The sequence below is a fragment of the Nisaea sp. genome, from assembly GCF_040217065.1.
In the GTDB taxonomy this organism is placed as follows: Bacteria; Pseudomonadota; Alphaproteobacteria; order Thalassobaculales; family Thalassobaculaceae; genus Nisaea.
Genome location: NZ_JAVJNX010000005.1, coordinates 1 through 115,343, shown reverse-complemented (window position 1 = coordinate 115,343; position 115,343 = coordinate 1). Strand labels below are relative to the sequence as shown.

Here is a 115,343-nt window from a genome sequence, read left to right as displayed (position 1 = left end):
TCTTAAGCTTCGAAAAAAACGGCTCCCCCACGCTCGGCGTGCGGCTCGGCTCTGAGGTGGTCGATCTCAGTGTCGCCGCGCCGCAATTGCCACGCGACCTGCTGTCCCTGATCAAGGCCGGTCCCGAGGCGTTCGACGCGGCCAGAAAGGCGGCAGATACGGCGACGGAACGCCTCCCGCTCGAAGGATTGACGCTCTGCGTGCCGATCGCCGATCCCCCCAAAATTCTCTGCGTCGGACGGAACTATGCCGCGCACGCCAAGGAAGGCGGGGCTGAGCCGCCGACCTATCCGGACATCTTCATGCGCAGCCGCCTTTCGCTCGTCGCCCACGATGCGCCGATCATTCGCCCGGCGCTCTCGGGCAATCTCGATTACGAGTGTGAATTGCTGGTCGTGATCGGCCGCCACGCCTCGAAACTGAGCGAAACGGAAGCGCTCGGCGTGATCGCCGGCTACTCGATCTTCAACGACGCGACGTTGCGGGACTACCAGCGCCGCACCACGCAATGGACCATCGGCAAGAATTTCGACGGTACCGGGCCGTTCGGTCCGGAAATGGTGACGCCGGACGAATTGCCCGACGGCTGTGTCGGCCTGCAGATCCAGACCCGCCTCAATGGCGAGGTGATGCAGAGCGCAACAACGGCGGACATGATCTTCCCGGTCGCCACGACGATTTCCCTCCTGAGCCAGACCATGACCCTGGAACCCGGCGACCTGATCGCGACCGGAACGCCGGAAGGCGTCGGCTATGCCCGGAAGCCGCCGGTCTGGATGAAGGATGGCGACATCGTCGAGATCGAGGTCGAGGGCATCGGGGCCCTGCGCAATCCGGTCAGAAACGAAACCTAAACCGGCTGACCGGTTGCCAGCCATCTCTTGGTTGAGTCGCCCTGGATGTCGTGGGAGATCCCTAGAGGCCGATTGCCTCACCCTCGCGAACAACCGCCGGGTCATAGGCTTTACGGGCGAAAACCTGTCGCACCATCGGCTCGAAATGGTCCAGCGGCTGCGACGGGTAATCCGGATCGAACGAGGCCTGGTCCCAGCGCTCACAGAATGCGGAGCAGGTCTCGAAACAGGGATGGTCCCGGAAGCGCTCGCGCGCGTTCCGGTCCCAATTGTAGTGATGGGCGTAATAGAGCATCTGGAAAATGCCGTGATGCTCCACCGTCCAGGAGACTTCCCAACGCACGAAGGGCCGGATCACCTCGGCCGAGAACCTGTCATGGTTCTGCGGCGCAAGCCCGTCTCCGATGTCGTGCAGCAGCGCGCCGACGATCCAGTCGATATCGGCCCCCTCGGCCTCCGCCCGGGTGGCGGATTGCAGGCCATGCTCAAGACGGGTGATCCGATAGCCCGGAAACGTTACTTCGCCGTGCCGCCGCAGCTCATCCAGCACCCGGTCTGCGGTCATCGCGAGATAAGGCTTTTCGAGTTCATGAAGAAGCTCGTAATCGGCTTTGGTGCCATCCTTCATCTGGGTGAAGGAAACCGTTTCATCCTGCCGGTTCATGCCCCTGTCCCTGCCGCTCCGGAATTCGCGTACATCGCGACGTCGCCGGTTGCCCCGGCGGCGAGTACCGCTGATTGATCGGCGAGAACCCTATCATACAGCGCCAGATCCTCGGCGGCGAAAAGACCGCGGGGGCCGGCGACGTTGAACCAGCCCCGGGCACTGTCGCAACCACGCACAAGCATTGCGTAATCCCGGCCCGTCGCCTCATCGCGGACTTCCGGCGTCACATAGCGAATGGCAAGGCCAATGCGCCGGTCAGTCGATCGGTTCGGCCCGGAGGCGTGAAAACAGCGGCCGTGGTGCAGGGACATTTCGCCCGGCTGCAGCGGACCGTAAGCCGCCCTCTCCTCTTGCACTCCGGCGATCTGCTGGCCGCGCGAGAGCAGGTTCTCGCCCCCCCACGTATCCTCGTGGGCGACGATGGCGTTCTTATGGCTGCCCGGAATGAACCGCATGCACCCGGCCTCGACGGAAACATCGCTGAGCGCAATCCAGGCCGTGGTCTCGCCGTCGGTTTCCCCCATGCCCCAATAAGTCAGGTCCTGGTGCCAGGAGACAGTCTTTTTCGAGCCCGGCTCCTTGATGAAAAGCTCGACCGACCAGACCAGCAGGTTCGGACCCAGCACCGTCTCGACCGCATCTAGTATCTCCGGTCGTCGCGCCAGGTCCGCGAGGAACGGGATGACCAGATGGCCGTTCACCCGGAAGAACTGATTGAGGTCATGACCGCCCATACCGTCCCGGTGGTTCCGCTCAAGGTCCTCGATTTCAGAGCGTACCGAAGCGACCGTCTCGCTGTCGAAAACCGGAATACCGGCGACAAACCCGTCGCGGTGATACTGATCCACCTCTTTGGCCGTGATGCCCTGGCCCATGAAAACCTCCCTGACCGATTGGAAACAGCCTAGCAGGCGGCGGTAGAGCGGCAGAGCAATGGTTCTTGCCCCATAGAATAAGTTTTACTTAACATGCTCTGATGCCGTCTCGCCGCATTCCCTCGCTGAACTGGCTCCGCGTTTTCGATGTCGCCGCGCGGATGGAGAATTTCACGCGCGCCGCCGAGGTGCTGAACATGAGCGCTGCGGCAGTGAGTCAGCAGATCCTCGCGCTGGAAACCCATCTCGGCGAAGCGCTGTTCGAAAGACGGCCGCAACGGGTGGTTCTGACCGAAAAGGGACGGGCTTTCATGCTCGTCGTCCAGCAATCACTGGCTGCGGTCGACACGACGGCAGGTGCGCTGTTCGGCAGCCATGACCGTCAGATCGTCAACCTCCAGGCCGTTACAATTCTCGCTATGGGATGGCTTCCGGAGAAGCTGAAGGAGTTCGAGGCATCCAATCCGGGTATCCGCGTCAATCTGACAACCGGCAACACAATCCCGGACTTCCGCACGGCCTCTTCGGGAGGGCAGCCGGATCTGCAAATCGCCTTCGGCTCGGCGATCGATTTTCCCGACACGGCAATCCGGTTTCTCGACGAGACACTGTCCGTGGTCGGTCATGCCGACCTGGTATCTTCGATTTCCTCACTGGAAGACATCAGGACCATGCGCCTGATCGAAGTCGCGCCCCATCGTTCCGGCTGGCACCAGGTCCTCGCCAATATCGAGGGGATAGATATCGGGGACATGGATCTCAGTTTCGTCGACACAACCCCGCTCGCCCTGATGCTGGCCCATGCTGGGTTTGGACTGGCCCTGGCGCGGGAACCCGCATGTCAGGACATGGCCGAAGCGCTGAACTTGCAGCCGGTTCCCCTCTTGCCACCAGTGAAAGGGCAGCAATCCTATTTCATCCTCTGGCCCGACAGTCGCCCGCTTTCCCGCGCGGCGCGGCTCCTGGTCGATTGGCTGACTGCCGGCTGACCGCTCTCTGGCGACGGGAACGCAGCTTCAGAGACCGTTCAGCCGCCCCATGACATCCATCAGCTTCGGCACATGTGTCTTGCCCTCGCCCTGGGCGTTTGCGAGCGCATAGATCTGCTGCACGATCGCGCCGATCAACGCCGTGGAGCCGGTATCGGCGGCGACCCGGTTGTAGTAGCCGACATCCTTCAGCGCGTTCTCGATGGCGAACTGCAGCCCGCTCGCATCCTGCTTCAGAGGCCAGTCCATGACCTTCTGGAACAGCCCGTTATTCAGCGCACCGGCGGAGATCACCTCGTGCAACCCGGCAATGCTGACATCGGCCTTGCGCGCCGTGGTGACGGCCTCCGCGAACAGCGCGACCATGCTCATGGACATGAAATTGTTGATCAGCTTCAGGCTGTGCGCCGCGCCCAGAGGGCCGACATGAAAGATGTTCTTTCCGAAGCTTTCGATTGCCGGACGCGCGGTCTCGAGATCGCTTTCCGCACCGCCGACAAGGACGTTCAGGGTGCCGCTCTCGGCCTCTTTCGGCGTCATGGTCAGCGGTGTGTCCAGCATGGCGGCGCCTTTCTCCCGGAGCGCCGCCCCGATGCGTTTCGTCTCCCCCGGATCAGCGGTGGTGGAATCGGCAACGATCAGGCCGTCGCGGGCCGCTTCGATGATGCCATCGGCGCCGAGTACGATCCGGTCGACAATGCCGGAGTTCGGCAGGCAGAGAAAGACCAGGTCCGAGCTTTCCGCGACCGCACGCGGACTGGCAACCTCGGCGGCGCCGAGCGAGACCAGATGATCGATCGGCTGCCGGTTCCGATTGCCCATGATCGTCAGGGGAAAGCCCTTCCCGATCAGATTCTTTGCCATGCCGTGCCCCATCAGGCCGGCGCCGATGAAGCCCACTCTCAGATGTCCGGTCACCCTGTTCCCCTCCCCTTATCTTTTGCGTCAGCATAGCCCCATGCGCCCGCGGCTTTCCAGAGGCGGAGGCCCCGGGCTGAAAATGACAAAGGCCCCGGCGCGACTGCACCGGGGCCTTCATCTTTCCGTCATCCGGCCGACGTCAGCGACGCAGGCCGGATGTCATTCCGCCTCAGGCGAGATCGAACCGTCCCGCGTTCATCACCTTTGTCCAGGCGGCAACGAAGTCCTTCACGAACTTCTCCTTGCTGTCATCCTGGGCATAAACCTCGGCATAGGCGCGCAGGACCGAGTTGGAGCCGAAAACCAGATCCATCCGGGTCGCCGTCCACTTCACCGCACCGGTCTTCCGGTCCTGGATCTCGTAGGAGTTCTTGCCGGTCGGCACCCATTTGTAGGCCATGTCGCACAGGTTGACGAAGAAGTCGGTCGTCAGCGCGCCTTCCTTGTCTGTGAAGACTCCGTGCTTGGTCCCGCCATGGTTGGTGCCAAGCATCCGCATGCCGCCGACCAGGACGGTCATTTCCGGCCCCGTCAGACCCAGCAGCTGGGTGCGGTCAAGCATCAGCTCTTCCGGGCTCACCACATAGTCCTGCTTCAGCCAGTTCCGGTAACCGTCAGCCACCGGCTCCATCACATCGAAGGAGTCGGCATCCGTCATCTCGGCGGTCGCATCCCCGCGGCCCGGCGCGAACGGCACCGGTACGTTGAAACCGGCGGCCTTGATCGCCTTTTCAACACCGACATTACCGGCAAGGACGATGACATCCGCGAGGCTCGCGCCCGCGCCCTTGGCGATCGGCTCGAGCACGGAGAGCACCTTCTGCAGACGTGCCGGCTCGTTGCCTTCCCAATCCTTCTGCGGAGCCAGACGGATGCGCGCACCGTCCGTGCCGCCCCGCATGTCGGAGCCGCGATAGGTCCGTGCGCTGTCCCAGGCGGTCGAAACCATCTCGCCAATGGACAGGCCGCTCTCGGCGATCTTCGCCTTGACCGCGTCCACGTTGTAACCGGTCGCCCCCTTGGGTGCCGGATCCTGCCAGATCAGATCTTCCTGCGGGACGTCCGGGCCGAAATAACGGGCTTTCGGGCCCATATCGCGGTGGGTCAGCTTGAACCAGGCTCGGGCGAAGCAATCGGAGAAATAGTCGAAGTCCTTGTAGAACTTCTCGCAGATCTCCCGATAGGCCGGATCCATCTTCATGGCCATGTCGGCATCGGTCATGATCGGATTGTGACGCACCGACGGATCGGAAGCATCGACCGGCTTGAGCTCTTCCTTGATGTTGACCGGCTCCCACTGGCTGGCACCGGCCGGGCTCTTCTTCAGCTCCCATTCGTGGTTCAGCAGCAATTCCAGGTAGCCATTGTCCCATTTGGTCGGCTCGGTCGTCCAGGCACCTTCGAGACCGCTGGTGATGGCCATGTTGGCCTTCGCCGTTCCGGCCGGGTTGGTCCAGCCGAAGCCCTGCTCATGGACGTCAGCGGCCTCAGGTTCACGGCCCAATGTATCGGCATCGCCGTTGCCGTGCGTCTTGCCGACGGTGTGGCCGCCAACGGTCAGCGCGGCTGTTTCCTCGTCATCCATCGCCATGCGGGCGAAGGTTTCACGCACCTGGGCGGCGGTTTTCAGCGGGTCCGACTTGCCGTTCACGCCTTCCGGATTGACGTAGATCAGGCCCATCTGGACCGCGGCCAGCGGGTTTTCCATGGTCGCCGGATTATCGACGCTGCCATAGCGGCTGTCGCTCGGGGCCAGCCACTCTTTCTCGGCGCCCCAATAGACGTCTTTCTCCGGATGCCAGATATCCTCGCGGCCAAAACCGAACCCGAAGGTCTTCAGCCCCATGGATTCATAGGCAATGTTCCCGGCCAGGATATAGAGATCGGCCCAGCTGACCTTGTTGCCGTATTTCTTCTTGATCGGCCACAGCAGACGGCGTGCCTTGTCCAGGCTGGCATTGTCGGGCCAGGAATTCAGCGGCGCGAAGCGCTGGTTGCCGGTACCGCCGCCGCCACGGCCGTCCGCCAGACGGTAGGAACCCGCCGCGTGCCAGGCCATGCGGATCATCAGACCGCCATAGTGCCCCCAGTCGGCCGGCCACCAGTCCTGGCTGTCGGTCATCAGGGCGTGCATGTCCTTTTTCAGCGCCGCGACATCAAGCTTCTTCAGCTCCTCGCGATAGTCGAAGTCCTTGCCGAGCGGGTTGGTCTTGCTGTCATGCTGGTGGAGGATGTCCAGGTTCAGCGCTTCCGGCCACCATTCCGTGGCAGACATACCGGACGAGGTATTGCCGCCATGCATCACCGGACATTTGTTCATCTCATTCATCGTAGACCCTCCCAATGGTCCGAGAAACTGCTCACGACTTCAGCCCGTAAGCGCGAATTATAATCATTCTAAAATGACTCAATTCCAGCCAAGCGCAAGGGGGATATTTCAGTTTACTGGAATTATTCTAAGTGCGCATTCGACCCACACCGCGAGGAGCCCAAGTCAGCCCGCCCGGAAGACGACGCAGCATGTCGTGACGCCGCAGATCCCGCTCTCCGTGTTTGGTGTCTCTCGCACTTTGCGCTACTGATTCATACCGCTCGGCGGCACTTCAACTCACGTTCAACAGGGCGGATTGACCGGTGCGCTTCACACTCGACCAACTCCGGGCATTCCTCGCCGTAGCGCGCACCGGCAATGTGCGCAAGGCGGCGGAGGAATTACACCTGACGCAGCCAGCAGTGACGGCACGGATCAAAACACTCGAATCCGCTTTGGGCGTCGAGCTGTTCGACCGGTCCGCCGCCATGCGACCGACCAGAAGCGGTGTGGCATTGATCGGTCATGCCGAGCAGTATCTGAAGCTGAACAGCCTGATCCAGCGCGATGTGGGGCACCCGGAGCAGGTCGCATCCATGTTCCGCATCGGTGTGTCCGAAACCATCGTCCAGTCCTGGCTGCCGGAATTCATCGCGGCATTGCGGGCAGAGTTTCCGAGACTGAGCATTGAGATCGATGTCGACATTTCCCGCAATCTGCGCGACCGCCTGCTGGGCAATGCCATTGATCTTGCGCTTCTGATGGGGCCGGTATCGGATTATCGCGTGGAGAACATTCCCTTGCCAGCCTACCAGATGACCTGGTTGCGGGCACCGTCCCTCGCCGTCAGCGATCCGGCCAGGGGGGCGCCGGTCATCACCTTCGCCCGCGATACCCGGCCCTTCCGTCTTCTGAAAGAGGCGCTTCTTGAACGGTACGGGCCGAGCGCCGTGATTTTCCCCTCCTCCTCGCTCTCGGCCTGTTTCAGGCTGGTCGCGGCCGGTCTCGGCATCGGTGCCCTGCCGCTGTCGCTCGCGGCGGACTATCTGCTATCCGGCCAGGTCGAGCAGTTCGATCCGGGCTGGAGCCCCGCCCCGCTCAGTTTCACGGCGTCCTTCCTGGCGGCACCGGAGGCAGCGGTGAGCGGCCGCGCAGCCGCGATCGCCCGGCAGATCGCCGTTGAATACGATAAAAATAATTGATCAATAATTCCCAAAATTACTAATTTGCCCGTGATCAAATTCGCTGCCTAGAGTTCTTACCGAACAGGAGGCTGCGACCTTGATCACGCACCAGGAAACCAAAGTTTCGACTTTTGACGCCCTTGCCGGCCAGGATGTGACGTCGGTGCGGGCGGCCATCAGGACAGGTTCCTATCGCGGGCATACGGCAGGGCTTGCCGCCGGAAAGCTCCAGGTCAACCTGGCGATCCTGCCAGCGGAATATGCACCCGATTTCGAGGCATTCTGTCGGCAAAACCCGCAACCCTGCCCGCTGGTGGGCATGACCGAGGCCGGCAATCCCCTTTGGCCGGCGCTCGGCGGGATCGACGTGCGGACCGATGCGCCATCCTACAACATCTATCGTGACGGTGCGCTGGTCGACACCGTGCCGGACCTGAAAGCGGTCTGGCGCAATGATCTCGTGGCCTTTGCCATCGGTTGTTCCTTCACGTTCGAGGCGGCGCTCGTCGCGGCCGGCGTACCGATGGCCCATATCGATGCCGACAGGACCGTCCCGATGTACCGAACCAATATCGCGACGGCTCCTGCCGGTCCCTTCGGTGGCGGCATGGTTGTCTCGCTGCGTTACGTGGCGCCGGAACAGGTGGCGCTGGCGCGGGAGACCACCGCCCGGTTCCCTTGGGCGCATGGGGCGCCGGTTCATGTCGGGGATCCGGCCGAGATCGGCATAAATGACATTCATGCGCCCGACTGGGGCGATCCGCCTGTGGGCACCGACGGCGTGCCGATGTTCTGGGCCTGCGGCGTGACTCCCCAAAATGCCCTCGCAGAAGCCCGCCCGCCCCTCTGCATCACTCACACGCCCGGGCGGATGCTGATCACGGACATCGACGATCAGACCAATAGTTTCATCGCGTAACCATTCAAAAACAGGGAGACAAAAAATGAAAAAACTCAACGCTTTAGCTGCTACGCTCGCCATCTCGGCAGCCTTGGCCGCTTCCGGCCCGGCAGTTGCCGACAGCCCGACGGTGATCAAGGCCGTGGGAACCTGGGGCAGCCTGACAAATTATCAGAAACACGAGGGCCCGTTCTGGAACGAGCGCATCGCCAAGGCCTCCGGCGGATCGATCATCGGAGAGATCAAGCCGCAGACCGAGCTTGGCCTCAAAGGCTTCGAGATCATGCGGCTGGTCAAGAACGGCGTGTTTGATTTCGCCTTCGGGCTTCCCGGCTATGTCGCGGCGGAGAATGCCGTGTTCGAGGGGGCCGATCTTTCCTCCGTTACCCAGGACATCGAGACCGAGCGCAGCGTGGCGAAAGCCTATTTCCCGATCCTCGAGAAAGCCTTCGCCGAGATCTATAACGCCAAGCTTCTGATGCTCTACCCGTTCCCCAGCCAGACGCTCTGGTGCAACGCCGAGGTGAACGGGATCGCGGATCTCAAGGGCAAGAAGGTCCGGGTCTACGCCACCACCCTCGGCGACTTTGTCGAAGGCGTCGGCGGCACCTCCGTCACCGTGCCGTTCGCGGAAGTGATCCCGGCGCTCGAGAAGGGTGTGGTCGATTGCGGTATCACGGGGACCATGTCCGCCTACAAGGCGAAATGGCACCAGGTCGCGACCCACGCCTACACACTTCGGGTTGGCTGGGGCCTCGCCTTCGGCGCCATGAACATGAACAAGTGGAATGCCATGGGCGCCGAGAAACAGGCTCTGCTGCAGAAGGAACTGGCCATTCTGAACGACCAGATGTGGACCGAGACCGCAGCCGAAGACGAAGTCGCCATCAGCTGCATCACCGGCGGCAAGTGCGACATCGGCGAGCCGGGTGCGATGAAGCTGGTCAAGCCGTCAGCCGCGGATCTCGCCCTGCGTGACACCATCGCCACCGATGTCGTCCTGGCCCGCTGGGCAGAGCGCTGCGGTGCCGACTGTGCGGCCGACTGGAACAAGACTGTCGGCAAGATTCTCGGATTGACGGCGAAAGCCCAATAATCCGGAATTCACCGGCGCCGGGCAGCTCCCGGCGCCGGTACCCTAGTCAGAACCGATACCGATCAGCTCTCAAGGAGGTCCAGCATGCTTCGCCTGATTGACGCCGCTCACAGGCTGTCCCGCTGGCTTGTCTGGCTCGGCGGTGCGCTGATCCTGGGATCCGCTTTTCTCGTCACCTTCGAGGTGTTGGTCCGGAAATTCTTCAACATGTCGATTGCCGGAGCCGATGAGATCTCCGGCTACGCCTTCGGCGTGGCGACCTCTCTGGGCCTCGCCTTTGCGCTGTTCGAGCGGGCGCATATACGGGTGGACGCCCTCTTCCTGATCCTTCCGCGCCCGGTAAGGATGTTTCTGAATTTCTTTGGCCTCGCCCTGCTCGTCGGTTTTGCCGGGATCGTCACCTGGATGGCCTGGGGGCTGGTCGGAGACACGCTGCAGCACGGCTCCCGGTCGATCACACCGATGCGCACGCCACTCGCCATCCCGCAAATTCCCTGGCTCGCAGGCTGGGTCTTTTTCGTTGTCTGCGGCGCGTTGCTGTTTGTCGGGACGCTGTTCGCGACCCTGACCGGCGATATGGCCGAAGCGGAACGGCGGATCGGCGTCAAGACCCTGGACGAACAGATCAAAGATGAGACGGCCTGATGCTCACCAAGACGCTTCTGATCCTTCTGGGCCTGATTGCCCTCGCCGTTCCTGTCGCCGCCGCGCTGGGCTGGCTCGGCCTGACCCTGCAGTACCTCGACAGCCCGATGCCACTGCACCGCGCGCTCGGCGATATGGTCTGGCAGACGGGAACCGACTTCCTGCTGGTCGCGATCCCCATGTTCATCCTGCTCGGGGAAATTCTGCTCCGCTCCGGTATTGCTGCAAGCATGTATGCCGGTATCGTCACCTGGCTCGGCTGGCTGCCGGGCGGACTGATGCATGCCAATACGGGATCCTGCGCGCTGTTCGCCGCGACCTCCGGCTCCTCCGTCGCGACGGCGGCAACCATCGGCACGGTTGCAATCCCGCAAATCGAGAAGCGCGGCTACAATGAGCGGCTTTTCCTCGGCACCATCGCTGCCGGCGGCACGCTCGGCATTCTCATCCCGCCCTCCATCAACCTGATCCTCTTCGGTCTGCTGACGGACACCTCCGTGCCGGAACTGTATCTCGCCGGCTTTCTTCCCGGCTTCCTGCTTGCGGCGCTCTTCATGGTCACCGTCATCGTGCTCTGCATCGCGAAACCCGCCTGGGGCGGCGAGCCGGTGGTTGCCACATGGACGGAACGGATCGCCGCCCTGCCCTCGCTGCTGCCGCCGATCGGCATCTTCCTCGTCGTGGTCGGCTCGATCTATGCCGGGGTGGCAACGCCGACGGAGGCCGCCGCGCTGGGTGTTGTCGCCGCACTGGGACTCTCCGCGGCGAACGGCTCGCTCTCTGTCGACATGGTCCGCGCCGCCATCGAGGGCACCATGCGGACAACCTCGATGATCCTGCTGATCATCCTTGCCGCCGTCTTCCTGAACTTCGTCCTGTCGGTGATCGGCCTGACCCAGGCGCTTGCGGATTTCGTCACCGGCCTCGGCCTCTCGCCGATGCAGACCATGTTGATGCTGATCACGGTTCTGATCGTCGTCGGCTGCTTCATGGAGACGCTTTCCATGCTTCTCACCGTCGCGCCGCTGATCACACCGATCGTGATAACGCTCGGGTTCGACCCGGTCTGGTTCGGGATCCTTTTGATGGTTTTGCTGGAGACCGCGCTTATCACGCCGCCCATCGGCATTAATCTCTATGTCGTCCAGGGTGTTCGAGAACGGGGCGAGCTGACCGACGTGATGATCGGGTCAGCGCCTTTTGTCTTGACGATGTTCGCGATGATCGCTGTGCTGTTGCTGTTTCCCGATGTCGCTCTCTGGCTCCCCAGCCTCTTTTATTAAGCAATCACCTACCTGTCCAAACTCTTTAAAATCGTGCGCAGGAAGCGCGCCGGAGGAATTCAGTCATGTGGCAATTCTGGGTCGACCGCGGCGGCACCTTCACCGATATCGTGGCGCAGAAGCCGGACGGGACTCTCGTCACCCACAAGCTGCTGTCCGAAAACCCCGAGCGCTACAGGGACGCCGCCGTTCAGGGCATCCGGGACCTTCTGGGATTGAGCAAAGGCGTCCCCGTCCCCGCGGGCACCATCGAGTCCGTGAAGATGGGAACGACCGTTGCCACCAATGCCCTTCTCGAGCGCAAGGGCGACCGCACCCTGCTCCTCATCACCGAGGGCTTCGGCGATCTCCTCCGGATCGGGCACCAGGCGCGCCCGCGGATCTTCGACCTGCACATCACGCTGCCGGAACTGCTCTATGATCGGGCCGTCGAAGTTCATGAGCGGCTGGATGCCGATGGCGCGACCGTGACGCCGCTCGACGAAGACAGTGCCCGCGCCGCGCTCAGAACGGCGAAGGCGGACGGCATCGACAGTGTCGCCATCGCCTTCATGCACAGCTATCTCAATCCGGTGCACGAGGCCCGGATCGCCGCCATCGCGGCCGAGGAGGGCTTCGGGCAGATCAGCGCGTCGCACCAGGCCTCGCCGCTGATGAAACTCGTCCCGCGTGGCGACACGACCGTGGTTGACGCCTATCTCTCGCCGATCCTGCGCCGCTATGTGAACCAGGTTTCCGACGCGCTCGGCGGCGAGGGAAAGCTGATGTTCATGCAATCGAACGGCGGTCTGACGGACGCAAAGCTGTTCCAGGGCAAGGATGCAATCCTGTCCGGTCCGGCCGGCGGCGTCGTCGGCATGGTGAAGACCGGCGCGCTTGCCGGTTATGACCGCCTGATCGGCTTCGACATGGGCGGCACCTCGACGGATGTCTGCCACTATGCCGGAGCCTACGAAAGGTCCTTCGAGACCGAAGTCGCGGGCGTCCGCATGCGGGCCCCGATGATGAACATTCACACTGTCGCGGCAGGCGGCGGATCGATCCTGCATTTCCGCGACGGGCGCTTCCAGGTCGGCCCGGACAGCGCCGGCGCCGATCCGGGCCCGGCCTGCTACCGGCGTGGCGGACCGCTGACCGTGACCGACTGCAACGTGATGCTCGGCAAGCTGCAGCCGTCGCATTTCCCGGCCGTCTTCGGCCCCGACGCGGACCAGCCGCTGGATGCCGCCATCGTGCGTGAGAAATTCGAGGCGCTTGCCAGGGACATCGCCGCCGAGACCGACGCTGCGCTCCGGACGCCGGAGGACCTTGCCGAGGGTTTCCTTCGGATTGCCGTGGAGAACATGGCGAACGCGATCAAGAAAATCAGCGTTCAGCGCGGATACGATGTCACGAAATACACGCTGCAATGCTTTGGTGGCGCCGGCGGTCAGCATGCCTGTGCCGTTGCGGACGCCCTCGGCATGGAGACCGTCTTCGTGCATCCCTTCGCCGGCGTGCTCTCTGCCTACGGTATGGGTCTGGCGGAGATCCGGGCCCTGCGCGAGCGCCAGTTCGACGCGCCGATCGCGTCGGTCGCCGCGGCGGAGGTGGCGCTCGAGGAGGCCGCCGCTGAGGCCGTCGCAGAGGTCGAGAGACAGGGCGTTGCGCGTTCGGCGATCCGTGTCGAACGACGGGCCCATCTGCGCTATCGCGGCTCGCACCAGGCCTTGGAAGTTCCGTTCGGCGACGAGGCCGCGCTGCGTGCGGGGTTCGAGGTCGCGCACCTGGCCCGCTTCGGCTTTGCCGCGGGCGAGCGCGAGCTGGTTTTCGAGGCGCTCGCCGTGGAGGCCGTCGGCGGCGCTGCGGAGATCACCGCCGAGACATTCCCGGCCGGCGACGGCACGCCGTCCGCCATCGATCGGATCGACAGCCATTTCGGCGGCACGGCGACGCCGCTCTATGACCGCGAAAGCATGAGATCCGGTCAGACAGTCAATGGGCCGGCCATCATCAAGGAGCCGACAGGCACCAATGTGATCGAACAGGGCTGGCAGGCCGCGGTCGATGAATGGGGGCATCTCATTCTCTCGCGCACCGTTCCGATGGTCCGGTCCGAAGCTGTCGGCTCCAGCGCCGACCCGGTGATGCTCGAGGTGTTCAACAATCTCTTCATGTCCATTGCCGAGCAGATGGGCGCGACCCTGGCGAACACGGCCTATTCGGTGAATATCAAGGAAAGGCTCGATTTCTCCTGCGCCCTCTTCGGGCCGGGCGGGGATCTCGTCGCCAATGCGCCGCATGTGCCGGTGCATCTCGGATCCATGTCCGAATCCATCCGCACCGTGATCCGGCTCAATCCGGACATGAAGGAAGGCGACGTTTACGTTCTCAACGCGCCGTTCAACGGCGGCACACATCTCCCCGACGTGACCGTCGTCACACCGGTGTTCGATCATGGCACACCGATCTTCTATGTCGCCTCCCGCGGCCACCATGCGGATATCGGCGGCAAGACGCCCGGTTCGGCACCTCCCGACAGCCGTCATATCGAAGAGGAAGGCGTGCTGATCGACAATTTCAAGATGATCGACGGCGGCCGGTTCCGCGAGTCCGAAACCCGGGCCCTGCTGGCGTCCGGCCCCTATCCTTGCCGGAACATCAACGAGAACATGGCGGATCTTGCCGCCCAGGTGGCGGCGAACGAGACCGGCGCTCGGGAAGTCGCGAAGATGATCTCCCAGTTCGGCCTCGAAACGGTGCATGCCTATATGGGGCACGTGCAGGACAATGCCGAGGAATGCGTCCGCCGCGTGATCGATGCCCTGAAGGACGGGTCTTTCGACTATGAACTCGACAATGGTGAATTCATCCGTGTCGCCGTCCGGGTCGATCACGCCCGGCGCGCGGCGGAGATCGATTTCACGGGCACGGCGTCGAACGCCCTGAATTACAACGCCCCGCTCGCCGTGTGCCACGCGGTCGTGCTTTACGTCTTCCGCACCCTTGTCGGCGCCCCCATTCCGCTGAACGAAGGCTGCTTCAAGCCGCTGAAGATCATCGCTCCGGAAGGCTCGATGGTGAATGCCCAATACCCCTCGGCGGTGATTGCCGGAAACACCGAAGTCAGCCAGCTTGCCTGCAACGCGCTGATGGGCGCACTGGGCGCGATGGCCGGCTCCCAGGCGACCATGAACAACTATGTCTGGGGCAACGACCGGATCCAGAATTACGAGACGATCTGCGGCGGCACGGGCGCGGGCCCGGGCTTCGACGGTTGTTCCGCCGTGCAAACGCACATGACCAATACACGGGGGACGGACCCGGAGGTCCTGGAGCACCGCTTCCCCGTCCGCCTGGAGGAATGGTCGATCCGGCGCGGATCGGGCGGCGCCGGGCGCTGGCATGGCGGTGACGGGATTACCCGCAAGATGCGCTTCTTCGAGGACATGACGGTCACGACACTCGGCTCGCACCGCCGCGTGCCCCCCTTCGCCGGCCCCGGTGCCGCACCCGGCGAGGTCGGTCATGAATGGATTGTCAGGGCGGACGGAACCCGGGTCGAACATGCCGGCAACGATCAGAACCAGATCCATGCCGGCGACCTTTTCGTCATGCAGACCCCGTCCGGTGGAGGATGGGGGACGCCGTCCTGAGGCCGTGAGCAGCTCCGCTTTGGACATGCTCCAGGATTAACAAGAGCCTGCAGGAGCGCTTCACTGTAAATCAGCAGGTGCGGATTCCTCGTGATTCCGTGCCTGCGAGAGTTGGACGCTCAGCCGGCATTTTCACCAAGCGAAATGCCGGCAGTGGAAAGCTGTACAGGTCCCTCCCCTGCCAGGAAATACAGCCCTCCGGCGCCCTCGAGAGCAGGCCGGTCGGTGTCAGGCCACCGCCCGAACGTCCTGGTCACGGCCAAGACGGGACCGCGGAACTTGACAGATTTCTGTCAAAATACGATCAAATGAATAAAGTAATGGAAAGCACTGCTTCTCGATGACGAAGTCAATTGCCCTTCGCAGCTCCCAGACACGGCGGATGTCCCGTGAGGAAAAATCCCGCGAAACCTAGAGACTGATACTGGAATCTGCCGCACAGATCGTCGGGAACGACGGATACGCCGATGCCTCGATTTCGAAGATCACCCAGCTCGCCGGTGTAGCCCAGGGGACTTTCTACAATTATTTCAAATCACGCCAGGACGTCCTGAACAAGCTTCTGCCCTATATGGGCCGCCAGATGCTTGATCATATCGCCTCCTCCCTGCCGCGTGCCTTGGCCGGTCCGGCGCGTGAGGAAGCACGTCTGCTGGCGTTCCTGGAATATCTGAACGCCCACCCGGCCTTCTATCGCATTCTTTACGAGGCTGAAGTATTCGCCCCGGAAGCCCATGCCGAACATTTCCGCGTCCTGGTCAACGGCTACAAGGGCTCTCTCGAGCGCGCGGTCAAGCGCGGCGAGATCAAGGATTTCGACGAGGCCGAGCTGGAGGCGGTGATCTATATGCTGCTGTCGGCCCGGTCCTACATTTCGATGCACTATGCCCGGGACGACAATGGTCGCGCCAAAGCCGTCCCCGCGCATGTGATCAAGGCCTACATGAAAATCCTGACAAGAGGGCTGTTCTCACCCGCCTGAAGCACACATATCCCACACATCGAATGCTTCAGATCGCCAGATAGCGCTTCGTGATTGCCTCATTCTCCCGCAGGCCTGCGATCGTATCGCGATAGACGATATGCCCCTTGTCGATCACGGCCGCATCCTTGGATATCCCAAGGCAGAAATGCATGTTCTGCTCGGCCAGGACGATGGTCACGCCGGTATCGCGCAGCGTCCGGATCAGATTGCCGATGGCCTGAACGATGATCGGGGCCAGCCCCTCCGAAGGCTCATCCAGCAGCAGGACCTCCGGGTTGCCCATCAGGGTACGGGCGATTGTCAGCATCTGCTGCTCGCCGCCGGACATCAGTCCGGCCTTGCGGTCTTTCATCCGGGCCAGGATCGGGAACGTGTCGTACACCCGTTCCAGGGTCCAGTCCCGCTGACCGCGCAGCCCCGGCTTCGAGCCGATCTGCAGATTGTCCTCAACCGAATGCATCGTGAAGACCTGCCGGTCTTCCGGCACATAGCCGATCCCGGCGCGGGCGATGATGTCGGGGCGCGCACCCGCAAGGTTCTGCCCGGACAGGCTGATCGTCCCCTTGCGCGGCTTGGCGATCCCGGCAATCGCCTTCATGGTCGTGCTCTTGCCGGCGCCGTTCCGGCCCAGCAGGGCCAGCGTACGCCCGCGCCCGACTTCCAGATCCACGCCGAACAGGATCTTGGACGCGCCGTAGAAGACGTCGATTCCCTCGACCTTGAGAATCACGTCACCAGTCGTGTCGCCGCTCATTGCGAGGCCTCCGCCGTCGTCTCAACGCCGAGATAGGCCTCGATGACCTCCGGATTGTTGCGAATCTGATCCGCTGTCCCCTGGGCCAGGACCGCGCCGTAACTCAGCACGGTAATGCCCTGCGCGACCTCGAAGACAATGTCCATGTCATGCTCGATAAAGATCAGCGTCATACCGCCCAGCTCCCACAGGCGGCGCACGGTGCCGATCATCTGCCAGCGCTCCTCCGGCCCCATGCCGGCGGTCGGCTCATCGAGCATCAGCACCTTCGGCTCCAGCGCCAGCGCCAGGCCGATATCCAGCAGCTTCTGGTCGCCATGGGAGATATTCGCGCTCAGCAACCGGGCCACCGATCCCATGCCCAGCAGCTCGATCAGCTCTTCCGTCCGCTGCCGGACATTCCGCGGCGGGAACGCAGACAGCATCGCTTCCGATGTGCGGAAGTGGGAGGCGACAGCGCCCATCAGCGATTGCTCCACCGTCATGCTCGGGAAGATGCTGGCGATCTGGAAGGCGCGGCCGACGCCCCTGCGGACGATATCGACAGGCGCCGCGCCGGCGATATCCTCCTCTCCAAGCAGGATGCGACCGCTGTCCGGCACCAGATGGCCTGTGACCAGATTGAACAGCGTGGTCTTGCCGGCACCGTTTGGGCCGATCACGGCACTGAGCGAGCCGGCGGGGAAGTGCAGCGAGACGTCGTTGGTTGCGACCACGCCGCCGAACGACTTGACGACATTCTCCAGGCGCAGCATCAGCGGTTCCCCTGTCGGCGTACGCCGCCATAGGGGTGCCAGGAACCGGCGCTCAGGAAGCCGGCATCCACCGGAAGCGCGATGCCGGTGATGGCCGAGGCCTCGTCGGAAGCCAGGAAGGTAACCGCCTTGGCGATCTCCTCCGGCTCGACCATGCGGCCCAGCGTCGAATTATCCTCCAGCAGGGTCGTGTCCCGATGGCCGCGGTCGATCTGGTCCTGCAGGGCGGGCGTGCGGGTGTAACCCGGCTCCACGCTGTTGACCCGGATGCCCGCGCGTCCCCATTCGGCGGCGAGGTTCATGGTCATGTTCGTCACCGCCGCCTTGCTTGGCGCGTAGGCGTGCAGCGGCACCGAGCGTTCGGCCGTGATCGAGCTTATGGTGACAATGGATCCACTGCGCCGCTTCAGCATGCGCAGGCCATAGGCCCGGGCCGTCAGGTAGGTGCCGCGCGTGTTCACGGCGAGGACGTTGTCGAAAATCTCCAGAGACAGTTCCTCCGGCGGGAGCGGCGGCTGCACGATACCGGCCGACGTGACCAGAATATCGGTCGGGCCGACCTCCTTCTCGCTCTTCTCCGCCAGCGCTTCGATGGCATCGGCGTCGCGTACATCGACGTCATACCCGACCCCGCCAATCTCCGCCGCGACCTTGCGGGCGGCATCGGCATTCACATCGGCGATGACGACGCGCGCATCGCGCGCTGCCATGAGGCGGGCACAGGCTGCGCCAATGCCGCTTGCCCCGCCGGTGATGACCGCAACGCGGTCTTTCAATGATCCCACTTCACTCATCAGTTCTTACCATTCCGGTTTTCTGCCGACAGGCGCGCCTGCTGTCGTTCGACCCACCAGTCCTTCACGAAGTCCAGGATGCCGCGCCGCAGCACGAGAACGACGAACATGATCACGCCGCCGATCACGATCTCGGTGTGCGAGGTGTACATCTGGACGACGTCGTTCAGGATGCGCAGCACCACGGCACCGAGGATCGGACCGAGGAAGACGTTCAGCCCGCCGAGCATGATCATGAAGATCGCCTCGCCCGACTGCGCCCAGAAGGCCCATTCCGGATAGGCACCGGAGGTGAACAGGGCGAGGATCACCCCGCCGACCCCCGCGATCGATGACGAGACCACGAAGCAGATCAGTTTCACCCGGGTTACATTCACGCCAAGGAAGGCGGCGCGCGTGGCATTGTCGCGGATCATCCGCAGGGTGTAGCCGAACGGGCTCTCGGTCATGATCCGCATGATCATGACGCAGGAAACGAAGAGCACCGCGCAGAACACATAGCGGTGATACTGGTCGGCCAGATCGATGCCGAGAAAGGCCGGGCGCGGAATGCCGCCCATCAGTCCCTGATCGCCGCCGGTCAGGTCGACCCAGCTCAGGATGACGCTGTACAGGAACATCTGGAAGGCGAGCGTGAGGAAGGCGAAATAGATCTCCGTCAGCCGCACGCAGATCGCGCCAATGACCACCGAATAGAGCCCGGTGCCGACAACAGCCGCAATCAGGGCCACAGGCACGGAACCGGCACCCAGCGTTCCGGTGAAGCCTTCCGACTGCAGCAGCAGGCCAAAGATATACCCGCCCAGAGCGAAGAATGCGGCATGCCCGAAGGAGACAAGCCCAGTATAGCCAATCAGCATATTCAGAGACATGGCCAGCAGGCTGGCGGCGAAGATCGAGGTCAGGAAGTCGCGCGGCCACGCATGCTCGATGCCGAGGCCAAGCGCAACCAGCACGACAAGCCCGGCAAGCGCGAGCAGCAGATCGCGCCGAAACTCAACAAACAGGCTCATCGCGCGCCTCCCTGCCCGAGCAGTCCGGTCGGGCGGAAGATCAGCACTAGCGCCATGATCATGAACATCGCTCCATCAACGAAGAGCGGGAAGCCGACACTGCCGATGGACCGGGTCAGCCCCAGGATGATCGCGGCGAGGAAGGCGCCGGGGATCGACCCCATGCCGCCGATGACCGTTACGATGAAACTTTCGACGAGGATGCCAAGCCCCATGCCCGGCGTCAGCGAACGCACGGGCGCCGCCAGCGCACCGGCCGCGCCTGCAAGCGCACAGCCGAAACCGAACAGCAGCGCGAAGTAGATGTTCACCCGGATGCCGAGCGCCGAGACCATCGGTGCGTTCAGCGCCGCCGCCCGCACGATCTTGCCAAACCGGGTTTTCGTGACGAGAAACAGCGAGCCCAAGCCGATCAGGAGGGTAATCGCGACGAGGAACAGGTAGAACGGCGGTACGAAGCCGCCAGCCACACGAAATGGCGGCAGCCGGAACTCCGCCGGAATGCCCATTGCCAGATATTCCGCGCCCCAGATGATCTTCACCAGGTCATCGACGATGAGAATGAAGGCGTAGCAAACCAGAAGCTGCATCAACAGGTTCTGGCCGTAGACCCGACTGATGATGAGCCGCTCGAACAGGATGCCGCATATCCCGGCCCCAATGGCCCCGACCAGGGCCGCCAGGAAGTAGTTTCCTGTCAGGTGATAGACGGTATAGGCGAAATACGCGCCCACCATATAGAAGCTGCCATGGGCGAAATTGATGACATTGAGCACGCCGAAAATCAGCGTGACGCCGGATGCCACCAGAAAAAGCAGCATGCCGATGATCAACCCGCTCGTCATCTGGTTCACCAGGCATGCGGAGGTCGACAGACAAGCGGCAAGCGCGTCGAAATCAAACATTGGGTTCAATCCTTAGAGACCGACAGACACGGGCGCCGGCATAAGACCGGCGCCCAGTGCAGGTCCGGGCGGAGCGTTTACAGCCCCGCCCGGACAGCAGCATCAGGCGTAGCCGTTGCGCTTTTTCCAATCGGCCTCGTGCTTGTAGATCTCCGACCATCCGGTCTGTTCGAAATCCACCACATAAGGCTCGTCAACGATGGTCTTGCTGTACCCGACCATGTAATTGACCAGCGTGTGATCCTCTTCACGCAGGGTCAGGGTACCGTCGACGCCGAAGGGCGAGTTAATGGTCAGGCCCGTTGTGGCCGTCGCCATCTTCTCGGTATCGGTATCGCCGCCGGTCTTCTTCAGTGCTTCCGCAACAAAGTTGATGGCGGCCGCGTTCTGCCAGGCCCAGTTCGTCGGCAGCACGTTGGAATTAGCCATGAAACTGTCGTACCAGGCCTCATTCTCGGGCGTGTTCGGGACGTCCTTGTGGTAGCGGCTACCGGAATAGACACCGGCAGGGCGGCTCTTGATCGCCGACAGCACCGGATAGTCGCCGAGGTTCACCGCGAAGGCCGTGAACTGATCGAACAGGCCATAGAGGCTCGCCTGATCGAAGAACGACACCAGATCCCCGCCCCAGAGGCAGGAATAGACAGCTTGCGGCTGGGCGTTCAGCAGCGCCGTCACGTTCTCGGTATAATCCGGCTGAAACAGCTTCGGCCAGGTCTGCTCGATGATCTCCACGTCCGGAGAGAAGAGCTTCACATATTCCATGAACTCATCGGTATTGGCCCGGCCGTAGGCGTAGTCCGGCGAGACCGTGGCCCACCTCTTCAGGCCCTTTTCCTTGGCTACCTTGGCCGCGACGAGGCCGCCGCCGACCGCGTCATGAATACCCTGGCGGCAGCTGCGGAAGACCCACGGAACCTGGTTCTTCGGATCGGCCGTCAGCGACGAGGTCTCCGAGTTGGTGTGGATGCAGTACTGCTTCATGTCCCGCACCACCTCGTTCACGGCAAACGAGGCGCCCGAGGCTTCGGCATCGATGATGATTTCGCAGCCTTCATTGTTCACGAGATCGCGGGTCATCCGCGCCGCCTCGTCCGGCTTGGCCCGGGAATCCCGCGTGACCAGCTCCAGCATGCGGCCCTCGATACCGCCGGCCGCGTTGATCTTGCGGATTTCATTGGATGCGGCCGCCACCGAGGACTCGCCGAGAATGGCCACCCGGCCCGACAGGATGGTCGGCATACCGATCTTGATCGGTTTGCCGGCGGCCTTCAGGTAGGCCGGGAACCCGGTGATGGCGGTACCGACGGCAGCCACCGCGGCGGCACCTTTCAGTACGGTGCGCCGATCAATGCCCGGGCGCGAGCGCGGGGATGTCTTCTTCATAACGTTCCTCCATTGATTGCGGTCCTGGCCACTGTGAGCGTGAGCAAACATGCGGCAGGCCCGTCATTCTGAATTCGGCCTTATCGCGTGCAGCTTGGAGATCATGCGAGCGGGCTGTCAAGAAAAATGAACCATGACTCATTAATCACTTATTGGACATACTATCGTCGCTTTTTGGCGCCATACAGTGATGAATCATGCGAAGAATTCCGGCCCGTCCACGATGAATGCGCGCATCTGAAAATGTTCAATACCGCACGGCAAAGGCACAGCGGGACTCCCGGAAGATGGAAAAGCCTGCCCTGAAATGGATCCGGAGATCGGCCGGCATTCGGGAGCACGGCAACGTGACCGTCCAGACGAATCCACAACCATTAATTTCAGATTCGGTGTTGACGGCGGCCACGCTCCGTCGACGCCGGGTCATTGAAATACGCCGACCGAGGTCAGCCCGAGATATTCACCGCCGCGGCGATCGGCGAGCCCGCGGTCTCGCCATCCATCACGAACCCCTCATAGCCACTGGCCGCGATGCCGTCACAGATCCCGCGATAGCGGGCCATGCCACCGGCATAGGGCATGAAGACCCGTGGCTTGCCGGGCACATTTGCGCCGAGATACCAGGAATGCCCGGCCTGCGGCAGCAGGGTGGCGTTCGCGGTATCGTTGACGTGATCGACCCAGTCCGAGACGGCCTGTTCGTCCGGCTCGATCCGCTCGACACCCTTTTCCTCCATCCGCTCAATGCAGTTCGTCACCCATTCGACATGCTGCTCGATGGCGACCGGCATGTTGCACAGCACCGACGGACTGCCCGGTCCGGTAATGGTGAACATGTTTGGGAAGCCGGCGACCTGGAGCCCGAGATAGGTGCGCGGCCCTGCCTCCCAGGCCGTGCTCAAGGGAACTCCGTCACGCCCGACGATGCCGAGCTTGAGCAGCGAGCCCGTCATCGCATCGAAACCAGTGGCGAAAACGATGATGTCGAGCTCGTATTCCTTTTCGCTCGTGCGTATCCCCTTCTCGGTAATCTCGATAATCGGGGTTTTCCGAAGGTTTACCAGGCTGACATTGTCGCGATTGAAGGCCTCGAAATAGCCGGTATCGATCGGCGGGCGCTTGGTCGCGAAGGGGTGATCGATATCGGACAGGGCCTCGGCCTTCTGCGGGTCCGTCACGATCTCCCGGATCTTGCTCTTCAGGAATTCGGCCGCCGTGTCATTCGCCGCCTTGTCGAGCAACAGATCCTGGAACACAGCCCTGAACCGCAAGCCGCCGACCTGCCAGGCCTTCTCGTAGATCGCGCGCCGTTCCTCGGCGGAGACATCGAACACATTGCGCTCCGCCATCAGAAACGGATGACCGTTGGTCGAGGCGTACATTGTGCGACGGATTTCGTCGGCATTCTTCTTGGCCCAGGCCTTGAACTCGGAAGACAGCGGGCCGTTCTGCGCCGGGATACTGTAGTTGGCCGTGCGCTGGAAGACCGTCAGATGCCCGGCCTCCGCAGCGATCACCGGCACCGCCTGGATACCGGTCGATCCGGTACCGACCTGCCCGACCCTCTTGCCGCCAAGGTCCACGCCCTCATGCGGCCACTGGCCGGTATGATACCATTTGCCCTGGAAGCGATCCCGGCCGGGAATATCGGGCACGTTCGCGGACGACAGGCAGCCGACCGCGGTGATCAGATATTTGGCCGTGAACGTCTCGCCGCTTTCGGTTTCGACCCGCCATCGGTTTGCCGCTTCATCGTAACGCGCTGCGGTGACGGTCGTGTCGAGCTGGATGTCCCGCTTCAGGTCCAGCTTGTCGGCGGCGAAATTCAGATAGCGCACGATCTCCGGCTGCTGGGGATAGCGCTCGGACCATTCCCACTCCTGCAGCAAGGCGTCGGAAAAATAATAGCTGTAGGAGTGGCTTTCGGAATCGCACCGCGCACCGGGATAGCGATTCCAGTACCAGGTCCCGCCGACACCGTTGCCGCGCTCCAGGACCCGGGCCTTCAGCCCGAGCCGGTCGCGCAACAGGTGAAGCTGATACATGCCGGAAAAACCGGCGCCGACGATCACCGCATCAAGATCACGGTTATCTCGCAGCTCGGCTGCCTGCAGTCTGGCAAGTGTCGGTCCATCGCTCATGACAGTCTCATTTCTCCTTGGCGTTCAGCAAATAGTGAACCGTCATTCATTTTTTATCAAGCCACGGATCGACCGGCCCGCCTTATTGGTGTCATTTCCTGGAAGGCAGCCGTTGCGGCGGAATCCTTTTTGATCGACGCCGTCCCATGGCATAGCCTGAAAAGCGCCTTGTCAGTCCGGTTTTCCCATCACAAGCGAGGACCATCATGCCAATTTTCGAAAACGGTCCAGTGCGGATCCACTATGAGGAAGCCGGCTCCGGCATCCCGCTACTCGTCATTCCAGGGGGCGGACTGAATGCGACCATAGCCGGTCTCGCGACCCATGCCTTCAATCCACTGGAGGAATTCAGCGACAGCTACCGCGTGATCGCGCTGGACCTGCGCAATGCGAATACCGGCCAGTCCGAAGGCCCGCTCGAGATCGAACGGCCCTGGGATGGTTTCGCCGACGATCAACTCGGCCTGATGGACCATCTCGGGATCGACCGTTTCATGGTGATGGGATTCTGCATCGGCGGCCCGATGATCTGGAACATGCTCAAGCGGGCGGGCGACCGCGTCATGTCCGCCATGCTCGTGCATCCGAGCGGCTACAGCTCCACCGTGCCGGATCTCTTCTACCAGAACAACATCAAGGGCTGGGCGCCCGAATTCCGCAAGCGCAACCCCGAGATCACAATGGATATGATCTCCGCATATCTCGACAACATGTACACGAAGCGGGCGGATTTCGTCTTCACGGTCGACCGTGATTTCGTCCGGTCCTGCCCGACGCCGGTGCTGGTCCTGCCGGACGACATTCCAGCCCACCCGTACGCAACGGCGATGGAGACGGCCCTGCTGGCACCGAATGCACAGGTCAGCCTTTATCCCTGGAAAGAGAACACCCGGAAAATCGACCTCGCGCTGCGCCATATTCGAGGTTTCATGGCACTGAGTGCCGCGGCGGAAGCGCCGGCACAATAAACCGTCCTGGGCCCAGCTTCCCGCTTTCCTCCAGGCCGGCACTCTGCCGGAATGCGGCGGTTGAATGCCGCAAGTGATAGCCACTCGGTCAGAATGTATAGCGGGCCTCGAAATAGGCTCCCGACGTCTCACTGATTGACCCGAAATAGCTTGTCTCCGGGCCCCAGAACCAGTTGATCCCGCCGATGATCTTGAAATTGTCGGAGACCAGGTACGTCGCCTTTACTCTCGTGGTGCCTTCGCCGGTCGGAGTCAGAAACAATGTCGACAGCTCGGCTTTCAGGGTGTCGTTCAACGCGGACGTTGCCAGCCGGATTGCGCCGCCATTCTGGTAGCGGTCCTGCTGGAACCACAGGGCCTGCATGGCGACGGCCAGTTGGTCGAGTGGCGGCGAAAGTGACCCGGGATCCCTGAAATCGGTCACATACCGCCCCAGATAGGACAGGTTCATTGTAACACCGGAAAAAGGACGCAGCTCCGTGCCGATCTGCAGTTGAAGCTGAGAACGACGAACAAGGTTCGTCTCCGCTGCGTCCCCTACATGCGTATAGGCGATCTCCCCCCGCAACCCGACCTCGCCAAGAGTCGTCGCAGCATCCAGCCCCACCACATCGACCATGGGATAGAGAGATTCGAAGGCCTTGCCGGATTCCGGCGCGGTATCCGGGGTCAGGCTGAACGTGCGGTCCATGCCATGAAACCAGGAAACGGACCAGTCCACCTCCCTGCCATATTCATCAAGCTTGACCGCGAACTGGTCACCGCGCCATTGGCTCCCCGTTTCCGGGTCGACGACTGTCCTGAGTGTCTGCGGCAACGGATAGACATTCGGCCGACGCTCGGGGAGCCAGACGGCCTCGAACCGGTAATCCTCGATCCAGCGCACGGCACGCACCATGAAAGCCCCCTGCCGCTGGTCATTGTCGTCGGCATGCAGCGCCGTATAGTCCCATGATCCGAGATTGTCCGTGGGCGCCAGAAAATCGGATCGCCCCCAGGCCACGATCTGGCGGCCTGCCCGAACATCCCAGTCGGCGCTCCCGCCCCAGCGGATATATGCCCGCCGTATGTCCGCATCCGGCCCGTCCGCGCGCACTGGAGTATCCGACACAATGCCCTCGAAACGCGCGCTCCAGTCCTCGTCGTACCGAAAATCCCCCTTGAGCCAAAGGCCCACGGCCGGAACATGATCGTCACCGGTCAGCGCCCGGTCACTGCTCCAGTAGCCCGCCCGCGCCTCGCCGCTCAGCTCCAGGGCATCGTCGGCGCGGGCCGCATGCATGGAGACGGAGCAGGTCAGCAGGGCGCCGCTGCAGGCGAGCGCAGCGAGGTCACGAAAGATCATCGCCCACGTTCAAGTGTGCGTGGCGAAAACAGTCTCTCCGAAAGACCGGTATTGGCCTGAAAATCAGAGAATTCGAAGCGGGTAGAATGCCCCGTCAACACATTGTGGACCTCGATCAGCATCGGCTGCCAGCGGAGAGGCTGGTCCGAGACCTTCTCGATTTGCATCTGGGTGAACGTTTTCTGCAACCGGCCCGCGGTATCATACAGTTCCCCCTTGGCGGTCACGAAATTGTCCTGCCGGATCCAACTGATCCGCTTGGAATAGGCCGAGTCCGAAGCAACAGTGTCATTGACCGGCACGGATTCGACAATCCAGCAGGGTTGCTGATCGATCTCGGCGACGCCGGTGACCCGGCTGTTCCAGTCAGACGTACGGTAGCCGATCACGTCGCCGTAGGACAGGTCCGTCCCGACATAGCTGTCTTTCTTGTTGGAGGCGACCAGACGTCTGGTCTTTCCGATTGCCGGCAGATAGATCCAGAGTCCGTCGTCGCCCTTGCTGTCTTCCAGGATCAGGGTGGCCGTCCCCTTGATATCCGAGGGGGAGGTGAATCGGGACAGCCGGGACATGTCGATGCCGTTGGGCTGCAGCATCGTCCAGATAAGAACATGCCTGACACGTTCCTGACCGTTCCTGGAGATCAGGGTGAACTTGCCCGTGTAGCTGGCGTCCTGAGTTCGCGACACGGCATAGTTCGCGTCCATGATCTCTTTGGCACTTGGCGCCGCGGCCGACGGTGTGCTCAGGCCCGCCAGCGCGCCCCCCAGGACACCGGCAAGCAGGATCACATTCGCAGTCTTGTGCAGCAGTACCGGTTTGCCCTCGTCTCCGAAAATCGAACGGGGCCTGACGATGACGAGCAATGCCGGAAAAACGGTGAGAGCGGCGGCGGCGGCCACAAGCATGGACAGGGTCACGAGCAGACCCAGCCAGAAATGGATCAGAAATCCATAGGACAGCATCAGCACGCTGTATCCGCCGATAACCGCCGTCGCAACGTAGATCACAGCCTGGCCGGCGGTCTTGTATGTGGCCAATACCGCCGTCTCCAGATCACCGGAAGATCTGAGAAGCTCTTCGCGCAGCCGGTAGGTGAAGTAGATCGCATAATCCGCGCCGATCCCCACCGCCATGGCCGATATCGTTGCCGTCGCCATCTGCAAGGGGATACCGAACCATCCCATAACGCCGTAATTAATCAGGACCGTGGCTGCTAGTGGCAGAACGATCAGCAACCCGACGAGCGGCGACCTGAACAGGACCGAGGAAAACACGAACAACACGGCGGCGATCATCAGGATGTTGTTCAGCTTGCCGATGACCAGGACTTCATTGAGGGCAGACGGGCCGGTGATGGTCCCGCCGATGCTGTAGGTCACATCGGCTGGGAGCGCGGTCTTCAGTTCGGCCCCGATCTCGGCCGTCAGCCGCTCCAGGAACTTCGAACTCTCATCACGCAGGAAGACGGTCACGAGCGCCTTCCGGTAGCCGTAATCGACATAGGTATCGAAGTCGCCGGGATCCGCCGACAGACTGTAGAGGAAGAGGTATTGTGCGATCGAATCCTGGCCCGCGGGAATGCCCCCTTCGCCAGTCCCGTTCGGCTTCAGGGCGGCATCCATCGACAGGATGAAATCGGCGATCGAGAGCGTCTTGCCGACGCCGGGCAGCCCTTCGAGGCGGCGCTGCACCCCGACGATTGCCGACATCACCTCCGGCCGCTTGATCGCGTCGTCCTCGCAGCCGTCGATCAGGATGTGGAGCGTATTCGCTCCGGCCAGATGCTCGTTGATGAAGGCGTCGTCCTGGCGAACGGTCTGATCGGCCGTGAAATTGGCCCGCAGCGAACTGTTGACCGTGAGAAAATATCCTCCGGCCCCCACCACAAAGAAGACGATGGCTGCGCCTCCAAGAAGCTGTTTGCGCCGGTTGATCACGGCGTCCGTCAACCATAATGCGGCGCGCAGAAAACCAGCATTCCTGCGCCGCTTTCGCGGCTTCGGAGGCGGAAGGATCGAACGCAGGGCGGGAATCAGGGTCAGTTCCAGGAACAGGGCTCCCAGGACACCGATGGCGGTGAAGATGCCGAAATTGCGGATGCTTTCGACATCGAAAACCATCAAAGACAGGAAGCTGACGGCGGCGATACCGCCGGCGCACACCATGATCGGCCCCGTCCTGGCAACCGACGAAATCACCGCTCTGGTTCGGGCGCCCGGCGGATCATCGGGACTTTTGAAGGACTCGGCTTCATAGTCTTCGTAGAATCGTTTCAGGATCTGAACCGCGTGCCCGGCCGCCACCGCAAGGATCACGATCGGGGCCAATGAATTGAACGGGTCGAGCGACACCCCGAGGGCCGCCATGCCACCCAGCGCCCAGACGACAGCGACCAGAGCCGTGACAAGCGGCAGGACCAGCCCCTGGATCGAGCGGAACGCCTCCCAGTGGAGCAGTCCGATGATGAGGATGGCGACCGGCAGCAGGATGTTCAGCCGGTTCCCGTAGGTTTCGATTGCGCCGACGATGATGGGCTGGCCGCCCATGTGAATGCTCACGCTGTCGTCGCGGAACGGAGCAACAGCCGTCTCGACCTTGGCGGCGACGATTGCATAGCCTTTCGGCTCGGAAGCGAATTCGGCGCTGATCGACGCCGTCCTGCGGTCGCGAGAAACGAGCACGGATTCGTAGAGCGTCATCCTGTCGAGGCGCGCCCGCACCGCGTCCGGATCGACGGCACCCGCACCGGCGTCGACCATGCGCTCCACGACCAGATCCCCGTCCTTGCCGTAGATGGACTTGACCTGGGGTGAAGCAAGGCTGCGGGTCCGTCCCGGTATGGTGCCCGGGATGGCCTCGATCGCGGCCGTCATACCTGCGATCCTGTTCAGGACCGGGCGCTGGAAGATATCGCCGGTCTTGGGTGTGACGGTCACGACGACGGTATATTTCTGCCCGAACACCGCCTCGATATCATTGGCCGCGACAACATAGGGATGATCCTGCGGCAGGATATTGGCGTCATCGACAATGATGTTCAGCTGACCCAGGAAGGAAAGAAGCCAGACTGTAAGTCCCAGGATCATCGAAAGTGCGATCCAGCGGAAACGGACGACGCCGGTAACGTAGGTGATCATGTTTCAACCCCTCAATTCGTGCCGTTGCGGCGCGATAGGTATTTCTGGCGGCTCGCGGGTTTCGATCCGGACGGCACGACCGCGCCTGACCGGATATGCCAGCGTCGCAATGTGGTCGCCGCCGACAGGGATCTCCTGCCCGTGCCAGGTATGGAACCCGCGCGGGGCATCGACGCTTCCGGAAAGCCCGGTTGAAAAATCGAGATCGGAAAACCGGAGGTGCAAACCGAGACCCAGCGCTTTCGAATAGGCCTCTTTCAACGTCCAGAGACGGAGGCCTTCTTCGGGTCCTTTTCGCGAAATGCGGTCGAGCTCACCCCTGGACATGACCGCTTTCAACGCCGCATCGGCGATACGGCGCGACCGGCGCTCCGCATCGATGCCGACCGGTCCGGCCCGCGACGCCGCCACGATGGCGAGGCCGTCCGTATGGGAAAGCGAGAAGAACAGATCCGCGCCAATGTCCGGGCTGACCAGAAGAGGCTTGCCATAGGCGCCACGGGAGAACCGGATATGCTCCGAGGGATACCCGGTCAGGTCAGCGATCAGCTCCCGCCTCAATACATGTGCCAGCAGATAGAGCTTCCTGTCGGCGTCGATGGCTTTTCGCTGCCATTCCAGGCATTCGTCCCGATCGAGCAGGCGCACCAGCTTCTCTTCCGCCGCCGCGTCCAGGGTCGCCGACGATCGCCACCGCACATGGATCACGTCCGCGGTCATTCTTCCTGTCGATGCGCCGCCGACCGGTTCTTCTTGAACCGGTCTCCGTGCATCTGCTCTTTTGAAAGAAGGACCTTCTGCGGCACCTTGAACGGGGCCAGACGCTCACGGCAATGCCGCACCATGCGTTTGCGGAACTCGGCCGGAGTCTCGTCCGTTAGAAGACTGACCCTGGCAACCACCATGTTTCCGATAATGGCGTGCTGTTCTCCGTAGACGACGGCATCCTGGACCCCGTCAAGGTCATGCAGGACGCTTTCGATTTCCGCGGGGAAGACCTTCTCGCCGCCAACATTGATCATTTCGGACTTGCGCCCGAAGATCCTGAAAAGACCGTCTCGCTCTTCGACGGAATCTCCCGTCATGAACCAGCCGTCTTCCGTTATCGGGCTCGGCGCGTTGAGATAACCGAGCATCACGGATGTCGACTTGATCTCCAGCAGCCCGTCGACCACGCGGGTCTCGACTCCTGTGCCACCCAGGCGCACCCACAATGAGTCCGATGCCTCGGACTTGGAGCGCAGAATGCCGACTTCGGACAGACCGTAGGTCTGCGCCAGCTTGGCGTCGGGGAACCGGGACCGGAGCCGGAGCAGCGTGCTCTCCGGCATGACTTCGGTGCCGTAGGTAATCGTATCCAGGGAGCCGAGATCGAACTGGTCGAGCGCACCACTCATCAGCAGAAGATTCAGAAAGGTCGGCGAGGTTGGCAGAATCTGCACACCATATGCGTCGATGGTTCTGCAGACGGTTGCGGGAGACCGGTCCGGGACCGTGACCAGAACTCCGCCGTTCGACAGGACGTGCAGCAGGGTATTGATGCCGCCGATATGGTCGAACAGCAGAAATGCCAGCGTCGTTCTGGCCGGCCGGCGTTCCCTGAACTTGTCCAGGAGCAGGCCGAAATCGTGCAGCGCCGCCTTGCTCTTCCCGGTGGAGCCGGACGAGAACAGGATCAGTCCGGCACGCTGCCCCTGCCATAATTCCTGATACAGGGGGTGGTCCGGCGTTCGGGTGAAACGTGTGAAGAGACCGGTGTCATCCGGCGCCAGGGTGATGTCGATCGTGACCTGGGCGATTTCCAGAAACGTGTCCCGGTTGTGAGCAACCGAACCGGTCAAGGGAACGACAGTGCAGCCCCGCTCGACAAGCGCAAGCAGGAGCGCCGTCGCACTGGGCGAGAAATCGGCGGTGAGGCCGACAATGTCCCGCGGCGTCACGTTTTCCCGGGCAAGACGGTCCCGCCAATGATGGATCGCATCAAGCAGGCCTGCGTAGGAGCATTCCCTGTCCTGCCAGACAATCGCTGTCTTTTCCTGGCCTTCCTGTGCAAAACGGTCGGTCAGGAACTGGATGCCGCTCAACACACACCTCCCATGTAGATGGATTGCGACGTCACGAAATCGCTCTCTTTCCTGAGGAAGAAATCGACAATGTTCAGAACGTCGTCACAGGTTCCCATGCGGCCGATGGCCTGGCGCTCAAGCAGTTTTTCGATCTTGTCTTTCGGAACATTGCGGATCAGGTCGGTCTCCACCGGCGTCGGTCCGACAGCATTGACGGTGATGCCGTAATGTCCCAGTTCCCGCGCCAGGACCTGTGTCAGTGTCTGCACAGCCGACTTGGATGCCGCATAGACCGCCTCGCCTTCCAGATGCAGCGGGCTGGCGACCGAAATGAAATTGACGATGCGGCCGAAGGACTGTTTCTGCATGAGCTTCGCGGCCTCGCGGCAGAACAGGAACGTGCCCATGACATTGGTGTCGAACACGGCTTGAGCGGTCGACAGGGGCGTCAGCAGCGCATGGTTCATTGACGCGATGCCCGCATTGTTCACCAGATGGTCGAGATGCCCCGCGTCCTTGCGGATCCGCGAGAACATCCGGCGCACCGCCCTTTCATCGGAAACATCCAGGCAGAAATGCCGGTAGTTCGGCGCGTCGATGTCGGTTTCCTGACGGCTGCAGCCATAGACCCTGTGGCCTTGCGCGAGGTAATGCCCGGCAAGAAACCGCCCGATGCCCTTGCGGGTGCCGGTAATCAGCGTGACCGGTTCAGTCATCGGCGCTGAGTTCCTCCTCGACACAGGCGGTTGTGTACTCGACCAGCGCCCCGATCGTGCGGAACGGGCTTGTCTTCTGTGATGCCGCCTTGTCGTCGGCAAGGGTCACCAGCACATCGAGCTCGGCCTCTATCGCCTGCTCGACAGCGACGATGAGACTGACCAGGGCAATCGAGTCCAGCGCACCGCCGATACCGAAAAGTGCCGCCTCGTCACCGCTGCCGATATCGATCCGGGTTTCCGAAACGTCGTTATGTTCCCGGCAGGATGCGAGGACGATTTGCCGAACCTTATCTTTCACTGAGAGATCTCCAATGTTGTGTTCAATCGCGTTCGACAAGATCAAGGATCCGGGTTGTATCCAGCGGCAGGGTCAGTGCGGCGACCGAGAAGCCGACGCCGAAACCGCAAAGGACGGATTTTTCATAGCGCCCGGGATCCTGTGACCGGGCCTGATCGTTCGCCAGCATGACCGGGATCGAAGCCGGGCCCGTATTGCCGATGCCTTCACAGGCGAAAGGCGTGATCTCCGGGGGGGTTTTCATCTTGCGGGCAAGGTATTCGATCATGAATCGATTGGCCTGATGCAGGCCGTAGAACGTCACGTCCTGCTCTTGCCACTGCGCGAGAGCCAATGCCTCGCCAATGGTTTCGGGGGCATCGCGTAGCGCCATGAACAACACCGCGATGCCGTCCATGAAGAGATTCTCATCGCTCCGGAAGTTGCCGTCTTCCGCCGCACGGGCGACGCAGGTGTTCCCGTCCCTCTTCTGCCGCGCGCCGCCGGCGGGGATGATCAGGGATTTGGCCCCGGAGCCATCGGTCCTCACGGCATAGGAATGTTGATCGCCGCCGCTCAGGACCAGTGTCGCGCTGCCACCGTCGCCGAACAGCATTCTCAGGGCCCGGTCCCGGGGATTGACGAAATGCGTTGTCGTATCGCCCGCCAGCACCAGAACCGATCGGCACATGCCGGAATGAATGAGCATATCGGCCTGCAACAGCCCGTAAATGTAGCCGGAACAGCCATAGTTTATGTCGAAGGCAACGGTCTCCCGACCCAGCCCGAGACGGTGCTGCAGCACGGCACTGGTTGCCGGCATGACGTAGTCCGGCGTCTGGGACACGAAGACAATCCCGTCGATGGACTGGGGGTCGACGTCGGTTGCGGCGAACAGAGCCTCGGCGGCAGAGACACAAAGGTCGGCCGTCGTCACGTCCTCGGGAGCCTGACGGATCCGGGTTATCCCGGTATTTGCGATGATCTGGGCAACTTCGTTTTCGCCCCATACATCCTTGAACTGTGCGAGATCGACGCTTTGACGCGGCACGCAGGCAGAGATTGCCGCGACGTGAGAGCAGGAAAAATGCGCTTTCATGAGGGAATCCTGACGGATGGCAGCGTTGCGGCCAGATCGGAAAGCCCCAGCAGATTGAGCTGCTGCAGGCGGAAGGCATAGGCGGCCTCGTACATCAGAACGCGCGCAACATCGGCAACGCGTCTGTTCTCCAGACTTTCCAGATAGGTCCCCCGCGCCCAGTCGTTGAATGCCCCCATCGCCGGTCCGCACCAGACCTGGTAATCGAGCTGGCGGTCCGGCACACCCTGAACCGCCCAGATCGACGATTGACCGAGATACCATTTGAAAGTCAGCGCCATCTTGACCTTCGGGCTTTCCGCCCGGGCGATTTCCTCATGCTGCTGGCGCCCGGCGAGAAACTGGACGGTCTGCTCCCAGACATTCTCCAGCGTGTCCTTGAAGATCTGCCGTTCCAGAGCTGCCTTTTCCTGCGGCGGAATGGCGTGGATGCCGTCATACTTCTGGTAGGTCTCGAAAAGCTTCTGGGCCCGCATCGGATAAAGGCTGCCCTGCTTGAGAGCCTGGACCCTGTATCCGTGTTCGAACATGTCGCTTTCCGGCGCCATCGCCACATCGGCCACGCCGACTTTCGCCAGCAGGGTCTTCACCGCTGCAGAGGTTTGCGCTTCGACGCAGGACTGATTGACCGAGCCGGTGACCACATAGTCCGCCCCCAGCATGAATGCCGCCATGATGGCTCTGGGCGTTGATATGCCGCCCGCCGCGCCGATCCTGACGGCCGTCGGGTAGCAATGTTTCCGCTGCACGGTGTCGCGCAGTTTGAGCATGGCGGGCAGGAGAACCACCAACGGGCGGTTGTCTGTATGACCGCCTGAATCGGCTTCCACCGTTATGTCGTCAGCCATCGGAACACGTTCCGCCAGCCTGGCCTGCAACGGGCTGATACGCCTTTGCTCAAGCAGCTGATTGACGATCGAACGGTCCGGCGGCTGCATGAACAGACCCGCCACTTCGACCCGCGAGACCTTGACGATGACCCGGTTGGAAATCGCGACACTGCCATCCGCGCGCTCGGCCAGCCCGGCCAGGCGGTACCGGACAATGCTTGGCGTCAGGCTGATATAGGAAGAGGCCTCAACCGTCCTTACCCCGTGTTTCAGATACAGGTCGGCGGTGGCGTCTTCCTTCGCCAGTTTTCTCGGGCTATGGAGAAAATTGAAGGCATAGGGTCGGTCGGGGAGCGCGGCCTGTATTCTGATGATGGCATCCTCGACGCGCGGCAACGGCAATGCCCCGGCTCCGAAACAGCCCAGAAACCCCTTCTTGCCCAGCGCGATCACCAGTTCTTCGCCCGCAATCCCCTTGGCCATCGCACCGGACATGTAGGCGTATTTCAGCCCGTGGTCCCGTCGGAAACTTGCCGCCCCGAACTGCTCGGGCATCATCTTCGAAAGAACGGCCAGCAGCTGGGTGCCGGATCCGGGAGGGGTGTGGCTGAACCCGAGACCAGCCTCGTGCTTCAGCACGTAACAGTCCCGGTCGAGCGCTTTCAGCTTCCGGGCCATGGCCCGGCCATCCTCGACGACAGGGCCCGGGAAAGCCCCGGGCGGTTGCGCCTCGATCACGCGCGGCATCGCGAGCAGCGTGCTGTCATCCATGACGCGCTCCGTCGGACGCCGGGAGAACCGAAGTGCATATCAGCATTCAGCCGGCCTCCAGCATTGCACTGCCGGTGGCCATCTTCTGGTTCAGATGCCGGCTGACCGTCAGGTTCACCCCGGTCGCCTGCGCATAGACATTGCCGTCGGCATCATGCATGCGGACGAACGCCAGGACCTTGTGCGGGGACTTGGTCTGGATGTCGGCAGTGACGTAAAAGACGCCATCGCCCGGGAAAGGGGCATAGGATTCAAATGAGTCGTATCCGGCGGGAAGCGCGGCGGCCTGATCTTGCACATGGACCCAGAGACCGACCGCCTGAAACAGAATGTCCAACCCGACGAAACTGAACGCATCCGCAGGGAATTGCCCCATGACCTTGCGGTCGGGCTCCGCGTGGCGGCATTCGACCGTTATCCGGCTCCCGGTGATATCGATGACCTTCGTGATCGCCTGAAAAACGGGCCCGTGAAAGAGGATGCCGTCCGCATAGGGACGCAGGGCCGCGAAGGCGGCCTTTCCGGCGAGATCACCCGGGACGCCCGCCGGTCTGCCGGGAATGGTGCGGCTGAGAAGCACCTCGCCCCGGTAGTGGTAACGCGGCCTGTCACCGGCAGCAGAGCTGGATATCGTCACCGCCAGCGACCTCTCGTGCTCGGCGCTTTCGATCTCCTCGACTTCCAGTGCAAAGCACGGCGCCAGCCCCTCGTCGAACACAACGCCTTTCAGGACACTGAAATCGGACAGCCGGAAAAACCGGTAGCCGGGATGGAGCTGTTGGCAGGCATTGGCCATCCACAGGCTGGCACAGGCCGCAGGCAACACGGCCTTTCCGCCGATCATGTGATCGCGCAGAAACGGGTTTTTCCCCAGATCCAGCCTTCTCGTGACACGCCGCGTCGAGCCGGGCCGTGACTGGATTTCCGGCGCCGGCGGCGAAGAGGCGTTCACCAGGATCTGGACATCGTTCTTTGCGGATTCCAGCGTCTCGACGAAAATCCTGGCGCCGGCGGAGCGCGACATCACCGTCACGCCATTTTGCTCCATCAGGCTCCTGATCTGCGGCGTGACCATGCCACCATCCCAGGGCCCCCAGTTGAAGGTGAGGGTCCGGCAGCCGGGATGATCCCGCTTGAAGGCGTGGGCAAACTTGTTGAGCACCTCGTTGGCGATCGCGTAGTCGGCCTGTCCTCGGTTGCCGTAAAACCCGGAAATCGAGGAAAACAGGACCAGATGTTCCAGGCGTTCCGGATCGACGCAGGCCAGCATTGACCGCAGACCGAGAATCTTCGCGTCGTAAACCAGATCGAAATCCTGCGCCGACTTGTTCTCAATCAGTTTGTCGGACAGGGCGCCGGCGCCGTGAATGATGCCGGTGACAGTCCCGATCGATGATCTGGACAGCACCGCCCTCACGGCGTCCGTGTCGGTTATGTCGACGGCTATATACTCCGCCTCTCCGCCTGCTTCCGAAACGGACTGAAGTGTCCGCTCTATCTCGTCTCTTCCAGCGACAGCCTTGAAAAGCTGCTCGATGAGCGCGGGCGCGGGCTTCTCGCCCTGGCCGCGAAGGTGGTTTGCGATCTGTCCTTTCAGGTCCGCATCGCCGGCATAGTCGAAACGCGGAACAGCTGGATCGATGGCCGTGCGCCCGAGAAGAACGAATTTGCCCCCATGGGCGCGGGCCAATGCCGTAACGCAGCTTGCCGTTACACCACGGCCGCCCCCACTGACGAGGAAGGTATTGTCTCGAAGAGGCCTAGGCATGACTCTCCTCGACCGCCGCGATGGTAAAGCGGCCCTCAGGGTGGCGCCCAACCTCCGCCAGAGAGGAGTCGGGATCGAAGATTTCCGCGATGACAATGTCCACAGCCTCTTCAAGGTTGAAATCGGGGTGCAGGTCCAGGTTGCGGCAGAACACGGACGGCCATTCCTGGCCGAGTGTCTTGGCAAGCCCGGATATCCCGCCACCGGTCCGGCGCGCGGAGCTGCCCGACCCGGCCAGCCCGAGCTTGCCGTCGAACCGGTCCACCGTGACGTGCCAGGCACGCGGAAGATCTGGATCGGTCAGCAGGGGTTTGAGGCTTTTCGCCGCGAGAAACGTCGATTTCAGCTGTGCTTTGGAGGCATGTGACAGCATGTCCGCCGCGCCGGACTCCGGCCTGGCGGTGATTTCGACATAGGCGGAAAGCCGGCCATAGGCGCGACGGATTTCCTCCAGTGCCAAGTCGAGACTCTCGGGATCGGCCGGATCTGCATGGAAAACGTCCGTCCCCTCGACCACCGGGATCGGCGCGCTTGTCAGAAGGACGGTTTGCCAGCCTCGTGCCGCCAGCCGCCTGGCCAACTCCCCGGCGAAATCGCCCCCGTGACCGTGAACAACGCACACGCAGCCTTCAGGCCAGGAAAATTCCAGGCGATCGGGTTCTGGAAGATAACGTAGCGCAATGCGGTTCACTGAAATCACTCCGCCGGCAGGATCACCATCCGGGCCGCTCAGTTGACTGAAGTTTTTTTTTTCGATGCATCCAGGAATTCGGCGATCTGCGACACCGTCCGCAATTCGGCAAATCTCTCGAAATTCAGATTGCTCAGATTGCCGACCAGCTTTCCTTCGAGCGCGGCCATGATTTCCACACGCTTGATGGAATCGATCCCGAGGTCGGCCTCCAGATCCATGTTCGCGTCCAGCGTATCAAGCGGGTAACCGGTCTTGTCGCTGATGACTGTCAGCAGGATGATTTCCGTGCCTTCCTCATCCGGGACGGTCGCGACATCGGCCGCAGGCCGGACAGGATGCGGCTCCTGTTTCGCTGCATCGGCGCTCTCGCCGATCGGATCGGAGATCGCAAGTGTGGAGGCCGGCGGCGCGTCCCGGATCTCCACCCGCGGCGGCGCTGTCCGGGGTGCCGATGCCGCGAGCGCAATGGATGCGGGTGGCTCGGGATGCGTCTCCGGCCTTGGCTCGGATCGCGGTGCATCGGAAGCGGATGTGTAGGGCGCCTCGGTGTCGCTATCTGACGACACGGCCAGAAGATGCCGGGATTTCTGTGTTGATGATCGCTGTGTTTTTACCGCCCCGGACTCTCCGCTCAGATACAGTTCATGCACCTGTTGCGCCATGCTTTGCTGCTCATGGAACTGCATCATTCCGCGCTCGAAGACTTCGAGGGCGCGCGGGTTGAGGTTCGCGTTGTTGATCAACCCGTACAATTGCTGCATCAGGCTGAAATACTTCTCGGAATAATCCGACACGTTGTGCAGATACGTCTGGTGCGGGTCGCCCCCCAGATCCGCGTTCGTCAAAGCACGTTGCTCACTGAGGTTCATTTCTTGGCTGCGGTTCATTTTCTGTTCCAATAGAAACTCACGATTATCGTTTTCGTTCTGGTGAGCTAAGGGTGGAGCCGTGGTGTCGCGCCTGGATTGCTTGCCAGCCTTGAGCACCTCCTCGAAATCAGCCCTGGTTTTGCTGCCCACGAAGGCATTCCCGGTCAGACGGAACGTCGAACGGGGACGCTCGACATGGGCGTCCGGCGCCTTCTGGTCGGGATCGATCGACGCCAGATCCAGACCAATAACGCGGAGCTGGACATAGGCGTCACGCAGCTGTTGGTCGCTGTCTTTCGACTTGCTCGGGTTCAGCGCCACTGCCTGGTGTGGCTTTCCCTCGAGAATGCTGCCAACCAGCCTGGTCAGGATGTTGCGCGGGCCGAATTCCACGAAAATCGCCCCGCCATCCTCGTGGATGGTTTCGATTTCGCGCCGGAACTGCACCGGGTTCACGATGTGATCGGCAAGGGTCTGACGCGCCGCCTCCGGGGCTTCGGGATAGGCGCTGCCGGTATTGTTCGAATAGACGGGCACGCGCGGACGCGAGAACGCGACCCGTTCCAGCGCCTGCGCGAATGGAGCCTGTGCATGCTGTACGCGGCGCGAGTGAAACGCTGCAGAGACAGGGAGAAAAGTCGCACCGGTTCCGGCGGAAGCCAGGTCGGCCTTCAGCGCATCCAGCTCGTCCCGGGTGCCGGCGGCAACGAACTGGGAAGCGGAATTGATGTTGGCGATCGTCACGCCGGAATGGCCGGCAATGAGCGGTTGCAGCGCATCTGCATCGCCGCTGACGGCCAGCATCGTCCCGGAATCGAAGGAACGATCGGGCTTCTGCGCCATCGCCTGCCCCCGCTCGTGCAAAAGCGTCATGAAATCTGTCTCTGACAGAGCCCCGGCAGCACACAGGGCCGTCAACTCCCCAAGGCTGTGGCCTGCCGCGAAATCCGGACGGAACCCCGCCTGGCGGAACAGTCTGTAGAGCCCCAGACTGAACACACCGATGGCCGCCTGCGCATGTTCCGTTTGGCTCAGTCTTTCTTCCTGGGCCTGTCGTTCCGCTTCCTCGAAAACAGGCTGCGGAAAGACCGTGTCCGTAATGGGCAGGAAACCACGGTGGGCAAGCGCCCCGTCCATCTCGGCGAAGGTTTCGTGGATAATGGGAAAGTTGATGCTCAGGGACTTGCCCATTTCCAGATACTGCGACCCCTGGCCGGAAAAGAGAGCGACAACCTTCCCCTGAGACGGCACGCCCCGACGCCGATAGTGAATCCCATGGGGATGCGAAAACACGTCCGCTCCGGGGCTTGCACGCAGGGCCTGCAGCGCACTCTCGAGCAGGGAGACCGCCTCCCCGGGCGATTTCGCGACAAATCCCAGGCGCGCCGCGTGATCGGGAATGACAATGCTGTTTGACGCCTCGACCAGACTGCGGAACGCGGATGCCCCGTCACTCCGCCCCAGCCTGTCCGCCGCCTCCCGGCAGATGGCTGTCAGCCCCTCTTCATCCGGCGCCTGCAGCAGGATCGCATAGGGGGTCGAGTGCAGCCGCCGCGACGGGGATTTCTTTGCCGTATATTCCTCGAGCACCGCGTGGAAATTCGTGCCGCCGAACCCGAAACTGCTGACCCCTGCCCGTCTGGGGGACTGGGAAAACCAGGGACGCGTGCTGGTATTCAGATAGAAAGGCGACTTGCTGAGCTCGAGCTTCGGGTGAGGGTTTTCGACATTGATCGTCGCCGGCAGGACCTTGTGGTGCAGCGCCAGCGCAGCCTTGATCAGGCTGGCTGCCCCGGCCGCGACCTTGGTGTGGCCGATCTGCGATTTGACCGACCCGAGGGCAATGCATTGTCCGAGCTCGTTGTCTTCCCCGAAGACACGGCTCAGTGCCGAAACTTCCGTCGGATCGCCGGCTGGCGTGCCGGTTCCATGCGCCTCGACAAGACCGATCGTCGACGGCGGAAACCCCGAATTCGCCAGGGCCCTGCGGACCGAAAGTTCCTGCCCTTCCCCCCGCGGCGCGTAAATACTTTTTGATCTTCCGTCGCTTGAGGCACCCAGCCCGTGGATCACAGCATAGATACGGTCATCGTCCCGCTCGGCATCCTCAAGACGCTTCAGCACGAGCAATCCGAGACCTTCGCCAATGAGCATGCCGTCCGACTCCGCATCGAACGGCCGCATATGGTCCGTTGCGGTAAAGGCCGGCGTCTTGCTGAAGCTGACAAACGCCATGATGCTGTTGTTGGTGTCCACGCCCCCCGTAATCATCATGTCGCTGTTATGGCTTTGCAGCTCGTACATGGCCATTTGCAGGGCCGCCATGGAGGAGGCGCAGGCCGCATCGAGCGTGCAATTGATACCTGCCAGATCAAGGCGGTTGGCGATTCGTCCCGACACGATATTGGACAGATATCCCGGGAAGGAATCCTCCTGCCACGAGACATAGGCGAGCTTCATTTTCTCGATGATGCTGTCGATCTCGTCTTCCGGCACGGCGCTGGCGCGCAGGACACGTTTCCAGATCGGATATTGCAGGCGGCTGGCCAGCGGCGTGATCTGCTTCAGCGAACTGGCCCCGAGGACCACCCCCGTGGTCTCCGCGAGCGGATTGCTCTCACCGTACCCGGCATCCGCGAGGGCCTGTTTGGCGAAGACCAGGGACAGGATCTGGGAGATGTCGGTGATCTCCAAAATGTTCGGCGGCAGGCCGAACTCCATGGGATTGAAGTCGATTTCCGGAAGAAACCCGCCACGCTTGCAGTAGGTCTTGTCGGCGGCGCGCGGATCAGGGTCGAAATAATCTTCGACCGACCACTGGGACTCCGGCACATCCGTGATGCTGTCGACCTCGAGAAGGATATTCTCCCAATATTCCCCGAGATTCGCCGATTGGGCGAAGGCGCCTGAAAGCCCGATAATGGCTATGGGGCAGGATGCCGGCTTCATGCGTTCACCGCCGCCGGCACCGCGGGCAGGGCCTGATACTCGCGCTCCGGCGCGGAAATATAATCGAAATAACGCCGCAGGATCGTCCGTTCGAGCTTCGGGCACTGATAGATCGGGTCGAGATAACGCTTCACATTCTCGCTGTCGAACCGCAGGGACGAGATGTTCTCCCCGTCGCCGAAAGACTGGTTTTCCTTCAGGCTGAACAAATAAAGGACGGGAAAAAACCCCGGCTTCCGCCGGCACAGAGCTTTGAGACGATCGTACCAGTCCGCGAACGCGACAAATTCGATCTCGTGATCTTCCTCACGCAGCCAATTCAGCAGATCCATGCAATTGATCGGATGTTCCTGAACGAGATGAAATGTCTTGTTCTGCGCGTCCGGATTGAGCGAGAGCTTGACCATTGCCAGGCTGCAGTAATCGACCGGCGTCAGATGGAGAAGCAGGTCGATCTCGAAGGCGCTCCTGTTATTGAGAACAACCGCAAACAGAAGTGCGATCGGATCCATCTTGTTGTGCGTGCCGGAGAAACTGTCCCCGGAGATGAACCCCGCCCGGTAGATGTTGATCGGGATCCCGCGATCCCGGGCAAGCTGGCATATTTTCTCGGCGACCCATTTCGACTGGTCATATCCGCGAATGAAACCCGTGCCACATCCCGCAAGATCGGTTTCATAGACCGTCTCGGCCAGCGTATAGGCATCCGAGTTGAAAACCGCATAGGTCGAGACGTAGTGAACAGCCTTTGTCTTCCGCAGACATGCCAGACGCAGCACATGTTTCAGCGCATTGACATTGATGTCCCTGATCTTCTCGTAGCCGGACATGAAACTGACGGACGCGGCCATGTGATAGATCGTGTCGACATGTTCGGCGAGAAAGGAATGGGTCTCGAAATCCAGGCCCAGCTCGGGCTGTTCAAGGTCGCCGGCAACGGCAAAGAGACGGGACGCAGCCGTCTCTGTGGGCAATCCGTAATATGCCAGATTGTCCAGCAGTCGCTGCATTGCCGCAGCCGCACTATCCGCCCTGACAAGACAGTAGATGCGTGCCTGCGTCAGGCGCAGCAGATCCGCGATCACGAAAGCGCCGAGAAATCCCGTCCCGCCTGTCAGCAATACCGTCTTTGGCGTCGCGACGTTCTTGTAGTCACCGGACGGAACGATATCGCCATCCAGCGTGATCTCAGCCGCAATCTCTTCCTGACCAAGCATCGCCATCGCCCTTGCTCAATTTCCACCGCACGTCTTCGTTCGGGAAAGCCGAGACCTTTCAGCAAGGGAATCTAGGAGGTTGAGATGCGCGCTGCCTGCAAGGTGTCCGGAAATTTGTACACATCGTCCGTATTTGATCGAAATCACTTACAAACGCTTCATCGGCCGTCGCCGCCGGTTGGCGGACGGGGCGGGTATCTGCCGGCATGAAAGTGCGGCCGGTGTCCACCGGCTTGTTTGGGGGTCAGTTTGTCATGCAGGCTGTCCGCCGCCGGGCGGGTATCTGAATCACGTCACCGGAGTATTTGCGCCAGCAGGATTGGCATCAAAGATCATGCACCCAGGCCTCGTGCCGCCGATCCACGCCCCGCGTCTTCAGTCCTTCGGCAACCAGCAGCCGGTGACCCGCTGCGCGCACGTCCCCCGGCGTTACTCCGTATCGGGCCCGGAAGGCCCGCACGAATGCCGCGTCACTGGCATAGCTCGCTTCCATCGCAACGTCATAGATCGAGAGATGTGCGCTGGCCTTGTCGGTAAGCATGATGAGTGCACGCCGAAGCCGGCGCTCCCGGATATACTTGGTGACGCCGCCCAGCTGCTCGAAGAGTTCGTAGAGCTTGGTACGCGACAGCCCGACCTTGCCGGTGATCCAGTCCACGGTCAGTTCCGGGTTTCCGAGGTTGGCTTCGATGAGGCGCCGGACAATGGTCATTCGGGCCATGGACGCCCCGGAACTCTGCCGTGGATCGTCCGGTGATATGACGGCATTCAGGCAGGCCGCCGCCAGGCCGATCGTCGCCGGCGAGATCTCGACGGCCTGGCGCGCGGTCATCTGGGAAGAGAGCGATTTAAGCGACACCATGTGATCGCGCAGGAGATGCACCATCGGCTCTTCGGCGGTCAGCACCCTGAGATGTTGATTCCCGCGATCCTTCAATTGCTCATCAAGCATGGTACGGGGAATGAAGAGAGAGAGATTGGAGAAGTTGTTTGTCCGGGTGACGACCTGCTCCGCCAGGTCGAAAATAACCAGCCCGTGTTTCGGAAAGGACCGGGTGCCTTCCTGTGTCTCCCAGAGCATGTCGCCATGCTCGTACACCTGGATCATGTAGTGATCCATGCCGTCCTTCGCCATGAGTGCGGGAGTCCGGCTCCATCTCTGTTCGAGCGTCTGGGTCCGCGCCAGCATGATGGAACCGAACAGATTCGCGTCGATCGAGGCCTCGAACGGCCCCTGCCGGATATCGCGTTCAGCTTCGACCTCGAAAATGCAGGAAATGCTGTCGCGCCAGAGGTCGTAGCGCTCTTTTTCGGGAACACCATCCAGCGTGAAACGCGCATGGGGCAGCGGATCAGCGTTCGGAGATTCGGCATTCGCGGGCAATCCGCTCTCTTCTTGCCCCGACGGCGCATCACCTTTCGTCACATCGGTCATTCGCAATCCAAATCATGCAACGCAGGGCGGCAAGAGTGCGCCGAAAGAACATTCGAGTTGCGTAGGGACTTCAAAATGAGAAGCGCAATGCGACTGTCTTCTCGGCCCCGCAGCGGACTCCAGTTTCTTTGATGCTCTATGTATGCGGGAGATGCAAGGGATGCCCTGCATACCTTACGGAGCAACAATTGCTGCCTGGCCGCCGCTGCAGCGGGACAAAGCTCCCTGTCTTATCCTGTTGATCCAACCGGGCGCATAAGGAATCCCTTGCCGGATCCTGGAACCTTCAGCGGCTTCCATTTAGCTTCCAGACGCAAAGATGGCCTTAGCGAGCCGTACGCTAAGGCCTTGATATATATTTTGTTTCGAAGGCACAATTTGGTCTATGGCCTACGGTTTTGAATTAGGCACTCGATTAATCTCTTCTAATCGAACGCTTCCCGCTCCGGAGAGGCCGACCGTCAAATACATAGCCGGCTTTGCGCGGTCACCGTTCCAGAATCAGCGTCGCATCCGTATCTGCCGCAGACACAGTCCAAAAGATGTGCCTTATCGCGCACAACCTTTCGGCATCAGTCGCGCCAGGAAACCGAGCCCTACTGGGCCGTGATCGACGATGGCAGTCATGCCCCGTCAGCATATTGTTTCGGGAGAAACGAGCGTGATCGCCGCACGGTGCGAGCGCCGGTCGAAGGTGCCGCCTGACCCGCCGGGTGGCAAGCCAGCAGGCGTTGCTACATCACGGCACCGATCTGCCACGGCACGAACTCGAAATCGCCAAGCCCCTGCGCTTCGGACTTCGACATCTCGCCCGACGCCATCCGGAGCCACATTTCATAGATCTCCCGGCCAACCTCCTCGACAGAGGCGTCGCCGGTGAGAATACGCCCGGCATTCACGTCCATGTCCTCCTCCATGCGGCCATACATTTCCGAGTTCGTCGCCACCTTCATGGAGGGGGACGGCTTATAGCCGGCGGTCGAACCACGGCCGGTGGTGAAGCAGACAAGGTTGCAGCCGGACGCGATCTGCCCGGTCACCGACGCCGGGTCGTAGCCCGGGCTGTCCATGAAGGTGAAGCCCTTGCTCGTGATCGGTTCGGCGTAGCGGTACACGCCGCGCAATGGCGTCGTCCCGCCCTTTGCGGCGGCGCCGAGGCTCTTTTCCAGGATCGTCGTCAGGCCACCCTTCTTGTTTCCGGGGGAGGGGTTGTTGTCCATCGATCCCCGATTGCGTTCCGCATAATCCTCCCACCAGCGAATCAGATCGAGCAGGGATTCGCCAACCCTGCGGTCGGACGCCCGGGCGGTCAGAAGATGCTCCGCGCCGTATATCTCCGGCGTTTCCGCGAGGACACCCGTGCCGCCCTGCGCCACCAGGAGGTCGCAGGCATGCCCGACTGCCGGATTTGCCGTGATGCCGGACCAGGCGTCGGACCCGCCGCATTGCAGGGCAACCATGAGTTCCGAGGCAGGGCATTCCTCGCGCCGCGCCTTGTTGACCAGCGGCAGCATTTCCTCGATCGTGGCGATGCCTGCCTCCACGGTCTTGCGCAGGCCGCCCCTGTCCTGGATATTCATTGGCCGAAAGGTCGGACCCGGTTTCAGGCCATGGGCTTCGATCAGCCAGTCGATCTGCATCATCTCGCAGCCAAGGCCGGCCATCAATACGCCGCCGACATTCGGGTTACGCGCATAGCCCCAGAGCACCCGCTGCAAGGCCTCAAAGCCGGTTCCGTCACCCCCCATGGCACACCCGGTGCCATGCACGAAGGCCACGATACCATCGACATTCGGATAAGCGGCCAGCCGTTCCGGCGTGAAATGCGTTGCCATCATGCGCGCCGCGGTGGCCGAGCAATTCACGCTGGTCAGGATGGCGATGTAGTTGCGCGTACCGGTTTGGCCGGTGTCGCGGCGGTACCCCATGAACGTGTCGCACCGCTCCGGTTGCGGCACCGGCCGCAGGTTGGTCGCGAATTCATAGCCCTGATCGACGGAGCGGAATTCCAGATTATGCATGTGCACATGGTCGCCGGGCGAAATGTCGGTCGCCGCATAGCCGATCACTTGCGCATATTTTCTGACCGGCTCCCCTGTCGGAATTCTCACAGTGGCGACCTTGTGCCCCGCCGGCACCAGTCCATTTACGGCGACGCTCTCGATTCTTGATCCCGACTCCAGCGCCCTTGTGGCGGTGACGACGTTGTCGGACTCGTCCAGTCGGACATGGGCCTGCATGGGTCTCTCCTTGGATGCGGCTGCGGGAGCGGCTGATGCGCGATCTGTAGATAGCACCGAACCGATTCGATAAAAATGGTATTTTGGTATTCCAATATACCAAACATGATGGTACTGAATCGTCATCTTTCAACCTGGCGGAAACAAGCCGGTGAATTACGAACTGAGATACAAGGGAGCCGAAACAGTCGAGGTTTGCCTCGCCGGTGCCGGTGGATTCGGCAGGAGCCTCCTGGCGCAAAGCGCAGCCATACCCCTGCTGTCGGTACGACTCGTGGTGGAGCGGGACCCCGAGATCGCGGTCGCCGCTCTTCGCAGCCTCGGTTATCCCGAGAATTCCATCGCCGTCTGCCGCGACAGTGCGGAGGCAGACGCCGCCTGGAAGAGCGGAGCAACCATTGTCAGCGACGACCTGGCGACGGTGATCGATCTGCCGTTCTCGGTTCTGGTCGAGGCCACCGGGCATCCCGAGGCCGGCGCGCGCCATGCGCGCCTCGCGGTGGAGCGGGACCGTCACGTTGCCGTCGTCTCCAAAGAAGTCGACAGCGTGGTCGGCCCGGGTCTCGCGCTGATGGCACGGGAACGCGGCCGCGTCTCGACCCCGGTCGACGGTGACCAGCCCAGCCTGCTCATCAGCCTCATCAGCTGGGCTCGCATTCTCGGTCTCGAAATCCTCGCCGCCGGCAAATCGAGCGAGTACGACTTCGTCTTCGACCCGAAGACCGGCCGGGTGACCTGCAATGGCGTCGAGACCGCGGTCCCGGAACTCGCCGGCACGCTCGACGGCGACACAACAGATCTGCCGACGAGAGTCGGCGCCCGCGCGCGCGCCCTGTCAATGTACAACCAGCGCGCGGTTCCGGACCTTTGCGAGCTGAGCGTGGTGGCCAATGCGACGGGCCTCATGCCAGATCGTGCCGACCTGCATGCGCCGGTCGCCCGCATCCAGGAAGTGCCCGCGCTGTTTCGCCCGGAGGCCGAGGGCGGCCTCTTCAGCAGGAAGGGCGTGCTGGACGTGTTCCACTGCCTGCGCCTGCCGACCGAACTCAGTCTCGCCGGCGGAGTCTTCGTCATTGTCCGCTGCGGCGATTCCGAAACCTGGACGATGCTCGGCGAGAAAGGACACATCCTCTCGCCCGACGGTCGGACCGCCATGCTTGCGACCCCGCGTCATCTTCTCGGCGTCGAGGCGGTCACGACGCTGCTCGACGCCGCGATCCTGAATGAGACGAATGGCGGCGCCGAACCGGCGCACCAGGTCGACCTGGTGGCGGTCGCGACGGCCAATCTGCCGGCGGGAACCGTGCTCTCCATGGGGGGCCATCACCACACGATCGAGAACGTCGCAGCGCGAATGCTGCCCGCCCGTGCGCTGAATGACGACGCCCCGGCGCCGTTTTATCTGGCCGCGAACCAGACACTCACGCGCACCGTTCCAGCCGGAGAAACCATCAGGATGGGCGATCTCAAGATCGCCGAGGGCAGCGACCTGCTCGCGCTGAGACGGTGGCAGGACGAAAGATTTTTCGGATCAAACCAGAATGGGGTCCGGGAATAGACGAACCAGAATCCAACATCCAAGGGAGGAACCATAAAATGAAGACCATTCTTAAAATGACGGCAGCCGCACTTGTCGTGCTGACCGCCGCGCCAGTCATCGCCGACGATTATCCAAGCAAGACCATCGAGGTCATCACCCATGCCGGCGCGGGCGGCGGGACGGATGTGACCACGCGGATGATGATGCTCCGTGGCCGTCGTGTGCTCGGCCAGGACATGGTCGTCGTCAACAAGCGCGGCGGTGCCGGCGTCGTCGCGATGAACTATTTCCAGAGCAACATTGATAATGACCACCTGCTGATGACCTTCACCAGCGGTCACGCGATCCAGATGGCCGCCGGAAAGACCGGCCTCAAGCTCGAGGACATGCGTCCGATCGCGCGCGGGACGGACGATCCCCAGATCTTCATGACCCGCTGCGACAGCGCGTACAATTCGCCGGAGAAGCTGCTCGAGGCCATGAAAGGCACGGCGGTCAAGTTCGGCACCGCCAATCTCGGCGATATCGACCAGATCTCCACCTATGTCTTCGCCAAGGAAGGCGGCCTGATCCAGCCGAACATCGTTCCCTTCTCCGGTGGTGGCGAGGTTGCCACCCAGCTTGTCGCGGGATCCGTCGATGTTGGCGTCCTCAACCTCGCGGAAGCCGCATCTCAGATCGATGCAGGCGACATCTGCCCGCAGATCATCCTTTCCGAAAACCCGATGAGCACGATCCCGAATGCGAAGACGTCGCATGCGCTCGGTGTCCCGGTCAGCTTCTCGACCATCCGCGGCTTTGTCGCGCCGGCCACCATCTCGGATGAGCAGGCGGCCATCCTCGAGGAGAAACTCCTCAAGGCCATGCGGCACTCCGCCTACCAGGCCTTCCTGAACTCGGTCGGTCTCGATGCAAGCTCGGTCGTCGGCGCTGACGCCTGGGGCAAGCAGATGTCGGACATGGTGAAAGCCATGGGACCGGCCCTCGAAGAACTAGGCATGAAATAAGTGAAACCTCCGACGATGTCCGAGACCTCACAAATCCCAGGCGGACCGTCGGAAGCGACGGCCGATCCGTTACCGGATCGGCCGTCGCCCGAGGGCGCGCGCCGACCTGCTCTGGCAGACAAGATCCTGCCCGTCGGCATCTTCGTCTTCGCCGCCGGCGTGACCGGGATCGCGCTGACCTTCGATAAGGCCCTTCCCGCCTTCGTCGGCTCCGGAATGCAGCCGCGCGCCTTCCCGATCTTTCTCATGATCGTGATCGCGATCCTGAACCTGTTTCTGACCCGCGAAACCTTTCGGACCCCACCCGAACCCCGCGCCCCGCTCGAGCCCATGACTTGGATCACGATCGCCCTGATGGCCATGTTTGCGATCGTCAGCACCCTGGCGGACATGATGCTGGCCCTCGGGATAACCATCTTCGCGAAATGCATGCTCTGGGGCGAGCGCCGTGTCTGGGTCGCCCTGCTTCTGGCCGTGCTGACTCCCGTAACGATCCTTCTGTTCTTCGACCTCGTGCTGGAAGTGCGCTTTCCGCGCGGCTGGCTGACCAACCACTATTACGGCTGAGGAGACCCGGGCGATGCTTGACGCTGTTGCAGCGATGGGAGCGGTCTTCCTTGACCCCTACCTGATCTTCCTCGTGATCGTTACCACGGTCGTCGGCGTGATCATCGGCGCGCTACCCGGCCTCGGGGCCACGACCGGCGCCGCCCTCCTGCTGTCCTTTACGCTGACGATGGAGCCGGTTCACGCGATCACCGTTCTGACCACAATCTATGTCTCGGCGACTTTCGCCGGCTCGATCACCGCCATCCTCATCAACGCACCGGGCACCTCGTCTTCGGCGGTCACCTGCATTGACGGCTATCCCCTGGCGCAGCGCGGGGAAGCAGGCCGGGCGCTCGGCGTTGCGGTGGTGTCCTCGACGATCGGCGGCATTTTCTCCGTCATCGCGCTCGCCATTGCCGCCCCGCTCATGGCCAGCGTCGCCTACGAATTCCGCCCGCCGGAATATTTCGCCCTCACGCTGTTCGGGCTGTCGATGCTCGCCACGATTTCCGATGGCGGCGCGGTGAAGAACCTGATCGGCGGTGTCTTCGGTGTTTGGCTCGCCACCATCGGGGCCGACCAGTCGACTTCGATCGAGCGCTTCATTTTCGGCAATTACGAACTCTATGAAGGACTCGATTTCATCTCCGTCATGATCGGACTTTTTGCCATGTCCGAGCTTCTCGTGCAGGCGGGCAATCTGAAGAACATATCTGTCGGTGTGCGGATGAACGCAATCAAGCTCCCCACTCGCGAGGATTACCGTAAGATCTGGCGCACCATTCTGCGGTCCTGCGGCATCGGAACCTTCGTCGGCATCCTGCCTGCAGAGGGTGCCACCGTCGCCTCGATGATAGGCTATTCGGAAGCACGCCGCTGGTCGAAGACCCCCGAAGAGTTCGGAAAAGGGTCCATCGAAGGGATTGCCGGCGCCGAGGCTGCCAACAACGCGGCCACCGGCGGCGCCATGGTACCGACCATGGTGCTGGGCATTCCCGGCTCGGGAACGGCCGCAGTGATCCTGGTCGGGCTTCTGGTGCATGGTCTGCGTCCAGGTCCCTATCTCTTCACCGAACAGGTCGATACGGTCTATGGCATTTTCGGCGCCATGCTTATGGCCAACATCGCCTTTCTCGTGATCGGCCTGTTCTTCGCCAAGCAGTTCGCCCGCGTATCGCTGATCCCCATCCCCATCCTCTGGCCGATTGTCTTCGCGCTTTCAATCATCGGCGCCTATGCGCTGAACCAGTCGATGATGGATGTATGGCTCGTCATGATCTTCGGGGTGATCGGCTTCTTCATGCGGCGCTTCGGATTTGCCGTCGCCCCCGTGGCCATCGGCCTGATTCTCGGACATATGGTCGAGACCAATCTGCAGAACTCTCTCAAGATGTTCGACGGACAATGGTGGCTGATCTTTACCCAGCCGCTCGCGCTGCTCTTCATCATCCTTTCCATTCTCAGCCTGTGCGGCCCGGGGATCATGGCGCGCCTCAAGCGCCGCCCCGCCTGAGAGACGATATTCGCAAGGAGTAAAAGATGACCAAGATCAAATCCGTTCGCACCCGGGTCTGGACCTGGACGGGGCCAACGGTACCCCCGTCCGGCAATTTCTGCACCAACGCTTCGGATGCGCTCTGGGTCAAGGGCGATGCCATGGCGTCCTTCCGGTTCCACCAATGGCTGACCTGCGAGGTCGAGGCAGAGGACGGCACCATCGGCATTGGCAATGCGGCGCTCGCCCCGACCATCGTCAAGAAGGCTATCGACGACTGGTACGCCCCGCTGGTGGTCGGCGAGGATCCATTCGACTACGCCTATATCTGGGAAAAGATGTACCGCCGCTCTCATGCCTGGGGGCGCAAGGGCATCGGCATGACCGCGATCTCCGCCATCGACATCGCGATCTGGGACCTGATGGGAAAGCTCGTTGGCAAACCGGTCTTCAAGCTCCTCGGCGGCCGCACCAAGGAAAAGATCCCGGTCTATTATTCCAAGCTCTATGCCGGCCCCGTGGCGCAGATGCAGAAGGAAGCCGAAGAGGCGATGAAGAACGGCTACAAGGCCTACAAGTCGCGTTTCGGATACGGTCCGAAAGACGGCATGCCGGGGATCCGGGAGAATCTGAAACGGGTCGAGGCCGTCCGCGAGGTGATCGGTTACGACAATGATCTCATGCTCGAATGCTACATGGGGTGGAACCTCGACTATGCGAAACGGATGCTGCCGAAGCTCGAGAAATTCGAGCCGCGCTGGCTGGAGGAACCGGTGATAGCCGACGATGTCGCCGGCTATGCGGAACTGAACGCGATGGGCATCGTGCCGATTTCCGGCGGCGAGCACGAATTCTCCGTGATCGGCTGTGCCGACCTCGTCAACCGAAAGGCGGTCAGCGTGCTGCAGTACGACACCAACCGTGTCGGCGGCATTACCGCCGCACAGAAAATCAACGCGATCGCCGAGGCGGCGCAGATCCCGGTGATTCCGCATGCCGGTCAGGCGCACAACTACCATCTGACCATGGCCAACGTGAACTGCCCGATCTCCGAGTATTTCCCCGTCCACGACGTCGAAGTCGGCAACGAGCTCTTCTATTACATCTTCGACGGCGATCCGGAGGCAACAGACGGATTCCTGCAGCTCGACGACGACACACCGGGACTCGGCATCGAGATCACCGACCGGCACCTCGAACATTTCGAGATCATCGAATGACCCGTTATTCCGGAATCTGGCCTGTCGCGCCGACGCCGTTCAACGAGGATGGATCGGTCGACTATGACGGCATGAATCGCGTGATCGATTGCATGGTGGACCAGGGCAATGACGGGATCTGCATCCTTGCCAATTTCTCCGAGCAGTTCCTGATCTCGGACGAGGAGCGGCGCGCCCTCACCGAGCGCGCGCTCGCGCACATGGCCGGGCGCCTGCCGGTCATCGTGACAATCAGCCATTATGCAACCGATATCGCCATTGCCCGCGCCAGGCACGCAAGGACCCATGGTGCGAGCATGGTCATGATGATGCCGCCCTATCACGGCGCCCTGCTGAAAGGCACACCGGAACAGACCTTCGAGCAATTCGCACGGGTTGGCGATGTCGGCCTGCCGGTCATGGTGCAGGATGCCCCGCTCTCCGGCGTCGAGCTTTCCGTGCCCCTGCTGGTAAGGATGGCGCGCGAGATCGAGATGGTGAAACTGTTCAAGATCGAATGCCCTCAGGCCGCCGCTAAACTGCGCGCCCTGATCGCCGAGGGCGGTGACGCCGTAGAGGGACCGTTCGACGGCGAGGAAGCGATCACCCTTCTGGCCGATCTCGACGCCGGGGCGACCGGCACCATGACGTCGGCGATGATCCCCGACCGGATCAAGCCGGTGCTCGAGAAGCACCGGGCCGGTGATCTGGACGGCGCGATCGAGGCCTACGGAAGAGTCGCGCTCGCGATCAATCACGAGAACCGTCAATGCGGCTTCCGCTCGGCCAAGGCTGCCATGATGGAGGGCGGGGTGATCCGGTCCGACACTTGCCGCCATCCAATTCCGCCGCTACATCCTGAAACCCGCGAGTTGTTGCTGAGATTGATCCGGCCGCTCGATCCGGTGGTTCTCTCATGGGGAAGGTAGACCGATGGAGAAACCTGCGAAGCTGACCGAACTCGATGATAGCGCTCTCGCCCTGGAGCGTCCTCGTGCGACTCTGGTCGAGATCGTTGCTGACAAGCTGCGCGAGTTCATCCTGATCGAGAAACTCCCGCCAGGCGCCCCGATTTCCGAAAGGGACGTGGCCGCCGCGCTCGGGATCAGCCGCACTCCCATGCGCGGCGCGCTGGCGCTCCTGGAGCGCGACGGACTGGTCGAATATTCCGTCACGCGACGCCCCCGGGTGGCGGATCCCTCCCTGGAGGACATCGCGGACAGCCTCGCGGTCATGGGTGCGCTCGAAGCCCTCGCCGGGGAGCTGGCCTGCCAGAACGCGAGCGACGAGGAAATCCGCCAGATCGTCATGCTTCAACAGAAGATGGCCGAGGGATCCGGGACCCTCGAGCCGATCGAGTTTTTCCGCACCGACATGAAAATGCACGGCGCGATCGTGCAGGCCAGCGGCAACAATGCGCTGATAGATACCCACTCGAAATACAATGCCCGCCTTTGGCGCGCCCGCTTCGTGTCCTCACGGCGCAGCGCCGGGCGCGAGCAGACCCTGGCGGAGCACACGGCGATCGCCGAAGCCCTGACCAAGCGCGACGCAGTTGCGACCGCCCATGCGCTCCGCACCCACCTCGTATCGGCTGTCACCAACATCTCTGTCGCTCTTGAGGAGCGCCAGAACAAAGCCCCCAAGGAGTAGACCATGCGGCCCAGAATTGGACTTATCCCCGGCGACCCGAGCGGCATCGGCCCCGAGCTGTGCGCCCGCCTCCTGGCCGATGAGGCGGCCGCAACCGCGGACATCCTGCTGATCGGCGATCACCATGTCTTCGAGTTGGGGCAGCGCCAGGCCGGCATCGAGCACCCGATGATCAAGGTCAATGCCGTCGACGGGGACTGGGACCGCGCGCAACGCTACGCCCTTCACGCCATGGAAACGATCGCCCCGGACGAGGTGCGAGTGGCCGAGAGCACAGAAGCATCGGGTCGCTCGACCCTGCGGGTGCTGGACCAGGCGCTTGAATTCGTCCAGGCCGGCATCATCGACGCCATCGTCTTCGCGCCGTTCAACAAGACTTCCATGCACATGGCCGGCATCGGGCATTCCGACGAGCTGCACTACATGGCCGAGAAGCTGGGCGTGACGGGCTACGTTTCCGAGCTCAACACGCTGGACGGCATGTGGACCAGCCGCGTGACCAGCCATATCGCGCTGAAGGACGTCGCCGCCACCATCGACGGCGAACGGATCGAGGAAGCCACGCACCTGATCGACCGGGTCCTGCGCCAGGCCGGCTATGAACGGCCGCGGATCGCTGTCGCCGCCCTCAATCCGCATGCCGGCGACGGCGGCAATTTCGGCCGTGAGGAGATCGACATCATCGAACCCGCGGTGCGTAAGCTGGCGGAGACGCAAATGGCGGTCGAGGGCCCGCTGCCGTCCGACACGGTGTTCCTGCGCGTCACCCGCGGCGAACTCGATGCCGTGGTCACGATGTATCACGACCAGGGCCAGATCGCTCTCAAGCTGCTGGGCTTCGACCGCGGCGTTACCGTCCAGGGCGGCCTGCCCGTTCCGGTCACCACCCCGGCGCACGGAACCGCTTTCGATATAGCCGGCCGCGGCGAAGCCGATCTCGGCGCGACACGCGCGGCCTTCGCGCTTGCCTGCAGCATGGTGGCCGATCGGGAGCGCGATGCCGTCGCCTAGACGGCGGCACGAGCATATTCCCATCTTCGCCATCCTCCGATCGATGGACTGATTCCATTCGCCTTGAGAGTGGAACGGGACCGCTTTCTGGTGCCGTCCGCATGAGATGCGACGGCGGATCATCGGAGTATCGGGCCCGCCTCGGGAGTGGGGCCAAGCGGCCAATTACGCTGCTGCAAGCAGCGATATTCTCATGACAGGCAGCAAGCACCGACGGGGTGACAGAGCCAGCCTGCATAGACAACGGCACCGATTTCAGACGAAAAAGGGCCGTCGCTGTGGGGGAGCGGCATTGCCTCGCAACCTGAACGTCAAATAATGACTTCTTCAGTTTTTGCAAATACCCCCGACAAAGCCTGGAAAGAGCCTCGGCGGCCAAACTAAGTTTTATGAACGGGCAATCTGCTCTAAGCTGATCGACATGTGAACATGTTGAGAACGAAGAGCGAATGATGCGCTGGGAACTTAGATAGGATGATCGGCTCTTTGTTTCTCTCTGGTCGACGCTCCGCCCGGAACGCACGCCCACAGGGGCATCGGCAGGGACCGGTTTCTCCCGAGATGCTGGACAACGCGATCCAGATCGTCCCGCCATCCGGTTGGCTGCTCACACTCGCATTGACCATCGCCACGGCAGCTGCCGTTCTGTGGTCTGTCTACGGAACCATCCCGAAACGGTTGATCGGGCTCGGCACGACACTCTATGAACAAGCCGAGGTCATCAATATCAGTGCCGGAGCGAATGGCATCGTCAGCCGAATTCATCTGGAAACCGGAGATGGCGTTTCCGAAAAAACTGCGCTCATTGACCTTGAGCTGATTGAGGAGATTGATAAAGAAGCGCAGCTGAAGCGACGCATCAACGCGCTTACGAAACGCCTGGAAAGGACGATTGCTGCAGGCGAAGCGCGTGCAAAAGACGCCAGGGCGTCTTTCGATGAATATGAAAAGTCGGCCCAGTTGAAAACGTCACAACTCCGGGAACAGGCCGCGTACTACCAGGGCCAGCTGGCGGAAGCCGAAAAGCTGCTCGGCAAGGGCTGGATGACAGCTGATCATGTTGAGAATATCCGGAAATCCCTCGACAGCGCCCAGGTCGCGATTGCTCAGACGCGGGTTGCGCTGGCAGAAAAACGCGTCGAGCTCGACAAAGAAGCTGTCGATGAGCGCCATTCAGTCGAGGAAACGCGGATCCAGTTGCATGACGCGGAGAATTCTCTGGCCGAAGTGAGACGGACACTCGAGCGCTACAGCACTGTGCGCTCCCCCATGGCCGGTCAGTTAAGGGAAATCCTTCCCGCCGTCGGGGAAAGTGTCGCAAAAGGCAGCGTCGTTGCCCGTATCGAGAGAGAAAAAACAAAGACGCTGAATGTTCTCGCCTTCTTCCATCCCGAAGATGGAAAGAAACTGAGGGTCGGAATGCCTGCGCTGGTCTCTCCATCATCCTCTGACCGCAATATCTACGGGTCGATCAGAGGGCGGGTGGATCGGATCAGCGAGCGACCAATACCGTTGGAAGTGGCTGACCGGGCGCTGGGCTCCACCGGCTTTGTCACGGAACTGGCCGGCGGGGCGTCGCCGTTTCAAGTGGAAATCACACTCGATGTGAGCGAGAGCACGCCAAGCGGTTTCGAATGGACTTCCTCAAACGGCCCACCCTACTCGTTGAGCCCCGGCACAATTTCTCATGTCGTCGTCGATCAGTCGGAGGACCGGCCGATATCCCTGCTGATCCCGCTGCTTCGATCTGCCATCGAATAGACAGATGGGATTTTTTTCTCGAAAACCGGGATCACCATCACCTGTGAGACGGACTCCATCCATCCTGCAGATGGAAGCCGTGGAATGCGGCGCCGCCGCACTTGCAATGGTCCTTGCTCATTATGGGCTATGGGTCCCGCTTGAGGAACTCAGGGTCTATTGCAGTGTTTCCCGAGACGGCAGCAATGCCGCGAATATTGCAAAGGCAGCACGGCACTATGGCCTTGAAGCAACGGGGCGGCGGGTGGATGGGGACTATGCCCTCGCCATGCCGATGCCGGTCATCGCCTTCTGGAACCAGAATCATTTTGTCGTCATCGAAGGGGCAGATGGCGGCTCTGTGCTGATCAATGACCCCGCACAAGGCCCCCGCAAGATATCCCGTGCCGAATTCGACGCGGCCCTGAGCGGTGTTGCGATCGAGCTGGTTCCGGGCCCGGACTTCAAAGCCGGCGGCCATCCGCCCAGCACTCTGGCTTCGCTGAAATCACGGATCACGGGGGTGACCGGCGCAGCCCTGCAGGCCGTCGTCGCGCTCGGCCTCCTGCTGGTTGTCCCTGGACTGTTGCTACCGCTCCTGATCAGCTTCTTCGTCGACTCAATTCTGATCGACGGGCGCACCGAATGGCTTCTCCCCCTCGTCTTTGGACTGCTCGGAACATTGCTGCTACAGATTCTGTTGTCCTGGACGCAGCGCTACTTCCTGGCCCGGCTGCAGACCCAGTTCGGCATATCCGGCTCGGCACAATTCGTCTGGCACGCACTGCTCCTGCCGATCGGGTTTTATGCCCAGCGCTACATTGGCGATGTCGTTTCACGTTTCCAGTCGACGCTGCGGGTCGCGGACATCCTGTCAGGCCAATTGACAAGCTCGGCGCTGAGCCTCCTCGTTGTGGCATTCTACGGCGCGGTCATGCTGTTCCTCAGTGTGCCGCTGGCGCTTCTTGCGATCGGACTGACCTCGTTGAACGTACTCTTGCTGCTGGCGGTGCAGCGCAAACGCGAGGACCTGAACAGGCGCCTGGCGCAACAGGCCGGCAAGGTTTCCGGAACCTCCATTGCCGGACTCCAGGCGATTGAAACGCTGAAGGCGACCGGATCCGAGAACGATTTTTTCAAAATCTGGGCCGGCTATTTCGCAAACATGTTCAACGCGGAGCAGGAGCTGTCAAGCCTGTCCCTCAGGCTTGATCAGGCGCCCAGGCTTCTGAATGCCCTTATCCACGCGGCCGTCCTGTGCGGCGGCGGTGTCCTGATTATTCTGGGCGACCTGACCATCGGCGGGCTGGTCGCGTTCCAGCTCGTTCTTGGAAATTTCACCAGCCCGATCACACAATTGGTCGATTTCAGCAGACAGCTCCAGGAGGTCAAGGCGGACCTCGCGCGCATCGAGGATGTGATGCACCACAGAAGGGACGCCTTTTTTCGCGACGGCACCAAGCCCCCCGCGGCGCAAGTCGGCAAGTTGTCGGGCAAGCTGGAGATCCGCAATCTCAGCTTCGGGTACAACCCGCTGCTGCCGCCTTTGATCGAAGACTTCTCCCTGACAATAAAGCCCGGCTCGCGCGTCGCCCTTGTGGGTGGCTCGGGAAGCGGAAAATCAACCATCGCAAAGATCATCCTGGGAATCTTCCAGCCGACGAATGGCGAGATCCTGTTCGACGATGTTCCGCTCGACCAGATGGACCGCGAAGTATTCGTTCAGTCGATCTCCTATGTCGGACAGGAAATCTATCTGTTCGAAGGGAGCGTGAAGGACAATATCTCGATGTGGAATGACCAGATACCCTTTGAGAATGTCCGCCGTGCCGCCATTGATGCCGATATTCACGATGTGATCGCGGCGCGGGCCGGCGGTTATGAAAGCGCGGTTGCCGAAGACGGCCGCAATTTCAGCGGCGGGCAGTCGCAGCGAATAGAAATCGCCCGCGCCCTTGCGGGAGATCCGACGCTTCTCATTCTCGACGAAGCGACCTCGGCACTGGATCCGCTTTCCGAAAAATCCATCGATGACAAATTGCGGCAGCGCGGTTGTAGCTGCATCATTATCGCCCACAGGCTGAGCACGATCAGGGATGCAGATGAAATTGTCGTTATAGATTTCGGCAAGGTCGTCGAGCGCGGGACGCATGACGATCTGATTGCACTCGGCGGCCGGTACGCAGAAATGGTGGGGCTGGCATGACCGAGGCCTTCCCCCCCATCACACTCCAGCCAGACGCAAAGTTGTCTTCGACGGACAAGAGCTTCCGCCTGGATGAAGGAACCACCGCATTCGTCATTGCCCAGGGAAGCATCAATCTTTTTGCGGCCCTGCTCGAGGCTGATATGCCCCCTTCGGGTGCGCGCCGCTATGCCCTCGGCCGCTTCGAGGCGGGCGACATGCTGTTTGGAAGCACGCACAACCACAACAGGGAAACCGGGTTGCAGCCGGTCCTCTTCGCCGTTCCAACCCCCGGAACCCTGCTCGAAACCGTTCCGTACGACGCGGCTTCCAGTTTCGGTGAGCGGGAAACCGGAGTTGTCATCAACGGCATCGTCAAATGGTCGGAAACCCTGCTTTCAATGTGCCGCGCGCCCGTTCCGGAAGACTGCAGGACATTCACACCCGGTGACCGGATAGAAGAAAAGCAGAGCATCCATGGCGCCAGCCAAGGCACGCTCGCCTGGCTGACTGCTCCGGCAAACGGACTGCATTATTTCGGAACCGATTGGATAAGCTTCGAAGACACGGCAACGATACCGGTAACACAACGCATGTGGGTTCGGATCGACGGTCCGGTTGCCGCTCCCATCGCCGCTGCGGATGCCCCGCTTCAATCCGGCGCTTTGGCCGACTGTATTGCGCGCTTCAATGCGGTTGCCCTCGGTCACATTAGACAAGCGATAGAGCGACTTGGCACCCAGGAAAAGGGCATGCGCAGAAGCGCGGCGGAGCAGCGGCAGGCTCGCGCAAAGAGTGGTCTCCAGACGCTTGCCGGCGTTTTGCAGACAGCATCCACCATGCCTTTCGAGTGCGACAATCCGGTTGCGGCCTCTGTTGCGCGGATCGCGGCGGCGCTCGGTGCCACAAGCGATGCGCCAGAGCATATTGCGCGAGAGATTTCGCATTTCGGTTTCAACGCCCGTCTCATGTGCGAGTCACTTTCGATCCGGGCACGGGACGTCACACTGGACCCTGACTGGTGGCGCAAGGACAGCGGCCCCCTGGTCGTTTTTGTCGGTGAGAACCGGGATGTCGCCGCCGCAATCTACCAACGCTCCAACAATAGCTATGTCTTGATAGACGGCACCACGGGCACGTGCCGGAAGCTGTCCCCTCACCTGTCGGACGATATCCATGCCGATGGCTTCCATTTCACGGTGGGACTACCCGAGCAGATCAGAAGCCTCCGACAATTCATCGGGTTCGGCCTGCACCAGGTCGGACGCGACCTCGGCGTACTGGCCGCGGCAATCCTGCTGCTCGGAAATCTTTCGATCACGACACCGATCGCGGCGGGATGGGTTATCGGTTTCATCGTTCCGGAAGCCCGGCTGGAACAACTGGCGATCGTCATGGTCCTGCTGGTATCGATCGCCCTGATCTCGGCCTGTATCGGGCTTGCACAGACCCTGAGCGTGCTCCGGATCGAAGGCGGTATGGATGCGCGGCTGCAGCCGGCCCTGTGGGACAGGCTGCTGAAACTGCCGGCGAACTTCTTCCGGAACTACAGTGTCGGCGATCTTGCTAGCCGGGTCGAAGGCGTCGAGACCATCCGGAAGACACTCTCTGGCAGCGTCATTCTCGGCGTCCTGTCGGCAACGGTCGGCCTCTTCAGTCTCGCCGTGATGCTGTATTTCAACTGGCGGCTGGCCCTGTGCATCTCCGGCTTCATGATCGTTGTCGCGCTGGCGATCAACATGGTCGGCCGCCGCGCGATTGCCTATCAGCGCGACATACTGGACCGGCGCGGCCGGTTGTCCGGAATGGTTTTCCAGTTTCTGTCGGGCCTCTTGAAAATCCGGGTCGCCGGTTCGGAGGAAACCGTGTTCTCCCAATGGGCGCATGACTTCGCGGTGATTGAAAGACAGTCCTTTCGCCAGCATCTTCTGATGGCATTCAATCAGGTCTTTTCCGAGGCTATGCCGGTTGCAAGTTTCCTGGTCCTGGTTCTTGCCATAACCATCCTGACCGGAAATCTGTTCACCTATTTCGATCTCCCCTATTCATGGACGGCAATTGATACCGCACGCATTGATGCGGTTTTCAAGGACAGCAGTTTTCTCGCATTCTTTGCAGCGATGGGACAGTTCGTCAGCGCCACAATGCTGGTCGAACGATCCGCTCTCAAGATCATGTCCGTGGGCCCGGCCTTCGAGCGCCTGCGGCCGATTGTCGAAGCGAAGACGGAAACCAGCGACGGGACCGACGATCCGGGCAGACTCTATGGCGGCATCGAAATGAAAGGCATCCGTTTTCGCTACGACGCAGACGGACCGGTCATCCTGAAAAAACTCGACCTCACCATCGAACCGGGTCAGTTCGTCGCCGTTGTCGGACCGTCGGGGGCAGGAAAATCGACGGTCATGCGACTGCTGCTCGGGTTCGACAAACCGGAAGCCGGGAGCATCTTTCTGGACGGCCAGGACATGCGCACGCTCGATATCCGGGCCGTTCGCAGGAATTTCGGCGTCGTGCTTCAGAATGCGCAGATCCTCGCCGGGACAATCTTCCAGAACATTATTGTCGGCGAACACCTGTCCGAAAAGGATGCCTGGGCAGCCGCACGGGCAGCGGGCCTCGAAGAGGATATCCGCCGCATGCCGATGAAAATGCATACGGTCGTCAACGAAGGTGCAACGACATTGTCCGGAGGCCAGCGCCAGCGCCTGATGATTGCCCGCGCGATCGTCAGGAAGCCGAGTATTCTCATGTTTGATGAGGCCACCAGTGCTCTAGACAACAAGACCCAAGCGGTGGTGAGTGAGAGTCTTTCAAGCCTCACCTGCACACGTATCGTCATCGCACACCGACTCAGCACGATCAGGGAGGCGGACCGGATCATCGTCATCAACAATGGCGGCGTCGAGGAAAGCGGAACTTACGAAGAGCTGATGCAGGCCGGCGGGACTTTCGCCGATCTTGCCAAGCGGCAGATCGCGTAGCGTCATTCAAGACTGAGGACGTCGGGAATGGCCGCTGGTTCGGTGAACCGGGCCAGCGCATAGCCGACTCCGGCTATTCCCTGGAAGAACCCCAGCGTCGTGACGCCATGTCCGTGACCGAAATCCAGTCCGAATGGCCCACCACACCGAGCCAGAATTTCCCCGCCGCGGTCGACGCCTAGCGCCGCAATATCGTCCCGCTGCAGGGTCACCCCGGCGCTGTGAAGACAGGCAGCTCGCCCGAGATTTCCGCAACACAGGTGATCAACGGTGTTGGCAGGGGCGTCGATCACCGTTCTGAGCACCTGGTCCAGTTCACGGCCCACCTGCGCATCGCCGCCATCCACGGCAATCCTGGACAGGCCGAGCACCCGTCCGGTCGCCCCACTGCACCAGCGATCGGTGTCGCCGGTGACCCGGTCAGCCGCGAGGCAACCGGCAACGGCCTGTTCCAGAATTTCCGTTTCGAGTAGTCCGCGGCTCCGGTGCAACGCATGCGCAATGCCGGTCCAGCCATGACCAAAACCGCATGGAATCGAGTCCGGCCTCGATTTTCTCGAAACAGCAGAAACGAGCACCGGCAACAGCGCTTTCATTCTCCGCTGCAGATCTCCCCCCCCAAACACCAGACGGCACGCATCCAGCGCGGCAATCATCCCCCCCACCCCGTGGAGCAGGTCTGGCCCGTCGAAATCGGATGCCATTTCCTCGGGAAGAGAACCGAGAAGCTCCACCGTGAGGTCGCGAAAGAAGGCAAAATCTGACGGAAGCAGGCGTGCCAGGACAGAAAGAGAATAAAGCAGACCCGCAGCGCCGGACGCCAGTGACATCCCGTCGCCACCATTTGCCGGCACGGCAAGGACCTTCAGTATTGTGTCGCGATATGCGGACCGGCGCCCGGTATCTGACTGCAGGCCGGCCGCAGCGGCCAGAACTAGGATAATGCCGGTGGACCCGCTATAGAGGCCCGGTGGCCTCAGCACAGCGCCGGTCGGGTCCCGGTCTTCCGGTCCGGACCAGGACTGGCCTCTTCCATGAATGGAAAGCGCCGTATGCAGATGCCAATCCGCGATCTCGAAAATTTCGTCACGAAAGTCTTCGCGGAACGTCCGGTCCCTGGCCGAAGATGTGTCCCGGCCTGCCGGGGCGCGCAAAAGCCGGGCCCGGATCAGCCCGGTCTGGAACAAGCGGTCCTCGGCACCAAGCCTCTCCAGCCTTCTTGCGAAGGATTGCGCCGGTGACTCTGGAAACAGATCCGGAATCCTGATCGTCCCGACCCTGAGCACCGTATTGGCCTCACAGGTCCGGAAGACTGGGACATCCCGGCGCAGCAGGCTTTGTATTTCCGCTCCCGCCAGCGGCCAGCTTGCCGGGCGGTCCGCCCGACCGGCGAGTTCGGCGCGGTAGAGTTTTTCAAGTTCAAGGCCGAAGGCAACACCATCCTGCATCAGCGCCGGACTGGAAAGTCGGTCCAGGAGGCGGGAATAGACGTTTGTATCCCGGTAAAGATAGCGGTTGCTGGCAGTCAGGATGGCCTGAACTGCCGGAAGGTCTTCAAACCGGGCGCGGTGATGTTCCAGATGACGATAAAGCGCGGAAAATCCGGAAACGATTTCGTCCGTATACGAACTGGGTTTGCAGATCTCGCCATCGAGAAAAACACCGTTTTTTTGTCGGCGCTGGGGCCGTGTGACTTTCTGCCGGACCATTTCGTCGGAATTGACATGCCGCCACTCGATCGCCTGGACAGGACCGTCATCGACCCCACCCAGGCCGGTTATGTCGAACAGGTTTCCGTCCGGATCCCGGCTCCAGTCAGGGAGAAACATCGGGCCGAGAACGGTGTCGGCCCAGAACGCCCAGCTCGCTCTCGCGGCGGCACCGTGCTCGCCCGTCCTCCTCCTGGGCGGTTGTTTCGGCGGGCAGAGCGTTTCAAGATCGACAGGAACCAGATCTTCGCCCTTTGCGACGAAATTCCCACCATGCATGTCCGTTGTACCGAAGAGCGTGAAAAGGCAGAGATACGCCCCTGCCCGCCGGTAGGCGCGGGCGCATTCCTCGGCAGTACCCGCTGGTTCATGCGCTATTTCCCCCACCCAGCAATAGTCCTGCCGTTCCAGGATATTGAGCGTGGGAAAGCCCGGTAACCCTTCGATATACTCGCCGTTCAGCCAGGACAGGACCTCCTGGAAGGCTGCCTCGGACCGGCCGTCTCGCGGTTTGTAATAGAGGACGAATCCGTTCTCATATCTAAACTCAACGACCGTTTGTCCGCCTTCATGAGGGTCTGATAATCCGGCTGCAACGGATTCAAGCCTTGTATGCGCGGTTTGCGGAAAATGATTCAGGATCGATGAACGGTCACGGCTATAGCGTTCGGCAAGCTTTTCTGCAGCGTCGACCCAGTCCGCGACAAGGGTGCCCGTTATCCTTGCCAGCACAGGAAAGCGGTCGAAGATCGCGTGCAGACCTTCAGGTGAAACAGCCCAGGTGCAAAACGCGTCAAAACGCTGACGGCCCGATCCAAAACCGGAATTCGCAAGCGCCTTCTCGGCCGCGAACAGGGACCGCAGACATGGTGCCGCCGCCTGCGACAAGCGCGTGACCAGGCTGGCGCACAGCCCCTCCATCATAGCATCGGGCATCCTCCCGGTTATCGCCCGCCCCTGCCGATTGAGTCGCGCTTTCGCCGCTTTCAGATGTGGCGCGAATACCGGTCCGAACGGCACCGAAACGGCTGCGTGATCTTCCAGAGGGATTGAGCTCTCGCCAGACGCCGCAACCATGATCGTCCGAACAACATCCGCCCAGGTCGGCAAAGCGGCCGACTCGCTGAGCTCTACGGGCCTCAGGCAGTCGTCCATTGCATCAGGGGAAAGACCGTCCCATTCCAGTCGCCGCTGAAGCGCCATCCCGTCTTCCCCTTCACCGGAGAGGGCGGCATGCCAGCGTTCCAGAAAATGGGCTGCTTCACGTGCGTCCGGACCTTCCCGGGTTCTATAGGCGTGGCCTAGACGCTCGATGGGCAAGGCAGCCCGACCGGCAAGAAGCCGCACCTGTCTGTCGGCGCGGAAATCCGGCCCGAAACTATTTGCGACCGGGCGCAAATGCTGACAATTCTGCGGTCATCTTCGCCGGATCGACTTTTTCACCGACAAACCGGGTCATACTGCGCCAGCGGTCCGCGTCGCGGCAGATGGTCTTCATGAAACGGCTGAAATTCCGTTGATTGACGAAATTGAAGCTGAGCGTGATCGACGGGGCGTGCGAGACCGCGCCGTGGATCCAGTTCGCCGGCAGCAACAGGAACTCTCCCGGCTCCAGGTCGACCTGGAAGAAGTCCTTTTCCGTCAGCGTACTGATCCTCTGCGGATCATCGAGCGGTTCCGATAGGAAATAGGTCTTGCGACCGACCAACTGCGCGAGCCAGGCATGGGTCGCGAAGAGATCGGGATGCGGGCGGGTATAGGTTCCACCCGGTCCGATGAAAATCCAGCCGAAGCCCATCCGGTACCAGTCGGCCATCTCGCCTTCGAGATACCGGCACCAGTTATCGAGGCATTCCGGCTCCGTAAAATCCTCCATCAGTTCCGGATGCATCGCCAACGGCTTGTAGAAACCGAGATACCACGGGGTGTCCAACTCACAATGCTTGAGCCATGTATGCCGCTTGTCCTCGATGTAGTCGAGATAGGTCGAAAGATGCGTTTCCTTGATTTCCGTTGCTCCGGCCAGCTTGTCCGCCACCAGGACGACGTCCTCGCCATATTTCTCTCGGAAGAAATCGAAGTTCCATTTCGTCATGGCCGGCCACTGCTGCATGACCCCTGTGAGGATCACCGGGCGCCCATCTCCTTCGAGATAGGAGGAGGCCAAGTCCTCCCTGCTGATTGACGTCACCCGGTCGACCCGGACATCGCGGAGGCCCCTGCGAATGCACAGCTCTTCCGCGGGTACTGCTGTCTCGTCAGCCGTCTGTCCCTCACGTGCCCGCATCAACCGCACTCCTCGATACTCATCGTGTTGATATCATAGATCGACCCGAGAGCCGTCAGCAGCTTCGTCTGTATGAAAGCCGCCTGCGCCGACGGTGTGTATCCGCTGTTCACTGACCGGCAGATCGTGATCAGCATCGGCGTGATCTCCCGCGCTTTCAGAAAATCCATCAGCTCGGAGATCATTGTGCCGATTTCGGCATCCGTGCGCTGCGCACCGGATGCCGCCATCCCGAGACTGTCGCAGCAAAGGTAGAAGCGACCATCCTCCTCTACCGGCGCCAGGGCGATCCCCGGCATAATCCGCAACGGGTGGTAGGGATTAGCCATATATTCCGTAAAGAAATCCGCCGTGACGCCGACCCGGAACGGCGGCACGGCCGGACGTGCGTTACAGGAAAAATAATCCAGGCAGATGTCGAGAATGGCGTCGTTCCTGAACAGAAAGGAGCCTGTCAGATCCATTTGCTGGTAAAGCGCAATGGCTGACGGACCCGTGACGGCTTCCTGCGTTTCCCTGTTATCGATCCGGAGCTGCAGCTCCGTCTCCGCCTCATCGGCGGAAAACACCCGATATCGCGTTAGTTTGCCGTTGCTGACCTCGCCCTTCGGCCTGATCCAGTAGAATTCGGACAGCAGGCCGAGATACACGGCAGGCCAGATAAAGTTCGCGATATTGAGATCATTGTAGGTGAAATGCCTGATGCTGCTCATGTCCCGGTCAACGCCGCGGATTGAATTGCGCAGGATCGGAACGACGTTATCGGCATGGGTATCGACATGGATCAGCCGGTTGTCCGTCTCCTTGATCCAGCCCTGATTACGCGCGTGATACCAGGCCAGGAAGGCCTCGTGGTGTTCTTCCATGATGATTGCCGGGATTGTCACGCACCGCCCTCCCCGGGGCACAGTAATTTCATGGAGATCCGCCCTTCAAAGCGCCGCACCGCGTTCCCGAGCCGGGCGAACCGGCGTTCAAACATCCGGACCATCATCTTGTTCGACGGCTCATAGTCGAACTCCCCGTCCTGCCGGTCGCGATAAGCGGGATGCGCATGCTGTCGCTTGACGCTCTCGACAACCAGAAAAATACCACGCCCCCTCCGGTCGTAGGGCGGGTAGGCATAGGCGCGCGAATAGCAGACCACCTGCGGATCGCCGGGCCGGAGATGATTGACCATCCACCCAATGACACCCGCTTCGCCACGGAGGCCGACGCTGGTTACGGGATCTATACTGGACTCGTTGTCAAAAGGGTTCGCGTGGCCGGGAACAAGACCGGACCGCAGATCGGCCTCGATCTGTTGTCGCTCTTCCAGGGTCAATTCGGTCCAGGGGAAAACCCGATCCGGGATCGCGAGCCGGTCGAGGCTCTCGCAAATCCCTGAATTCAACAACGCATCTGTCGGAATACGGCAATAACGGAGATTCTCCGCCGGGTCCGACCAGCCGCAGGCCTGCAGCAAGCATTCGAACGGCCCGAGATCACCGCCGCGGGTGGTGTATTGCGCATAGACAATCGTGCGCCCACGCATCTCCAGACGCTGCTGCAGCGCCCGCAACAGCGCCCGGCCGACCCCGCTGCGCCGGGAGGCGCCGGAGACGAATATGGACCGCAACAGGACCGGACGAACTGACTCGTCGTAGGTGAAGGAGTCCAGCCCTCCATCCTCGGCGAGAATCAGCCCGACCGGCTGATTCTCCATACCGGTGATCGCGACAACTCCGTGCACGCCCTTCGGAGAGTGAGAGGCTCGGACCAACGGCGCAAGGGCAGGGAACGTCATCGACGTCAAAGAATCTAGATCCAGGTCCGCTTCATGAAGGTCCGCATAGCGGATATCTGCAACCAAGGCCGGCTTCCTACGCGGCACAACAGTGTTCATATCGAAGACACCTGCAACAAGGACTGCCCTAGCCGTCTGGTTTTCTTCAAAAGCGCTGGATACGGACTCCGCCTGACCCGCTCCCCGGACGGTTCAGGCCGGGGAGCTTTCGTTTACGGCCAATCCGGCCTGTCAAAACTCTGCGCGCGAGCCCTGGTTGCATTCCTCGCGCTTGCCCCGGTCGAGGAAACCGCCGGAAACAGACTGCAGCATGTCGTCACTGAGCTCGCCTCCACTCGCCGTATCCGGAAGCACAATGACAATTTCTCCGCCGCCACCGGCGGCCTTCGGCTCCGCCGCAAAAACGATCGTAACGTCTTCCGGGACCGCCTTGCCTGAAACTTCCTTGATCACGCCATGCGCGTCGACGAGGCAACGGCTCCTGAAACCGTCATCCGCCGCCGCCCGTTTCACGATCTCGTTCAGAACTTCCTGCGTTTCCTGGTCTGTCCATGCCATCGGCCTGTCTCCTTGCACTTGTCGTTTGAAGTCGATGTTTGCGCTGCCTCAGCGTTCCCTATTCAACAGAGGATGCGGAAACGCATCATAAATTCCAGCGCGACTCACCAGAACGGGCGTTCCGACGCACCGGGTTTCCGTCTGTCATCCTTGTGTTGCAACGATTTTTTGCCCGGCAGGATATCCCCGGGCAACCGCCGAGGAACACCAGCCGCATCACCGGTCAATCAAACCTCGACGCTGGAGCCCTGGTTGCAGTGCTCGCGGCGTCCACGGTCGAGGAAACCGCCGGAAACAGACTGCAGCATGTCGTCGCTGAGCTCGCCCCCGCTGGCCGTATCCGGGAGCACGATGACAACCTCGTCATCCTTGCCTGCAGTGCCCGGTCCCGCCGCGAACACGACCGTGACATCATCCGGGACCGGTTTGCCGGCGACTTCCTCGATCACACCGTGCGCGTCCGCTAGACAGCGGCTCCTGAAACCGTCATCGGCAGCCGCGCGTTTCACGATCTCGTTCAAGACTTCCTGTTTCTCCTGGTCGCTCCACGTCATCACGTCTTCTCCCGGATTTGGTTTCTGTCGGCACCTATGCGCAAGACATTCCATGGCTCCGATCAGACTACTTTTCTGATTTAGAAGTAACTTCAAATTACGTCTAAAATCTGATCGGACTCACTTTTTCTAGCCTTAATTGGATTACTTTAATGATGCTATGTTAGAGACTTAGGTGAATCAAGCTGGTTATGATTGAGATAAAGCATGCAGGAAGAGATTCTCTCACTGCGATGCCTCGAAATACATACACAGGATTGAGGATAGAGAGCTCATGCAAAGTGGTTTCGCGAAAGACGGTCGCAGTTTTGCCTGGCTGATACACCCAATCGATATCGAGACCTTTTTCCGGGATTACTTTGAACAGAAACCGCTCCATGTCACGGGGCGTAGTCTCGACTATTATGCGGAGATTTTCCGCCCAGAGGATATGGAAGATATCCTCTGGCGGAACGTGCATTCGCCCTCCATCGCCGTGGCCAGCAAGATGAGCCGGGCAATTTCAGCGCCAATATCCTATGTCGGCACGTCGGAGCCCTGGTGGCCGGGGGAAATGTACAAGGACAGGCATGCGCTGATCATCAACGGGATCCAGAAGCATATAGCCGGCGCAGGCCGGTTCCTGCGGGGCATCGAGAAATTCTTCAAGACCAGCGGACATCTTAATCTGTATGCGAACCCTGCGAATTGCCAGGGTTTCCCGCCGCATTTCGACAGCCACGACACACTGATCCTGCATATTGAAGGCATCAAGCGCTGGATGTTTTACGGCCAGCATGCCACCAACCCGGTCCATACCCAACTCGACTCCAAGCTTGTACCGCCCAGCGGTGACCCCGAGATGGAACTTGAACTAGCACCCGGCGACTTTCTCTATATTCCGCGTGGCCATGTGCATGCGGCGTCGACAAGCGACAGCCCATCAAAGCATCTGACCCTGGGGTTGTTTCCCAGCAGTTGGCGGGACCTGATGGACATGGCATTGGCAACATCCGCCGAATATCTCGACGATTCCCTCAGAGCGTCCATTCCCCTCGATGCTTCCCGGGAGACAATCGCGACGACGCTGAAAGAACATTTTCTGGCCTTGGCCCAGCGCTGCAACGATGACGTTTTCGTCGAGCAGGCACGGACCCGCCTCCTGCTGAACACAATCGACCAGATGCAGGCCCTTCCGGACCATCATCTCGAACGCTTCGACGATGCAGGGACCCTGAATGAAGACAGTATAATCCGAAAACGGGACAGCACCCTGTGCGCCGCCTTCATGCATCAGGGCGAAGCGTTCATTCGCTTTCCAACTTTTACCGCGACGGCAATGGTCAAAGGCCCCGCATTCATTTTTGATACCCTTAAGTTCGTCGAGGAAACCGAGGATCCCTTCAGGATCTCTGAAATGGCCGGGAGCATGAACAGCCGCTCCAAACTGATCCTCGCCCGGCGCCTGATGACCGAAGGCCTGCTCGCCCTCCCCAGATAACGCTGGAGCAAACTAAGCCGGCCGAACGGCTCCTCCCGAAATCAGTTGAATTGTCATGTCTTTCGGCCCTTCCGTACATATTTGCGAGCATTGGCCTGTCTGCTTTACATTTCCCCGCCGGTTTGGCCCAGCACACGAGGCTCCAGGTCAGATAGAGGGCGTCCAGCGGCTTCGATTCAGCATGCACGCAACAAAAAACGGCCTAGCCGATTATGGCTAAGCCGTTGTTTTTGTTGGTTGCGGGGGCAGGATTTGATCAAGGACCTACGATTTCGGTTCATATTTGATTGTCTTGAGCAAGGCATGCGCCAGCCGACCCAGATATCCGGATAAACTCGTCGCCTTGCAGCCATTTAGCAAGGCGTTCCGACCCTCCGATACAGAAACCCCGCGTTATGTAAGGACCTTAGAACATTCGTTTAGAGAAAGTTTCTACATTGGAGAGCGATCCATTCACAAATATTCGCGGAGAGATGGGCGCCGTTGCAGAAGGTCGAAGGCGGAGTGTTGTCCGCGCTCCCATACGAATCACACCAATGTCATCATGTGACATGTGTCTGCAATGGGTGGGAAGCAGACCTTCGCTGCGTTATGCATTAACAGCGACTGAACGGACAGAGCGTCCATGGGCTGCCTATACGCCAATGGAAGGTTTCAGAAGTCAGTCTATAGGGGTATTTTTGCCTTTGGAAAAAACCTGTGAATTTTGATCGAATTGACCTTTCTGCCGCAATCTCAGCCACCTAAAATTAGCGACGTTTAGACCAACTTGGCGACCACTCCTCCGACAGCTCTCTCCGGCAGGCATGAGCTAGTGCCAACGATTTTCTCTTCATGCTAGGCAGGTCCTTTGAACCCGCTTCGGCTAACGGAAGGGTTTTGAGACCCGCACCAAACTCTACCATTGCAGATGTTATCGATTTCTTCTCGATAAGCCCCATTACCCCCCAGTACATCTGCCAAAATCGATCGATATCTTTCTGGGACGGCTCCGCTGAAGTGGAAATTCGCGAAGTTGTCTCGACCGCTTCTTCACACCATGCCAATTTTTTTTCAAGGTATGGCCTCTCTGCTTCAACAGCCTGAACCTCTAAAAATTTGCCTACGCCAAACACGAACCCAGCAAGGCCAACAAGTGCAACAAACGCTTTGATTGTATTTTCAGCTGTCATCAATATCTCTCCAAAATAGGTACTCCTATTCGAATTTATTGAAGCTGGTCTAGCTACTTAAATTAGGGCGAACGCGCAGCATTGTGCAGTTTGGGCCGGAACTACCGGTTAGAAAACTTGGATTGGAGGTCGCGAACGGGCTCATTTCGCACTGAGTATAAAGGTCAGCTCAGGGCCTGAGTGGCCGCATGTGAAGGTAGGCTGAAGGTCTTGAGCGGGCTCGGGACAGCCGTTGAGCGCTTAGAGGCGAACGACCGCTTTGGGTCGCCTTTTGCCAAGATGAGCGCAAAGGCATTCAATCCCGTGACAGGAGGGATGGAGCATTCTTTTGAAAGGATGCAACGATGCTTACCGACCATGATGATTTTGGAAGCTCCTCACCGCGTAGCCCCTGGAACAAGGGAAGGTTGGTCGGCCAGAAGCGGCCTCTCAAGCCGAAGGATGTCTGGTCAATCCGGGTGAGGCTTGAGATAGCGGGGAGCCTGCGCGACCTCGCTTTGTTCAATCTCGCTATCGACAGCAAGCTGCGGGCCTGTGACCTGGTGAGCCTGCGAGTAGATGATATTCTGTCCGACGGTCGTATTCGCGAGCGCACGACAGTTGTTCAACAGAAGACCGCACGTCCGGTCCAGTTTGAGATGACTGCGGCAACCCGGAACGCACTGGCCGCATGGATAGACCAAGCAGGACGGCGTCCCGGCGACTATCTCTTCGTCAGTGTCTCCATCGAATCAATGAAAAACACTAACTCCTCCCTGGATCAGGATTCAGGGAGAACAGCAGACCCCTTATTCCTGCCTGAAACTGCGGGCAATCGTATCGGTCAACGGCCTCAGCAGATATTGCAGGAAGGTCCGCTCGGCAGTTTTGATTAGGACGTCGACAGGCATACCGGCCTGGAGGCGATGTGTCTCCAGTCGGGCGAACTGCTCGGGTGCAACGTCGACCATTGCAAGGTAGAACGCTACATTCGCCCGCTCGTCGACGAACCGATCGGCTGAAACCTGGGTGATGGTGCCCTCGACGACCGGCGTCGTCCGCTGATTCAGAGTGGTAAACCGCAATTCGGAGACCAGTCCCGGCACCACCCATTCGATATCCTGTGGCTGAACCTGGATCTCGATCCGCATGCGGTCGTTGGACGGTACGATCTGCATGAGTTCCTGGCCGGGCATCAGCACGCCGCCGATTGTCAGAACCTTCGAGCCCTGCACTATCCCCGAGGCCGGTGCGAGAATGTCGCTGCGGCTAAGCAAATCCCGGGAGGCGACGAGGCGTGTAGCTAGGTCAGCTACCTGATTCTGGATTTCCTGTAGCTGGGCGAGCGCGCTTTCCTTGAATGTCTGCCTGATCTGAATCATCTGCAGCCGCGCTTCGCCGACCGCATTCTCGATCCGGGCAATTCCGGAAATATCCGTGCCGCGTTCGCCTCGAAGCCTTGCCGCTTCACGTTCCAACGAGAGTATGCGGGTAATGGTGACATAGCCTCTGGCATTGAGTTTTTTCAGGCCAATCAGTTCGCGCTCAATCAGATCGATCTGCACATCCTTGTATTTTTGCTGGATATCGAGCCCGCTGCTTTCCGCACGGTACTGCTCGATGCGCAAATTCAAAATAGACACCTGATTGCCGAGCAACTTTCGCCGATCCTCGAATTGCCGCTCCTGCAGTCCTAGCAACTCGGCAATTTGCGTCTCGCCCCGTCGCGCCTCCAGATCCGCTGGGAATATGATCGACACGGCGTCCTCACGTTCAGCAACCAGACGGGCCTCAAGGGCGCGCGCGGCGACGAGCTGCCTCTCGATGATCGAGTATGCCGATTGGGCCCGGACCGGATCCAGCCGGACGAGCACGTCGCCCACCTGGACGCGGTCGCCTTCCCTGGCCAGGATCTCGCCGACAATGCCGCCTTCCAGATGCTGGACAGACTTTCGCTTGCCTTCGAAGACAGTCGTGCCTTGGGCGATGACCGCGCTGCTGAAGGTGGCAGTGATCGCCCAGACCCCGAACCCGCCCATGGTCATCAGCAATATGGCGACGCCCGCCGCAATTGGTAGCCAGGGTTGCGGCAGCGGCTGCTGGTCCGGCGGGAGCGCCGCGCCGTTGTCCGTGAAGGGCTTGACTACGCTGAATTGGCGTAGGGAATTGGTGGAACTGGCTTTCATCAAGCTCATCAGTCGCCTCCTCCACAAAGCAAGTACCGACACAAGGCGCGCGCTGGCACTAGGTAACCGGGATTTGCTGTCTCGGGTTGCCTCTGCCGCTCACGGACCGGGCGCTGTTCGTTACGGTTGAACACCATCAATTCCCGTGCCTCCCTGAACCGCCTCTGTGATGCGCTGGGTGGCTGGACGGTTCGGCTCGCAGTTCGACTGCGCGAACAGTTTCAGGACCTCGTTGCGCGGACCGAAGTGCTCAACCATGCCATCCGTCAGGACCAAAATCTTGGAAACTGCGGCAAGGACGCTCGTGCGATGGGTGATGACAATGACTGTTGTGCCGCAATCGCGCAGGTAGGCCATCGCCGCTAGCAGGGCCTGGTCGCCGCTTGTATCGAGATTGGAGTTGGGCTCGTCGAGCACGACCAGCGCAGGATTGCCATATAGTGCCCGTGCGAGGCCAATCCGCTGGCGCTGTCCGCCGGAGAGACCGCAGCCACCCGCACCGACCCGGGTTCCATAGCCGTCCGGCAACCTCAGGATGATGTCATGCACCCCTGCATGTCGCGCAGCGGCGACGATCCCATCGGGATCAATCGGGCCGAACCGCGATATGTTCTCGGCGACCGTGCCATCGAGCAGAGCGACATCCTGCGGCAGATAACCGATATGTGGCCCGAGCTGGTCATGATCCCAGTTTTGCAACTCGGAACCGTCGATACGAATCTTGCCGCTGGCGATCGGCCAGCCGCCCACTAGGACGCGGGCAAGAGTGGATTTTCCTGCGGCACTTGGGCCAATCAGTCCGAGCGCTTCGCCCGGTTCGAGCGAGAAGCTCACCCCTTTCAGCGCCGCCACTCGACTTCCGGGAGGCACGGCGATGATGTGGTCGACTTCGAGTGCGCCCAGCGGCTTGGGGAGCCACATTGCCTCTGGCGTTTCGGGTACTGCCTCCAGCAAGTTCTTCAGTCGATCGTATGCCGCCCGGGCGTTGATGAACTGCCGCCACTGGGCAACCGCCATCTCGACCGGCGCGAGCGCGCGGCCCATGATGATAGATGCTGCAATCATCGCGCCTGGGCTGATCACATTGTAGATGGCGAGATAGGCTCCGAGCCCGAGAATTGCCGACTGCAGCAGCATGCGGAAAAATTTCGTCGCCGCGATGAGCAGCCCGGCCCACTGGCTTGCCGAAGCCTTCAGGACGAGGATACGACTGCGCTTGTTGAGCCAGTGATCCATGACCGATGGCAGCATTCCCATGGCGTGGATGGCTTCGCTGCTGCGCAGGCTGCTCTCGACGAAACTGTTGACGGCAATGCTCTCTTGGCCGGCCTCGCCGAGCGTCTTCCGGGTCAGCATCTCGGAAGAGACGGCGAGCAGGAGCAAAAGGATCGAGCCGCAAAGCGCCAAGACACCGAGCCACATGTGCATCATGAAACACACACCAATGAAGACCGGCGTCCACGGCGCATCAAGGAAGGCGAGAAAGCCGGCTCCGGTGAAGAACTCCCGCACCGAGTCGAAATCCCGCAGGGCATCGGCATTGCTGCGGCTGCCGATATGAAACACTGCGGTGAATATCCGGCGGTTGAGTACTCGATCGATACGGGTGCCGGTGCCGACCAGCACCAAGGTGCGGACCCACTCCAGCATGCCGATGGTAAGCAGCAGTCCGGCAGCAAGGACTGACAGCATTATCAGGGTTGAAACGCTTCGGCTAGGCAGGACCCGGTCGTAGATCTGCAGCATGTAGATCGGAGGGACGAACAGCAGCATGTTGATGCAGAAGCTGAACAGCGTGGTCGCCGCAAAGGCGCTCTTGCAGGTGCCAAGGGCAAGACGGATTTCGTTCTTCATCAGTGGCATCGAACCCCGGATCATGATGTCACGACCGCACCAAGAGGATCGCAGCCCTCAACCCCGCCTCTATTTTTGAGGCGGGGTTGAGGGCCATCTCGGAGCCAGGCTGATCAGGCAATGGTCGTTGTCGCGCCGCCGGTAATCGTCGTCAGCGTCGCTATGCCGGTCAACTGGATCAACTGGTCATCGACATTGCCGGCAGATGTACCCGCGTAATAGACGTAGGTATTGCCGCTATCGACGAACATGCCGATCGAGGTGGCAACGTCGAGCTCTGCATCGGCCTGAACCGCAGCAATCTTCAGTGCCAGGGTATTGTCTCCGGCTGCGAATGTTATCAGGCCGCCAGCGGACGTCTGCACGTTCGCGCCGGCAACCGTCGCCGTTGCATCTATTCCCAGCACGCTGGTGCTTGCCCCGAAGGTCAGGATATCGGTCGCGGCCAGCGTGTTGAAGTCGGTGATGACGTCCCGCGCCGTACCGATGGTCGAACCGTTGGCGCCGATCGCGAACGTATCGGCCCCACCGCCACCGGTCATGATGTCCGATCCGGTGCCGCCGGATATCAGATCCGTGCTGGCTCCGGCCACGATGGTGTCGCTACCCGCACCGGTCGAGATGGTCGTGTTCTGGCCGGCGACCGCCGACGAGGTTACGGTGTCGTTGCCGCCCCCGGTCGTGATCGTCTGCCCGCCGGCGGCGGCGGTTGCCGTCACCGTGACGTTGCTTCCACTGGTGCTGGTGATCGTCTGACTGCCGGCGCCATTGATCGTTGCCGTCACCGTGACGAGATTCTGGCCGGCGGCACCGCCGCCACCAATGATCTGGTTGCCGGCGCCGCCAATTGTTCCCACAACCGAGGTCAGGCCTGCGCCGGTAACTGTCTGCGAACCTGCGACCGTGGAGACAGCCGTCACCGTGCTGGCACCGGACCCCGTCACGACCGTATGAGCGCCGGCACCGATTGTCGTCGTCGCGATTGTAGCCGTCCCCGCGTATGGTACGGCGGACATGTCGATATTGATGGCGCCGAGATCTGTTTTCGATGCTAGGTTGATGCCCGATGCAAAGGCCGCATTGAAATTGGCGCCTGTATTGATGGTCTGCGCGCCGGAGCCCGTTGTCGTGAACGTCACTTTTTCAATCCCGGAAACGTTGGTCCACAGAGCGTCAGGCGGAGTAATGGCAACCCCGGCGGTCGTGATGTTCAGGATGTCGGCTGTCCCGCCGTTGCCTGCCAGGGCATCCACCGAATCGAATGCGGCTCCGCCGCCGTCGACATAATTGCCGGCAAATGTGTCGTCGCCGCTCCCACCTGAGAAGTTATCCGCAGCCAGCGTGAGGGCAAATGATAAACCTGCCGGGACAGGCGTTCCTCCGCCTCCGCCTCCGCCTCCGCCTCCGCCACTACCTGTCGAGGTGTCGTTGACAATGATTGAGGCACTGCGACCGGCAATGGTGACCGTCATGACTTCCGCGCCCTCGGTCGTATTATCGGCCGATAGGGTCAAGGGAATGAAAGCCTTGCCTTGTGCGTCCACTGTGGCCGTTCCGGTAAGCGACCCCGAGGTCAGGTCTTCGGCGGAAACACCTGAAATCGTGTAGGTGAAGCTCGTACCCTGGGCGACTCCCCGGGTTTGAAGCGTGAATACGGCAGTACTGGATTCGTTGACTGATACAGAGTCGACCGAAAGCAGCAGGCTGTCTGTCACGCCTTCGATGGCGGCGCCGCTGGTGGAAAAAGCCGGACGGGCTTCTGCCGAACCAAAATTCAGGTAATGATCGAGCGCCGACTTGAAGACGCCCGAGGTGACCGCAGCCTGAACGTCCGGGTTTTCGCTCAGATATCGTGTGGCGTTAAAACCGGCAACGGCAGCGTTTGGGGCACGGTTCTCTTGGTTGCCTAACAAGTTGAAATGCTCGAGAGGCGAACTGTAGGTGCCATCGTTCACCGCCGCCTGAACATCGGGGTTCGACGCCAGGTAATAGCTGCTATCGAACGTCGCGCCAGGATCACGGCCTTCCTTGCCGCCGAACAGGCGATAATGTTGCAGGCCACTGGTGAAGCCCCCCTGATTCACCGCCAAGAGAACATCGGGGTTTCTGGAAAAATAGTAGGTCTCATCAAAGAACGGCACGGACGTTATTGCGCCAGTCGAGGTTTGCCCCGTGAGGGCCAAATTTGATCCCGTATAGGCCGCACGTCCCTCCGCGGCGCCGAACTGGAGGTAGTGGTCAAGTGCAGAATCAAAGGTATGTGCGGTAACGGCTGACTGAACGTCCGGATTGTCGGTCAGATACCGGGCACCAAAAAAGTCGACGAGCGCTGCCGTTGGTGCACGGTTCTCGCCGGCACCAAAGGCCTCGAAATGCGCTAACCCGTTATTGAAGACGTTGCTCGTCACCGCCGCCTGAACATCGGGGTTTGTCGTCAGATAGAAGTCCGTGTTGAAATTGACGTTTGGATCACGGTTCTCTCTGCCGCCGGAAATCTGGAAGTGCTCAAGACCGCTCGCCACACTGCCGCTGGCAACGGCTAGTTGCACGTCCGGATAGCGATTGAGATAGAAGGACTCGTTGAAATAGGCCATATCAATATCACCCCTTTTGAAGGACGGTTTTTGCAATAAGCCGATAAATACTAATAAAAATTCGGCTTTTTCGACCTTTGATATTATAGGAGCGGCATACCCATGATCAGGTTCGGAATATACTTATAAATATTAAACGGGAAGATGCTATTTTCCTTAAAATGAGACTCGGAAATTACGCAGAATTCTTCTGAAATGCCGCCATCAATTATTTGGCATGCTTTGAGCCGACACCGAATCACCGTATTGTGCCGACTGACCTAATGGGATTAACTTCCGTTCCGCCCATAGGCGCGCGCGGCCTTGTTTTTGGTTGAACCTGGAAGGACGCATTGCGATCGATATCGCGGTTCCGGGACACTAAAACCATGCGCCCGAACGAGATATGGCAGACCTACATCAAGATCACATCGGGTGGCTCTGGATGTTGCTGTCGACCGTGCTCGACGATTACGCGCACCACATCTCGGCCCGCATGGAAGCTCTGCAGCATCGGATGCGGGCCGAGAATGTCGCAGACACGCTGCTGGATAGGCCGCTGTCGGCATCAGGTGTGGACCAAGGTCAGTGTTCACCACAAGTGCCTGTCGCTCAGCGACAATGGTCCAGGTTACATCGCCGCCATAGCATCAAAGCAGTGGCGGGCCCGGATGCTCCGTTAATTCAAGCTCCGATCCGAGCCGGATCTCACATTCACTCCTTGATGATGAGGTCATTGCGCACGCCGACGACGCCCGCGACCCTGGAGGCAACCGTCGCTGCCCGCGCTTTTGCCATTTCAGTTGGAACAAAGCCGCTCAGTTGGACGAGCCCCTTATAGGTAGCAACATCAATCTTGAAGACGTTGAGATCTTTGTCGGCGACCAGTTGAGCGCGGATTTTGCTGTTGATAACGGAATCATCGATGTACTCACCGGTACTTTCCGTCGAGGCTGTAGAGGTGCAGCCTGGCAAGGCGACGGCCAGAAAGGCTGCCGCCAATGCCACTGTCATAATTGCAGAAACACGCATAATTCCTCCTTCATTTCCATATGGGAGCTTGTTGAAGCTCCCATATGGAAAATTTTCTCTTGTTCAGATTCATCAGCGGCATGTTTCAATGTCACTGTTCACAGGAGAAATACTAAGGACACGTACGAACAATCGAAACGCTCGGAAACTACCCATGCCTGAAACCAGTACGCCGAAGCTGTTTCGCAGAAGCATGGTTATGACCCGGCTTCCGATGCGTGAGTAGATTCCGGCCCTCACGCCGCCCGTTTGCGGTTTGCTAGCGTTCCGTACAATCCGAAGGAGGCGAACCATTCGCCTTCGGTCGGAGCAAAGCACGCCTCATGGAGGATCGCATGCAAACCCAGCCTCTCGATCATATCGGCAACCTGAATCGACTGCGATTCGTGTTTGACGACACAGTGCTCTCCCAAAATCTTCCCGACGGCGTAACCTACGCGGAAATTGCCAGGCGCGGAAATTGCCAGGAGATTCGAGGATATTTCGGTGACACACGAGGGTCTGCCCGTGGCCATAGACGTCACCTTAAATGGCCCCGGAACCGGCGCGGCCGGATGGATGCCCTCGAGCCGATAGAGGCGTGATATGAGGGTTCGCGTTCCTTCCAAACCATCCAACGTCAGGATGCCCTCGAAGCAGCGACAGACTGTCGGACGCAGACGGAGATGGAGAGCTGGGAAGGAGAAGGTGCCGAACTGCCGCGCCGTCAGAGCCGAAGATCAAACTCCGGCGGAAGATCGCCTGCTTCCTGCCTGATCACAAAAACAACTGAAGCAAATCTTCCCGACGCCGATACTTCGCCATCCGCACTTTGGCCTCGCCTCCACTTGGAGGCATATGTTTAAAGACTAGAGCAGACAAGGCTGACCGTTTAGAGAATGCAGGGGATAGGATGCGCGAGGAACCTCCCAAAACTCGAAGGGCAAGTTCCTTTGCTAGCGTCCCTGCCTGTGTTACTGTCCGGCCATGTTTCCGCTTTGAAATGCCTCCAATGGTAAGGCTGATATGCGGTCATCTCGTAAAAATCAGGTAGCCTCGGCTCGGCAACAATCGACCCGATTGTCCAAACGGACGCGCAATCTCTCGCGACACGCCGGAGATTTCCCGGTTGTCGGTATTGGGGCGTCTGCCGGCGGGTTGAATGCCTGCCGCAAGTTCCTGGATGCCCTGCCCGCGGAAAGCGGTATGGCCTTCATCCTAGTCCAGCATCTTGATCCGACCCACGAAAGCATGATGGTTGATCTGCTCGCTTCCCATACGCCGATGAAGGTGCTGGAGGTTAGGGACGGAGTGCGGATCGAGCCGGACCACCTCTATGTGATTCCTCCGGGACAATACCTTTCCGTCTATGACGGTGCCTTGAACCTTTCAAAACCCGAGGCACGGCACGGTGCCCGCCTGCCCTTTGATTTCCTGCTGAACTCGCTTGCGCAGGATTATGGAGCGCGCGCCGCCTGCGTGGTCCTTTCGGGTACCGGCTCCGACGGCAGTCTCGGACTCAAAGCCGTGAAGAAGGAACTCGGACTGGTGATCGCCCAGAACCCCGACGAGGCCGAATACGAGGGGATGCCAGAGAGTGCAATCCAGGCAGGTGTTGTGGATCAAATCCTGCCGGTTGCGGAGATCCCCGGCGCGTTGGTCAAATTCGCCCAGCGATCCGCCCCTGACGCAAAAGACTCGGGACTAACCAAAAACGGCCCGAACCAAAGTCTTGCCGCGATCGTCGAACTGCTCCGGACACGAACAACTCACGACTTCCGCCTTTACAAGGAAGGAACGCTGCTGCGCCGGATCAAACGGCGGATGTCATTGGCATCGATCGACAACGATCTGCCGCGTTACCTTGAGATGCTGCGAGAGGACGCGGACGAACTCGAGTGTCTCACCACGGATTTATTGATCAACATTACGAGCTTCTTCAGAGACCCCGAGGTATTCGAGATACTGGCGAATAGGATCGTGCCCAATATGATCCAGCGTCACCTGCCTGATCAACCGCTACGCATATGGATTGTGGGGTGCAGTACCGGTGAGGAGCCCTATTCTCTCGCAATCCTGTTCAACGAGCAGATCGCCTCATCGGAACACAAGATAAGGCTGCAGATCTTTGCCACGGACGTCGACCCGGATGCCATCGCCGATGCCAGAGAAGGACTTTATCCCAACACAATTCGGGCGAATGTCTCGCCGGAACGTCTCAAGCGGTTCTTCTCGAAAGAGGATAATGGCTACCGGGTCTCCGACGTTTTGCGGTCTTCGGTGGTCTTCGCGGTTCAAGATGTGCTCGCTGATCCACCGTTCTCCCGCCTTGACATGATCTCATGCCGGAATCTTTTGATCTACCTGCGTCCTGAGGCTCAGGCTGTCGCTATCGCTCTCTTCCATTTTGCACTGCACGATCAGGGCCTTCTGCTGTTGGGTAATTCGGAGACCGTCGGCAGTGCCAAGGACCGCTTCGAAGTGATCTCCAATCCGGCGCGGGCCTATCGCCGCATCGGGCGCGGACGGCCGGGAGAGATCGACTTCGCGAACCACAGAGCCTCTGTTGAAAGTGTGCGGGTGGGTAGTGGCACGATCCAGGCACCCTCGCGTCAGGCTGCGCTCCGGGAGCTTTGCCGAAATCTGGTGATGGAAGCCTTCGCGCCGCCGGCGGTGCTGATCAACACCAACTATGAGTGCCTGTTCTTATTGGGGCCAACCGAACGCTACCTGCATGTGGTCGCTGGCCTACCCTCGCATGATTTGCTCGCCATGGTGAGTGATGGTGTCCGCACCAAACTTCGATCTGCCATCCAGCAGGCCAGGCAGTCGGATCAGCGCGTTGTCGTTGGCGGTGCGCATGTCAGCCACGATGGCAAGAGCCTCTCGTTCAGCATTGATGTGCAACCGGTCCGATACCGGGACGAAAAGCTCTTGCTCATCTGCTTCGTGGATACTCAGAAACAGAGGCAGAAGCAGTATCCGGCGGTGGCGCTGGAAAACGTCGACCGTGTCGAAGAACTCGAGCATGAGTTGGACGCCACAAGAACGGAGTTGCAGGGGGCCATCCTTAATCTGGAGATCGCGAACGAGGAACAGAACGCGGTCAACCAAGAGGCACTTTCGGTCAATGAGGAGTTCCAGCTGACCAATGAGGAACTGCTGACCTCCAAGGAGGAACTGCAGTCGCTCAATGAGGAGCTGTCCGCCCTCAACACCCAACTCCAGGAAACACTGGAACGCCAGCGCATAACCGCCAACGATCTGCAGAACGTCCTTTACAGCACCGACGTGGCGACCATATTCCTTGATTCGGACTTAAACATCCGCTTCTTCACACCGGCTACCAAAGCGCTGTTCAATGTCATTCCCGGCGACATTGGACGTCCGATCGCGGATCTCAACTCCCCGGCACCGGACGGTTCCGTCGTGAGAGATGCTCTGACGGTGCTAAAGACGCAAGTGCCCACGAACCAGGAGATCGAAGTGCCGGACGGCACCTGGTACGACCTCAGCATCATGCCGTACCACGCCGACGACAGCAGTGCCCAAGGCGTGGTGATCACCTTCAACGATATCACCGAGCGCAAGCTCGCGGCGGATGCGCTTGAGGCCGCGAAACAGGAGGCGGAGCGCGCTAATTTCGCCAAATCCCGATTTCTCACCGCCGCCAGCCACGATCTTCGCCAGCCGTTGCAGACTCTGATGCTCCTGAACGGTCGCCTCGCGGCGAATATCAAGGATGAGGCGTCGCAAAAGCTGATAACCCTGTTTGATCAGACCGTAAACGCGATGTCGGACATGCTGAACACTTTGCTCGACCTCAATCAGATCGAAGCCGGGATCGTCCGTCCCACGATTGTCGACCACCCGATCGCCGAACTTCTAACGCGCATGAAGGACGCATTTACCTATCCCGCACTTGCCCAGGGTGTCTCATTTAGGGTGGTGCCGTGCAACTTGACGATCCGCACCGATCCGAATCTTCTGGAGCAGATCGTCCGCAATCTGCTCCAGAACGCGATGAAGTACTCTAGAAACGGAAAGGTGCTTATCGGTTGCCGGCGGCACGCGGCCAAGTTGAGCATCGAAATTTGGGATACCGGACAAGGAATCCCCGAGGACCAGCTCAAGGAGATCTTTGAGGAATACAGGCAGCTGGAGAACCCCAACCATGACCGGAATCGAGGCATCGGGATCGGTCTCTCTATTGTGCAACGACTGGGGCACCTGCTCCACCACGCGATAGCCGTCAGATCGAATATGGGAAAGGGGTCCGTCTTTTCGATCGAAGCCGACCTGGTTCTCGACGATATCCAAATGCCCGTCGTCCGGGCGCCGGACACAGGAGCGGACCGAGCGCGCAATGAGATCCGCGTCGAGGGCGAGATCCTGATGATAGAGGACGATCCGGAAGTGCGCTCCCTTCTTGAGCACCTCCTGGTGGAACAGGGCTATCGCGCGCATGTCGCGGTTGACGGCGCCACAGCACTCGACATGGTCGCGCGCGGGATCTGCCAGCCGGACCTTTTGCTGACGGACTTCGACCTGCCGAACCGCATGAACGGTCTCCAGACCGCGGAGGCTTTGCGGGATGCGCTCGACCGTCAGCTGCCGGCAATTATTCTCACGGGCGACATATCGACCGATACAATGCGCGGCATTAGCGCCATAAGTTGCATTCGACTCACCAAGCCTGTCAAATCGAAAGAGCTGCTGGATGTCATATCGCAGCAACTTTCGGCCGCGCGGAGCTCTGCCGAGGCTGTAGGCGCCAAGCGAGATGTGGCAGGTGTCGACTCACTGCCGGAGCCGGGCGTGATCTACATTGTCGACGATGACAGCGCCCTCCGATCGGAACTCCGCGCTGTGCTGGAAGAGGAGGGGCGCGTGGTCCGGGACTACGCCAGCTGCCGGGAGTTTTTGGACGCTTATCGTCCCGGAACGGGGGCTTGCCTATTGATCGACGCCTATCTGCCGGGAATGAGCGGCTTGGATCTGCTGAACTACCTCCGCGACACTGGTCATCAGGTGCCGGCCATCATGATCACCGGGAGCAGCGACGTTCCTATGGCCGTTCAGGCCATGAAGGCGGGGGCTATCGATTTCATTGAAAAACCCGTCGGCCGCGATGTCTTTCTTGCCAGCGTAGCGCATGCTGTGGAGCTGTCGAAAGGCGCCACGAAGCTTTCGGCCAAGCGCGACGATGCCAAGGCCCGCATCGCAACCCTCACGCCAAGACAGCACGCCGTCATGAAACTGGTTGTTGCCGGAATGCCCAACAAGAACATCGCCGCCGACCTCGGCATCAGCCAAAGGACGGTCGAAAACCACCGGGCGGTGGTCATGAAAAAGACCCGTTCCAAGTCCCTCCCGGAGCTGGCGCGGTTGTCGATCATGGCGACATGGGGTGGCCCGGACAAACCTGTCACGCACGAACGAGCGGACGGCGGCACGTGAAGCTCCGCGCATCCAGGAAACCTGAGGTGATTGCGCCGCAGCTCAAAACCTTTTGTTTGCCAGGATAGCTGAAAGCCGAAATCGAGACGGGAAAAAACTCGGATGTTCCGCGGATCGTCGCGGGGGGGACGCGCGGGGGGGGGGATGTTGGTAACAATCCGTGCCTCGGCGGGAAGACCGAGGCTTTCCACTTATTTGTAGAAATGAAACATCCGAGTTCTTGATAGTTTCTGCTTTTTTCGTGGTCCGAATAGGGGCGGAATATACTTAGAGCGTTTTGACGGGCACTTGAATCGATTTGGGATTCCTTTTCTGAGCATATCTGATTCAAAAATAGGCCGGTGAAGGAGGTCAGCCCTGATGGCAAAATCTCTTTGCGTTGATCTCCGCTGCCGTGTCGTTGATGCCGTCGAAGCGGGCTCGTCCGTTTTGGTATAGGCGTGTCGTCGGCGATCCGCTGGGTACAGCGGGCCCGGACCCAGGAAACGCTGGAACCCGACAAGCGGGGCGGCAATTACCGCTCGCACCGGATCAACGCCCACCGGGAGCTGATCCTTGACTGGATCGACGAGGAGCCGGATCTCACCTTGGTGGAAATCGCCGACCGGCTCGACGCCGCAGTCGACTATCAACCGTTGCCCAGCATCGTCTGCCGCTTCTTCCAGCGCTGCGGCATCATGCGAAAAAAAGACGGCGCACGCCGCCGAGCAGGAGCGCGCGGACATAGCGCGGCGGCGCCTCGCCTGGTTCGAGGGTCAACCCGATCTCGACCCGGAGCGCCTGGTCTTCATCGACGAATGCAGAACCTCGACCAATATGGCCCGTCTCTATGGCCGCGCGCTGAAAGGCGAGCGCTGCCCGGCTCCCATCCCTCATGGACACTGGAAGACAACAACCTTTGTCGGCGTCCTCGGTCTGTCGGGCGTGAGCGCGCCAATGACCCTGGATGGGGCGATGATCGGGGCCGCCTTCCTGGCCTATGTCGAACAGGTTCTTGTCCCCACGCTGCGTCCCGGCGACGTTGTGGTGATGGACAATTTGCCTGCCCATAAACCTCCTGCGATCCGTCAGACATTCATCGAAGCGCTACGTGAGCAGAAGATCGTGGCGCTCGATGGCAACAAAACCTATCCGACAAAGCCCGACCTGATATTTCGGCGCGGAAAGAAGAACGTGATCGGCCTCGGCGAAGTGAAGTACAAGCTCAAGATCAAGAAAGCCGACCGTTACCAGATTATCAGTCATGTCACGGCGGCCAAAGCGCCGTTCGGCATTCTACTATCGCCAGCGAACGAAGGTGAAAGCCAGCGGCTGGAGCGGGTCGGAAGTTTGGCAACAGGCGCGCAGTTCTATCACTACCGTGTCGATATCAGGGGTACATCAACGCCGCGCAAGCGCAGATGGTGACGGATGTCTCGGCTTTGCTGCCTGCTGAAGAATCTGTGCCAGCGTGACCCCGTGAGCTTCAAGCGTTTCTATTGAAACAGTCTTTGCGTCAGTGGCTGGAGTAGCCTGGAATGAGTCTATCTCGGTGTCAATCAAACCGGCCGCAGCTCAGTTCGCCGTGACTGACATCAACCCACCCAGAGCGTAATACTCACGAAGGTGTTGTCTGACCGCTTTGGGTCGTTACCGGGCATTCATCGTTCCGCGACGCTTGGCCTGCCAGGTTGCTGCGAAGGCATCGTAGGCATTTTCCGCATAGGCCTTTCGCGCGACGCGCATGTGAAACAGCTCTGCCTAGGACCGCTTCGATCCCTTCGCTCCTGGATCGCGGGTCCTTCTGAAGGATTCGGAGCGATATGCAGCGATATGCGGGGCGGCAGCGCACTAGTCGTATGAGACACTCAATAAAAACAAGCATCTTCTTGTTTTTATTGTTATTGACTTTGGCCTGGATCCGCGAAAGCGTTCGCGGCTGGCGAGCTGGACAAGGCGATAGCTGCCTCGTCGGCGCGCCGGAAAAAGGCAGCTACCTGATCCAGCCAAACTTCCCAATTTATCTGAGTGCCCTGAGTTGGGCTCTCAGCCGTGGCATTTTGGATATTCAAGCTGATTGTGGGAACTCCGCAGAAAAACGTTCCTTAGAGACTACTTCTTGATGCGAAAATCCGAGTGACACGCTTTGCAGGCTGCGGCCACCTCACCAAAAGCTGCTCGGCTGCTTTCTTGCCCTTGGTCGGCGGCGGCAATCAATTCAGATGCGGTTTTTTCAAGTTTAACCGCCAGCTCGGAAGAATGCTTCCAGTCGTTCCAAACCTCAGGGCTTGCCTCACTTGGATGCTGATTGCTTCCTTCGGGAAACAGCATGGTAATTTTTCACCGGCATGACCTGCGATAACTCTTGCTCCCGCTTCCACCTCGTCAGCCTTAAACGGGGATATTCCTGTCACCATCTGGGCAATCGCCTTCGTGCTTTGGGCCAAAACCGGAGTTGATACAAGCGGCAGAGCGGCCACCGCTGCGATCATCAATTTCTTCATCATGGTTCCTTTCATGGTTGGTTGGAGGAGCTATTCCGCCGGCGCTGGTTCCGCATCCCCGTCTGTTGGCGATTGATTTTTTGCCCGATTGGTGCGGGCGAGACCGAGCCGCCTCCAAATCGTGAAGATGGCCGGAATAACGAAAAGGGTGAGCAGCGTCGCCGAGGCCATGCCGCCGATCATCGGCGCGGCGATGCGCTGCATTACCTCCGAGCCGGTGGCGTTGCCATACATGATCGGAATGAGACCCGCGAAGATCACGGCGACGGTCATGACCTTTGGCCGCAGGCGAAGCGTCGCCCACTCGAAAACCGCCGCTTCTATGTCTCCGCGATCAAGGTCGCGTAGCTCCGATCCGGCGAGTTTAATGCGCTTATCCCAGGCGATATTGAGATAGAGCAGCATGACAATCGCTGTCTCCACCGCCACGCCTGCGAGCGCGATGAAACCCACCAGAACCGCCACCGAGATATCGAAGCCGAGATACCAGTTCAGCCAGACACCTCCGGCCAACGCGACCAGCAAGGCAGCCAGAATGATCGCCACCTCCGTCGCGCGACGGAAGGCGAGGAACAGCATCAGGGTGATGATGGCCAGGGTTGCCGGCGCAACCACGATCAGGCGCTCTTGGACTCGCTCGATATACTCATTCTGGCCCGACCACGCGAGCGAGTAGCCCGGTGGAAGTTGGACTGTTGCGGCCACATGCGACTTCGCTTCGGCGACATATCCGCCGAGATCGCGCCCTGCAATGTCGATGAAGACGAACCCGGTTGGACGCGCATTCTCCGATCGGATCATTCCAGGTCCATCGACGATACCGATCTCAGCTACTGCGCCGAGGGAAATTTGAGCGCCGGATTGGGTGACGATCGGAAGCTCTCCAAGCCTTTCAGGGCTGTTTCGCCAGTCCTGCGGATAGCGCAGATTGATCGGGAAACGCTCCAGCCGTTCGATGCTCTCCGATATCTGCATGCCACCAATAGCCGTCTGCACCACCTCCTGCACATCGGCGATGGAGAGCATGTACCGAGCCGCAGCGGCGCGATCTATGTCGACTTCGATGTACCGTCCACCGACGGGACGCTCCGCATAGGCCGACGCGGTTCCTGGGATCTCCGCGACAGCCTTTTCAACCTCGATACCGATACGCTCGATTACGTCGAGGTCGGCTCGCGATATCTTGACGCCAACGGGCGTCTTGATGCCGGTGGCCAGCATGTCGATGCGGTCCTTGATCGGTTGAATCCAGACATTCGTGACGCCTGGAATCTTGACGATGCGGTCAAGCTTATTACGCAGACCATCCATCGTCATCCCGAGCCGGCATGAACTCGGTGCCAATCCTCTGGAGCGGCCAAGCCATCCAGGCGACCTGCAGAAGCGCCACGAAGCCTGCAGAAGCGCCATAAAGATGGTGGAGTAGGGCCAGGCAGCGTACAGGAACGGGCGGTAAAGCCAGATACTGATAACGGCGAGTGGATTGCGCCGCTCCGGCACGATGCGGCCCCGAATGAAGTAACCCATCAGGACCGGCACAAGGGTTATCGAGAGGATCGATGCTGCCGCCATGGCATAGGTCTTGGTGAAGGCGAGCGGTTTGAATAGCCGACCTTCCTGCGCCTCCAGAACGAACACCGGCAGGAAACTGACGGTGATGATCAGCAGCGAATAGAAAGGGCTGGCCTGACTTCGCAGGATCTCTCACCGACAATCCGCCGTCGCTCACGGGGCGTAAGCTTGAGGCCTTCGACTTTTCGATGCATCGCCTCAATCATCACGATGGCCGCGTCTACCATCGCGCCGATGGCAATGGCGATTCCACCAAGCGACATGATGTTCGCGTTCACCCCTTGCAGCTTCATCACCAGCAATGCCGCCAGAATGCCAAGAGGCAGTGTCAACACGATCACCAGGGATGAGCGCAGATGCAGGAGGAACGCTCCGATGACCAAGATGACGACGATGGATTCTTCGAGCAGCTTGTAGGACAGGTTCTCAATCGCGCGGATGATGACGCCTGACCTGTAATAGGTCACCTTCATCTCCACGCCGTCCGGCAAACTGGAAACAATGTCCTCCAGCTTGGTCTTGACGACGTCGATGGTTGCCAGCGCGTTACCCCCCCCCAGCGTATTATGACCACACCGCCGACAGCATCACCCTCGCCATCGAACTCGCCGACACCCCGCCGCATTTCGGGGCCAAGGCGGATTTCAGCAACATCCTGAAGGGTCAACGCCGCGCCGCGGTCGTTGACTGCCAACGGCGTATTGGCAAGGTCTTCGAGGCTGCTCACATATCCAGTTGGCCGGACCATGAACTCAGCCTCGCCCATTTCGATAACGCTCCCACCGGTCTCTTGGTTAGAGGAGGAAATCGCGCGGCGGACTTGAGAAAGACTGATTCCGAATGCTCGCAGCTTGTTGGAGTCGACGACCACCTGATACTGCTTGACCATGCCGCCAATGGTGGCGATTTCGCTCACTCCCTCGACTGTTTGGAGCTCGTACTACGGCCTGAGGAACACTTTCCGCAATTGATGCAGCGATTATGCGCATGCCGAGCGGGAGGTTGCGGAAGCGGCCCTCGCTCTTGCATTCGGAGACAAGGTGGAACGGGCCTACCAAGGTCGGATATGTTCGATCGGCGGAAAGAGCTAATGCAGCGCTGGGAGCGATTTTGCCGCGGGGACTGTGTCAGCCCTAAATTGTCAACGCAGCGTTTCGGGCAAGAAAAGTTGGAAAACTGTGAAAAAACGAGTGACGTCGGACAGAACCATCATCCACAAAACATGAACATTCAGCGCTTGCACCCAAAATGCACTCCGAATTCATAGTCCGATGACACGGATATCGAGCTGAAATGACAAACTGTGTTTGGGCAATTCACAGATCCATCAACACCAACGAAATTCGGAACAGTGTCCAAGAATCGCCATCACCCGAATAATAAAGACCTTGAGCTTCCTCGCCTGTGAAAAATGATCCGGGGACGTGTGTCTCGCGTACACGAAATTCCATAGGGAATCGAAAACCTCGACGGACCAGGCTGAAAGTTGTTTCCCCGCATTAACCAAATATTATTTTTGAGGTGCCGAAATGGTTGCGCGCGAATACTCATCTCTCATCTCCCGAACGGATAAGCAGCGATAATGTCACTCACGATAGCTCAACGTCAGGGGATGCCCGCCGGCTATGTAGGTCCCCCGCCGTTTCCACAGCCAAAATCAGCGCAAACGGAAAAAAATCTTGGGAAGACACCGGCAAAGCCTGTCCTTTACGCGAGTGATGATGTTTCAGGTGTTGGCGTTCAACCGCGTATCTACGTCGGTTTCGTATCTGTCATCTTCCTGGCGGTCTTCGGCGTAGTCTCGGCGAACGCGACATTCGGCTCGCTCGAGGTTGCTCTTGCCGGTATGGGAGGACCGTCCGCACAGTTGCTCGACGAGATTTCAGCTGCAAAGAATCAGGGGCTCGCCTTCGGAGCGATCTGTATCATCATCGGCTTCGGGTTCGCGTACTGGATTGGAAGAAGTCTGGCGAGGCCGCTTACCGACCTGTCGAGCGCCACTGTCCGCCTTTCACGCGGCGAGCTGGACGTTTCGCTGCCAGTGAGTTCGGTCAACGAATTGGCGCGCATGGCACGCGCACTTGAGACCTTCCGAGACAATGCGCGCGAAATCGAACAGTTGCGGCGTGATGAAGAGCGTCTCAAGCAGCAAAAAGACGAAGAACTCAAAAGCAATTTGAGTGAGCTATCCGCAGCCGTACAAAACGTCATCGGCGAGATGGAAAGCAACATGGGACAGGTCCGGTCCGAATTCCGCGGCATGGCGTCGACAATGTTCGACATATCAGGCTCCCTCGAAGGGGCCGTCGACGAATCCCGGGATAACGCCCAGTCCGCAGGCTCGAAGGCCATGGAAGTCGTCAGCGCTGCTTCAACCTTCGAAGATGCAAACAAAGCACTCGCCACTCAGGTCCGGGGATCCATCGAGACCACCACAACCGCAAAGTCCGAGGCGGACCAGATCGCAGGCAAGATCAGCAACCTGACCTCGGCGACCGGCGAGATCGAACGCGTTGTCGAACTGATCAACAACATTGCCAACCAGACCAACATGCTCGCTTTGAACGCGACGATCGAAGCGGCGAGAGCCGGCGAAGCAGGCAAGGGTTTCGCGGTTGTCGCGGGCGAGGTGAAAGCGCTGGCAAACCAGACGTCCAGCGCCATCGAGGACATTACCAATCAGGTGACGACGATCCAGGCATCGGTCGCGGAAGTGACCGGAGCTATATCGAACATCATCGGGGCAATCGATCGCACGACAGAATCCTCGAACTCCGTGAAATCCGCCGTCGAGAACCAGTCAGAAACATCTCAGTCCATGCAATCAGAAGCCAGCTCGGCCGCGGACCAGATGCGTAGCCTTTCAGATACTTTCGAGAAGATTATCCAGTCCTCGGAACTGATGAAAGACTTCGCCGGACGTGTGGAAGAACAATCCGAAGGCAGCATGTCCCTGATCGACAAGGCCAAGGATCAAATTTCTCAGGTTGTCGCAGCCCAACTTGAGAGGGTCGTCACTCGCCTGGATAGCTCGGCGAAACATGGCCTCTGAGCCTAAATTCTGGGTCACGATAAAAAAATTTTCCTCGTAAAGAGGCAAAAAAAGGGGTCCGATATAATGAATGAATACAGCCTTCTCGTGCTGGCTACCCAGTACAGCTTTACCGCCGCCTTCGCCGCGATGGCCGCCGGCACGCTCTATTTCATGATGGAACGCAACAACCTCACGCCCGAATACAGCCCGGTCGCAAGTCTTTGCGCCATGGTCTCGCTCGTTGCGGCAATCAACTACTTCGTGATGAAGGATACCGTAGGGCTGGACGGCCAGGCTGCATCCCTCGCGGGATTTGCGACCGATTACCGCTATATTGACTGGCTCATCACCACACCGCTGTTGCTGGCAGTCCTTCCTGTGTTGCTCGGCCGAAGCAGAATGAATAACGGCATGATGGCAAGACTGCTCGCCGTCGATGTCCTGATGATCGTGGTCGGCTACATCGGCGAGGTCTCGATCAACCGAGCCGGTGGAGGAACCATGACCGGCTGGTGGTGTCTTCTGATCTCGATGGCATGCTGGTTCTATATCCTCTACGTCCTGTTCGCCGAAATCGGCCGGGCCTTGGAGGGCGCGGACTCCTACCTCAAGTCGTCGCTCGGCTTCTTGCGCACCTATCTGGTGATCAGCTGGGTCGTCTATCCCCTCGGCTATCTGATCGCGGTGCTCGATCTGTCCGACAACCTGCTGATCGGTCGCGAAATGGTCTATTGCATCGCCGACGTGATTGCGAAGGTCGGGTTTGGCATGGCCGCGGTATCCGTCGCAAAGCGGCTTTCGGCCATGCAATGGGAAGCCAGAAGCTGAAACGGATGATATCAATGTGACGACTGGGCCAATGAGCACGACGCTGGCGAATGATCGTCCCGCCAATCACCAGACCGAGCGCAGACCACTCTGTGACGGTGATTGGCTACTGGACGCAATAAGGGAGAGTCTGTTTTCCCTGAGGCCTGAATCGCAAGGCCTTGGAGAAGTGCTGACATGGCATTTCTCTTTGCCGGGCGGCATGAACCGCGCTCGGCTTGGGGCCTCGATAGGGCTTGTTCTCGGTCTGCCCACGCCGCTGGTCGTCGGGCTTACAACACTTGCCCAGGCGGTGCACGAGGCCTCGCTTCTGATCGATGATGTGAATGACAGGAGCCTGAAGCGCCGAGGCCAGGCAACGGCATGGACCAAGTTTGGAGAGGACAGGGCCACGCTCTCCGGAATAAGACTGCTGACCTCTGCGCAAAGGCTCTGCATCGCGTTGACAGATAAGTTCAAGCTCCGGCTAACGGTCAGCGAAACCCTGAGCCACGCAGTGGAACGGGCCCTGGACGGACAGGCTGCGGAAATCACGCAAACTCCTTCCGATTGGGACCAGTACGACTGGATTGCCGCCCGCAAGACCGGAGCATTGATGGCCCTCCCGGTCATGCTGGTCGCATCCGCAGCCGGGACGCCAGCGGTTCAGGAACAGCGTTGGCAGCAACAGGTCGAAACCATTGGCCTGATCTATCAACTCGCCGACGATATCAGGGATGGCGAGTTCACCCACTTTGGATGGAAAGTCGAACTGCCGACACCACAGCAGCGAATCGATATACTTGCAGGCGGGTTGCGGACTGAACTTGAGGCATCAGTCGATCCAGTCTCCGGCATTCTCCTCGATCTGCTTGATGAACTCCTCTCCTAGCAGAGCGGGGCATTGCCCGGCACAACGAGCCATCGTCATCGGGGCCGGATTGGGGGGCATGGCCGCCGCGCTCCGATTGAAGGCCAAAGGATACGACGTTCTCTTAGTCGACCGTTGCAAGCGCCACGGCGGCCGGGCGCAGGTGTTCGAGAAGGACGGTTTCCGCCACGATGCCGGTCCGACCGTGATCACGGCGCCCTTTCTGATCGAGGAACTCTTCGGCCTTTTCGGCAGAAAAATGGCCGACTACATAGAACTCATTGAACTCTCACCCTGGTACCGCTTCTGCTTTCACGACGGCACGCAACTCGACTATGGCGGCACGATCGAAGATACTCAGCGTGCGATTGCCGCCTTCAATGCCGACGACGCGAACGGATATGCCGCACTCGTCGAAGAGTCCCAAAGACTTTTCGAGGTTGGCTTTGAAGAGCTCGCGGACTGCCCTTTCGACCGGTTCAGTAAGATGCTGGGCACGGTTCCGGACCTCCTGCGCCTGAGAGCGGATCGCTCAGTCTGGCGACTTGTCGCGTCACATATTCGCGACGACCGCGTTCGTCAGGCATTGGCCGTGCAGCCTCTCCTGGTGGGGGGAAACCCGTTCGACACGACATGTATCTACGGCCTGATCCACTATCTGGAGCGGCGGTGGGGCATACATTTCGTGCGGGGGGGCACCGGTGCGCTGGTCGATGGGCTCGCGAAGCTGATGACCGAAAACGGGATCGTCAGCCGGCTCGAAACGACGGTGACAAACGTTGAAATCCGCGATGGCGCTGCGTGTGGCGTCAAGCTCGATAACGGCGAATTTCTTCCGGCCGAGATTGTGGTTTCAAACGCGGACCCGATGCATCTCTACGGATCCATGATCGCCTCGCGATACCAAAATGCTTCCGTGCGTCTCAAACGTGCTCGTGCCAAGCTGTCGATGGGATTGTTTGTACTGTTCTTCGGCACAGACAGACAATATCCCGATATCGTACATCACACGATCTGGATCGGCCGACACTACAGACAGGTGCTAGACGACGTATTTCACCGTCAGAAAGTGGGTGACGATCTCTCGCTTTATCTCCATCGGCCGACCGCATCCGATGCCAGTTTCGCACCGCCGGGCTGCGACTCTTTCTATGCGCTTGTCCCGGTCCCGAATCTTAGTGCGAACATAGACTGGACAGAAACGGGCCCGGCTCTTCGTGAGCGGGTTCTGAAAGCACTGGATGCAAGCATACTGCCTAACCTGAAATCGCATATTGTTTCAGATTTCTTCATGACACCGGAAGACTTCGAGAGAGACTATCTCAGCGTTGCCGGCGCAGGTTTTTCCATAGCCCCGCTCTTCTCGCAATCGGCCTGGTTCCGATTCCACAACCGTGGGGAAGGACCGCGCAATCTTTACCTGGTCGGCGCCGGAACCCATCCGGGTGCCGGAATCCCGGGGGTGCTCAGTTCAGCCAAGGTGATCGACAAACTGGTTCCGTCCGTAATCGCCTGAGTTGGGAAGCACAGCATGACGATTGAACAAGAAGCGGAATCGGATGCAGCGGCCGTACTGGCCACCCATGGTAGGACGTTTCATTTTGCGAGCCTGCTTCTGCCGCAAGCAATGGCGCGAGATTGCGCGCGTCTCTACAAGGTGTGCCGCTACCTCGACGACATTGCCGATGCCGAAAACGGCGCAGGAACTGACGCTGCCGACACCCTCAGCGACCTCGCCCGCCAATCGCGAAACGCCGCTCCGAAAAACCCCGTCATCGCCGACCTTCTCGCTCTGTCCAAGACTTATGAAATAGACCCAGCGGTATTTCAGGCCTTACTGGAAGGCCTGCAGAGCGATTGCGGTACGGTACTGTTCGAGACCGAGAGTGACCTGCTCCGCTACGCCTACAGGGTTGCCGGGACCGTCGGACAGATGATCGCACCGGTTCTTGGCGCCCTGGACGAGCGGGCGCCTCTACATGCCATCGACCTTGGGATTGCCATGCAATTGACGAACATTGCACGGGACATTCGTGAGGATGCGATGCGGGGCCGGCGATATATCCCGGGAGCATGGATTAATGGCATCCAGCCACAGGATCTCGTCGAGCCGGGCAACGAAACGCGCGAGATTGCCTACCGGGCATCAAACCACATGCTCGACCTTGCGGATCGCTACTACGAGAGCGCAGAGAAAGGATTTTGCTACCTTCCGATACGCTCGCGCCTGGCGATAGCGACAGCCGCGCGCTGCTACCGGGCGATCGGCACACGGTTGCGCAGAGGCAAGCCGCATTGGTGGCAGGGTCGAGCCCGGGTCGGGACGATCTCAAAAGTCCGGATCATGCTTGTCGAAGCCCTGCCCCGCGCGCTCCGGACTCCGCGACCCGGCGCACATGATAGAGACTTGCATGCTACGCTTGAGGGGATGCCGGTTGGCTATGGCACAACCAATTAGAACCTCAATCGCAATCATTGGCGGCGGCTGCGCCGGCATGTCTTTGGCCGCTCGCCTCGCGGAGGCGAATGGTCCTGATTGCATCGTCCTCGAAGCAGCCCCGAACTTCCAGGGCAACCGGACATGGTGTTTCTGGGACAATGGCCAAGCCAGTCGCTGGAACCTAGAGACCGATTTCAGTTGGCCGGCGTGGAGCCTCAGGAAGGACGGCAAGGAAATCGTCCATCGGGGATCGAGCTACAGCTATAGCGGCATTTCCGGAGAGAGCTTTTTCCGACAGCAAACCGCAAAAATCCAAGCGTCTAGCAATGTTCGGGTGATTCTCAACAGTCCGGTGGCCGCGATCAAGGAGGACGGAGCACTCGTTTTCGGGCCTGGAGAGGCAGGTCTGGTGGAAGCAGACCTGATCGTCGATACTCGCCCCGTTTCCCAACCGGATGCACTGCTGCAGCATTTCCTCGGGTGGGAGGTCATCGTCGACGAGGAGATCTTCGATCCGACGAAAGCGATCCTGATGGATTTTGACGTTCCGCAGGATCGCGGGCTTCATTTCTTCTACGTTCTTCCCTTCTCCGCCAAACGGGCTTTGGTAGAGGCAACCGTTCTTTCCCCTTCGGTCTGGCAACGGAAAGCATACGAAGAAGCGCTTTTGAGTTACCTGAAAGACCGTTTCCGATTGGAAGCGGAACAGTTTCAAATTATCCGCCGGGAAAGTGGTGTGCTGCCGATGGCTCGTCGTGAGACAGAGAACTCCGAGAACTGTGTTTTACTTGGCACCGTAGCCGGAGCCATGAAGGCTTCCAGCGGATATGCATTTCCTTTCATTCAGTCTCAGGCAGACGCGATGGCCGAGAGCATCCTCGGAGGCCAGAAAAGACCGAGAACGCTCAAACGCGGGCGCTTGACAGCCTTCATGGATGATCTCTTCGTCGAGGTCCTGCGCCGCACACCACAAAGGGCGCCGTCTTTCTTTCGCGATATTTTCTTCGGGACGGACGCCGACCAGTTCGCTCGTTTCATGATGGACGACGCTACGATGGCCGACCGTCTCGCCATTGTTCGGAGCCTTCCTCCTGGCGATTTCCTAGCGGCACTGGTGGACAGGGTCCGATGAAGCTGGAGGTATCTCTGCCGCGCGTATTTCAGATCGGGGCAATTCTCTCAGCCTTCGGGCTTTGGCTTGCGCACGGTCATATCGATGCGGGCAAAACCGTCTTGCTCTCAGGCTCGGCCATTCTACTCTTCGGCCTTCCTCACGGAGCATTCGACCGGATCGTGACACAAGGGCCACTGCTTAAAGACGTCGATAGCCTACGCCGCAATTTCTGGTTCCTAGCTTTCTATCTCGGCATTGCCGGTTGCACGGTTGCTCTCTGGCTACATGTCCCGGCCCTCTGCCTCGGCGCTTTCCTCGCCATCAGCGCAGTTCATTTTGGCTGTACCGATCTCGGCAAGGGCCCTCCTGCGCTACGCGCGTTGTTCGGAGCTCTGCACGGCTCGGCGCCGATAATCCTGATCCCGTATTTCCACAAAGTCGAAACGACAGCCATTTTCGATTATCTATCAAATGCCCCGTTTGCCGCGGCAACAGTCGATTTTATTTCCCTTTCGGGACCCTTTTGGGCAGGCGGTGCGGTTTTATTCCTGGCCTGGAATCTGCTTATTTCGGCCAATCGCGCAGCGAGTCTAGAGCTCATCGCTGTCGCCACCCTGCTCGCACTGATGCCGCCGCTTCCCGGCTTTCTCTTGTATTTTGGCGGACTCCACAGCCCGAAACACCTTACGGAGATTCTTGCTGAACTCGGATCAAGATCCGTCTCCATCCAGCCGGCACTCCGTGAAGCTGCAATCATTTCCACTGTCGCACTTGGCGGATTTGCAGTGGCGTTTTTCTGGGTTGATCCCGCTACCCTCTCGGACGATGCCTACCGCGTTCTCTTCATAGGCCTCGCGGCGCTCACACTTCCCCACATGACATTGGTAGATGGCAGACGGATCCAACGGTCATTTTCGAGCTCTAGAACTGGACCACCTAATGAACCCCGGTCACATGCGAACGATCGTTAGGGGGTCAAAGCGGGCCAAACTTGGGCTCGAGCGCTGCTGCTGACACTATGTTGACATGACAAAACGCCCCGCGGATTTCTCCGAAGGCGTTTGGTTTAGTGTATTGATATTATTTTGTAATTTGGTTGCGGGGGCAGGATGCCACCTATACCGAACTGTTGTCACGCTGTGACAGCTTGCCCGATATGTTCCCCTCAATCGTCAAGCAAGCCTTCACAATGCTCCCGACAAACAATCATAGTTCATCACGCCGCATATTGCAGAAAAGCGATACAATTTCCCAATAGAGTATACATTTTTGGCGTTTAAAGTTTATCAAAAACGGACCCCATTCGCGGACTAAATAATCTTTCATAAGTTTTAAGAAGATAAGAGTCAGTCATACCTGCAATATAGTCGCATATTATTCGCGATTTATCTTCATCGGATTCAAAATGAACCAAAATATCGCGAGGAAGAAGCCGATTTGGATCTGATTGCATCGCCTCGAACACAGAGACCACCATTCCTTGCCCCTTAAACTCGAGATGCTGTACCTCCGGCGACTTAATGACGTGCTTCACTACAAAGCCCTGAAGCTCATTCAAGAAAGTCCGTTGATCATCTCTCAGCTCTGCTCGGTATCGCACCAACGGTTCCATTAGTTGTGGCACTTCTGAATACTCCACCGCACTGATGAAGTGGTGTACAAGTCGACTGATAAAACGCTTACGTGTTCCGCTATTCCCAAACAGCCCCTCGACGAAATGCGAGAAAACATCGTTCCCGGATTCTCCAGGGTATTTTTCCTTCAACGCCTCAAGGAACGTAGGACACTTCTCGTCCAAAGATTCCCTAAATGTATCCTCCGATACGATCCCTAGAGCAATTGCGTCTTCAAGATCATGCACGCCATAGGCAATGTCGTCGGCGACATCCATGATGCTACAATCCAGTGACTTATGACTTGTCGCGGCATGCTTGTCCGACCTCTCAGTCACTTGCTGAAAGGTTTCGCGATCGGAAGCGTTTAGCGGCGCCAAGACCCAGTCCACTACATCTTGCTCAGAGTCCATGTAGCATTTCGGTGGCTTGCATGATTTCACATCAAGGAGATTTAAGGCCGATGGCCCCTTCGCCAAGGCTGGAACAATGTCGGAATTGCGGACACGACTGTATGCGGCGGGGTATTTGAGCACACCTAGGAGCGAACGGCGGGTAAGATTCGCTCCTGCATTCGCAGAGAAAAGCTCCAACTTGGACAGAATACGCAACGTCTGACCGTTGCCTTCAAATCCGCCCTCTTCTCGCATGCAATAGTTCAGCGCCACTTCACCACCGTGGCCGAATGGTGGGTGCCCAAGATCGTGCGTGCAACCGATTGCGTGGATCATACTTATACCCGGAAGATGTTCCGTCGCTGGGTGTCCGGGATAAGTTTTTTCGAGCTGCCTTGCTATCCCGCCGGCGATCTGAGCGACCTCGAGGGAATGAGTTAGCCGCGTACGATAAAAGTCGCTGTCTCCTAAGCTTAGAATTTGGGTTTTTCCTTGAAGGCGGCGAAACGACCCGGAATGAATCACACGACCGTAGTCTATCGCCGCCCCGTCCCGCGCGTCTTCGGGTTGTTGGCTCCAAGATTCGCGGCGTTCCAGCCAATTCATTTCGAGTTCTCCCCAATCAGAAACACAGATCTTCCCCCTGAAGCGTTGGGCATTAGGATAGTCACTTCTATCCTTCAAATACATGGATTGCGATCATGACGCTCCAAACCACCCGTCAAGAGTTGTTCGAGGAAATCTGGGAACGACCTATGACGAAGGTTGCAGCTGATTATGGAATATCAGATGTCGCATTGAAAAAGATCTGTGAGAAGCATCGGATTCCCGTTCCGGGTAGGGGTTACTGGGCGAAGAAGGCCGCAGGGAAACCAGTCAAAAAGGCGCTCTTCAGAAAGGTCTCAGATGCGGCTGTCGAGCATATCTTGATTTACGGCAGTGCACTGAACGACCTTCCTAGAACTGTGCAGGCAGCTCGTAAGGAAGCCAAACGGCGAGAGCGGCTACCAGAGAATAAAATCGAGGTTGAAGCGGTACCCGTCCCAGAGGACCTCCATCCAAAAGTCGCCCAAACTCGGAAGAAACTTGAACGAGCGAAGTCGAACCCAAATGGTCTGGTCGCTGTAAAAGGTGACGGTATCTTCAATGTGGAGATTGGACCCAAGAGCATAGACAGAGTGTCGAGCTTCTTGCACTCGCTATTGAATGCAGCCGAAAGTCGAGGCTTCATTATCGTCAAGGGCGTACATGCCTTGGTGTTGGTCGCGGACGGCGAGACGCTCGAGTTTAGTGTTAGCGAGCAGGTTACCCGTTCAAGGCATATACCGACCCAAGCCGAACTGGAAGCGATCCACCAGTGGGAAGGACGCCAGGCACGTCGCTCTCGGAGCTGGGACGATTTTGACTGGACACCAAAACCTAATCCGCCGGAGTGGGATCACGCCCCCAACGGACATATCCGTTTTCAGATCACTGAAAGCAAGTATGTATACGGTGGACTTCGAAAATCTTTCGGTGACGGCAAGACCCAGAGAATAGAATCACTTATTAATCCAATCCTCGAAGCGTTTTCTACATGGTCAGCAGCAATCAAAGCCAAACGCGTTGACGATGAACGCCGTGAACGCGAATGGAAAGAAGCTGAACGTCGCCGGGAAGAGCAACGTCGAAATGTGGCTCTTGAGAAGAAGCGTATCGAGGTCCTCACCCATGACCTCGATAGGCGACGGCGGAGGCAAGAGGTCCTCGACTACATCACCGATGTTGAAGCCAGTTTGTTCTCTGGGAACTACGACAATCCCGAAGCCGTTAGGCAGTGGATCAAGTGGGCGCAGAATTATGCGGAGCGGCTCGACCCTATGTCGGATGGTCCCCCAATACTGCTCCAATTTGAGAATTTCAAACCGTGGGAGCTATCGTGACGATGTGCAATCCAATTCCGTTTGCAGCAGGCTCCTTGCAGCGGATTTGCCTTCGCATGTCACATGTGTGACTAGGAAACGAACGCAGACTCGCCCGCACTTTTGATGCATACATTCTGTGAAATCCCGACCGAAAAAGCGGGCAATGCCAAATAAGAGCCTTAGGCTCGGCGGCGGGTCGCTTTTCTACACGGAATCGCCTTCGGATAAAGGCTCATCGCGCACGCCGGAAATCCGCCTTCTGTTTAAAAAACCTTGCTCATCGCGCCGGTTCGGGCTGCACTTGATCCTCAAGTTCGTCTAGGCGAGCGGCGGCGCGGAACACACCACTTCGAACGTTGGCATCTTCTTCGGCTGCACCATAGATGTCTTTGAGCAGACCGAATTGAGCCATAGTCGGAAGTGTACCGTTTGGCAGCCCCTGGAATCCCCGCACAAGCTGAAAATCAGTGAATTGTTCGCGGAGTTCGCTAATGTCCTCGTCTTGCAATGCACGCACGACGTCAACGATGGCCCCACCAGGTGCGGAAAATGCAGACAATTCGCCACGAAGTCTGACGAGTGCCTTCTCCTTGGATCGCCTGTAAACAGCGTCTGTGTTCTCCAGAGCTTCGATCGCAACGGCCCTGTCATTTCCGGCCAAGCGGACAAAGTAGAACAAAGGCAGCCACTGCCGCTGCACGAGGGCCGAAAGGCAAACATATTCCAGAGGGGAGCGCACAACTGTTCGGTCTAGGTACGCCAGCAAAGCCATGTCTGGCGACAATGCGTGCCCTTCGATACGCTCAACGACTTCCTCCCCTTCAGGGTCGACGGCATGGACATCACCAACCAGCCTGAGAGCAGGCGCTCCTTGCTGTTCATTGAATTCGCCCTCCCGGATGAATTCAAGCTGATCAGCCAGTGTTCGATCAATCGTGATCCGCTTCGTGCCAGCGTCTAGTTCACCTTTATTCGTATCCAAGATCAGAGCCCGGTCGGCCCCGATCTCACTCAGTCGCGATGCACTTGCGAGGAGCACCTGCTGCGCAGCTCGGTCCCGCTGACGCAATATCTCCAGCAGGTCGCCAAATTTGATCTTGCTGGACTGCCCGGGATAACGAAACAAGATCGTCCCATCTTCAAGACCGTTCGCGTCCCTGCACACAATCACTGGAGGGCTGTGATGCTTCTCAACATGGATGACGCCGACTGCGTGACCGCCAACCTCAATTAATTCCTTTGCGAAAACCGGTGTGGGCGTCAGCAATGTCTTGGCCCGATCCGTGATCCTGACGATATCAGTTTCTTGGAAACTCGTGCCCGTCATCCCCAAAACACGGAAATCCGCATTGTTCACGCCGATAAAGACAAAACCGCCCCGATGGTTCGCCAAAGCTGCGATAGCGCGAATAATCGGCTCCATGCGGCGGGGATCGAAATCGGCTTTGCACTCCTGATCGGATGTTTCCCCGTCCGAGAGATACCAATTGCCATCCTCCCGTTCAGCAAAACGGGCGCGAGCTCGATCCGCGAGCGTAAGTTCCGGCTGGCCGCCGCCCCCGATGACCACCCCGACTTCGGCGGGTGCAAAGGTTGCCAGGAAAGCATCTAATTCGGCGTCGCTCGCCTCTGGCACTTCAGGGCCATAAGTATCTGAGCGGATGCCCGTGATGCGGCCCGAATTCACCGGGCGGTCCTGCCGATTGAAATAGAACTGGATGTCCCGGTTCCGCATTCCCCGGCGCAGCATGGCCTTAATCAGGCCAATTTCCTCGTCCGTGATCGACCTACGGGGCATCTCCTACACCGTGAACACCTTCTGAACCTCGTCACCAAAATGGTTGATGACCTTCACGCAAATCTGACCACTTTCGGGTCGCGGAAAAGGATGAGAAAGCGTCGTATGCAGGCTGGCCCAGGCTTCCTCATCGATCTCTGCCTTTAAAGCTCGCTTCAATGCCTTGTACGGATCGCCCGATGCACCGCCAAGGAAGTAGGCGTGGCGGACAAAAAAACTCTCCTCGTCGTAATCATCGTCGATGAACCAACAAGCGATGTCATCGGCGGGATTGTCGGAAGACTTAACCTCCCCCGTTGTAGGATCGAAGATGTCCACGCCCTTGATCTCTACCTGGATCATGTTGTCACCAGCGCCCCGGACCTCGATATCTGGCTCGCCAAAGACCACGAACAGGTTACCTGCCCCCGTGTTTTTCAGCTTGTCACCCATGCGGATGTCCTGATTCATCCGTGCCTTCAGGACCTTGAGCCGGCCGAAGTTCAACATGGTATCATCCACCTCGGGCGCAAACTGGAACCCGCAGATAATCAAAATATCGAAGGCATCGCGTGCTTCTCTTGCAGCACTGCGGACGAACTCATAGCCCACGGCATCGTATTCCGGGCCAATGGCGATAGCCGCACGACGGGTGGCCCCACGTTCTTCATAACGACCTTCGAAGGCGACATAGCCCTTACCTGGCCATGGCTCAATGGAGTCGAATTCCAGCCGCTCGCCCTTCTTGGTGTTCTGTACGCCCGCGACCTTCAGATGTTCCATGACCACCTGAGCGAAGTCGGTCTGTTCCTTAGGCACTACACGAAGTGGCAACTCGCCCTCCTCGTCACGCAAACTATCGAGGATGCGCGGGTCATCGTCAGACGGGATCACGCGATAGGGGGATAGACTCTCGACGGTGAATGGCCCGGCGACGCGGATGGTCTTGGGGTCGTCACATGGCTTGTCATAGAGGAACTCAGCATTCCGGTTCCCTTCTCGCTCGATGGCGGCGTCGATGGCGCTTTGCCGCACGATGCGGGCCTCCCAGAAAGTTTCAAGCGCCTCCTCCGCTGCCTCGGGCCATTGAGTTACTGGCTGTTCCGGCAGAGTCTCAAACGTCCAGTTTTTTTTGCGTGCCACGTTCAGGTCGGCCAGAGCATCCTCCGCCTTGCGGCGTTTGGCTGGGATCGCGTCTGAGGCCCACGACTTAGCGAGCGCATAGAGCTTCTGATGAGCTTCAAGCCACGGTGTGCCGGGGTCTCGGGGGACTTCCCATTCCATGAAGCCGTTCTTGGGAGCAGGCTCACCCGACGGCATCGTAACCTCGCCTTGCGCCATAAAGTCGATCACATCGCCGCGGCGCGCTCCGTTACTGACCGGGAACGGTTCCGGCATGCTTTTCAGACTGTCGTTTAACGCGGTCAACGCAGATTCGACTGCGGGATGCATTTCCTCCCACAAGGTGTCGATCTGGGTATTCCCGGCAATGTCGCGGAGCTGTATGTGCGGCACACGACGATAGACGAAGCCAAGAGTTATGTCAGGCTTGTGCTTCTCTCGACGCACTTCCGCCAGCCTATCGGCATGCGCAGCCAATCCTATAATCTCGGCCTCTTTTTCGAGACCAATTTCAGTATCGCGCAGCAGGTAATATGGATATCGCGTCCCCATGATCCGCGCTCGTGCAAGAGTTAAAGCGACGCGTGACGTGTCAATAGTGATCCAGCGCCGTCCCCATTGCTCGGCCGCATAGGCGGTCGTACCGGAACCACAAGTTGGATCGAGCACTAGGTCACCAGGGTCCGTTGTCATCAAGATGCAACGTTCCACCAACCTAGGCGCAGTTTCCACAACGTAGGATTTGTCGCTGGCAGCTCCTATATCGGTCCACACGTTATTGAGCGCAAAGGACTTAAAGTCGTCGAACTTGCGAACATATCGAATAGCGGTTTTCTGTCCGATAACCCGTCCCGCTCGCTGGAGACGACGCATCCCAATTTCGCTTGTCTTCCATATGCTTTGACGGGTCGGTCTAAAGATTTTTCCAGTCTCGATTACCGGGAACCATGAAGCCGCACCTTCCTGCTTCAGTGATCCGTGGCTGCCGGTCGATTGCAGCTGGTCGGCAGTAAACAATGCGGAGTCGTCTGTTAGGTTCCCGACTCTTTCTTCGGCGGAAGCAGGTCGAGTGGTACCGTCAGAAAACATGATTGAGCGATAATGAGCTCCTCCATCACCGCCAGGAGTCTTCTCCCGAAGAAGCGCTCGATACTTAAGGCGATTAGGTTCTTTTGAATACCAAATTACATAGTCCGCCACACCCGCAATAAAGTCGTTTGTTGCAGAAGTTGTTTTGGTTACGGAAATAAGTGAAACAAAGCTGTCTGGTCCAAAAACCTCGTCTAAGAGCGCTCGAACACGGTGCACATTCTCATCGCCTATCTGGACAAATATCGAACCCGTTTCTGTCAGCAGGTCTTTCGAAACCACCAACCTGTCTCTTAGATAAGAAAGGTATGTGTTGACACCATCTTTCCACGTGTCACGGAAAGCTCGAATAACTTCAGGTTCGCGGCTTATGTGAGCAGATGTGCCGTCATTCACATCTCTAGAGCTTGTTGAGAACTGCCAGTTTGAGTTGAACTTGATGCCATAGGGGGGATCCATATAAATGCATTGAACCTTGCCTCGGAGGTTCTCGCGTTCGGCGAGGCTCGCCATCACCATTAGCGCATCGCCGAGGATCATCCGGTTTTGCCAGTTTTGCTCGTGCTGATAGAACTCCGTCCGCGCCTCCAGTTCTTTCGGGCGACCATTGAAATCAGCAAAAAGGTCGGGGATGTCCGCCTCAGCTTCTCGGCGCCGGGACGTGTCCCGCTTTAGCCGTTCGATAATGGCGCGCGGGTGGATCTTCTCCTGAATGTATACCGGCGGCGCATCGACATAGAGATCGGTCGCGTCCTCAGCATCCTTACCGCGCCAGACAAACTGCGGGTCAAAGTCGAGATTGCGCGGATAGCGCAACTTGATCGGCCTTGCCTCATCCTCCTCCACAAAGCCCTGTTGCTCGGCGGTGGGGATCATGGTGCGCTTTGCAGCGTCGTGGTTGTAGTTCTCGACTTCCTGCGGCTTCGAGGGTTTCTTCGCCATGTTATTATTCCTCTGCCCGCGCTTCTGTTGCATGAATCAGGATGGCCTGCTTCACAAGCCGTTCTTCAATCACAGATTCGAGGCTGTCCTTACTCAGATCTCCAAACTTGTAGTCACCATTCCAAGACATGAAGGCACGGGCCATGAAGCCATGTAGGCTCTGACGGCGCATTTCCGGTATGCGACTTGGATCGATCTCCACCATCGACCCAGCCCGCAGGATGGAGATACCTGTTTGCGAGTAAAACCAGACATAGGATTCCTGGGTCACACCAAGCATCTTTCTGCACTGATCGAAGACCCGGTCATTCTTGGTGATGGGTGCGCTATTCATCATATCGAGCGAAAACGCGGGGACCATCTTAGCTTGGATCAGATACCCCTTGGAAACGTCGAACCCGCGCCCGGACATTCGAAGGACAAGACCGAGATCCGCCCCAAAGCGGCTTTCCTCGGACTTGGCGCCACGCCAGGGCAGCTTCCGGGTGATGACCTTCCATCTAATACCTCCTACAAGAACGCCATCGACGCTGCGCTCGATCCGATCGGCCATGCGGGAGGTAAAGTCATCCTCGTCATGAACTGTATGATCAATACGGCGGCAAAGGTCATCAGTCTGCGACACGATTTGCCCAACAACCGCTTGAATGGCTTCATCAAATCTGTGGAACATACTTACGCGACTCTTGAGGAAATTGACTGACCAATGAAGTTCTTCACATCACCGGAGAATGTGTAAGGATTGTCTAGTTCAATGAATGCCCAGCGACCAAACCGTCCCAGTGCATTAACGCCTGGCACCCAGCGGGTATTCATTGTGTCGGCCTTCGCCGCGTCCTGTTCGGTGCGCCGTCCCTTAACCTCGACCACTAGGTAAATTGGGTCATCAGGGCCATTCCCATCATCCAACCTAAGAATATAATCCGGCCGGTAGCGGTGCGTTTCGCCCCGGTACTCGTATGGTACTTCAAAACCGAGATTGTGGTTCTTGACGTAGGCCAGACAGATATCTGAAAGCTCCCGCTCGATGGCCGTTGCGAAAGCTTTCTCCCAATCCTGGTCGGCGATGACATAATTCACATGGCAGAGAGCCGGATTGGTGCTGAACAAATCTGACTTAGAGGTGGCAAAGTCGACAAAGCGGGTCGAGCCTTCTTCATTGTAAGGGTTGGGGATGGCCCGAACGAACTCCCGCGACGAGGACGGCGCACACGCGCGGGCAATTCTTTCCGCGGCCTTCTGCGCCATCGGGCGCCACAGGAACACCCGCTTCAGAGCCTCACGGTTCTGACCGTGACACGTCAGGCATTCCTCAAACCAACGTTCGGTAATCCGTAACAGCTCACCAAAGCGGTGAAGTGGAATTTCGGGCGCAGGTGATTGAGGCTGTTCTTCACCCGGGGTGAAGAGCTTTGGCTTTGAGTCCTCGCGGATGTAGCGGCGTAAGGTGTATCCTGCGACCGCATAGTAGACAGACTTCATCCGCTGGCTTTCATAGTTGCCCAAGCTTAGCTCGATCCCTTCACCGACAATTGGTTCAACGTCCGTTGAAGTAGGAATGTCGTCCGGAGTGACGGTAAGTTTCGAATCGTCCGTGAAGTTGGCGACCAGAGGCCCCCGCGGATAGGCAACGCGATACCCTGAGATGTTTGGAAAGCGAATTTCACAGGATTCCCGCTCTTGCAGAGCTCGGACTCTTGTCATTCGTGGCGGCGGAGTGATTTTCGCGGGCGTTGGATTCTGTGTGAAGTCGAACGGAATGCCCAGAACGTCAGCATATTCGGGCAACAGCTTGCCGTCCTCTCCGGGCGTGTAGCTAACTCTACGCAAGCCGCGCCCGACCACCTGCTCGCATAGTAGCTGTGTGCCAAATGCACGGACCCCAAGAATATGGCTGACAGTATTGGCATCCCAACCTTCAGTAAGCATTGAAACCGACACAACGCAGCGGATTTCCCCGCCCAACTTGCCCGGCTGACCGACCGTGTTCATGACCTCACGCAATATGTGGGCGTCGGTCAACTTTTCAGCCGCCGAAGCTCCATCACGACGCGCAACCTCATTCCTGAATTCATCAATCTCTTTAGCCGCCGCCTTACGGAAATCGTCTGGCAGGGAATCTCCAGATTCAAGCGCTTCGCTATCGATCAGGATCGTACGAGGCTTGTCACGCCAATGAGCTGTCTCAGTCACGTTCGAGAAAAGCTTCAGCTTCCCTTCGATCAACCGCCCCCTCACCTCTCCAGAATTTTCTTCCGAACGCTCATACCCAGAGATGAAATCATAAATCAATTTCGACGTGGCAGTATTATTCGCAACAACAATAAAAACCGGAGGTCGGCCTATATTGGATTCATCCCATTCCTTGAATGTCACTTCATAGTGATGATAAAGAGCCTCGACCGCACTACGTAACAGTTCTGGAAGCTCTTCAGGGTCGAGCGATCCTGCGTCTTTCTTTCGGCCTTTCTTAGGAAGCGAATTCTTTGGAAGATTGGCGTAAAGCGCGCGGTACTTCGGCATATCGCCGGAAACCGCATCATCCAAAACCGGCAATCGGGGGGTCTTCACGATTCCGCACTCAATGGCATCCATCAAAGAGAAATCCGAAACCACCCAAGGAAACAAAGTGCCTTCAGGATACCCTGATCCACGAAGGAAAAACGGTGTGGCAGACAAGTCGTACACCGTCTGAACTTCGCGATCTCTAGCTAAGGCCTCGATGCCGGAAATCCAAACCCGTGCAGCCTCATTATTCTTTTTGGCCTCATCCTTCTCTTCTGTATCGAGTTTGTTCTCCTCACTCTCCCCCGGCTTTTCTCGATAACAATGATGAGCTTCATCGTTCAACACAATCACCCGTTTAAGCCCCATGAGCTTGGATGCAACACGCTGAATCATTTGCCCTTCAGTCTCGAGGAAACGCTTCGGCTCTTCACCTCTGTCGGCCAGGATTTTTCTAGCCTCCGGCTTCACGGCAACCGTCTCTCGGAGCTGAAATGCATGATAATTGGTCACGACAACACGCGCTTTTCGCAAGTCGCCGAGCATTTCTGGCGGCACGAGACGTCGCTTGGGATCTTCGAAATAGTTTCCGCTTTCTTCTGGCTGAAGCACCCGCAAGCGGTCACGAATGGTGATCCCAGGGGCCACGATCAGAAATCCATTGGTGAACCGACTACTTGTTGGACGCCTCGCCGCATTGATCGCCTGCCAAGCAATCAAGAGAGCCATGACAGTCGTTTTACCCGACCCCGTTGCCATTTTTGCCGCAATGCGAAATAGCCCGGGATTTGCAGCCTGATTGGCTGCCAACAGCTCCTCGCGATAAGACTTGGGCGCGACCTCAGTTAGCCAGATGATGGTCTCGACAGCCTCTAGCTGGCAGAAAAAGTAGGGGAATTCTCGAACCGACCTGTCGCGCCACCATCGTAGAAGACGTTCCGTTTCAGGAGTGACGCTCCATTTCGACGAAGGCAACCCTCGCCATTTGTCGACCTCTGGTCGAACGAGCTTCACTAACGTGTTTTGGCTACCAAGATCATCGGCTCCGAGTTCGAACTCTGTTTGTCCGCCCGATCGTCGAGGAGCCGCGACTGGCACGACATATCCAGGGTCGCGTCTGCCCTGTTTTGTTTTACCTGTAGGCTGCCCCTTCGAATCTAAAATCCAGTGTTCGGCGGGCTCATCGTATGGCGTATTCAGAATTGGATTGATTTCAAAAGGCTGCACCACCTCAACGCCCCCTCGCCTCTAAGTTGCTACGACTTTCTACGTTAACCAGCTCAATGGCAACCGGTCTTTCGGAGCGTTAGAGATCAGACCGAACTCCAGACTGTTGCAGGATCAAGCGGTCTGATGCCTGCGGACAATGGCTTCCTAAGGTTTAGGATGCGCACCACACCCACGTTACCCCCAAACATTTTTATTCGGGGCCAAGATCAACCGTCTCTTTTTTAATCGAATAATTAAAACAATAACCCATCGATATTATTGATGTGATCTTTTTTCTTTCTCTATTCTCATAAAATATTGAGAATTACTTATAAAAAGGAGAATTGACATGAAATTTTTAGAAAAGTCCGGTGATCAGGATAAAAAATCGATCTTCGATCAATCTGTGATCTGGAGAGTAAGACTAAGTGCCGACTTTGCCGAGCAAGAAGGCAAGCGGGCTAAGCCCCACACCGCAGTCGTGGTCGAAAGCCCGTATCGGAATATCGCGCTTGATGCGGCCCACAATGCTTTACACCAGAACAAACATAAACTTGACCAATGGGAGTCGATCACCATCACGATTTGTAAGCAGCCGAAGCTGCCTGCGGATACGGTTTGATACCGCAGCTGCGCTCTCAGGACGTCACCTCCAACAACGACTATTCTGAGGGTAACCGCTGGGCTTGAAGGTCATCCGAGACACAGCGAGTCCAAGTCAAATAGCACTGGTCTATAGGATGACCCACTCGCTCTGCAGAATTTTGCCTTAAGAGATCGGCGAGCGACGCTGGCGTCATGAGCCGACGACAGCATGCCAAGCTTGCGGTTGAAAATATTGGAGCCGCGCCTTCTACCCGGGCCACCGAGGCGAATGCAGCCTTGAAAGCGCTGGCTCGGGCGCTTGGCCGCGCTGCCGCCCGGGAACTTACACGGAGCGCAAGCGATGTCCTCCCCTCTGATGACGGTGAAGCAAGCTGCTGACCTTTTGAACCTCTCCACCAAGACCATCTACCGATCTATCGAAACCGGCGATCTCCCGCATCACACGTTTGGACGCGCGATCAGGATCAGCAAAGTCGACCTCGAGTTGTTCGCCAACAAACACAAGAGGGGAGGCATCTTCAGTCATCACCAGTCCTAGCCGGATGGTCCGCCAAACAACTCTCGTGAAAACACCCGGTTCACTTAACGGTATAAAACAAACTGGGGGTTTTCACGAAAAATGACGCAATTCCACGACAGTCATCACGAGAGCAAAAAGGGTCAGAACATGGGTTCACGAACGGCCCCCAAGATGAAGGAACATCTTACCCTTGGCGACATCCGGGAGCGCTGCACCGAATTGCTGCCGGACTGGAGCAAACGGCGACGGGCGGATCTCCGCTCCGCGATCAAGAAATTCGCGGAAGCGTCCGGCAAGCCGGCGACGACCATCCATGCTGACCCTGAAATCATCCGCATTCTGATCGACAAAGCCAGCCCTCAAGTCGCTGGTATCTCCAAATCAAGATGGTCCAACATTCGGTCATTGATCGAAGCTTGCTTGTTCGAATTGGACGTCCTGACCATCCGTGCTCGCCAGCAATGTGCGCTCACCGCAGCGTGGCAAGCGAATATGGATCGCGCCGAAAAGCTGAAAACAGTAGCTCTTCTGTCTAAATTCGCCCGCTGGTGCTCTCGCGACGGAATTGAGCCGGATATCGTTAATGACAAGACTTTCCTCCAGTTCGAGGCCGAGCTAACCGATTTTTCGCTGGCAAAAAACCCCGTTACATCAGCTGCTGAGGCACGACGAGCCTGGAACCAGGCGGCTTCTCGGATCGACGGTTGGGTTGGAAATCCAGTTCTGCACCGTTGCCGCCGCCCGACGACTACGATGCAGTGGAGTGCTTTCCCTGAGAGCTTCAAGAATGACGTCGATGCGTACGCGGAAGCGAGAGCCAAGCCGAGCAAGTTCAACGAATCCTTCGACAAGCCGCTCAGGCCGGCGACGATCAGAGGGCACGTCGCCAATCTCCGACGTCTTGCAGGCATGCTGGTTCGGGAAGGACTGGATGCGTCGAGTGTGACCTGCATCACCGCGCTTCTGACCGCGCCAAATGTCAAGGGAGGCCTCGATCTGGCCTGGGGAAATGACGAAATCGCCTCCCCGATGGCCTGTCAATATGCCCACGATTTCGTGTCAATCGCGCGGTTTCTCAATTTAGAAGATAACACCTTGTCTCAGCTCATTAAGTTTTCCCGGCGTTGTAGACGCCCGCAATCGGGGCTGACCAAGCAGAATCGTCAGCGTCTCCAGCGTTTTGATGACGAAGACGCTCTTAGAGCAATGTACCTCCTGCCAGAAGGCATCGCCGCGCGTCTGAGAGGCCTTAGCGACATTGCCTATGCCGATGCAGTTGATATGCGATTGGCGGTATGCATCGAGATATTGCTGATGGCGCCACTTAGGCGAAAGAACCTAGCGCTCCTGGATATCAACAGGCACATCGCCTGGCCCATCTCGGCAGATGGAGAGTTGCAGATCACTTTCGAAGAGCCGGAGGTCAAGAACTCGGTACAGCTAGAGTTCCTTTTGCCGGCGGAGAGTACGGCACTCATTCGCGATTACGTGGAGCGGTTCCGCCCGGTGTTGATGGCACAAGAGAGTACAGCGCTTTTCCCCGGTGGTGTCGGAGGGTACATGACGCCCAACAGCTTGAGTCGTATTGTCCGGCTTGGCCTCAAGCGGGAGCTTGGAGTCGAGTTCAATGCCCATCTGTTTCGGCACTTCGCGTGTCAAAATCATCTGCGTCAGAACCCGGGTGACTATGAAACTCTGCGACGGCTTTGTGGTCACAAGAAGCTCGAAACGCTTGTGAACTTCTATTCTGGTACCGAGACAGAAGCTGCGATCAAACAGTTCCACAAGAGCGTTCTGAAGATCCGTGAGCCGGATACGACTGCTGACTTCGGCGACATGGTTTAAGGGGAGACGTTTCGATGAAACTCAGCCCCATTCCGGTTCACAACTGGCACCCGGTTGACAGGGAACTCTGGACTCGGGCCCAGAAGAAGGCGAGCAAACTCGATGATCCCGGCTGGGCCGCGCACTTGCGTCCAGCCACGATCGGGCTTGCAGAACGCGGGTATGGGCTTTGGAACTCCTGGCTGATTAATCGAAATCTGCTTTCAAACGGCGCTTCTCCCAAGAATCTCATCACAAAGAAAGACGTCCTTCGTTTCGCAGAAGAGTTCTGTAAAGGCCGCTCTGGCAACACAGTGCATCTAGCGCTTCGAGGTATCCATACCGTAGTCCGCGCGATGGAAGAAACCCGCGACTACGGGTGGCTAGATCACATAGCTCGTCATTACGCAGCGACGCCGAAGACCAGGAACAAAGCTGCGCGGCTGGTGCCAATCGATGCGCTGTTCGCATTCGGCCAGGAGCTGATAGACAAGAACAGAGGTCCACTCCCTCTGACGTCGTTTGCTGCTTACGAGTTCCGCGACGGCCTAATGATTAGCTTCCTCGCCGCTCATCCGGACCGCCGGCATAATTTTCAGGATCTCCGCCTAGGCGACACGTTAGTTCAAGACAAAGTCGGATATCTTGTTCAGCACGACGGCGCCCAAATGAAAAATCACAAGGCCCGCTCCTATAGAGTGATCGACAGCCTGACCCCTCACCTCGATCTGTATTTCTCTCGTGTGCGGCCTGTTCTGATGAAGAACACCAAGATTGAAGCTGATACAGGTCATGTATGGCTCAGCCAATACGGCAAACCTATGAGCCCCGCCTCCATAAGCAGCCGCATATCGGATCTCACGAAATCCAAATTTGGCAAAGCAATTCCGCCACATTTCTTCCGCGACTGCGCTGCTACGAGCATTGCGTTGGAAGACCCGGGGCACGTCTGGATAACCAAGGAGGTGCTTGGCCATTCGAGCATCGCTACAAGCCAAAAGGTCTACAACCAGGCATGCAATCTGAGCGCCTCTCGCCGTTTCACAACAAGCACCACAGCTCTCCGAGCCTTATTGAAGCAAGACGTGATTGACTAGCCCTAGTGTCCGCTTAAAACTGTGTCGAACCAAGGCCAAGGAGGGCACGGTTCGGCAGATCAGATCTGAAGGAGCCCTCCAATGACCCGCACCGCTATCTATGCCCGTTACTCGTCCGACAACCAGCGCGACGCTTCGATCGAGGACCAGGTCCGCCTCTGCCGCATGCGTGTCGCGCAGGAAGGCTGGTCGATCGGCGGCGAGTTCTGTGACAGGGCTATTTCTGGTGCATCCATCATTCGCCCCGGCCTGCAGGACCTGCTGGAAGCCGCACGGTCCAAGCGTTTCGACGTCGTGGTCTGCGAGGCGCTCGACCGCCTGAGCCGCGACCAGGCGGACGTCGCCCAGATCTACAAACAGCTTAAGTTCTGCGGCGTCTCGATCTCGACGCTCTCCGAAGGAGCCATCTCCGAGCTTCATGTCGGCCTCAAGGGCACCATGAACGCCCTATTTCTCAAAGACCTCGCAGACAAAACCCGCCGGGGCCTTCGCGGCCGCATCGAGCAAGGCCTTTCCGGTGGGGGGAACGCCTACGGATATGACGTCGTCCATGGCACCGGAGCAGATGGGTTGCCGGAACGGGGCAACCGAAGCATCAACGCAAGGCAAGCCGCAGTCGTCCGCGGGATCTTCGCTTTGTTCGCAGCCGGCCACTCTCCCCGTGCGATCGCCCAACGCCTGAATAACGAGGGTATACCAGGCCCCTCCGGCAACCTCTGGCGCGACACCACGATCCGCGGGCACATCACGCGCGGCACGGGGATCTTGAACAATGAGCTTTATGTTGGGCGCCTCGTCTGGAACCGGCAGCGCTACATCAAGGATCCGGAGAGCGGCAAACGTGTCTCCCGATTGAACGATCTTTCTGAATGGGTTGTCATAGACGTGCCGGAACTCCGCATTATCGAAGACTCGCTCTGGGACAAGGTAAAGTACCGCCAACAGGACATCCGGCACTCTCCCACGGTCGAGAAGTCCCGCGCGTCCCGGTTCTGGGAGCGCAGGCGAGCAAAGCACCTTCTGACAGGCAAGGTTTTCTGCGCCAACTGCGGCAGCAGTTTTGCCGCCGTTGGACGGGATTATCTTGGCTGCTCGACAGCCCGTGCGTCCGGCGCCTGCAGCAACAAGGCGTCCATACGTCGGGCCAATCTGGAGAACCACATTGTCGATGCACTCAAGTGCAACCTGATGGCACCGGATCTCGTCGAAATATTCATAAAGGAATTCCATGCCGAGACGAACCGGCAGCGGGCTCTTGCCGACACAGAAAAGGGGGCAAGCAAGAAGGAACTCACGTCGGTGATCCGCAAGCTGGACGGTCTCTACGACGCGATCGCAGACGGACTCCGCACAGACGGCCTGAAGGCAAAGCTCGAAGATCTGGAACGTCGAAAGACTGATCTGGAACAGGAACTCGCCGATGCCACGCCGGCACCGCCACTTCTGCTCCCGAACCTCGCTACGCTATATGCGGACAAAGTCGCGAACCTGCATGAAGCCTTGAATCAGGAGGAACTGCGCACCGAGGCACTGGACATTCTCCGCGAGCTGATTGACCGAGTTGAGATAGGCTCTAGAGCAGACGACGGCTCCCGCCCGGTCGAACTGACCGGCGACATCGCCGCCATGATCGAGACCGCGCACAATAAAAAACCTGCCTCAGATAGGGCGGGTGTTCTCGGTCCGTACGCTTGTTCGGCAAAAGTGGTTGCGGGGGTAGGATTTGAACCTACGACCTTCAGGTTATGAGCCTGACGAGCTACCGGGCTGCTCCACCCCGCGCCATGGGTGTGATTGTGTTGCATTGTGGAGGTTAAGATTTTTGTCTTGTCCCGTAGATGACCTGGCGGCGACCTACTCTCCCACGCCTTAAGACGCAGTACCATTGGCGCGGAGGGTTTTCACGGCCGAGTTCGGAATGGGATCGGGTGCGGGCCCCTCGCCATGACCACCAGGTCATCAACGG

83 protein-coding genes, 1 tRNA gene, 1 rRNA gene and 3 pseudogenes (1 of these 88 running past the window's edge) are annotated in these 115,343 nt (G+C 59.4%); 40 read left to right on the top strand and 48 right to left on the bottom strand.

Features of this window, described 5'->3' with window-relative positions:
* A protein-coding gene (locus RH950_RS05235; RefSeq protein ID WP_350054414.1) for a fumarylacetoacetate hydrolase family protein crosses the window boundary here: on the top strand, nucleotides 1-854 show its 3' portion. It extends 7 nt beyond the left edge of the window; the window shows 854 of its 861 coding nt (coding positions 8-861); its start codon lies off the left edge, out of view; it ends in the stop codon at nucleotides 852-854.
* 61 nt (nucleotides 855-915) lie between these two features.
* Here the strand turns inward: RH950_RS05235 and RH950_RS05230 are convergent, their stop codons facing one another.
* Together RH950_RS05230 and RH950_RS05225 are read right to left on the bottom strand one after the other, a co-directional pair.
* Nucleotides 916-1,518, bottom strand: a complete 603-nt coding sequence (locus tag RH950_RS05230; protein ID WP_350054412.1) for an HD domain-containing protein — start codon at nucleotides 1,516-1,518, stop codon at nucleotides 916-918.
* Nucleotides 1,515-2,396 (bottom strand): phytanoyl-CoA dioxygenase family protein, encoded by an 882-nt coding sequence (locus RH950_RS05225; protein ID WP_350054410.1) that lies wholly within the window; start codon nucleotides 2,394-2,396, stop codon nucleotides 1,515-1,517. The genes RH950_RS05230 and RH950_RS05225 overlap by 4 nt, the downstream gene beginning before the upstream one ends.
* Nucleotides 2,397-2,497: 101 nt before the next feature.
* On the opposite strand from RH950_RS05225, the gene RH950_RS05220 reads away from it, so the two are divergent.
* On the top strand, nucleotides 2,498-3,385 hold the full coding sequence (locus RH950_RS05220) for a LysR family transcriptional regulator (protein ID WP_350054408.1): 888 nt from the start codon (nucleotides 2,498-2,500) through the stop codon (nucleotides 3,383-3,385).
* Nucleotides 3,386-3,412: 27 nt separating this feature from the next.
* Here the strand turns inward: RH950_RS05220 and RH950_RS05215 are convergent, their stop codons facing one another.
* Nucleotides 3,413-4,303 carry an NAD(P)-dependent oxidoreductase gene (locus tag RH950_RS05215; protein ID WP_350054406.1) on the bottom strand — a complete coding sequence of 297 codons (891 nt, stop codon included), beginning with the start codon at nucleotides 4,301-4,303 and terminating at the stop codon, nucleotides 3,413-3,415.
* Nucleotides 4,304-4,475: 172 nt separating this feature from the next.
* Nucleotides 4,476-6,635 carry a catalase/peroxidase HPI gene (gene katG, locus RH950_RS05210; RefSeq protein ID WP_350054404.1) on the bottom strand — a complete coding sequence of 720 codons (2,160 nt, stop codon included), beginning with the start codon at nucleotides 6,633-6,635 and terminating at the stop codon, nucleotides 4,476-4,478.
* A gap of 305 nt (nucleotides 6,636-6,940) precedes the next feature.
* Between katG and RH950_RS05205 the strand changes: the two genes are divergently transcribed.
* The 8 genes and pseudogenes from RH950_RS05205 to RH950_RS05170 all read left to right on the top strand — a co-directional run bounded on the left by RH950_RS05205 (nucleotide 6,941) and on the right by RH950_RS05170 (nucleotide 16,343).
* Nucleotides 6,941-7,819, top strand: coding sequence for a LysR family transcriptional regulator (locus tag RH950_RS05205; protein ID WP_350054402.1), 879 nt, complete (start codon nucleotides 6,941-6,943; stop codon nucleotides 7,817-7,819).
* Between the two features lie 79 nt (nucleotides 7,820-7,898).
* Nucleotides 7,899-8,720 carry a putative hydro-lyase gene (locus RH950_RS05200; protein ID WP_350054400.1) on the top strand — a complete coding sequence of 274 codons (822 nt, stop codon included), beginning with the start codon at nucleotides 7,899-7,901 and terminating at the stop codon, nucleotides 8,718-8,720.
* Between the two features lie 25 nt (nucleotides 8,721-8,745).
* Nucleotides 8,746-9,798, top strand: a complete 1,053-nt coding sequence (locus RH950_RS05195) for a TRAP transporter substrate-binding protein (RefSeq protein ID WP_350054398.1) — start codon at nucleotides 8,746-8,748, stop codon at nucleotides 9,796-9,798.
* Nucleotides 9,799-9,882: 84 nt separating this feature from the next.
* On the top strand, nucleotides 9,883-10,443 hold the full coding sequence (locus RH950_RS05190) for a TRAP transporter small permease subunit (protein WP_350054396.1): 561 nt from the start codon (nucleotides 9,883-9,885) through the stop codon (nucleotides 10,441-10,443).
* Nucleotides 10,443-11,726, top strand: a complete 1,284-nt coding sequence (locus RH950_RS05185) for a TRAP transporter large permease (RefSeq protein ID WP_350054394.1) — start codon at nucleotides 10,443-10,445, stop codon at nucleotides 11,724-11,726. Before RH950_RS05190 ends, RH950_RS05185 begins: the two co-directional genes overlap by 1 nt.
* A gap of 65 nt (nucleotides 11,727-11,791) precedes the next feature.
* Complete coding sequence (locus tag RH950_RS05180; protein WP_350054392.1) at nucleotides 11,792-15,361, top strand: hydantoinase B/oxoprolinase family protein; 3,570 nt, start codon at nucleotides 11,792-11,794, stop codon at nucleotides 15,359-15,361.
* A 418-nt stretch (nucleotides 15,362-15,779) separates the two neighbouring features.
* Nucleotides 15,780-15,905, top strand: a pseudogene (locus tag RH950_RS05175) (TetR/AcrR family transcriptional regulator); the annotation flags it as partial.
* A gap of 39 nt (nucleotides 15,906-15,944) precedes the next feature.
* Nucleotides 15,945-16,343 carry a hypothetical protein gene (locus RH950_RS05170; RefSeq protein WP_350054390.1) on the top strand — a complete coding sequence of 133 codons (399 nt, stop codon included), beginning with the start codon at nucleotides 15,945-15,947 and terminating at the stop codon, nucleotides 16,341-16,343.
* 28 nt (nucleotides 16,344-16,371) lie between these two features.
* Here the strand turns inward: RH950_RS05170 and RH950_RS05165 are convergent, their stop codons facing one another.
* The 7 genes from RH950_RS05165 to RH950_RS05135 all read right to left on the bottom strand — a co-directional run bounded on the left by RH950_RS05165 (nucleotide 16,372) and on the right by RH950_RS05135 (nucleotide 24,094).
* Nucleotides 16,372-17,100, bottom strand: coding sequence for an ABC transporter ATP-binding protein (locus RH950_RS05165; RefSeq protein WP_350054388.1), 729 nt, complete (start codon nucleotides 17,098-17,100; stop codon nucleotides 16,372-16,374).
* Entirely contained in the window at nucleotides 17,097-17,855 is a 759-nt protein-coding gene (locus RH950_RS05160; protein WP_350054386.1) for an ABC transporter ATP-binding protein, read from the bottom strand. The genes RH950_RS05165 and RH950_RS05160 overlap by 4 nt, the downstream gene beginning before the upstream one ends.
* Nucleotides 17,855-18,649: an SDR family NAD(P)-dependent oxidoreductase gene (locus RH950_RS05155; protein WP_350054384.1), complete on the bottom strand. Its 795-nt coding sequence runs from the start codon at nucleotides 18,647-18,649 to the stop codon at nucleotides 17,855-17,857. The genes RH950_RS05160 and RH950_RS05155 overlap by 1 nt, the downstream gene beginning before the upstream one ends.
* Nucleotides 18,649-19,662: a branched-chain amino acid ABC transporter permease gene (locus RH950_RS05150; protein WP_350054382.1), complete on the bottom strand. Its 1,014-nt coding sequence runs from the start codon at nucleotides 19,660-19,662 to the stop codon at nucleotides 18,649-18,651. The genes RH950_RS05155 and RH950_RS05150 overlap by 1 nt, the downstream gene beginning before the upstream one ends.
* Complete coding sequence (locus RH950_RS05145) at nucleotides 19,659-20,567, bottom strand: branched-chain amino acid ABC transporter permease (RefSeq protein WP_350054380.1); 909 nt, start codon at nucleotides 20,565-20,567, stop codon at nucleotides 19,659-19,661. Before RH950_RS05145 ends, RH950_RS05150 begins: the two co-directional genes overlap by 4 nt.
* A 102-nt stretch (nucleotides 20,568-20,669) precedes the next feature.
* A complete protein-coding gene (locus RH950_RS05140) occupies nucleotides 20,670-21,953 on the bottom strand; it encodes an ABC transporter substrate-binding protein (RefSeq protein ID WP_350054378.1) in 1,284 nt (427 codons plus the stop codon).
* A gap of 446 nt (nucleotides 21,954-22,399) precedes the next feature.
* Nucleotides 22,400-24,094, bottom strand: a complete 1,695-nt coding sequence (locus RH950_RS05135) for a flavin-containing monooxygenase (RefSeq protein ID WP_350054376.1) — start codon at nucleotides 24,092-24,094, stop codon at nucleotides 22,400-22,402.
* A gap of 206 nt (nucleotides 24,095-24,300) precedes the next feature.
* Here RH950_RS05135 and RH950_RS05130 point away from each other — a divergent pair, with 206 nt between their 5' ends.
* Nucleotides 24,301-25,062, top strand: coding sequence for an alpha/beta fold hydrolase (locus RH950_RS05130; protein ID WP_350054374.1), 762 nt, complete (start codon nucleotides 24,301-24,303; stop codon nucleotides 25,060-25,062).
* 88 nt (nucleotides 25,063-25,150) lie between these two features.
* On the opposite strand, the gene RH950_RS05125 is transcribed toward RH950_RS05130, so the two are convergent.
* The 14 genes from RH950_RS05125 to RH950_RS05060 form a co-directional block, all read right to left on the bottom strand.
* Entirely contained in the window at nucleotides 25,151-26,407 is a 1,257-nt protein-coding gene (locus tag RH950_RS05125; protein WP_350054372.1) for a DUF1302 family protein, read from the bottom strand.
* A complete protein-coding gene (locus RH950_RS05120) occupies nucleotides 26,404-29,547 on the bottom strand; it encodes an outer membrane lipoprotein-sorting protein (RefSeq protein WP_350054370.1) in 3,144 nt (1,047 codons plus the stop codon). The genes RH950_RS05125 and RH950_RS05120 overlap by 4 nt, the downstream gene beginning before the upstream one ends.
* A gap of 3 nt (nucleotides 29,548-29,550) precedes the next feature.
* On the bottom strand, nucleotides 29,551-30,267 hold the full coding sequence (locus RH950_RS05115; protein ID WP_350054368.1) for a 4'-phosphopantetheinyl transferase family protein: 717 nt from the start codon (nucleotides 30,265-30,267) through the stop codon (nucleotides 29,551-29,553).
* Nucleotides 30,264-31,631 carry an ANL family adenylate-forming protein gene (locus RH950_RS05110; protein WP_350054366.1) on the bottom strand — a complete coding sequence of 456 codons (1,368 nt, stop codon included), beginning with the start codon at nucleotides 31,629-31,631 and terminating at the stop codon, nucleotides 30,264-30,266. Before RH950_RS05110 ends, RH950_RS05115 begins: the two co-directional genes overlap by 4 nt.
* On the bottom strand, nucleotides 31,628-32,329 hold the full coding sequence (locus RH950_RS05105; RefSeq protein ID WP_350054364.1) for an SDR family NAD(P)-dependent oxidoreductase: 702 nt from the start codon (nucleotides 32,327-32,329) through the stop codon (nucleotides 31,628-31,630). Before RH950_RS05105 ends, RH950_RS05110 begins: the two co-directional genes overlap by 4 nt.
* Entirely contained in the window at nucleotides 32,322-32,630 is a 309-nt protein-coding gene (locus tag RH950_RS05100; protein ID WP_350054362.1) for a hypothetical protein, read from the bottom strand. The genes RH950_RS05105 and RH950_RS05100 overlap by 8 nt, the downstream gene beginning before the upstream one ends.
* A gap of 22 nt (nucleotides 32,631-32,652) precedes the next feature.
* Nucleotides 32,653-33,708, bottom strand: a complete 1,056-nt coding sequence (locus RH950_RS05095; protein WP_350054360.1) for a 3-oxoacyl-ACP synthase III family protein — start codon at nucleotides 33,706-33,708, stop codon at nucleotides 32,653-32,655.
* Nucleotides 33,705-35,309 (bottom strand): PfaD family polyunsaturated fatty acid/polyketide biosynthesis protein, encoded by a 1,605-nt coding sequence (locus tag RH950_RS05090; RefSeq protein ID WP_350054358.1) that lies wholly within the window; start codon nucleotides 35,307-35,309, stop codon nucleotides 33,705-33,707. Before RH950_RS05090 ends, RH950_RS05095 begins: the two co-directional genes overlap by 4 nt.
* Nucleotides 35,310-35,355: 46 nt before the next feature.
* Nucleotides 35,356-37,077 carry an SDR family NAD(P)-dependent oxidoreductase gene (locus RH950_RS05085; protein ID WP_350054356.1) on the bottom strand — a complete coding sequence of 574 codons (1,722 nt, stop codon included), beginning with the start codon at nucleotides 37,075-37,077 and terminating at the stop codon, nucleotides 35,356-35,358.
* A complete protein-coding gene (locus RH950_RS05080) occupies nucleotides 37,070-37,699 on the bottom strand; it encodes a hypothetical protein (protein ID WP_350054355.1) in 630 nt (209 codons plus the stop codon). Before RH950_RS05080 ends, RH950_RS05085 begins: the two co-directional genes overlap by 8 nt.
* Before the next feature lie 107 nt (nucleotides 37,700-37,806).
* Nucleotides 37,807-41,589 (bottom strand): beta-ketoacyl synthase N-terminal-like domain-containing protein, encoded by a 3,783-nt coding sequence (locus RH950_RS05075; protein ID WP_350054353.1) that lies wholly within the window; start codon nucleotides 41,587-41,589, stop codon nucleotides 37,807-37,809.
* Entirely contained in the window at nucleotides 41,586-42,812 is a 1,227-nt protein-coding gene (locus RH950_RS05070) for an SDR family oxidoreductase (protein ID WP_350054351.1), read from the bottom strand. The genes RH950_RS05075 and RH950_RS05070 overlap by 4 nt, the downstream gene beginning before the upstream one ends.
* A 319-nt stretch (nucleotides 42,813-43,131) precedes the next feature.
* The gene (locus RH950_RS05065; RefSeq protein WP_350054349.1) at nucleotides 43,132-44,241 is read right to left on the bottom strand and encodes a helix-turn-helix transcriptional regulator; all 1,110 of its coding nucleotides are present in this window, start codon (nucleotides 44,239-44,241) and stop codon (nucleotides 43,132-43,134) included.
* Nucleotides 44,242-44,975: 734 nt separating this feature from the next.
* Nucleotides 44,976-46,481: a UxaA family hydrolase gene (locus tag RH950_RS05060; RefSeq protein ID WP_350054347.1), complete on the bottom strand. Its 1,506-nt coding sequence runs from the start codon at nucleotides 46,479-46,481 to the stop codon at nucleotides 44,976-44,978.
* Nucleotides 46,482-46,632: 151 nt separating this feature from the next.
* Here RH950_RS05060 and RH950_RS05055 point away from each other — a divergent pair, with 151 nt between their 5' ends.
* The 11 genes from RH950_RS05055 (at nucleotide 46,633) to RH950_RS05005 (ending at nucleotide 61,844) form a co-directional block, all read left to right on the top strand.
* Complete coding sequence (locus RH950_RS05055; protein WP_350054345.1) at nucleotides 46,633-48,039, top strand: NAD(P)H-dependent oxidoreductase; 1,407 nt, start codon at nucleotides 46,633-46,635, stop codon at nucleotides 48,037-48,039.
* A 38-nt stretch (nucleotides 48,040-48,077) separates the two neighbouring features.
* Nucleotides 48,078-49,028 carry a Bug family tripartite tricarboxylate transporter substrate binding protein gene (locus RH950_RS05050; RefSeq protein WP_350054343.1) on the top strand — a complete coding sequence of 317 codons (951 nt, stop codon included), beginning with the start codon at nucleotides 48,078-48,080 and terminating at the stop codon, nucleotides 49,026-49,028.
* Between the two features lie 15 nt (nucleotides 49,029-49,043).
* A complete protein-coding gene (locus RH950_RS05045; RefSeq protein WP_350054341.1) occupies nucleotides 49,044-49,595 on the top strand; it encodes a tripartite tricarboxylate transporter TctB family protein in 552 nt (183 codons plus the stop codon).
* A gap of 13 nt (nucleotides 49,596-49,608) precedes the next feature.
* Nucleotides 49,609-51,090 carry a tripartite tricarboxylate transporter permease gene (locus RH950_RS05040; RefSeq protein ID WP_350054339.1) on the top strand — a complete coding sequence of 494 codons (1,482 nt, stop codon included), beginning with the start codon at nucleotides 49,609-49,611 and terminating at the stop codon, nucleotides 51,088-51,090.
* Between the two features lie 26 nt (nucleotides 51,091-51,116).
* A complete protein-coding gene (locus RH950_RS05035; protein ID WP_350054337.1) occupies nucleotides 51,117-52,292 on the top strand; it encodes an L-rhamnonate dehydratase in 1,176 nt (391 codons plus the stop codon).
* Nucleotides 52,289-53,200, top strand: a complete 912-nt coding sequence (locus RH950_RS05030) for a dihydrodipicolinate synthase family protein (protein ID WP_350054336.1) — start codon at nucleotides 52,289-52,291, stop codon at nucleotides 53,198-53,200. Before RH950_RS05035 ends, RH950_RS05030 begins: the two co-directional genes overlap by 4 nt.
* Nucleotides 53,201-53,204: 4 nt before the next feature.
* The gene (locus RH950_RS05025; RefSeq protein WP_350054334.1) at nucleotides 53,205-53,924 is read left to right on the top strand and encodes a GntR family transcriptional regulator; all 720 of its coding nucleotides are present in this window, start codon (nucleotides 53,205-53,207) and stop codon (nucleotides 53,922-53,924) included.
* Nucleotides 53,925-53,927: 3 nt separating this feature from the next.
* Nucleotides 53,928-54,935 carry a 4-hydroxythreonine-4-phosphate dehydrogenase PdxA gene (locus RH950_RS05020; protein WP_350054332.1) on the top strand — a complete coding sequence of 336 codons (1,008 nt, stop codon included), beginning with the start codon at nucleotides 53,928-53,930 and terminating at the stop codon, nucleotides 54,933-54,935.
* Nucleotides 54,936-55,496: 561 nt separating this feature from the next.
* Nucleotides 55,497-56,696: an NHLP bacteriocin system secretion protein gene (locus RH950_RS05015; protein ID WP_350054331.1), complete on the top strand. Its 1,200-nt coding sequence runs from the start codon at nucleotides 55,497-55,499 to the stop codon at nucleotides 56,694-56,696.
* Between the two features lie 43 nt (nucleotides 56,697-56,739).
* On the top strand, nucleotides 56,740-58,881 hold the full coding sequence (locus tag RH950_RS05010) for an NHLP family bacteriocin export ABC transporter peptidase/permease/ATPase subunit (protein ID WP_350054329.1): 2,142 nt from the start codon (nucleotides 56,740-56,742) through the stop codon (nucleotides 58,879-58,881).
* The gene (locus tag RH950_RS05005; RefSeq protein WP_350054327.1) at nucleotides 58,878-61,844 is read left to right on the top strand and encodes an NHLP bacteriocin export ABC transporter permease/ATPase subunit; all 2,967 of its coding nucleotides are present in this window, start codon (nucleotides 58,878-58,880) and stop codon (nucleotides 61,842-61,844) included. The genes RH950_RS05010 and RH950_RS05005 overlap by 4 nt, the downstream gene beginning before the upstream one ends.
* A 2-nt stretch (nucleotides 61,845-61,846) precedes the next feature.
* On the opposite strand, the gene RH950_RS05000 is transcribed toward RH950_RS05005, so the two are convergent.
* The 6 genes from RH950_RS05000 to RH950_RS04975 all read right to left on the bottom strand — a co-directional run bounded on the left by RH950_RS05000 (nucleotide 61,847) and on the right by RH950_RS04975 (nucleotide 68,738).
* A complete protein-coding gene (locus tag RH950_RS05000; RefSeq protein WP_350054325.1) occupies nucleotides 61,847-64,756 on the bottom strand; it encodes a type 2 lanthipeptide synthetase LanM family protein in 2,910 nt (969 codons plus the stop codon).
* A 175-nt stretch (nucleotides 64,757-64,931) separates the two neighbouring features.
* Nucleotides 64,932-65,840 carry a cupin-like domain-containing protein gene (locus RH950_RS04995; protein WP_350054323.1) on the bottom strand — a complete coding sequence of 303 codons (909 nt, stop codon included), beginning with the start codon at nucleotides 65,838-65,840 and terminating at the stop codon, nucleotides 64,932-64,934.
* Nucleotides 65,840-66,727 carry a peptide arginase family protein gene (locus tag RH950_RS04990; protein WP_350054321.1) on the bottom strand — a complete coding sequence of 296 codons (888 nt, stop codon included), beginning with the start codon at nucleotides 66,725-66,727 and terminating at the stop codon, nucleotides 65,840-65,842. The genes RH950_RS04995 and RH950_RS04990 overlap by 1 nt, the downstream gene beginning before the upstream one ends.
* Nucleotides 66,724-67,545, bottom strand: a complete 822-nt coding sequence (locus RH950_RS04985; RefSeq protein WP_350054320.1) for a GNAT family N-acetyltransferase — start codon at nucleotides 67,543-67,545, stop codon at nucleotides 66,724-66,726. The genes RH950_RS04990 and RH950_RS04985 overlap by 4 nt, the downstream gene beginning before the upstream one ends.
* A gap of 312 nt (nucleotides 67,546-67,857) precedes the next feature.
* Nucleotides 67,858-68,184, bottom strand: a complete 327-nt coding sequence (locus RH950_RS04980; RefSeq protein ID WP_350054318.1) for a hypothetical protein — start codon at nucleotides 68,182-68,184, stop codon at nucleotides 67,858-67,860.
* Nucleotides 68,185-68,411: 227 nt separating this feature from the next.
* A complete protein-coding gene (locus RH950_RS04975; protein WP_350054316.1) occupies nucleotides 68,412-68,738 on the bottom strand; it encodes a hypothetical protein in 327 nt (108 codons plus the stop codon).
* Nucleotides 68,739-69,012: 274 nt separating this feature from the next.
* Here RH950_RS04975 and RH950_RS04970 point away from each other — a divergent pair, with 274 nt between their 5' ends.
* Nucleotides 69,013-70,218 carry a JmjC domain-containing protein gene (locus RH950_RS04970; RefSeq protein ID WP_350054314.1) on the top strand — a complete coding sequence of 402 codons (1,206 nt, stop codon included), beginning with the start codon at nucleotides 69,013-69,015 and terminating at the stop codon, nucleotides 70,216-70,218.
* 749 nt (nucleotides 70,219-70,967) lie between these two features.
* On the opposite strand, the gene RH950_RS04965 is transcribed toward RH950_RS04970, so the two are convergent.
* Nucleotides 70,968-71,390 (bottom strand): hypothetical protein, encoded by a 423-nt coding sequence (locus RH950_RS04965; protein ID WP_350054312.1) that lies wholly within the window; start codon nucleotides 71,388-71,390, stop codon nucleotides 70,968-70,970.
* A gap of 344 nt (nucleotides 71,391-71,734) precedes the next feature.
* Between RH950_RS04965 and RH950_RS04960 the strand changes: the two genes are divergently transcribed.
* Nucleotides 71,735-72,265 (top strand): tyrosine-type recombinase/integrase, encoded by a 531-nt coding sequence (locus RH950_RS04960; protein WP_350054310.1) that lies wholly within the window; start codon nucleotides 71,735-71,737, stop codon nucleotides 72,263-72,265.
* Here RH950_RS04960 and RH950_RS04955 read toward each other — a convergent pair.
* The 4 genes from RH950_RS04955 to RH950_RS04940 form a co-directional block, all read right to left on the bottom strand.
* Nucleotides 72,179-73,564, bottom strand: a complete 1,386-nt coding sequence (locus RH950_RS04955) for an HlyD family type I secretion periplasmic adaptor subunit (protein WP_350054308.1) — start codon at nucleotides 73,562-73,564, stop codon at nucleotides 72,179-72,181. The two genes, RH950_RS04960 and RH950_RS04955, sit on opposite strands and share 87 nt — an antisense overlap.
* A 111-nt stretch (nucleotides 73,565-73,675) precedes the next feature.
* Nucleotides 73,676-75,409, bottom strand: a complete 1,734-nt coding sequence (locus tag RH950_RS04950) for a type I secretion system permease/ATPase (protein ID WP_350054306.1) — start codon at nucleotides 75,407-75,409, stop codon at nucleotides 73,676-73,678.
* Between the two features lie 113 nt (nucleotides 75,410-75,522).
* Nucleotides 75,523-78,003 carry a beta strand repeat-containing protein gene (locus RH950_RS04945; protein WP_350054304.1) on the bottom strand — a complete coding sequence of 827 codons (2,481 nt, stop codon included), beginning with the start codon at nucleotides 78,001-78,003 and terminating at the stop codon, nucleotides 75,523-75,525.
* Nucleotides 78,004-78,696: 693 nt separating this feature from the next.
* Nucleotides 78,697-79,014 (bottom strand): BON domain-containing protein, encoded by a 318-nt coding sequence (locus RH950_RS04940; protein ID WP_350054302.1) that lies wholly within the window; start codon nucleotides 79,012-79,014, stop codon nucleotides 78,697-78,699.
* A 1,005-nt stretch (nucleotides 79,015-80,019) separates the two neighbouring features.
* On the opposite strand from RH950_RS04940, the gene RH950_RS04935 reads away from it, so the two are divergent.
* From RH950_RS04935 to RH950_RS04925, 3 genes are all read left to right on the top strand, one after another.
* Nucleotides 80,020-84,453, top strand: a complete 4,434-nt coding sequence (locus RH950_RS04935) for a chemotaxis protein CheB (RefSeq protein WP_350054300.1) — start codon at nucleotides 80,020-80,022, stop codon at nucleotides 84,451-84,453.
* Between the two features lie 555 nt (nucleotides 84,454-85,008).
* Nucleotides 85,009-85,860 (top strand): transposase, encoded by an 852-nt coding sequence (locus tag RH950_RS04930; RefSeq protein ID WP_350054298.1) that lies wholly within the window; start codon nucleotides 85,009-85,011, stop codon nucleotides 85,858-85,860.
* A gap of 395 nt (nucleotides 85,861-86,255) precedes the next feature.
* Nucleotides 86,256-86,555, top strand: a complete 300-nt coding sequence (locus RH950_RS04925; RefSeq protein WP_350054296.1) for a hypothetical protein — start codon at nucleotides 86,256-86,258, stop codon at nucleotides 86,553-86,555.
* On the opposite strand, the gene RH950_RS04920 is transcribed toward RH950_RS04925, so the two are convergent.
* From RH950_RS04920 to RH950_RS04905, 4 genes and pseudogenes are all read right to left on the bottom strand, one after another.
* Entirely contained in the window at nucleotides 86,545-86,763 is a 219-nt protein-coding gene (locus tag RH950_RS04920) for a c-type cytochrome (protein ID WP_350054294.1), read from the bottom strand. The two genes, RH950_RS04925 and RH950_RS04920, sit on opposite strands and share 11 nt — an antisense overlap.
* Before the next feature lie 203 nt (nucleotides 86,764-86,966).
* Nucleotides 86,967-88,574, bottom strand: a complete 1,608-nt coding sequence (locus tag RH950_RS04915) for an efflux RND transporter permease subunit (RefSeq protein ID WP_350054292.1) — start codon at nucleotides 88,572-88,574, stop codon at nucleotides 86,967-86,969.
* Nucleotides 88,575-88,597: 23 nt separating this feature from the next.
* The gene (locus RH950_RS04910; protein ID WP_350055532.1) at nucleotides 88,598-89,011 is read right to left on the bottom strand and encodes an efflux RND transporter permease subunit; all 414 of its coding nucleotides are present in this window, start codon (nucleotides 89,009-89,011) and stop codon (nucleotides 88,598-88,600) included.
* Nucleotides 88,978-89,433, bottom strand: a pseudogene (locus RH950_RS04905) (efflux RND transporter permease subunit); the annotation flags it as partial. The pseudogene RH950_RS04905 and the gene RH950_RS04910, both read right to left, overlap by 34 nt.
* A 657-nt stretch (nucleotides 89,434-90,090) precedes the next feature.
* Between RH950_RS04905 and RH950_RS04900 the strand changes: the two are divergent.
* The 7 genes from RH950_RS04900 (at nucleotide 90,091) to RH950_RS04870 (ending at nucleotide 97,745) form a co-directional block, all read left to right on the top strand.
* A complete protein-coding gene (locus RH950_RS04900) occupies nucleotides 90,091-91,560 on the top strand; it encodes a methyl-accepting chemotaxis protein (protein WP_350054290.1) in 1,470 nt (489 codons plus the stop codon).
* A 66-nt stretch (nucleotides 91,561-91,626) separates the two neighbouring features.
* Complete coding sequence (locus RH950_RS04895; RefSeq protein ID WP_350054288.1) at nucleotides 91,627-92,370, top strand: bacteriorhodopsin; 744 nt, start codon at nucleotides 91,627-91,629, stop codon at nucleotides 92,368-92,370.
* Between the two features lie 31 nt (nucleotides 92,371-92,401).
* Nucleotides 92,402-93,241 carry a polyprenyl synthetase family protein gene (locus RH950_RS04890; protein WP_350054286.1) on the top strand — a complete coding sequence of 280 codons (840 nt, stop codon included), beginning with the start codon at nucleotides 92,402-92,404 and terminating at the stop codon, nucleotides 93,239-93,241.
* Entirely contained in the window at nucleotides 93,225-94,736 is a 1,512-nt protein-coding gene (crtI, locus tag RH950_RS04885; RefSeq protein WP_350054284.1) for a phytoene desaturase family protein, read from the top strand. Before RH950_RS04890 ends, crtI begins: the two co-directional genes overlap by 17 nt.
* A 15-nt stretch (nucleotides 94,737-94,751) precedes the next feature.
* On the top strand, nucleotides 94,752-95,678 hold the full coding sequence (locus RH950_RS04880; RefSeq protein WP_350054282.1) for a phytoene/squalene synthase family protein: 927 nt from the start codon (nucleotides 94,752-94,754) through the stop codon (nucleotides 95,676-95,678).
* Entirely contained in the window at nucleotides 95,662-96,792 is a 1,131-nt protein-coding gene (locus tag RH950_RS04875; protein ID WP_350054280.1) for a lycopene cyclase family protein, read from the top strand. Before RH950_RS04880 ends, RH950_RS04875 begins: the two co-directional genes overlap by 17 nt.
* Nucleotides 96,789-97,745 carry a Brp/Blh family beta-carotene 15,15'-dioxygenase gene (locus RH950_RS04870; RefSeq protein WP_350054278.1) on the top strand — a complete coding sequence of 319 codons (957 nt, stop codon included), beginning with the start codon at nucleotides 96,789-96,791 and terminating at the stop codon, nucleotides 97,743-97,745. The genes RH950_RS04875 and RH950_RS04870 overlap by 4 nt, the downstream gene beginning before the upstream one ends.
* A 305-nt stretch (nucleotides 97,746-98,050) precedes the next feature.
* Here the strand turns inward: RH950_RS04870 and RH950_RS04865 are convergent, their stop codons facing one another.
* Nucleotides 98,051-99,388 (bottom strand): anti-phage deoxyguanosine triphosphatase, encoded by a 1,338-nt coding sequence (locus tag RH950_RS04865; protein WP_350054276.1) that lies wholly within the window; start codon nucleotides 99,386-99,388, stop codon nucleotides 98,051-98,053.
* Between the two features lie 95 nt (nucleotides 99,389-99,483).
* Between RH950_RS04865 and RH950_RS04860 the strand changes: the two genes are divergently transcribed.
* On the top strand, nucleotides 99,484-100,704 hold the full coding sequence (locus RH950_RS04860) for a hypothetical protein (protein WP_350054274.1): 1,221 nt from the start codon (nucleotides 99,484-99,486) through the stop codon (nucleotides 100,702-100,704).
* A 259-nt stretch (nucleotides 100,705-100,963) separates the two neighbouring features.
* On the opposite strand, the gene RH950_RS04855 is transcribed toward RH950_RS04860, so the two are convergent.
* From RH950_RS04855 to RH950_RS04840, 4 genes are read right to left on the bottom strand one after another with little or no spacing between them, the layout of a single operon-like run.
* The gene (locus tag RH950_RS04855; RefSeq protein ID WP_350054272.1) at nucleotides 100,964-102,484 is read right to left on the bottom strand and encodes an AlbA family DNA-binding domain-containing protein; all 1,521 of its coding nucleotides are present in this window, start codon (nucleotides 102,482-102,484) and stop codon (nucleotides 100,964-100,966) included.
* Between the two features lie 3 nt (nucleotides 102,485-102,487).
* Complete coding sequence (locus RH950_RS04850) at nucleotides 102,488-105,616, bottom strand: site-specific DNA-methyltransferase (RefSeq protein WP_350054270.1); 3,129 nt, start codon at nucleotides 105,614-105,616, stop codon at nucleotides 102,488-102,490.
* Nucleotides 105,617-105,620: 4 nt separating this feature from the next.
* Nucleotides 105,621-106,289: a hypothetical protein gene (locus RH950_RS04845; protein WP_350054268.1), complete on the bottom strand. Its 669-nt coding sequence runs from the start codon at nucleotides 106,287-106,289 to the stop codon at nucleotides 105,621-105,623.
* Between the two features lie 2 nt (nucleotides 106,290-106,291).
* On the bottom strand, nucleotides 106,292-109,351 hold the full coding sequence (locus RH950_RS04840) for a BPTD_3080 family restriction endonuclease (protein WP_350054266.1): 3,060 nt from the start codon (nucleotides 109,349-109,351) through the stop codon (nucleotides 106,292-106,294).
* A 328-nt stretch (nucleotides 109,352-109,679) separates the two neighbouring features.
* Between RH950_RS04840 and RH950_RS04835 the strand changes: the two genes are divergently transcribed.
* The 5 genes and pseudogenes from RH950_RS04835 to RH950_RS04815 form a co-directional block, all read left to right on the top strand.
* Nucleotides 109,680-109,952, top strand: coding sequence for a hypothetical protein (locus tag RH950_RS04835; protein ID WP_350054264.1), 273 nt, complete (start codon nucleotides 109,680-109,682; stop codon nucleotides 109,950-109,952).
* 324 nt (nucleotides 109,953-110,276) lie between these two features.
* A complete protein-coding gene (locus RH950_RS04830) occupies nucleotides 110,277-110,474 on the top strand; it encodes a helix-turn-helix domain-containing protein (protein WP_350054262.1) in 198 nt (65 codons plus the stop codon).
* 81 nt (nucleotides 110,475-110,555) lie between these two features.
* The gene (locus RH950_RS04825) at nucleotides 110,556-112,301 is read left to right on the top strand and encodes a tyrosine-type recombinase/integrase (RefSeq protein ID WP_350054260.1); all 1,746 of its coding nucleotides are present in this window, start codon (nucleotides 110,556-110,558) and stop codon (nucleotides 112,299-112,301) included.
* 14 nt (nucleotides 112,302-112,315) lie between these two features.
* Entirely contained in the window at nucleotides 112,316-113,377 is a 1,062-nt protein-coding gene (locus RH950_RS04820; protein ID WP_350054258.1) for a tyrosine-type recombinase/integrase, read from the top strand.
* 81 nt (nucleotides 113,378-113,458) lie between these two features.
* Nucleotides 113,459-114,496, top strand: a pseudogene (locus RH950_RS04815) (recombinase family protein); the annotation flags it as partial.
* A 345-nt stretch (nucleotides 114,497-114,841) separates the two neighbouring features.
* Here RH950_RS04815 and RH950_RS04810 read toward each other — a convergent pair.
* From RH950_RS04810 to rrf, 3 genes are all read right to left on the bottom strand, one after another.
* Nucleotides 114,842-115,021: a hypothetical protein gene (locus tag RH950_RS04810; protein ID WP_350054256.1), complete on the bottom strand. Its 180-nt coding sequence runs from the start codon at nucleotides 115,019-115,021 to the stop codon at nucleotides 114,842-114,844.
* Between the two features lie 61 nt (nucleotides 115,022-115,082).
* Nucleotides 115,083-115,159: transfer RNA gene (locus RH950_RS04805), tRNA-Met, on the bottom strand.
* Between the two features lie 59 nt (nucleotides 115,160-115,218).
* Nucleotides 115,219-115,333, bottom strand: a 5S ribosomal RNA gene (gene rrf, locus RH950_RS04800).
* Nucleotides 115,334-115,343 lie beyond the last annotated feature (10 nt).

Coding starts and splice junctions, on each gene's coding strand:
- RH950_RS05230 (WP_350054412.1), bottom strand. CDS start 1,518: ATGAACCGGCAGGATGAAACGGTTTCCTTCACCCAGATGAAGGATGGC.
- RH950_RS05225 (WP_350054410.1), bottom strand. CDS start 2,396: ATGGGCCAGGGCATCACGGCCAAAGAGGTGGATCAGTATCACCGCGAC.
- RH950_RS05220 (WP_350054408.1), top strand. CDS start 2,498: ATGCCGTCTCGCCGCATTCCCTCGCTGAACTGGCTCCGCGTTTTCGAT.
- katG (WP_350054404.1), bottom strand. CDS start 6,635: ATGAATGAGATGAACAAATGTCCGGTGATGCATGGCGGCAATACCTCG.
- RH950_RS05195 (WP_350054398.1), top strand. CDS start 8,746: ATGAAAAAACTCAACGCTTTAGCTGCTACGCTCGCCATCTCGGCAGCC.
- RH950_RS05190 (WP_350054396.1), top strand. CDS start 9,883: ATGCTTCGCCTGATTGACGCCGCTCACAGGCTGTCCCGCTGGCTTGTC.
- RH950_RS05185 (WP_350054394.1), top strand. CDS start 10,443: ATGCTCACCAAGACGCTTCTGATCCTTCTGGGCCTGATTGCCCTCGCC.
- RH950_RS05180 (WP_350054392.1), top strand. CDS start 11,792: ATGTGGCAATTCTGGGTCGACCGCGGCGGCACCTTCACCGATATCGTG.
- RH950_RS05170 (WP_350054390.1), top strand. CDS start 15,945: ATGCTTGATCATATCGCCTCCTCCCTGCCGCGTGCCTTGGCCGGTCCG.
- RH950_RS05165 (WP_350054388.1), bottom strand. CDS start 17,100: ATGAGCGGCGACACGACTGGTGACGTGATTCTCAAGGTCGAGGGAATC.
- RH950_RS05160 (WP_350054386.1), bottom strand. CDS start 17,855: ATGCTGCGCCTGGAGAATGTCGTCAAGTCGTTCGGCGGCGTGGTCGCA.
- RH950_RS05155 (WP_350054384.1), bottom strand. CDS start 18,649: ATGAGTGAAGTGGGATCATTGAAAGACCGCGTTGCGGTCATCACCGGC.
- RH950_RS05150 (WP_350054382.1), bottom strand. CDS start 19,662: ATGAGCCTGTTTGTTGAGTTTCGGCGCGATCTGCTGCTCGCGCTTGCC.
- RH950_RS05145 (WP_350054380.1), bottom strand. CDS start 20,567: ATGTTTGATTTCGACGCGCTTGCCGCTTGTCTGTCGACCTCCGCATGC.
- RH950_RS05140 (WP_350054378.1), bottom strand. CDS start 21,953: ATGAAGAAGACATCCCCGCGCTCGCGCCCGGGCATTGATCGGCGCACC.
- RH950_RS05135 (WP_350054376.1), bottom strand. CDS start 24,094: ATGAGCGATGGACCGACACTTGCCAGACTGCAGGCAGCCGAGCTGCGA.
- RH950_RS05130 (WP_350054374.1), top strand. CDS start 24,301: ATGCCAATTTTCGAAAACGGTCCAGTGCGGATCCACTATGAGGAAGCC.
- RH950_RS05125 (WP_350054372.1), bottom strand. CDS start 26,407: ATGATCTTTCGTGACCTCGCTGCGCTCGCCTGCAGCGGCGCCCTGCTG.
- RH950_RS05120 (WP_350054370.1), bottom strand. CDS start 29,547: ATGATCACCTACGTTACCGGCGTCGTCCGTTTCCGCTGGATCGCACTT.
- RH950_RS05115 (WP_350054368.1), bottom strand. CDS start 30,267: ATGACCGCGGACGTGATCCATGTGCGGTGGCGATCGTCGGCGACCCTG.
- RH950_RS05105 (WP_350054364.1), bottom strand. CDS start 32,329: ATGACTGAACCGGTCACGCTGATTACCGGCACCCGCAAGGGCATCGGG.
- RH950_RS05095 (WP_350054360.1), bottom strand. CDS start 33,708: ATGAAAGCGCATTTTTCCTGCTCTCACGTCGCGGCAATCTCTGCCTGC.
- RH950_RS05090 (WP_350054358.1), bottom strand. CDS start 35,309: ATGGATGACAGCACGCTGCTCGCGATGCCGCGCGTGATCGAGGCGCAA.
- RH950_RS05085 (WP_350054356.1), bottom strand. CDS start 37,077: ATGCCTAGGCCTCTTCGAGACAATACCTTCCTCGTCAGTGGGGGCGGC.
- RH950_RS05075 (WP_350054353.1), bottom strand. CDS start 41,589: ATGAAGCCGGCATCCTGCCCCATAGCCATTATCGGGCTTTCAGGCGCC.
- RH950_RS05070 (WP_350054351.1), bottom strand. CDS start 42,812: ATGGCGATGCTTGGTCAGGAAGAGATTGCGGCTGAGATCACGCTGGAT.
- RH950_RS05065 (WP_350054349.1), bottom strand. CDS start 44,241: ATGACCGATGTGACGAAAGGTGATGCGCCGTCGGGGCAAGAAGAGAGC.
- RH950_RS05060 (WP_350054347.1), bottom strand. CDS start 46,481: ATGCAGGCCCATGTCCGACTGGACGAGTCCGACAACGTCGTCACCGCC.
- RH950_RS05050 (WP_350054343.1), top strand. CDS start 48,078: ATGAAGACCATTCTTAAAATGACGGCAGCCGCACTTGTCGTGCTGACC.
- RH950_RS05045 (WP_350054341.1), top strand. CDS start 49,044: ATGTCCGAGACCTCACAAATCCCAGGCGGACCGTCGGAAGCGACGGCC.
- RH950_RS05040 (WP_350054339.1), top strand. CDS start 49,609: ATGCTTGACGCTGTTGCAGCGATGGGAGCGGTCTTCCTTGACCCCTAC.
- RH950_RS05035 (WP_350054337.1), top strand. CDS start 51,117: ATGACCAAGATCAAATCCGTTCGCACCCGGGTCTGGACCTGGACGGGG.
- RH950_RS05030 (WP_350054336.1), top strand. CDS start 52,289: ATGACCCGTTATTCCGGAATCTGGCCTGTCGCGCCGACGCCGTTCAAC.
- RH950_RS05025 (WP_350054334.1), top strand. CDS start 53,205: ATGGAGAAACCTGCGAAGCTGACCGAACTCGATGATAGCGCTCTCGCC.
- RH950_RS05020 (WP_350054332.1), top strand. CDS start 53,928: ATGCGGCCCAGAATTGGACTTATCCCCGGCGACCCGAGCGGCATCGGC.
- RH950_RS05015 (WP_350054331.1), top strand. CDS start 55,497: ATGCTGGACAACGCGATCCAGATCGTCCCGCCATCCGGTTGGCTGCTC.
- RH950_RS05005 (WP_350054327.1), top strand. CDS start 58,878: ATGACCGAGGCCTTCCCCCCCATCACACTCCAGCCAGACGCAAAGTTG.
- RH950_RS05000 (WP_350054325.1), bottom strand. CDS start 64,756: ATGGCGCTTCAGCGGCGACTGGAATGGGACGGTCTTTCCCCTGATGCA.
- RH950_RS04995 (WP_350054323.1), bottom strand. CDS start 65,840: ATGCGGGCACGTGAGGGACAGACGGCTGACGAGACAGCAGTACCCGCG.
- RH950_RS04985 (WP_350054320.1), bottom strand. CDS start 67,545: ATGGAGAATCAGCCGGTCGGGCTGATTCTCGCCGAGGATGGAGGGCTG.
- RH950_RS04980 (WP_350054318.1), bottom strand. CDS start 68,184: ATGGCATGGACAGACCAGGAAACGCAGGAAGTTCTGAACGAGATCGTG.
- RH950_RS04975 (WP_350054316.1), bottom strand. CDS start 68,738: ATGACGTGGAGCGACCAGGAGAAACAGGAAGTCTTGAACGAGATCGTG.
- RH950_RS04970 (WP_350054314.1), top strand. CDS start 69,013: ATGCAAAGTGGTTTCGCGAAAGACGGTCGCAGTTTTGCCTGGCTGATA.
- RH950_RS04965 (WP_350054312.1), bottom strand. CDS start 71,390: ATGACAGCTGAAAATACAATCAAAGCGTTTGTTGCACTTGTTGGCCTT.
- RH950_RS04960 (WP_350054310.1), top strand. CDS start 71,735: ATGCTTACCGACCATGATGATTTTGGAAGCTCCTCACCGCGTAGCCCC.
- RH950_RS04955 (WP_350054308.1), bottom strand. CDS start 73,564: ATGAGCTTGATGAAAGCCAGTTCCACCAATTCCCTACGCCAATTCAGC.
- RH950_RS04950 (WP_350054306.1), bottom strand. CDS start 75,409: ATGAAGAACGAAATCCGTCTTGCCCTTGGCACCTGCAAGAGCGCCTTT.
- RH950_RS04945 (WP_350054304.1), bottom strand. CDS start 78,003: ATGGCCTATTTCAACGAGTCCTTCTATCTCAATCGCTATCCGGACGTG.
- RH950_RS04940 (WP_350054302.1), bottom strand. CDS start 79,014: ATGCGTGTTTCTGCAATTATGACAGTGGCATTGGCGGCAGCCTTTCTG.
- RH950_RS04935 (WP_350054300.1), top strand. CDS start 80,020: ATGCGGTCATCTCGTAAAAATCAGGTAGCCTCGGCTCGGCAACAATCG.
- RH950_RS04925 (WP_350054296.1), top strand. CDS start 86,256: ATGCAGCGATATGCGGGGCGGCAGCGCACTAGTCGTATGAGACACTCA.
- RH950_RS04920 (WP_350054294.1), bottom strand. CDS start 86,763: ATGCTGTTTCCCGAAGGAAGCAATCAGCATCCAAGTGAGGCAAGCCCT.
- RH950_RS04900 (WP_350054290.1), top strand. CDS start 90,091: ATGTCACTCACGATAGCTCAACGTCAGGGGATGCCCGCCGGCTATGTA.
- RH950_RS04895 (WP_350054288.1), top strand. CDS start 91,627: ATGAATGAATACAGCCTTCTCGTGCTGGCTACCCAGTACAGCTTTACC.
- RH950_RS04890 (WP_350054286.1), top strand. CDS start 92,402: ATGAGCACGACGCTGGCGAATGATCGTCCCGCCAATCACCAGACCGAG.
- crtI (WP_350054284.1), top strand. CDS start 93,225: ATGAACTCCTCTCCTAGCAGAGCGGGGCATTGCCCGGCACAACGAGCC.
- RH950_RS04880 (WP_350054282.1), top strand. CDS start 94,752: ATGACGATTGAACAAGAAGCGGAATCGGATGCAGCGGCCGTACTGGCC.
- RH950_RS04875 (WP_350054280.1), top strand. CDS start 95,662: ATGGCACAACCAATTAGAACCTCAATCGCAATCATTGGCGGCGGCTGC.
- RH950_RS04870 (WP_350054278.1), top strand. CDS start 96,789: ATGAAGCTGGAGGTATCTCTGCCGCGCGTATTTCAGATCGGGGCAATT.
- RH950_RS04865 (WP_350054276.1), bottom strand. CDS start 99,388: ATGAATTGGCTGGAACGCCGCGAATCTTGGAGCCAACAACCCGAAGAC.
- RH950_RS04860 (WP_350054274.1), top strand. CDS start 99,484: ATGACGCTCCAAACCACCCGTCAAGAGTTGTTCGAGGAAATCTGGGAA.
- RH950_RS04855 (WP_350054272.1), bottom strand. CDS start 102,484: ATGCCCCGTAGGTCGATCACGGACGAGGAAATTGGCCTGATTAAGGCC.
- RH950_RS04850 (WP_350054270.1), bottom strand. CDS start 105,616: ATGGCGAAGAAACCCTCGAAGCCGCAGGAAGTCGAGAACTACAACCAC.
- RH950_RS04845 (WP_350054268.1), bottom strand. CDS start 106,289: ATGTTCCACAGATTTGATGAAGCCATTCAAGCGGTTGTTGGGCAAATC.
- RH950_RS04835 (WP_350054264.1), top strand. CDS start 109,680: ATGAAATTTTTAGAAAAGTCCGGTGATCAGGATAAAAAATCGATCTTC.
- RH950_RS04830 (WP_350054262.1), top strand. CDS start 110,277: ATGTCCTCCCCTCTGATGACGGTGAAGCAAGCTGCTGACCTTTTGAAC.
- RH950_RS04825 (WP_350054260.1), top strand. CDS start 110,556: ATGACGCAATTCCACGACAGTCATCACGAGAGCAAAAAGGGTCAGAAC.
- RH950_RS04820 (WP_350054258.1), top strand. CDS start 112,316: ATGAAACTCAGCCCCATTCCGGTTCACAACTGGCACCCGGTTGACAGG.